The organism is Corynebacterium ciconiae DSM 44920 (assembly GCF_030440575.1).
GTDB lineage: Bacteria > Actinomycetota > Actinomycetes > Mycobacteriales > Mycobacteriaceae > Corynebacterium > Corynebacterium ciconiae.
Window position 1 is genome coordinate 1,264,271 of sequence record NZ_CP047189.1, and the last position, 115,343, is coordinate 1,379,613.

General features: G+C 62.1%; 98 protein-coding genes and 1 tRNA gene (2 of these 99 running past the window's edge). 32 read left to right on the forward strand and 67 right to left on the reverse strand.

Going from position 1 to position 115,343, the window contains the following annotated elements:
- Both cobN and CCICO_RS05600 read right to left on the reverse strand, forming a co-directional pair.
- Positions 1–1,243, reverse strand: partial view of a cobaltochelatase subunit CobN gene (gene cobN, locus CCICO_RS05595; protein WP_018019678.1) — the start only. 2,375 nt of this gene lie to the left of the window's left edge; only the first 1,243 of its 3,618 coding nucleotides appear in the window; the start codon lies at positions 1,241–1,243; its stop codon lies beyond the left edge, outside the window.
- 214 nt (positions 1,244–1,457) lie between these two features.
- Positions 1,458–2,771 carry a lipase family protein gene (locus tag CCICO_RS05600; RefSeq protein ID WP_083878293.1) on the reverse strand — a complete coding sequence of 438 codons (1,314 nt, stop codon included), beginning with the start codon at positions 2,769–2,771 and terminating at the stop codon, positions 1,458–1,460.
- An 18-nt stretch (positions 2,772–2,789) separates the two neighbouring features.
- On the opposite strand from CCICO_RS05600, the gene CCICO_RS05605 reads away from it, so the two are divergent.
- The 4 genes from CCICO_RS05605 to cobJ all read left to right on the forward strand — a co-directional run bounded on the left by CCICO_RS05605 (position 2,790) and on the right by cobJ (position 6,686).
- A complete protein-coding gene (locus tag CCICO_RS05605; RefSeq protein WP_018019680.1) occupies positions 2,790–3,266 on the forward strand; it encodes a hypothetical protein in 477 nt (158 codons plus the stop codon).
- A 4-nt stretch (positions 3,267–3,270) separates the two neighbouring features.
- Positions 3,271–4,491 carry a precorrin-3B synthase gene (gene cobG, locus CCICO_RS05610; protein WP_018019681.1) on the forward strand — a complete coding sequence of 407 codons (1,221 nt, stop codon included), beginning with the start codon at positions 3,271–3,273 and terminating at the stop codon, positions 4,489–4,491.
- A 75-nt stretch (positions 4,492–4,566) separates the two neighbouring features.
- On the forward strand, positions 4,567–5,163 hold the full coding sequence (locus tag CCICO_RS05615; protein WP_051067258.1) for a precorrin-8X methylmutase: 597 nt from the start codon (positions 4,567–4,569) through the stop codon (positions 5,161–5,163).
- Positions 5,164–5,165: 2 nt separating this feature from the next.
- Positions 5,166–6,686: a precorrin-3B C(17)-methyltransferase gene (gene cobJ, locus CCICO_RS05620; RefSeq protein ID WP_018019683.1), complete on the forward strand. Its 1,521-nt coding sequence runs from the start codon at positions 5,166–5,168 to the stop codon at positions 6,684–6,686.
- An 89-nt stretch (positions 6,687–6,775) separates the two neighbouring features.
- Here cobJ and CCICO_RS05625 read toward each other — a convergent pair whose 3' ends face one another.
- The 18 genes from CCICO_RS05625 to CCICO_RS05710 all read right to left on the reverse strand — a co-directional run bounded on the left by CCICO_RS05625 (position 6,776) and on the right by CCICO_RS05710 (position 28,009).
- Complete coding sequence (locus CCICO_RS05625; protein WP_018019684.1) at positions 6,776–8,230, reverse strand: hypothetical protein; 1,455 nt, start codon at positions 8,228–8,230, stop codon at positions 6,776–6,778.
- A gap of 280 nt (positions 8,231–8,510) precedes the next feature.
- Positions 8,511–9,155 carry a hypothetical protein gene (locus CCICO_RS05630; protein ID WP_018019685.1) on the reverse strand — a complete coding sequence of 215 codons (645 nt, stop codon included), beginning with the start codon at positions 9,153–9,155 and terminating at the stop codon, positions 8,511–8,513.
- An 857-nt stretch (positions 9,156–10,012) separates the two neighbouring features.
- Positions 10,013–10,750, reverse strand: a complete 738-nt coding sequence (locus CCICO_RS05635; protein WP_018019686.1) for a cobalt-precorrin-6A reductase — start codon at positions 10,748–10,750, stop codon at positions 10,013–10,015.
- Entirely contained in the window at positions 10,738–11,508 is a 771-nt protein-coding gene (gene cobM / locus CCICO_RS05640) for a precorrin-4 C(11)-methyltransferase (protein WP_018019687.1), read from the reverse strand. Before cobM ends, CCICO_RS05635 begins: the two co-directional genes overlap by 13 nt.
- Positions 11,509–11,521: 13 nt before the next feature.
- Positions 11,522–12,700, reverse strand: coding sequence for a precorrin-6y C5,15-methyltransferase (decarboxylating) subunit CbiE (cbiE, locus tag CCICO_RS05645; protein ID WP_018019688.1), 1,179 nt, complete (start codon positions 12,698–12,700; stop codon positions 11,522–11,524).
- Between the two features lie 19 nt (positions 12,701–12,719).
- Positions 12,720–13,439 carry an SDR family oxidoreductase gene (locus tag CCICO_RS05650; protein WP_018019689.1) on the reverse strand — a complete coding sequence of 240 codons (720 nt, stop codon included), beginning with the start codon at positions 13,437–13,439 and terminating at the stop codon, positions 12,720–12,722.
- Positions 13,439–14,554: a M24 family metallopeptidase gene (locus tag CCICO_RS05655; RefSeq protein ID WP_018019690.1), complete on the reverse strand. Its 1,116-nt coding sequence runs from the start codon at positions 14,552–14,554 to the stop codon at positions 13,439–13,441. Before CCICO_RS05655 ends, CCICO_RS05650 begins: the two co-directional genes overlap by 1 nt.
- A gap of 88 nt (positions 14,555–14,642) precedes the next feature.
- Positions 14,643–17,444 carry a DEAD/DEAH box helicase gene (locus CCICO_RS05660; RefSeq protein WP_018019691.1) on the reverse strand — a complete coding sequence of 934 codons (2,802 nt, stop codon included), beginning with the start codon at positions 17,442–17,444 and terminating at the stop codon, positions 14,643–14,645.
- Positions 17,445–17,503: 59 nt separating this feature from the next.
- The gene (gene tatC, locus CCICO_RS05665) at positions 17,504–18,634 is read right to left on the reverse strand and encodes a twin-arginine translocase subunit TatC (RefSeq protein ID WP_018019692.1); all 1,131 of its coding nucleotides are present in this window, start codon (positions 18,632–18,634) and stop codon (positions 17,504–17,506) included.
- 85 nt (positions 18,635–18,719) lie between these two features.
- Positions 18,720–19,025 carry a Sec-independent protein translocase subunit TatA gene (gene tatA / locus CCICO_RS05670; RefSeq protein ID WP_018019693.1) on the reverse strand — a complete coding sequence of 102 codons (306 nt, stop codon included), beginning with the start codon at positions 19,023–19,025 and terminating at the stop codon, positions 18,720–18,722.
- 2 nt (positions 19,026–19,027) lie between these two features.
- On the reverse strand, positions 19,028–20,029 hold the full coding sequence (locus CCICO_RS05675) for a helix-turn-helix transcriptional regulator (RefSeq protein WP_018019694.1): 1,002 nt from the start codon (positions 20,027–20,029) through the stop codon (positions 19,028–19,030).
- 5 nt (positions 20,030–20,034) lie between these two features.
- Positions 20,035–21,054 (reverse strand): helix-turn-helix transcriptional regulator, encoded by a 1,020-nt coding sequence (locus CCICO_RS05680; RefSeq protein ID WP_018019695.1) that lies wholly within the window; start codon positions 21,052–21,054, stop codon positions 20,035–20,037.
- Positions 21,051–22,487: a Pup--protein ligase gene (gene pafA, locus CCICO_RS05685; protein ID WP_051067259.1), complete on the reverse strand. Its 1,437-nt coding sequence runs from the start codon at positions 22,485–22,487 to the stop codon at positions 21,051–21,053. The genes CCICO_RS05680 and pafA overlap by 4 nt, the downstream gene beginning before the upstream one ends.
- A gap of 111 nt (positions 22,488–22,598) precedes the next feature.
- The gene (locus CCICO_RS05690; protein ID WP_018019697.1) at positions 22,599–22,781 is read right to left on the reverse strand and encodes a ubiquitin-like protein Pup; all 183 of its coding nucleotides are present in this window, start codon (positions 22,779–22,781) and stop codon (positions 22,599–22,601) included.
- Positions 22,782–22,783: 2 nt separating this feature from the next.
- Positions 22,784–24,301: a depupylase/deamidase Dop gene (gene dop / locus CCICO_RS05695; protein WP_018019698.1), complete on the reverse strand. Its 1,518-nt coding sequence runs from the start codon at positions 24,299–24,301 to the stop codon at positions 22,784–22,786.
- Positions 24,298–25,860, reverse strand: a complete 1,563-nt coding sequence (gene arc / locus CCICO_RS05700; RefSeq protein ID WP_083878294.1) for a proteasome ATPase — start codon at positions 25,858–25,860, stop codon at positions 24,298–24,300. The genes dop and arc overlap by 4 nt, the downstream gene beginning before the upstream one ends.
- 16 nt (positions 25,861–25,876) lie before the next feature.
- Complete coding sequence (locus CCICO_RS05705; protein ID WP_018019700.1) at positions 25,877–26,716, reverse strand: tRNA (adenine-N1)-methyltransferase; 840 nt, start codon at positions 26,714–26,716, stop codon at positions 25,877–25,879.
- Positions 26,717–26,764: 48 nt separating this feature from the next.
- On the reverse strand, positions 26,765–28,009 hold the full coding sequence (locus tag CCICO_RS05710; RefSeq protein ID WP_018019701.1) for a M18 family aminopeptidase: 1,245 nt from the start codon (positions 28,007–28,009) through the stop codon (positions 26,765–26,767).
- Between the two features lie 66 nt (positions 28,010–28,075).
- Here CCICO_RS05710 and CCICO_RS05715 point away from each other — a divergent pair, with 66 nt between their 5' ends.
- Positions 28,076–28,933 carry a RecB family exonuclease gene (locus CCICO_RS05715; protein WP_026161443.1) on the forward strand — a complete coding sequence of 286 codons (858 nt, stop codon included), beginning with the start codon at positions 28,076–28,078 and terminating at the stop codon, positions 28,931–28,933.
- A 16-nt stretch (positions 28,934–28,949) separates the two neighbouring features.
- Here CCICO_RS05715 and CCICO_RS05720 read toward each other — a convergent pair whose 3' ends face one another.
- Complete coding sequence (locus CCICO_RS05720; protein WP_018019703.1) at positions 28,950–29,888, reverse strand: LysR family transcriptional regulator; 939 nt, start codon at positions 29,886–29,888, stop codon at positions 28,950–28,952.
- A 91-nt stretch (positions 29,889–29,979) separates the two neighbouring features.
- On the opposite strand from CCICO_RS05720, the gene CCICO_RS05725 reads away from it, so the two are divergent.
- Complete coding sequence (locus CCICO_RS05725) at positions 29,980–31,146, forward strand: TDT family transporter (RefSeq protein ID WP_156809853.1); 1,167 nt, start codon at positions 29,980–29,982, stop codon at positions 31,144–31,146.
- On the opposite strand, the gene CCICO_RS05730 is transcribed toward CCICO_RS05725, so the two are convergent.
- The 10 genes from CCICO_RS05730 to CCICO_RS05775 form a co-directional block, all read right to left on the reverse strand.
- Positions 31,143–32,468 carry an anaerobic C4-dicarboxylate transporter gene (locus CCICO_RS05730; protein ID WP_208854322.1) on the reverse strand — a complete coding sequence of 442 codons (1,326 nt, stop codon included), beginning with the start codon at positions 32,466–32,468 and terminating at the stop codon, positions 31,143–31,145. The two genes, CCICO_RS05725 and CCICO_RS05730, sit on opposite strands and share 4 nt — an antisense overlap.
- 416 nt (positions 32,469–32,884) lie before the next feature.
- Positions 32,885–34,315: an aspartate ammonia-lyase gene (aspA, locus tag CCICO_RS05735; protein ID WP_018019706.1), complete on the reverse strand. Its 1,431-nt coding sequence runs from the start codon at positions 34,313–34,315 to the stop codon at positions 32,885–32,887.
- A gap of 397 nt (positions 34,316–34,712) precedes the next feature.
- Positions 34,713–35,558, reverse strand: a complete 846-nt coding sequence (gene hisG, locus CCICO_RS05740; protein ID WP_018019707.1) for an ATP phosphoribosyltransferase — start codon at positions 35,556–35,558, stop codon at positions 34,713–34,715.
- A gap of 125 nt (positions 35,559–35,683) precedes the next feature.
- On the reverse strand, positions 35,684–35,947 hold the full coding sequence (locus CCICO_RS05745) for a phosphoribosyl-ATP diphosphatase (protein WP_018019708.1): 264 nt from the start codon (positions 35,945–35,947) through the stop codon (positions 35,684–35,686).
- Positions 35,948–36,010: 63 nt separating this feature from the next.
- Positions 36,011–36,691, reverse strand: coding sequence for an HAD family hydrolase (locus tag CCICO_RS05750; protein WP_018019709.1), 681 nt, complete (start codon positions 36,689–36,691; stop codon positions 36,011–36,013).
- Positions 36,684–37,139, reverse strand: a complete 456-nt coding sequence (locus tag CCICO_RS05755) for a DUF2867 domain-containing protein (RefSeq protein WP_018019710.1) — start codon at positions 37,137–37,139, stop codon at positions 36,684–36,686. Before CCICO_RS05755 ends, CCICO_RS05750 begins: the two co-directional genes overlap by 8 nt.
- 52 nt (positions 37,140–37,191) lie before the next feature.
- Complete coding sequence (gene metH, locus CCICO_RS05760; protein ID WP_018019711.1) at positions 37,192–40,812, reverse strand: methionine synthase; 3,621 nt, start codon at positions 40,810–40,812, stop codon at positions 37,192–37,194.
- Between the two features lie 172 nt (positions 40,813–40,984).
- Positions 40,985–41,464, reverse strand: a complete 480-nt coding sequence (locus tag CCICO_RS05765; protein WP_018019712.1) for a hypothetical protein — start codon at positions 41,462–41,464, stop codon at positions 40,985–40,987.
- Positions 41,465–41,595: 131 nt separating this feature from the next.
- Positions 41,596–42,867, reverse strand: a complete 1,272-nt coding sequence (gene mshC / locus CCICO_RS05770) for a cysteine--1-D-myo-inosityl 2-amino-2-deoxy-alpha-D-glucopyranoside ligase (protein WP_018019713.1) — start codon at positions 42,865–42,867, stop codon at positions 41,596–41,598.
- 77 nt (positions 42,868–42,944) lie between these two features.
- Positions 42,945–43,769: an undecaprenyl-diphosphate phosphatase gene (locus tag CCICO_RS05775; protein WP_018019714.1), complete on the reverse strand. Its 825-nt coding sequence runs from the start codon at positions 43,767–43,769 to the stop codon at positions 42,945–42,947.
- A 62-nt stretch (positions 43,770–43,831) separates the two neighbouring features.
- On the opposite strand from CCICO_RS05775, the gene CCICO_RS05780 reads away from it, so the two are divergent.
- The 3 genes from CCICO_RS05780 to CCICO_RS05790 all read left to right on the forward strand — a co-directional run bounded on the left by CCICO_RS05780 (position 43,832) and on the right by CCICO_RS05790 (position 47,039).
- The gene (locus tag CCICO_RS05780; protein WP_018019715.1) at positions 43,832–44,761 is read left to right on the forward strand and encodes an aldo/keto reductase; all 930 of its coding nucleotides are present in this window, start codon (positions 43,832–43,834) and stop codon (positions 44,759–44,761) included.
- Positions 44,762–44,822: 61 nt separating this feature from the next.
- Positions 44,823–45,836, forward strand: coding sequence for a YncE family protein (locus tag CCICO_RS05785; protein WP_156809854.1), 1,014 nt, complete (start codon positions 44,823–44,825; stop codon positions 45,834–45,836).
- A gap of 99 nt (positions 45,837–45,935) precedes the next feature.
- Positions 45,936–47,039 (forward strand): quinone-dependent dihydroorotate dehydrogenase, encoded by a 1,104-nt coding sequence (locus CCICO_RS05790; RefSeq protein ID WP_018019717.1) that lies wholly within the window; start codon positions 45,936–45,938, stop codon positions 47,037–47,039.
- Between the two features lie 89 nt (positions 47,040–47,128).
- Here the strand turns inward: CCICO_RS05790 and CCICO_RS05795 are convergent, their stop codons facing one another.
- Both CCICO_RS05795 and CCICO_RS05800 read right to left on the reverse strand, forming a co-directional pair.
- Positions 47,129–47,602, reverse strand: coding sequence for a hypothetical protein (locus CCICO_RS05795; protein WP_301354395.1), 474 nt, complete (start codon positions 47,600–47,602; stop codon positions 47,129–47,131).
- Between the two features lie 76 nt (positions 47,603–47,678).
- The gene (locus tag CCICO_RS05800) at positions 47,679–48,218 is read right to left on the reverse strand and encodes a YbhB/YbcL family Raf kinase inhibitor-like protein (RefSeq protein WP_018019719.1); all 540 of its coding nucleotides are present in this window, start codon (positions 48,216–48,218) and stop codon (positions 47,679–47,681) included.
- Between the two features lie 175 nt (positions 48,219–48,393).
- On the opposite strand from CCICO_RS05800, the gene CCICO_RS05805 reads away from it, so the two are divergent.
- Together CCICO_RS05805 and CCICO_RS05810 are read left to right on the forward strand one after the other, a co-directional pair.
- A tRNA-Leu gene (locus CCICO_RS05805) sits at positions 48,394–48,479 on the forward strand.
- Positions 48,480–48,714: 235 nt separating this feature from the next.
- A complete protein-coding gene (locus CCICO_RS05810) occupies positions 48,715–50,115 on the forward strand; it encodes a dihydrolipoyl dehydrogenase family protein (protein ID WP_156809855.1) in 1,401 nt (466 codons plus the stop codon).
- 4 nt (positions 50,116–50,119) lie between these two features.
- On the opposite strand, the gene CCICO_RS05815 is transcribed toward CCICO_RS05810, so the two are convergent.
- Together CCICO_RS05815 and CCICO_RS05820 are read right to left on the reverse strand one after the other, a co-directional pair.
- Positions 50,120–51,874 (reverse strand): glycoside hydrolase family 13 protein, encoded by a 1,755-nt coding sequence (locus CCICO_RS05815; protein WP_018019721.1) that lies wholly within the window; start codon positions 51,872–51,874, stop codon positions 50,120–50,122.
- A 10-nt stretch (positions 51,875–51,884) separates the two neighbouring features.
- Positions 51,885–52,757: an endonuclease/exonuclease/phosphatase family protein gene (locus CCICO_RS05820; RefSeq protein WP_018019722.1), complete on the reverse strand. Its 873-nt coding sequence runs from the start codon at positions 52,755–52,757 to the stop codon at positions 51,885–51,887.
- A 235-nt stretch (positions 52,758–52,992) separates the two neighbouring features.
- On the opposite strand from CCICO_RS05820, the gene CCICO_RS05825 reads away from it, so the two are divergent.
- The 3 genes from CCICO_RS05825 (at position 52,993) to CCICO_RS05835 (ending at position 55,955) form a co-directional block, all read left to right on the forward strand.
- Positions 52,993–54,627 carry an alpha-glucoside-specific PTS transporter subunit IIBC gene (locus CCICO_RS05825; RefSeq protein WP_018019723.1) on the forward strand — a complete coding sequence of 545 codons (1,635 nt, stop codon included), beginning with the start codon at positions 52,993–52,995 and terminating at the stop codon, positions 54,625–54,627.
- Positions 54,628–54,726: 99 nt separating this feature from the next.
- Positions 54,727–55,500, forward strand: a complete 774-nt coding sequence (locus tag CCICO_RS05830; RefSeq protein ID WP_018019724.1) for a MurR/RpiR family transcriptional regulator — start codon at positions 54,727–54,729, stop codon at positions 55,498–55,500.
- On the forward strand, positions 55,497–55,955 hold the full coding sequence (locus tag CCICO_RS05835) for a hypothetical protein (RefSeq protein ID WP_156809856.1): 459 nt from the start codon (positions 55,497–55,499) through the stop codon (positions 55,953–55,955). The genes CCICO_RS05830 and CCICO_RS05835 overlap by 4 nt, the downstream gene beginning before the upstream one ends.
- A gap of 49 nt (positions 55,956–56,004) precedes the next feature.
- Here the strand turns inward: CCICO_RS05835 and meaB are convergent, their stop codons facing one another.
- The 3 genes from meaB to CCICO_RS05850 all read right to left on the reverse strand — a co-directional run bounded on the left by meaB (position 56,005) and on the right by CCICO_RS05850 (position 61,434).
- Positions 56,005–57,105, reverse strand: coding sequence for a methylmalonyl Co-A mutase-associated GTPase MeaB (gene meaB, locus CCICO_RS05840; protein WP_018019726.1), 1,101 nt, complete (start codon positions 57,103–57,105; stop codon positions 56,005–56,007).
- Between the two features lie 239 nt (positions 57,106–57,344).
- Positions 57,345–59,591, reverse strand: a complete 2,247-nt coding sequence (gene scpA / locus CCICO_RS05845; RefSeq protein WP_018019727.1) for a methylmalonyl-CoA mutase — start codon at positions 59,589–59,591, stop codon at positions 57,345–57,347.
- Positions 59,592–59,598: 7 nt separating this feature from the next.
- The gene (locus tag CCICO_RS05850; protein ID WP_018019728.1) at positions 59,599–61,434 is read right to left on the reverse strand and encodes a methylmalonyl-CoA mutase family protein; all 1,836 of its coding nucleotides are present in this window, start codon (positions 61,432–61,434) and stop codon (positions 59,599–59,601) included.
- Positions 61,435–61,934: 500 nt separating this feature from the next.
- Here CCICO_RS05850 and CCICO_RS05855 point away from each other — a divergent pair, with 500 nt between their 5' ends.
- Both CCICO_RS05855 and CCICO_RS05860 read left to right on the forward strand, forming a co-directional pair.
- A complete protein-coding gene (locus CCICO_RS05855) occupies positions 61,935–62,669 on the forward strand; it encodes a TVP38/TMEM64 family protein (protein WP_018019729.1) in 735 nt (244 codons plus the stop codon).
- 102 nt (positions 62,670–62,771) lie between these two features.
- Complete coding sequence (locus CCICO_RS05860) at positions 62,772–63,350, forward strand: hypothetical protein (protein ID WP_018019730.1); 579 nt, start codon at positions 62,772–62,774, stop codon at positions 63,348–63,350.
- A gap of 96 nt (positions 63,351–63,446) precedes the next feature.
- Here CCICO_RS05860 and CCICO_RS05865 read toward each other — a convergent pair whose 3' ends face one another.
- From CCICO_RS05865 to CCICO_RS05890, 6 genes are all read right to left on the reverse strand, one after another.
- The gene (locus CCICO_RS05865) at positions 63,447–64,676 is read right to left on the reverse strand and encodes an SPFH domain-containing protein (protein WP_018019731.1); all 1,230 of its coding nucleotides are present in this window, start codon (positions 64,674–64,676) and stop codon (positions 63,447–63,449) included.
- 8 nt (positions 64,677–64,684) lie between these two features.
- The gene (locus CCICO_RS05870; protein WP_026161450.1) at positions 64,685–65,116 is read right to left on the reverse strand and encodes an NfeD family protein; all 432 of its coding nucleotides are present in this window, start codon (positions 65,114–65,116) and stop codon (positions 64,685–64,687) included.
- Between the two features lie 26 nt (positions 65,117–65,142).
- Positions 65,143–65,976: a DUF3097 domain-containing protein gene (locus tag CCICO_RS05875; RefSeq protein ID WP_018019733.1), complete on the reverse strand. Its 834-nt coding sequence runs from the start codon at positions 65,974–65,976 to the stop codon at positions 65,143–65,145.
- A gap of 1 nt (position 65,977) precedes the next feature.
- On the reverse strand, positions 65,978–67,090 hold the full coding sequence (locus CCICO_RS05880) for a ferrochelatase (protein WP_018019734.1): 1,113 nt from the start codon (positions 67,088–67,090) through the stop codon (positions 65,978–65,980).
- Positions 67,091–67,257: 167 nt separating this feature from the next.
- On the reverse strand, positions 67,258–68,961 hold the full coding sequence (locus CCICO_RS05885; RefSeq protein WP_018019735.1) for a DIP1281 family NlpC/P60 protein: 1,704 nt from the start codon (positions 68,959–68,961) through the stop codon (positions 67,258–67,260).
- An 811-nt stretch (positions 68,962–69,772) separates the two neighbouring features.
- Positions 69,773–70,258, reverse strand: coding sequence for an Rv1476 family membrane protein (locus CCICO_RS05890; protein ID WP_018019736.1), 486 nt, complete (start codon positions 70,256–70,258; stop codon positions 69,773–69,775).
- Between the two features lie 463 nt (positions 70,259–70,721).
- Between CCICO_RS05890 and acnA the strand changes: the two genes are divergently transcribed.
- Together acnA and CCICO_RS05900 are read left to right on the forward strand one after the other, a co-directional pair.
- A complete protein-coding gene (gene acnA, locus CCICO_RS05895; RefSeq protein WP_018019737.1) occupies positions 70,722–73,526 on the forward strand; it encodes an aconitate hydratase AcnA in 2,805 nt (934 codons plus the stop codon).
- A gap of 88 nt (positions 73,527–73,614) precedes the next feature.
- Positions 73,615–74,178 carry a TetR/AcrR family transcriptional regulator gene (locus tag CCICO_RS05900; RefSeq protein ID WP_018019738.1) on the forward strand — a complete coding sequence of 188 codons (564 nt, stop codon included), beginning with the start codon at positions 73,615–73,617 and terminating at the stop codon, positions 74,176–74,178.
- Here CCICO_RS05900 and CCICO_RS05905 read toward each other — a convergent pair.
- On the reverse strand, positions 74,175–75,854 hold the full coding sequence (locus CCICO_RS05905) for a formate--tetrahydrofolate ligase (protein WP_040357734.1): 1,680 nt from the start codon (positions 75,852–75,854) through the stop codon (positions 74,175–74,177). The genes CCICO_RS05900 and CCICO_RS05905 overlap by 4 nt on opposite strands.
- Before the next feature lie 75 nt (positions 75,855–75,929).
- Between CCICO_RS05905 and CCICO_RS05910 the strand changes: the two genes are divergently transcribed.
- The 3 genes from CCICO_RS05910 (at position 75,930) to CCICO_RS05920 (ending at position 78,469) form a co-directional block, all read left to right on the forward strand.
- Positions 75,930–76,682: a glutamine amidotransferase gene (locus CCICO_RS05910; RefSeq protein ID WP_018019740.1), complete on the forward strand. Its 753-nt coding sequence runs from the start codon at positions 75,930–75,932 to the stop codon at positions 76,680–76,682.
- 95 nt (positions 76,683–76,777) lie between these two features.
- Positions 76,778–77,047 (forward strand): ACT domain-containing protein, encoded by a 270-nt coding sequence (locus CCICO_RS05915; protein ID WP_018019741.1) that lies wholly within the window; start codon positions 76,778–76,780, stop codon positions 77,045–77,047.
- Positions 77,048–77,095: 48 nt separating this feature from the next.
- Positions 77,096–78,469, forward strand: coding sequence for a PFL family protein (locus CCICO_RS05920; RefSeq protein WP_018019742.1), 1,374 nt, complete (start codon positions 77,096–77,098; stop codon positions 78,467–78,469).
- A 112-nt stretch (positions 78,470–78,581) separates the two neighbouring features.
- Here CCICO_RS05920 and CCICO_RS05925 read toward each other — a convergent pair whose 3' ends face one another.
- Together CCICO_RS05925 and CCICO_RS05930 are read right to left on the reverse strand one after the other, a co-directional pair.
- Positions 78,582–78,758, reverse strand: coding sequence for a hypothetical protein (locus tag CCICO_RS05925; RefSeq protein WP_156809857.1), 177 nt, complete (start codon positions 78,756–78,758; stop codon positions 78,582–78,584).
- A gap of 253 nt (positions 78,759–79,011) precedes the next feature.
- A complete protein-coding gene (locus tag CCICO_RS05930) occupies positions 79,012–80,643 on the reverse strand; it encodes an ABC-F family ATP-binding cassette domain-containing protein (RefSeq protein ID WP_026161453.1) in 1,632 nt (543 codons plus the stop codon).
- Positions 80,644–80,793: 150 nt separating this feature from the next.
- Here CCICO_RS05930 and CCICO_RS05935 point away from each other — a divergent pair, with 150 nt between their 5' ends.
- The gene (locus tag CCICO_RS05935) at positions 80,794–81,951 is read left to right on the forward strand and encodes a lycopene cyclase family protein (protein WP_018019745.1); all 1,158 of its coding nucleotides are present in this window, start codon (positions 80,794–80,796) and stop codon (positions 81,949–81,951) included.
- Between the two features lie 10 nt (positions 81,952–81,961).
- Here CCICO_RS05935 and CCICO_RS05940 read toward each other — a convergent pair whose 3' ends face one another.
- The 7 genes from CCICO_RS05940 to CCICO_RS05970 form a co-directional block, all read right to left on the reverse strand.
- The gene (locus tag CCICO_RS05940) at positions 81,962–82,375 is read right to left on the reverse strand and encodes a metal-sulfur cluster assembly factor (RefSeq protein ID WP_018019746.1); all 414 of its coding nucleotides are present in this window, start codon (positions 82,373–82,375) and stop codon (positions 81,962–81,964) included.
- A 16-nt stretch (positions 82,376–82,391) separates the two neighbouring features.
- Entirely contained in the window at positions 82,392–82,859 is a 468-nt protein-coding gene (gene sufU / locus CCICO_RS05945) for a Fe-S cluster assembly sulfur transfer protein SufU (protein ID WP_018019747.1), read from the reverse strand.
- Positions 82,860–83,004: 145 nt separating this feature from the next.
- Positions 83,005–84,264 (reverse strand): cysteine desulfurase, encoded by a 1,260-nt coding sequence (locus CCICO_RS05950; protein ID WP_018019748.1) that lies wholly within the window; start codon positions 84,262–84,264, stop codon positions 83,005–83,007.
- A 69-nt stretch (positions 84,265–84,333) separates the two neighbouring features.
- On the reverse strand, positions 84,334–85,092 hold the full coding sequence (sufC, locus tag CCICO_RS05955) for a Fe-S cluster assembly ATPase SufC (RefSeq protein ID WP_018019749.1): 759 nt from the start codon (positions 85,090–85,092) through the stop codon (positions 84,334–84,336).
- A 135-nt stretch (positions 85,093–85,227) separates the two neighbouring features.
- Positions 85,228–86,424, reverse strand: a complete 1,197-nt coding sequence (gene sufD, locus CCICO_RS05960) for a Fe-S cluster assembly protein SufD (protein ID WP_018019750.1) — start codon at positions 86,422–86,424, stop codon at positions 85,228–85,230.
- Positions 86,425–86,429: 5 nt separating this feature from the next.
- On the reverse strand, positions 86,430–87,863 hold the full coding sequence (sufB, locus tag CCICO_RS05965) for a Fe-S cluster assembly protein SufB (RefSeq protein WP_018019751.1): 1,434 nt from the start codon (positions 87,861–87,863) through the stop codon (positions 86,430–86,432).
- Between the two features lie 2 nt (positions 87,864–87,865).
- The gene (locus CCICO_RS05970) at positions 87,866–88,645 is read right to left on the reverse strand and encodes a helix-turn-helix transcriptional regulator (protein ID WP_083878296.1); all 780 of its coding nucleotides are present in this window, start codon (positions 88,643–88,645) and stop codon (positions 87,866–87,868) included.
- Between the two features lie 224 nt (positions 88,646–88,869).
- Between CCICO_RS05970 and mptB the strand changes: the two genes are divergently transcribed.
- The 5 genes from mptB (at position 88,870) to CCICO_RS05995 (ending at position 94,629) form a co-directional block, all read left to right on the forward strand.
- Complete coding sequence (mptB, locus tag CCICO_RS05975) at positions 88,870–90,555, forward strand: polyprenol phosphomannose-dependent alpha 1,6 mannosyltransferase MptB (RefSeq protein WP_026161454.1); 1,686 nt, start codon at positions 88,870–88,872, stop codon at positions 90,553–90,555.
- Positions 90,556–90,639: 84 nt separating this feature from the next.
- A complete protein-coding gene (locus tag CCICO_RS05980; protein WP_018019754.1) occupies positions 90,640–91,590 on the forward strand; it encodes an ABC transporter ATP-binding protein in 951 nt (316 codons plus the stop codon).
- Between the two features lie 54 nt (positions 91,591–91,644).
- Positions 91,645–92,415 carry an ABC transporter permease gene (locus CCICO_RS05985; protein WP_018019755.1) on the forward strand — a complete coding sequence of 257 codons (771 nt, stop codon included), beginning with the start codon at positions 91,645–91,647 and terminating at the stop codon, positions 92,413–92,415.
- Between the two features lie 130 nt (positions 92,416–92,545).
- A complete protein-coding gene (locus CCICO_RS05990; protein WP_040357739.1) occupies positions 92,546–93,535 on the forward strand; it encodes a COX15/CtaA family protein in 990 nt (329 codons plus the stop codon).
- A gap of 134 nt (positions 93,536–93,669) precedes the next feature.
- Entirely contained in the window at positions 93,670–94,629 is a 960-nt protein-coding gene (locus tag CCICO_RS05995; protein WP_026161456.1) for a quinone oxidoreductase family protein, read from the forward strand.
- Between the two features lie 116 nt (positions 94,630–94,745).
- On the opposite strand, the gene CCICO_RS06000 is transcribed toward CCICO_RS05995, so the two are convergent.
- Positions 94,746–95,678 carry a heme o synthase gene (locus CCICO_RS06000; protein WP_026161457.1) on the reverse strand — a complete coding sequence of 311 codons (933 nt, stop codon included), beginning with the start codon at positions 95,676–95,678 and terminating at the stop codon, positions 94,746–94,748.
- 705 nt (positions 95,679–96,383) lie between these two features.
- Here CCICO_RS06000 and tkt point away from each other — a divergent pair.
- From tkt to pgl, 5 genes are all read left to right on the forward strand, one after another.
- Positions 96,384–98,474: a transketolase gene (tkt, locus tag CCICO_RS06005; protein ID WP_026161458.1), complete on the forward strand. Its 2,091-nt coding sequence runs from the start codon at positions 96,384–96,386 to the stop codon at positions 98,472–98,474.
- 102 nt (positions 98,475–98,576) lie between these two features.
- Entirely contained in the window at positions 98,577–99,653 is a 1,077-nt protein-coding gene (gene tal, locus CCICO_RS06010) for a transaldolase (RefSeq protein ID WP_018019760.1), read from the forward strand.
- A 196-nt stretch (positions 99,654–99,849) separates the two neighbouring features.
- Positions 99,850–101,382 (forward strand): glucose-6-phosphate dehydrogenase, encoded by a 1,533-nt coding sequence (zwf, locus tag CCICO_RS06015; protein ID WP_018019761.1) that lies wholly within the window; start codon positions 99,850–99,852, stop codon positions 101,380–101,382.
- A gap of 79 nt (positions 101,383–101,461) precedes the next feature.
- A complete protein-coding gene (locus CCICO_RS06020; RefSeq protein ID WP_018019762.1) occupies positions 101,462–102,445 on the forward strand; it encodes a glucose-6-phosphate dehydrogenase assembly protein OpcA in 984 nt (327 codons plus the stop codon).
- A 33-nt stretch (positions 102,446–102,478) separates the two neighbouring features.
- The gene (pgl, locus tag CCICO_RS06025) at positions 102,479–103,183 is read left to right on the forward strand and encodes a 6-phosphogluconolactonase (protein ID WP_018019763.1); all 705 of its coding nucleotides are present in this window, start codon (positions 102,479–102,481) and stop codon (positions 103,181–103,183) included.
- A 144-nt stretch (positions 103,184–103,327) separates the two neighbouring features.
- Here pgl and secG read toward each other — a convergent pair whose 3' ends face one another.
- The 12 genes from secG to CCICO_RS06085 all read right to left on the reverse strand — a co-directional run.
- Entirely contained in the window at positions 103,328–103,564 is a 237-nt protein-coding gene (gene secG / locus CCICO_RS06030; RefSeq protein WP_018019764.1) for a preprotein translocase subunit SecG, read from the reverse strand.
- 146 nt (positions 103,565–103,710) lie between these two features.
- Positions 103,711–104,496, reverse strand: a complete 786-nt coding sequence (gene tpiA / locus CCICO_RS06035) for a triose-phosphate isomerase (RefSeq protein ID WP_018019765.1) — start codon at positions 104,494–104,496, stop codon at positions 103,711–103,713.
- A gap of 133 nt (positions 104,497–104,629) precedes the next feature.
- Positions 104,630–105,841, reverse strand: a complete 1,212-nt coding sequence (gene pgk, locus CCICO_RS06040; protein ID WP_018019766.1) for a phosphoglycerate kinase — start codon at positions 105,839–105,841, stop codon at positions 104,630–104,632.
- A 239-nt stretch (positions 105,842–106,080) separates the two neighbouring features.
- Positions 106,081–107,088, reverse strand: coding sequence for a type I glyceraldehyde-3-phosphate dehydrogenase (gap, locus tag CCICO_RS06045; RefSeq protein ID WP_018019767.1), 1,008 nt, complete (start codon positions 107,086–107,088; stop codon positions 106,081–106,083).
- A gap of 484 nt (positions 107,089–107,572) precedes the next feature.
- Complete coding sequence (gene whiA / locus CCICO_RS06050) at positions 107,573–108,562, reverse strand: DNA-binding protein WhiA (RefSeq protein WP_018019768.1); 990 nt, start codon at positions 108,560–108,562, stop codon at positions 107,573–107,575.
- Positions 108,563–108,593: 31 nt separating this feature from the next.
- The gene (locus CCICO_RS06055) at positions 108,594–109,565 is read right to left on the reverse strand and encodes a gluconeogenesis factor YvcK family protein (protein ID WP_018019769.1); all 972 of its coding nucleotides are present in this window, start codon (positions 109,563–109,565) and stop codon (positions 108,594–108,596) included.
- A 78-nt stretch (positions 109,566–109,643) separates the two neighbouring features.
- Entirely contained in the window at positions 109,644–110,630 is a 987-nt protein-coding gene (rapZ, locus tag CCICO_RS06060) for an RNase adapter RapZ (RefSeq protein WP_018019770.1), read from the reverse strand.
- A gap of 63 nt (positions 110,631–110,693) precedes the next feature.
- Complete coding sequence (uvrC, locus tag CCICO_RS06065) at positions 110,694–112,739, reverse strand: excinuclease ABC subunit UvrC (RefSeq protein ID WP_018019771.1); 2,046 nt, start codon at positions 112,737–112,739, stop codon at positions 110,694–110,696.
- 87 nt (positions 112,740–112,826) lie between these two features.
- Entirely contained in the window at positions 112,827–113,333 is a 507-nt protein-coding gene (locus CCICO_RS06070; protein WP_018019772.1) for a PH domain-containing protein, read from the reverse strand.
- 143 nt (positions 113,334–113,476) lie between these two features.
- Positions 113,477–113,947 (reverse strand): 6,7-dimethyl-8-ribityllumazine synthase, encoded by a 471-nt coding sequence (gene ribH, locus CCICO_RS06075; protein ID WP_018019773.1) that lies wholly within the window; start codon positions 113,945–113,947, stop codon positions 113,477–113,479.
- A gap of 5 nt (positions 113,948–113,952) precedes the next feature.
- A complete protein-coding gene (locus CCICO_RS06080) occupies positions 113,953–115,236 on the reverse strand; it encodes a bifunctional 3,4-dihydroxy-2-butanone-4-phosphate synthase/GTP cyclohydrolase II (RefSeq protein WP_018019774.1) in 1,284 nt (427 codons plus the stop codon).
- On the reverse strand, positions 115,236–115,343 hold the 3' portion of the coding sequence (locus tag CCICO_RS06085) for a riboflavin synthase (RefSeq protein WP_018019775.1). The gene runs 513 nt beyond the window's last position; 108 of the gene's 621 nt are visible here — the last part of the coding sequence; its start codon lies beyond the right edge, outside the window; its stop codon occupies positions 115,236–115,238. The genes CCICO_RS06080 and CCICO_RS06085 overlap by 1 nt, the downstream gene beginning before the upstream one ends.

Consider the following 115,343-nt stretch of genomic DNA (forward strand, 5'->3'; position numbering starts at 1 on the left):
TGCGCAGCACCTCCTCGGTGAGCCACTCGGGGTCGTGTCCGCCGGCGTCGATCACGGCGTGCATGAGCGCATCCGAGTTGCCGTCGTCAAAACCGGGGATCTGGGAGGTGTCGCCGAGGTTATAGCCGGCCTCGTCGAGCGCGTGCAGCACCCGTAGCGTGGAGGCTGGGGTGTCAAGTCCCACGGCATTACCGATACGGGCGTGCTTGGTGGGATATGCCGAGAGCATGAGCACAATCTTCTTCTGCTCATTGGGGATAAAGCGCAGCTTGGCGTGGTTAACGCTGATCGACGCCAGTCGGGCGCAGCGCTCCTTATCGGCCACATAAGAGATCAGGCCGTCGTCATCGTATTCCTTGAAAGAAAAGGGCACGGTGATAATACGGCCGTCAAACTCGGGCACTGCCACCGAGTTGGTCACATCGAGTGGGGTGAGGCCGTCCTCATTGTCCACCCACTGACTCCGCGGCGAGGTGGTGGCAATGCCCTGGATAATGGGCACATCCAAGGCGGCGAGTGCTTTAACATCCCAGGCGTCGTCATCGCCGCCGGCCTGTGCCCCAGCCGGGGACTTACCGCCAGCGGCGAGCACGGTGGTGATGATCGCGTCCATGGTGGAGAGCTCATCAAGCAGTTCTTCGGAGGCCTGGCGCAAGGAGGCAGCAAACAGCGGCACGGGCACTGCCCCAGCCGCCTGAATCGCGCGGGCAAGCTCAGCGATGTAATCGGTATTACCGGCCAAATGCTGGGCGCGGTAGTAGATGATGCCAATGCGCGGGGCATTGCCGGTGCGCTGCTCGGTGAGCGAATGATCAAGGTGGCCCCACATGGGCATGCGCTCCGGTGGCTGAAAACCAAAGCCAGTGAGCAGCACCGTATCCGAGAGGAAGTGGTGCAGCTGCACGAGGTTTGTCGCCCCGCCCTCCGCCAGGTAGGTGTGGGCCTCGGTGGTCACACCAGCAGGGGTGGTGGAGGTGCGAGTGAGCTCAGCGTCCACGGCCAGCTCGCCGGAGACGAACACGGTGGGCTTATTGTGGGCGAGCACGGTAGTGATGAGGTCTTCCCACCAGCGATAGCCACCGAGGAGGCGGGCGACGATAATCTCGGCGTCGCCGATCAGCTCGTCGATCCGTTCGGAGCTCAACCCGGTGGGATTGGCGTAGCGGTAGTGAACGTTGTCCTCGGCATTGGCGGCCTTGGCGGAGAGCAAGTCCGTATCAGAGGTGGAGAGCAACAGAATCATGGAGCAGATGACTCGCTTTCATCGTGTGTGGGGTGTGCGCGCCCACGCGAACAATGGTGATACAACATCGACAGCTGCCTTGAGGTCTGGCTATCACAGTGGCGCGACCGCAACCGGAATTGCACCGGTTTCCCAAGACACTGACTGTGACCTAACCCTACACATATGTGATGTGGCTCAAGGCCACTAGTGGCCTCCGCGCACCGGCTTTTCTTCAGCTCCCCGCATCGTTCAGCAGATGGCTGCTCAGCCAGCGAGCGTGACGACGCATCGTGAGCGCATAAGTGCCGAAGTGCCCGACAGTGAAGTGAAACATGGTGGGCAGAAAGGCGTACACCTTGTAGTGCAGAAACTCCGCACTGAGCCTTGCCCAGCCCTGCGCTACTGCGTCCACCTGAGGAAAAGGAATCACATCGTCGAAGCGATTGCCCCACAACAGGGTGGGAACGCGCAGTGGTTCGGTGCCGAGGCGATGCCGATCCAGCTCGGCTCGGAGCGCCTCGGATTCCTCCAAGGTGGCGCTTAGCCGCTGCCCATTGGTGGTCCAATGTTTGCTCCCTCGCCAACCGCCGCGCAACGCCGCCCCGAACGCAGATAACAGCGCCGTGGCCCGGATCTGCTCGAGACCGTGATCGCTCACCTTGCCCAGCGCCGCCCGTACAGTCTCGGGATGGGAGGTATAAAACCCCAGCACCGCAAAGGAAACAATGCCGGTGAGGGTGTGGTGATCCACATAGCGCAGCACCTCAACTAAATCCGAGGGAGGCGCGCCCACCACTGCCGCGCGGGGCTTCGGCTCGGCTTCATCGGCGAGCTCGCAGGCCTTGCCCACGGCTCCCCCGCCCTGGGAAAAGCCCCACCAGCCCACCGGGGCGGTCGCCGGAAAGAACTGGCTGCTGCACGCGCGGATGGCGTCGATAAGCGCCCGTGCACAGGCGATGTTGTTGGCGTAGAGCTGAATGCCGGTGCGGGGATCGCGGGGATAGTCGATCACGACTACGCCGAAGCCGCGGGAAACGAAGTGATTAATCACCGGCAGCTCATAGGCAAAAACCACGTCCTCGATACGTCGGCCGCTACGCTGAATCGCCCACCCCACCGGCGCAGACCGCGAAGGATCAGAGGAGGCTCCCATTCCTTGGGTGGAGGGGGCAAAGGCCACCACGGGGCGCGGACTCGGCCCCGTCCACGGGCGCAGCGGCCGAATATAGAGCCCGGTGGCAGGGATGACGCGGCCCGTTGAATCATCAGTGGTGTAGCTAAAACGCCAACTGCGCGCCGGGATCATACGTCCACCCACCCCCACCGTGGAGGTGCGGCGGGACTCAATCAGCACCCCGCGGCGTGAAGGATGCGGCTGCGTGCGCACCTGCACCTCCGGCGGCGAGGACCGGCGCCTCAGACCATGAGCAAGAACCCCGGCCACCACCCGCAGCTGCGCAGCCACTCCCCGACCAGCACTGGGATGACGGCCCGCACGGGCGGCCGAGGCAGTTCCGGCCGAGGATTGAGGAGGAGGAGGCTTCATGCCAGTTAGGATAAACCCATGGCTGAATTTGACCAGAACATCGCCCTCGGACGAGAGCTTTTCGGTGACACCCTCGATTCCTATGCTCGCACCGCCGCGGAGATGTTTCAGGCTTGGGGCCAAGACTTTGACGATCACAACCTGCACGCACTCGACGCCATCCTGCTCCGCGCCTACGGGCTAGACACTGACTACCCCCACCGGGTACTCGGCGCTGTGGGCATGCCCGTGCCTGAGGAAGCCGAATATGTGGCGATGCTGCTCGGCCATGCGCTCGTCGCCACAGGCGAGTGGGAGTGGGCGATCGTGTGGGCCCCACCGAAAATTCCGGGCGAAATCACCTTCACCTACTGCCTCGCCCGAGAAGACCACGAACAGCTGCTCTTTCCCGGCTCGTGGGTGAAACTCGCCGTGTTTGGCACCGCCCCAGAAGAACCGATGGAGGCCGCGCCGGGCCTGGCATGGGCTCTAGGATCGGCACGGGACTATCTTTAAACCTATGGAGAAGTTCGATTACGTCCCATCCGTGTCCGACACGCTCGGGCTGGGCAATCGGCAGCGCGGTGACGGCTGCCCAGGCGCGCTCACGATGCACCAAGCCGCCGATGGTTTCATCGGCCGCATTCGCATCGCCGGCGGGCGGGCCAGCTCCGCGCATCTTGCAGCTCTTGCACAGCTCGCTGAGGAGCACGGCGATGGCGATATTCACGTCACCACCCGAGGCAATGTGCAGATCCGCGGCATTAGCGAGCGTGAGGCCTTTTCCTCCGCCGTGTGCGAGCTCGGGCTGGTACCGAGCAGCGCCCACGACAAGATCCGCAACATCATCGCCTCTCCCCTCGCCCCCGCACTCGATCAGCTCGTTGCCCGCCTCGACGAGGGTCTGCTCGCCAGCACAGAAGTCACCGGCCTATCCGGCCGCACGCTCTTTGGCCTCGACGCCGGCGACGGCGCCATCACTGCCAACCATCCCGACTTCGGCATTCAGATCCACAGCGAAACCGAGGCAATTGTCGTTCTCGGCGGGGTGCCCACCGTTTTGTCTGCGCTTATCGACGCCACCCCCCAGATCCTCGTCGCCGCTGCCGAGCAGTGGCAGCGTATCCGCGGTGACCACTGGCGAGTCCAAGAAAACCCCGAGCTTCGCGACGAGCTCCTGCGCCACCTAGAAACCCTGCCCGAGGTGAGTCGCACCAGCACCACGCTTGAGGTGGCTCAGCGGGCCAAAGCAGATGAGGCCCCCATAGGTTGGCTCGAGCGCAGCGACGGGCTGGTGGATCTCGGCGCCTCACTGCCTTTCGGAGTGCTCAGCGCGCGTGTGGCGCGCATGCTCGCCGCCACCGACAAACCCGTGCGCATCACCCCGTGGGCTGGAGTGGTGGTGTGTGAACTGCACGAGGACGAGGCCGAGGCAGTGGCCAAGGTGCTTGCCCCGCAGGGGCTCGTCTTTGATCGTCGCTCTCCTTGGCTGCGGGTGACCGCCTGCACTGGACTGCCGGGCTGCACCAAGTCCCGCAGCGATGTGCGCGGCGATGCCCTCAGCGCGATCCGCACCCACGCTCTTCCCGATCCCACGACCGCCGATGCGGTGCACTTTTCCGGCTGCGAACGCCGATGCGGACATCCGCTGCACAACTACTGGGACTACCTCGCCGAAGGCGATGGCGACTACGAGGTCTCCGTAGCCAGCGGCACCCCTGCGACCGCGCGCACGTTCTAAACCCCTGAGAGGACAACCTGACAGGTGTACACCTACGAAACCGACGGCAACGAGATCTACCGTCAATCCTTCGCCATGATCCGCGAGGAATCCGATCTCTCCCGCTTCTTCGACGATGAGCAATCCCAGGTGGCTGTGCGCATGATCCATGCCGCCGGGGCTACCGACCTCGCCGAGGACATCGAGTTCTCCGCCGCTCTTGTTCCCGCAGTTCGCTCTGCGCTACGCAGCGGCGCACCGATCATCACCGACGTCAACATGGTCCGCTCTGGCATCACCCGCAAGCGTCTGCCCGCAGACAACGATGTGGTGTGCATGCTTCGCGACGAAGAGACCGTGGAGCTCGCACGCAGCCTCGGCACCACCCGCTCAGCCGCAGCAGTGGAACGCTGGGAGCCCATCCTGCACGACGCCGTGGTGGCCATCGGCAACGCACCAACCGCCCTGTTTCATCTGCTCAACTGGCTAGAGGAGGACCCGACACGCCCGCGGCCAGCAGCAGTGTTGGGTATCCCCGTTGGGTTCGTTGGCGCCGCCGAATCCAAGCAAGCCCTCGCCGAGTCCGCCGAGGATCTGGGCATCCAGTTCCTCACTGTGCACGGCCGCCGCGGCGGCTCCGCTATTACGTGTGCCGCGATCAATGCCCTCGCCACCGAGAAGGAGATCATCTAACCGTGGCTCAAGGACAACTCATTGGCATCGGAGTAGGCCCCGGTGACCCCGAGCTTCTCACCCTAAAAGCGGTGGCTGCGTTACAGCGGGCTGACGTGGTGGCCTATCACGCTGGGCCGAAGCGCAGCTCCACAGCGCGCACTATCGCCGCCGAGTATCTTCCCGCAGACTGCGAGGAGGAATTGCTCGCCTACCCAGTGACCACGGGGATTACCGACCACCCCGGTGGCTACGCTGGGGCGATGGCCGAGTTCTACACTGAGGCCGCCGAGCGGCTCGGCAACCACCTAGCTGCGGGTAAAACTGTCGTAGTGCTCAGCCTCGGCGATCCCATGCTCTACTCTTCCTACCAGCATCTACACCGCTTACTAGCGAGCGAGTACGACGCTGAGATTATTCCTGGCATCCCCTCGATCACGGCCTCCGCCGATGCCTTGGGCATGCCCCTAGCCGAAGCCGAGGACATCCTCACCGTGCTTCCCGCCACCGTCGGTGTGGAAAAACTCAAACGCGCGCTCAGCGCCGCTGATACAGCCGTGATTATGAAACTGGGACGAACCTTCACTGCGGTGCGCGAGGCGCTCGAAGCGACCGGCCGCGCCGCGGACTCCTATGTGGTCTCTCGGGCGAGTATGGACGGCCAGCGCATCGTCCCAGTTCTTGAGGCCGACGCGGATAGTATCCCCTACTTCTCCTGCGTGGTTGTTCCCAGCCGGCGTCAAGGCTTTGTGCTTGATAATCAGCAGCCTTCCCACGGCGAAGTGGTTGTGCTGGGCCTAGGTCCTGGGGATTCAGCATGGACCACCCCGGAAACCGCGTGGGAACTCGCCCGCGCCACAGACGTTGTGGGCTATTCCACGTACGTACGACGCGTACCGCAGAGGGCTGGGCAACGCCAGCACCTCTCCGACAACAAAGTAGAGGCCGAGCGTGCCGCCATGGCCCTCGACCTGGCGAAGGAAGGCAAGCGCGTAGCCGTAGTGAGCTCGGGCGATCCGGGGGTTTTCGCCATGGCATCCGCCGTCCTCGATGTGGCCCAAGATCCACAGTGGGCTGAGGTGCCCGTGCGGGTGGTGCCTGGCATGACCGCCGCCCAAGCGGTGGCCTCGCGTGTCGGCGCACCTTTGGGCCACGATTTCGGCATGATCTCGCTGTCCGACCGTCTTAAACCATGGGAGGTTATCGAGACACGCATCAGGGCACTCGCTTCCGCCGACATGGCGTTCGCTGTGTATAACCCGGCATCGAAAACACGCCGCGAACAGGTGGCAAAACTTGCCGAGATCGTCGGCGAATACCAGTCCCCCGAGGTGGCGGTGATCGTTGCCCGTGCCGTGGGCTCTGAACAGGAGCGAGTGCACATAACCACCTTGGGCGACTTCGACCCTGAGATGGTTGATATGCGCACCATGGTGATCATCGGCGCCTCCACTACCACCGTCTACCGCGGGGGCCCCGATAACAGCACCAGGGTGTTTACCTCTCGTCGCTACAACACCACTGACCCGTTGAACCTATTTTAGCGAAGCCAACAACAACGACTGCAGCCGGCTGCGCCTCTCCTGAAAAAGTCTTTGGGAAAGCGCAGCCGGCTGCGGTGTGCTGCGAGGCTTTAGTGTTGGTTATGTTTGGTGCTCGTGCTGGTGCTTTTCCCAGAGGCGTGACGTGCCCAAGTACCGATGGGACCGGCAATGCGGGGAGTCTGTTTGCCGATGAGGGCGCGTTTGTTCGCGTCTTTTTCTTCGGGTGCGAGCACGGAGACAATGGGGCCTTTGCCCTTCGGTTTCGCGCTGCGGTTATGGGTGGGTGCAAAACCACCGGCTCCGGGCGTGCGCGCTGCGGTGGGTTTTGAGTTGGTGGCAGTGTTTCCGAGCACCGTGGTTGAAGGTGAGGACACACCCCGTGGCGTGGAGCTAGCAACCGGTGATTGATGAGGAGCTGCCGGCGCGCCCGGGGCGAGTAGACCCCGGCTTCGCTGGGCCATCGGCGCGGGAGTGGACCCACTCCCCGACTTCACCGATGTGTGCGGTGCAGACAGTGCGCTATGACGAGGACCGCCCGCCGCTGCATGCCGGTGCGAGATACCCGAGTGCGGTAGTGCCCCCAGCGGCTGAACACTGCCAGCAGCCGAGCGGGAAGCACCCGAGCCCGAGGAGGCAGACAACACAGCAGGTGAGGACAGTGGGCTGACGACAGAGCGTGGCGGCTGCGCCGTGCCCACAGCACCAGGTAGTTGGCTTGTGTGCAGCGATGCGGCCTGTAGTGGTTGGTGGAGCTGTGATGCTCCGGCGGTGGTCGGTGTCGCGGTGCTCGCGGTCTCAGTGGTGGGTGGGGCGATGGAGGAGAGCTCGTTGAGCGCGGCGTGTGCGCGGTTGGTAGCGCCTGGTTGGGTGCTGTTGGTGTTGTGCGTGATGGTGTCGAGGATGCGGAGAGTCTTAGGCAGGTTGGGGCCGGCGGCGGTGATGGCGTGGTTCATTCCGGTGGGAATGAGGTGGGTGTAGCCGCCTTGTGGTGGGGTGGCCATGAGATTTCGGAGGATGGGGACCCCCATGGTGAGTGAGGGTGGGAAGAGTGTGGTGGTGAAGGTTTTGACAAAGGCGTCTTCTGCTTGGGCCTTGATCGCTGGGTCGGGGATGGTGGAGGTGCGGCCTATGGCTTGGTTGACGAGGTTGTTGCCGTAGCTGTGGATCGTATGGAGGTTGCCGACAGTGAGGGCCATGGCTTGCGCGTTGGTGGAGAAATGCTGGGCCTGTTGGGCGGCGTCGCGGATGGTTCTTGTGGAGGCGTCGATTGCTTCGCCTTCGTTGGTGGCGGCGATGTCACTGGCGATTTGGTGGAGATCATCAGCCAAAGCAGCAGATTCTGTCGAGATCCAGCGCCACCGCTCGGCCGCAGCGTGTACCTCGTTGAGACGGGTCGAGCCGAATGCGGCTTGGAGTGCTTGGAGGGTGGTAGCTGGGTTGACTACTGGTGGTGCAAAGGGGAAATCAGTGTAGATGGTGGTGGGCTTCGGTGGGAAGGTTCCCAGTACTTCCTTCGAAGCTGTGCCGTAGAGACTCTCACGCATTGCCGCATCTTGGAATTGGAACTCGCCATTCGTCGCGTGCGTGGCGTCACCTAGCCACTTAATGTGTTCCGCAAACAGAGAACCGACTTGGACTGCCGAACCAGGCGCGGAGTGTAGAACCATTGAATGTCCAAGGCCAAGTTGGTCGAGCCCAGAGACAGCGGAGAATGTTCCACTTAATACCTGCAAAGCACTTACTGATTTAAGCTCGATCAGTCTCATGAAACAACGCCGGAGTCGATCGCCATTGATTCCTAAGTTGTCACTACAGATTTGCATATCATTCTCCTTTAAGTTTGTGGGATATTTGTAACAATTTGTTAAAGGCTTTTTCGCAAGCTTCATAGTTGCGCGCCACGGGCAACGAGCTGGAATACACGACTGATAGTCTTCCTTTATCGGTATAAGATCCAGCTCCACATTCCGCGAAAACTTCGTCCCCCAAGCTAAATGTATGAACCTTAGGATCAAAAGATGAGTTCTCTTTTGAGATAAGGGTGACACGAGCGGCTAACTCCTCCAGCGAATGTCTGTCTTGGGAGACCAAGTAGATACCTGAAGTATCCGAGGAGTCGTAGTAGGAGCAAGGTTCCATGTCTTCGAATAGCCCCTGTGGAATATGCCGACCAGGTACGAGATCAAGTTCCTCCAGCTGCTCGGAAGAAAGTTGATCGCAAGGCGACCCAAGTGAAAAATCAGCCGCCTCGTGATCAAACTTCTCGGGTGTTGCTTCGAACCACTCCGGTAATTGCGAGGCCTCTCCCCCGCCCTCGGTCGATGTCTCGGCGTTCGCTTGGTGTGATTGGTCTGTGTCGTCCAGGTCTCCTGCCTTGTTGGTGCAGCCGGTGACGATGAGACAGGCGCAGGCCACTGCCGCGACCCCGGCGTGATGGGGGCGTGAAGGGTGGCGTCGATAAGTCTTCATGGGTCTCCTCCCAGTGGGTGTGTCCTTGGCACTAAGAGTTAATCAGTCCATATAGTTTTGCAGTGCAACTCACTAGGTTTACCGCCGTGAGGGGTGGCGAAGCGGCGGACGAGACAACATCCCCCGAGGTCGTCTCTTCGCCCCTTCGCCACGTTGTCGCAGCCCCCATGCTGTGGGTGTGAGGCGACATGGCGCGTCGGCCCAAGCGACCCCTGTGCGTGGGCGCGCAGCCAGTGCTGCCCTGAGGTTGCGACGCCACGATGCGCTTTCCGTCCACATGGTGGGCGGTTGCGGGTATGCAATGGCGTTCGCGTGCTTGGAACGTGACCTGTCTAGTGCCAAAGATGGCGAACAGGAAGGACAATCCCAAGCGGGCACCGTGGTTGGTGGCAGCAACCATCGAGGTCACAGCCGTCTTCAGACTTGCAGTGTCGCCATGATGACGGCGCGTGGCCGCCGCATAACTCTGCTGCGTAGTAGCACCATGAATCATGGATGCTTCATTCCCCCTTAGTCTGGGTAGCCGGCTGTGATTACTCGTCCACAGTGCTGGAATACAGTGTGGTTACGAACTCACGCCTAATATCCAGCCGCCATGGCTTGGCGGAGGTCTAAGCATGGGCTCACAAGGGTTAGACGTAGCCGGGGTAGACACAGGTTCCCCTAGCCCGATTCGGGGGTGGCTTGGCGAAGTATATGCAGAGAAAAGCCCCTCTCTCCCGCCCTGGCATGCGGTGTGGGATGAGAGGAGCTGTGGCTGGGGTGCTGCATCGATATCAGGCGGTGGCGGAGGCAGAGTTACCCGACTCCTGCAGCCGGTGCATCGACAGTGCTACCGAACTGGCAAGGGTGATGTACTAGACCAACCTGGCTTCGCGCATGGCATCGGAGGCGTTATCCACCACGATCACGGTAGATCCGCCGGGTAGGGGTGGTCGTTCGATCATCACCACGTCGATGCCGAGTTCGCGGGCGGCATCAAGCTTGGCGCGAGTGTAGGAGCCTCCGGAGTTCTTGGTCACTACCGCGTCGATCTGGTTGCCGATCATGAGCTTTTTCTCGCCGGCGATGTCGAAGGGGCCGCGGTCAAGAAGCACCCGGTGCCGTGGTGGTAGTTGCACCTCAGGCGGGTCTACGCAGCGGATTACGTAGAGGTTATGGGCGTCGCTGGCAAAGGGGGCCAGTTTTTGGCGCCCAATGGTGAGCAGGATGTGCGAGTAGTCGCGGGCGACGAGGCTGGCGGCTTCGTCGACGCTGGCGACGGAGTGCCAGCGATCCCGTGGCTGGGGAGTCCAGCCGGGCCGGTGCAGAGCAATGAGAGGGCAGCCAGTGGCACGGCTCGCCTCTGCCGCGGATTCGCTGATGCGCTCGGCAAAGGGGTGGGTGGCATCGATGAGGACATCGATGTCGTTGCTCACGATCCACTGGGCTAGCCCCGCCGGGCCGCCGAAACCACCGATGCGCACCATGCCCACCGGCAGCGTAGGGTTAGCCACGCGGCCTGCAAGGGAGGTTGTGACCTCCCAGTTTTCTGCGAACATGCGCTTGGCTAGGTCGCGGGCCTCAGAGGTGCCGCCGAGAATCAGTGCACGCATGGAATGGTCCTTCCGTGCTCATCGCGGGGACGGTCATCGGAGTACAAGAAGGAGTCAGGAAATTGCTCCGCAGCAAGGACCTCACCGACGATAATCATGGCAGTGCGGGTAATTCCTGCGTCATGGATGGCGGAGGCGATCGTCGATAAGCGACCGCGCACAATCTGCTCCTCGGGGCGGGAGGCATAGGCCACCACGGCCACGGGGCAGTCACCGTAGTAGGGCGTGAGAGTGTCCACGACCTCATCGATTGCGTGCGCGGCCAAGTGAATACACAGCGTCGTGCCGGTGCGAGCGAAATTCTCCAACTGCTCGCCCTCGGGCATCTGGCTAGCGCGGCCATTGATGCGGGTGAGCACCACGGACTGGCCCACGGTGGGCACCGTGAGCTCATGGCCTAGGCTTGCAGCTGCGGCGGCAAAGGAGGGAACGCCGGGCACGATCTCGTAGTCGATGCCACGATCACTCAAGCGGCGGGCTTGCTCCGCGAGCGCCGAGTACACGCTGGGGTCCCCGGATTGCAGCCGAGCCACATCCTTACCTTCGTTGTGGGCGCGCTCGATTACCTCCATGATGCTATCGAGTGGCATGCGCGCAGTGTTGATCACTTCCGCGCCCTCTGGGGTGTGCTCGAGCACCTCCTCAGGCACGATGCTGCCGGCGTAGAGGCACACGGGGCAGCGTCGGATCAGGGCGTCGGCCCTGAGCGTGAGAAGATCGGCGGCACCGGGGCCGGCACCAATGAAGTAGACAGTCATGGGCTCGTTCTTTCTATTTGTGGATGCGCCACTGCCATACAGGATAGGCCGGCTTGTAGGCGGTAAAGGAACCGATGGTGGTTTCGTTTTCAATTGCGATACGCCGCAAACATCCGCCGTAGCGTTGTTTCAACTGCCACAGCTTCTCGACGCTCTCCGCAGTCACAGCGTTAGCCACCAGCCGACCTCCCGGGCGCAGCGCCTCCCAAGCCGCCTCCCACACTCCCTCGTGGGTGAGTCCACCGCCGATGAAGATGCAGTCGGGAGAGTCACTACGCAGCAGAGCCTCAGGGGCCGCGCCGCTGATCTTAAGCTGGGGCACGCCGAGCGCCCGGGCATTAGCGGCAATGCGCTGTACACGCTCGGGATGGCTTTCGAAAACGCGGGCGCGATTGCGGGGATCCAGCCGGAGCCACTCGATGCTAATTGAACCGGAACCGCCACCGATATCCCACAGCAGCTCGCCGGGAACGGGTGCGAGAGCACACACCGTGAGGGCTCGAATGTCCTGCTTGGTGAGCTGCCCATCGTTCTCATAGTGGTGGTCGCTCAGCCCTGGGGCCAGAGAGCGGCCAGCGCGCGCCGGCGGCTCCACCGCGATCACGGCAAGATCGCTATTCAGCGCTGGAGGCTGGGCGGCGGTGCCGGTGGTGATGCACTCAGCGTCCGAGCCGAGATCAGCAAGAACCGTCACGGTAGCCTCCCCCAGCCCGCGGGCATCAAGATAGTCGCAGACCTGCGCTGCGGATGAGCGATTGCGGCCAAGCACAAGGAAAGGCCGGGCCTGATCTACCAGCACCCCGATGGCATCGACCTCCCCGGTGACCAGCGAGGTATGGTCAGTCTCTTGGTGCGCCCAGCCGAGTCGCGCACAGGCCAAGGCGAATGAAGACACAGCTGGGTAGATCCTCAGCTGCGCCTCGGGCACCTCGCGGCGCAAGGTGCTGGCAATACCGTGAAAGAGCGGATCGCCGCTAGCTAGCACGGCCACCCGCTTCCCAGAAAGCTCGGCGATTATGCCTGGCAGCGCGGGCACTAGAGGTGAAGGCCATGGCCGGGTTGTGGGGGCGTCGACGAGGGCAAGCTGCCTGGGCGAGCCCAGCACCACCTCGGCGGTGCTGAGAGCAGAACGCGCCGCTGGACTCAGGGAGCTGAGCCCTTCCGCGCCAATACCGATGACATCAATGATCACTATGAGCTCAACGCCTTTCTTAACGCGGCATCCGCCGCCACACCGGGCGGGGAACGCACGACATGATCCACGCCAACACCCGCAGCCGAGCAGGAATCCACACCGTGGCACTGCGCCCGCGGGCGGCAAGCACCGCTTCGGCCACCTGCGCCGGGGCAGATGACAGCGGCGCTGGAGTCATGCCCGTGGTCATTGACCCGATCACGAAACCTGGGCGGGCTGTGAGCAGGTGCACGTCCGTGCCATGAAGACGGTCGGTGAGTCCCTGACAAAATGCATCTAACCCCGCTTTGGTGGAGCCATATACATAGTTGGCTCGCCGCGCCCGCCAGCCGGCAATGGAGGAAAACGCATAGATTGTGCCAGAGCGCATCACATCGGCCAGCACGGTGAGCATGGATACCTGTGCCACATAGTCGATGTGGGCGATCTCGGCGGCGTGCTGTTCATCCCGCTCGGCGCGGTGTTGATCGCCGAGGATACCGAAAGCCACGATCGCGTCGGTGATCGCCGCTCCCCCAGCCTGCTCGACGACCCGGCGGTGAGAGTCACCATCTGTCGCGTCGAAGGCAATAATGCTGACGCTCTCAGCACCGTGGGCGCGCAGCTTCTCGGCCACCGGCTCCATCGTCTCCGGCGAACGACCCGCCAGAATCACCGGCCGGCCGGGGCAGAGCCGAAGCGCGATCTCCCCGCCAATATCGGAGGTGCCGCCAAGCAGCAAAATCGGAGAAGACATTAGTGATCCTCTGGGTGCGCGCCGGAGCTATCTGGGTAGAGACTCCTCGGGCGGGTGTTGAGCACCCGCACGCCATCGTCATCGACTGCCACGATGTCCTCGATACGCGCGCCAAAGCGACCGCGCAGATAAATACCCGGCTCCACGGAAAAGCACATGCCAGGGCGCACGGGAAGATCGTTGCCGGCGATGATGAAGGGCTGCTCGTGCACCTCGAGCCCAATGCCGTGGCCGGTGCGGTGGAAGAACGCATCCCCGTATCCGGCGGCCTCAATGATCTCCCTAGCGGCGGCATCGATCTCGGCGGCGGTGACCCCCGGGGTGATGGCGGCAACGGCGGCGCGTTGGGCTTGTTCGAGCACCGCATACATCTCGGCCACCTCGGGCTCGATCTGGCCCACTGCATAGGTGCGGGTGCAGTCGGAGTGATAGCCGCTGGGCATCGTGCCGCCGATGTCTACTACCACGATGTCGCCAGCGCGAAGAGTGCGCTCGGAGAAGCTATGGTGCGGATTCGCCCCGTTGGGCCCCGAGCCCACGATAACGAAGTCCACGCTGCTGTGGCCGGCGTCAAGGATGAGCTTATGCAGCTGATCGGCGATAGCACGTTCGCTCACCCCTTCCTGTAGCAGCGCCGGCACCTGGGCGTGCACCGCGTCAATCGCGCCGGCGGCCTCGGCGAGCCATGCGATCTCGGCGGCGTCTTTAACCACGCTGAGCTCGGGCAAGACGCTATCGACGCCGTGGATCTCACGGTCCATAAAGTGCGCTGCATGAGACAGCGGCATCTGCTCGCTGAGCGCGAGCGGTGCCCGAGGATCGGCAGCAGAAAGGGCCTGTTTGACCATCTCGTAGGGATCCTGCCCATCCAGCCAGCCACGAACGGGCAGAAAACTGGGAGCCTCGTGCGCATCCACCTCAGGGATCACGAGCACCGGATCTCCGTGCGCGGGAATGACCAACGCGCTCAGCCGTTCATGGGTGTCGAGGGCCTTAGCGGTGAAGAAACGAAACTCCCGTCCCGGGCTGGCCACCAGCCCGGCGAACCCACTATCGGCCAAGAGTCGCTGGGCGCGTTGAATACGTGCCGAATAATCAATACTCACTATGAGCATTCACCTTCCTTAGTGTTTTCGTGCCTATCCACTTCTGCCGCGGTGTGGGGACCTTCCCAACTTTAGGCTGCTCTAGGCTGTGGGTGGTTTAGGCACCCACTGCTACCACGCCGCGGCGCATCGCATCGATGGCCTGCCGTGCTGCCCGCTTGGTGTCATCGTTGTAGCCGGTTGTGCGCACCTGCTCGAGCAGATCCGCTACCTGGCGCACTTGGCGTACGAAGTCTCCGGGGGTGAGTTCGGCTCCACATTCCTGGGCGGCAGCGAGGCAATAATCCAGCGGGGCGCCCGCAGTCCACTGGTGGATCGCCAGCGCGAAGGAAGCATCCGGCATCGCGGTCTGATCCAGCTGGTGGCGTCGTTCATCCACAATCAGCTCATCCCACACCCGCACAGTGCCGTCGATAGCTGCGGCCAGCTCATCGGTGGGTGCTTGAGGCGTGCCCTGACTGGGCTTGCGGTTGTCGAAACTGGCGCAGCTCGCCGCGCCCGCCAATTCCGCAGGATCGAGCCCATCCCAAATCCCGCGCCGCAGACACTGCGCTACCAGCAGATCGGATTCGCTATGAATCTGGGCGAGCTTCTCACCCTCTTCAGCCACCACGGGCTCCTGACTGCCCTCAGCGAGCTCCATATAGTCCAGCTCCGTGAGTAGACCGAGTATCCGGTCGAACTTCTTGCCCAAGCTATCCGTGGCGGTATCGATGCGCGTGCGTAGCTTATCGACGCTACGCTGCGCCTTGGCTGCCTCCATGGCGATGGACACCAGGTGCTCACGCTCTGGATAACGGTGGGCTGGGTGCTCCGTAAGCTCCGCTCTGAGAGCATTGACCTTTTTGTTCGGCCGGCTGCGCACCCGCATGCGCTTGGGGCGGGCGAAGCCACCGTGGCGGAGCTGCCCCGCTAGCTGGCTGCGCTGTTTCTTAGAGGCCTTGCCGTGCACAACCGACCGTGGCAGGCGCATGGATCCAAGACGTTCAGGTGCCATGCCTACCGCCTCGGCGTCGATACGCCCGAGCCACCCGCTTTCAAGCAGCACCAGCGGAGCTGGGTTATTGGCAAAGCGAGCTTTTTCAATCACGACCGCCAACAGAGGCTTTTTCTGGCCCGGTACGGCGATGACCTCGCCCACCTCAAGCCGGCGCAGAGTGGTTTCCGCTTCGTTAAAGCGATCGAGCAGCGCGCTACGCTTGGCCTGCTTTTCTTCCTCGCTCAGCCGCCGCCGCAGTGCAGCATAATCGCTGAGCTGGCGGGCCGCCTCCTCTAATGGGGTATCAAGTTCAACCCCTTCGAGGGCTTGCTCGAGCACGGCGTACGCCTCCTCGAGGCGTTTTTCGGCCCGTTGGAGATTGCGCACCTCCTCCACCACCGTGCCATCGGCTTGAAACTGGGCGAAGGATTGCTCGATGAGCGTCAGTGCCGCCTCGTAGCCTTGAGTGGCCACCAGATTGACGCTCATGTTGTAGCCGGGCTCGAAGGTGGAGTTCAGCGGATACGTCCGAGTGGATGCAAGTCCTGCAACTTGGTGAGGATCCATCGCCGGCTGCCACAGAACAACCGCGTTGCCCACAGTATCGATTCCACGGCGACCGGCGCGGCCGGTGAGCTGGGTGTATTGGCCTGGAGTGAGGTCCACATGGCCTTCTCCGTCGAACTTGACCAGCTTTTCCAACACCACGGTGCGTGCCGGCATATTGATGCCTAGGGCGAGGGTTTCGGTAGCAAAGATCGCCTTGAGAAGCCCCCGAGAGAAGAGATCCTCCACAATGTGGCGAAAGGCCGGCAGCATGCCTGCGTGGTGGGCGGCGAAGCCTCGCACTAAGGCCTGCTTCCAGCGTCGGAACTGCAGCACTTCGAGATCGTCGGCGGGGATATCGGCCACCCCAGCATCCACCGCTGCTGCGATTTCTTCTGCCTCGCTGTCCTCGGTGAGAATCAGCTTCGAACGCAGGCACTGGTGCAGGGCGCCATCGCAGCCTGCACGGGAGAAAATGAAGGTGATCGCAGGCAGCATGTCATGATCTTGCAGCACCCGCAGAACCTCAGGGCGAGCGAGCGGCCGATAAGCATCCTGGGAGCGGGTCTGGCCCGAACGCCTCGCTGAGCGTGCGGGGGCGCCACGGGAGCTGGCGCGATCACGAAAGGAGCCGGAACGCGGAGCCGCAGGAGTATCAGCGCGGGTTTCCAGCTTGGTGATCTTCTCCACCAATCCTCGGTTAACCTCGGGATCTTCTGCGCCATCTCCTTTTTCGAAGAGAGGAAAGAGTCGACGGCCCACCAGCATCCATTGATCGAGCGGAACGGGACGCCTATCGGTCACGATCACATCGGTATCGCCGCGCACGGTGCGCATCCATTCGCCGAACTCCTCGGAGTTCGACACGGTGGCAGACAACCCGATCACACTCACCCACTCGGCCAAGTTGAGGATCACCTCCTCCCACACCGCGCCTCGGGAACGATCGGCGAGGAAGTGGATTTCATCCATCACCACATAGCCCAGCCGGTCGAGCGCCGGAGACTCGGCGTAGAGCATGTTGCGCAGCACCTCGGTCGTCATTACCAGAATGTCTGCCGAGCCATTGATTGAGACATCCCCGGTGAGCAGCCCCACTTCTTCTTCGCCATGAATAGCCACGAGGTCGTGGTATTTCTGATTGCTCAAGGCTTTGATTGGGGTGGTGTAAAAGCATTTGGTGCCGCGTGCCAGCGCGAGTGACACCGCAAACTCCCCCACGATGGTTTTACCGGCGCCAGTGGGTGCGCAAACGAGCACTCCTCGCCCAGCCTCCACCGCCGTGCAGCCTTCTACTTGGAAATCATCGAGTTCAAATCCGAGTTCCGAGGTGAATACTGCTAAATGAGACAAGGGATCAATCTGTAGCGCCATGCACCCCACTTTAAGGCATGGCCTAGACACTAGCCGCGCGCCCCTACTACTGGCTGCAGCTAGAGAACATCATCGAAGTAGGAGGAGTTCTGGGCGCCATAACTCGAGGAGGGGGTGTGCGGATTGTGCTCAGCCGGGGGCACAGGCCCAGGCTGGGCGACGCCACCTAGCTTGGGCAGTGCACCGCTGGATGCTACCTCTCCACTCGGGTGAGTGGGTCGTGTGTGCGCGGTGGGAGTGGGATCACTGATCGGCTGCGGGGCGCCTACTGCGCCGGGGGCGGTGGAGAGCGCCGAGGCGTGATCATCATCGACATCCATCCATTCGGGGCGCTGTTTTGAGCGCCGCTTATCGTTCAAGCGGGTGACTTGCAACGCGCCCTCAACTAGCAGGCACAAGCTGAGCGCTAGCACCACCATGGAGAAAGGATCCTGGCCGGGGGTCATTACCGCCGCGAAGATGAACAGCAGGACGATGATAATGCGGCGTTTGTCCTTGAGCTGGTCGTAGGAGACCACGCCCATCACGTTGAGCAGGATGAGGATGAGGGGCACCTCGAAGCTGATTCCGAAGATCAACAACAGCGCCAAGAGGAAGCGGAAATAAGAATGGGCATTGAGACCAGCGACCGCAACATCAGAGGCCATGGTGATGAGAAACTCAAGCCCGATGTCCACGATGAAATAGGCCAAGCAGGCGCCAATGATGAACAAGCTCACGGCCGTTGCCACGAAGGTGATCGTCCACTTGCGCTCGTTCTTCTTCAACCCAGGTGTGACGAACGCCCACAGCTGATAAAGCCACACCGGAGAGGCCATCACGGCGCCTGCCAGGGCGCCGACTTTCATCCGCAGCAGGAACATCTCGAAAGGAGAGGTCACCAGCAGGCGACATTCATCATTATTGGTAAAGTCCGCGCGCAGCTCCGGATCAACACTGCAATAGGGCCCACGCAGAATCTCGCCCAAGGAAAGAATCGGGCCAACGCTCACCTGGAACCAGATGAAGCCCACCACGGTGCCGATGCTGAACGCAATGAGTGAAATGATCACGCGGCGACGAAGCTCGCGGATATGATCCGCCAGCGACATCGTGCCATCGGGAGATTTTGGTGGTTTGCGGCGCCGACGCTTGGTGCTGGCGGCAGCGCTGTGGGGGCGCTGCGGTGAGCCAGGGGTGGAGCTGCTCATACGGATGGAATTCCTCTTCAACCCAGACAATGAACAACCGCGCGCCCCATCGTGAACAATGGGACCGGCGCGCGGTGGCGGTTAACTAGCCCTGCTGGTTCGGGTACTGCTGCTGCGTGGGGTACTGCTGGGCAGCGGGATTCGGCTGCTGCACAGGTTGCTGCACCGGCTGCTGCGGCTGCTGCATTTGTTGCGGCTGCTGTGGCAGCTGCTGCTGAACCTGCGGTGCGGGCTGCGGATTGTCATCGTTGCTCATCTCTTTGACCTCGGACTTAAAGATGCGCATCGATCGGCCCAAGGAACGGGCCGCATCGGGCAAACGCTTTGCGCCGAAGAGCAGGATAATGACGAGAACAACTAAGGCAATTTCCCAGAAGCCTAGAGTTGGCATGCTTACCTCTCAGTAGCTGTAGGTGATGAGTGATCGTGTAGAACATGATCATACGCGTCGAGGGCGGCGCGGGCGCGCACGAGGCTGGCATGTTGCAGCGAGTCTGGGGAGTCGATTCGCACGCTGGCGCCCAAGGAAGCCACAAACCCGTATAGCCAGTGGGGATGCAGCACCCGAACTGTGGCCGGGTACCAGCCATCGACGGGCTGCAGCTCGAGGTGTACGGGATAGTACTCCGCTACCCAGAGCGCATCCTCACGCAGTCGAATGTGCACATCCTCACCGGAGCTGGACAGATCAAAGGGATCCTCGGCGTCGAGGGTGACCGTGCCGGGCACCCGCCGTGGCGAGTCTAAGACGGAGGCGCTGTGGGCGCGGTCGGCACGGAAGGTGCGTTCATCGTTGCGGTCGTGGTCCCAGCCGCGCACATAGGACTGGCCATCGTGATCGAAGATCGCCACGGGGCTGATGGTGCGGGTTTGGGGTTCAGCATCGAGCGCGCCGGCGTAGCTGAAGCGGAGCTGTTTATCTACCGCCACGGCCTCGCGCACCGCGGCCAAAAACTCCCGTTCCACTGTGGAGAGCTGCTGTTCTACATCCACCACTGGTTCTCCGGCGGCGCCAAGCGCGGCGCGCAGCTTCGCGGCGGCGGAGGTAATGGAGTCCACATCGGCCACCGAGCCCCGCGATTCCAGCGCCTCGAGGGCCAGCAGCAGCGCCCCAGCTTCGCTGGCGGTGAGGTTGAGGGCTTTGTCCATGCCTTGACTGTTGGTGACGGTGACAGACTTAAAGTCGGTGTCGAAGTCCACCAGATTATCCGGCAAAAGCCCCGGGGTGCCGCAACACCACAGACGGCGAAGATCAGCGGTGATCTCGCTGGGTGAACGCCCCAAATCGGCGGCTGCCTCAGAGATAGTGGCATCAGGGTGTGCTTGGAAATACGGGATGAGGTTAAGAAGGCGCACGAGGTCATTGACCCTCTCACCAGTTTGGGCACGGGCCATGGGCGCTAGTCTCCTTCTTCCGTATCGGTGGGCTGGGATAGCTCGTGGGCGGCAATAAATCCCCGCAATTTCTCGGCGATGGCCTCCACTGCCTCTGGCGGGGAGGTGACCACCACGTCAGGAGCCTCGCCCACCGCGGTATTGACCAGCCAGGTGAGGTCCACCCCGCTGAGGGTGTAGTGCCCAGCGGAGGTTTCTTCCGCGGCGCGGAGCAGTTCGGAATTGAAACTGGGAGATTGCCGTACCTCGAGGTGGGCGTCGATAAGCGTTTTGCTAAACGCCAGCAGCTCGGTGATGATCTCCTCGGCGGTGCTGTCGGTGGGAGGTTCGTGGGTGCGTGGACCGGCGGTGGCGATGCCATCGATGCGGCTGATACGGAAGGCCCGGGCGGCGTTGCGATCGAGGTCGAAGCCGAGGAGATATATGCGGCCGCCGACTGGGGCGAGCGCCCAGGGGTCCATGCGGCGCGGCTGCGGCTCGGCGCCCACGTGCCGGTAATAGTCGAAGGTGATCGACAGCTTACGGTGGCAGACCTTCACCAGCCGCTCGAAGGTGCTGGTACTCAACGAGGAGAGGTCACTAACGCTGGTGTACTCCCCTGCTGGGCTGAGTTCACCGCGCTGGGCGCCGCCGGCGGCGATTTTGGTCCAACCGGATCGGGCAAAGGTGGCCAGCTCGCCGCTCATTCCCTGCTCGCCGGCGAGGGCCAGCACGCTCGCCTCCTCGGGGGTGAAGCTCATCTCGGGCAATGAATAACGGGACTCCACTAGGCGGAAGCGTTTGGTATTGAAGATGTCATTCTCGGAGGCAATGGGCACGCCTACCGCCAGCAGCACCTTGCGGTCGCGTTGAAACATCTTGTCAAAGGCCGCATCGCTTTTGTTCTGGTATCCGGCCACGTGGGTGCGGATCCACTCCTTGCTCAATCCCCGGCCATGGGCCGGGGCGTTTAACAGCGCGAAGGTGAGATTGATGGCCCGCTCGAGGGCCTCGTCGCTAGCTGTGCGCGTGCTGGAGGTTGTCATAGCCTCAGGTTATCGTGTTGGCGACAACAGTGGGCGCCTTCACACAGGGGAAAATGCTCCTCCATGTAGGCGATGAGCTCCTCCACACCCTGATCGGTGGTGGCGAAAGGATCACCGAGCTCCACCAGCTTCGGCTCGGGCCGGGAAACTTTCATCCGCATCCAGTCCACCGCCACCGGCGCCGCTCGGTTGTAGGCGGCGTCGAGGAACTGGCCACGCAGGTGGGCGCGGGTGGTCGACGGCGCGCGGTGCACAGCGGCATCAATCTCGTCGTCGGTGCTCCAGCGGTTGATTAAACCCTTACGCTGTAGGACAGCGGCCAGGCCCCGATCGGGGTGGATATCGTGATAGGTCAGATCAATCTGGGCGAGGCGGGGATGATCCCACCCGCAGTCCAGCCGTGAGCGATAGCGCTGCAACAAGGAGTGTTTGATCACCCAGTCGATATCGCGGGAGACGGCAGTGAAGTCGCAGCTATCGAAACAGTCGATCACCTTTCTCCACAGCGCGAGCACGCGCTCCAATTCGGGGCTGGGCTGAGGGCGCTGCTGCAGCCAGCGTTGAGCGGCGTGGAAGTAGATGCGCTGAATCTCCAGCGCAGGCATACTGGAGCCGTTGCGCAGTGGCACCTCTGTGGCGCCTGTGAGATCTCGGGAGATTTCGCGAATCGATCCCACCGAGGACTCCAGTTCCACGACAGGCAGCGGCATGCCAGCTTCGATCAGCTCAAGCACGAGCAGCGTGGAACCCACTTTCAGCGCAATGGTGGGTTCGGCCATGTTGGCGTCCCCGACGATCACATGCAAGCGCCGGTAGCGCTTGGAATCAGCATGCGGCTCGTCGCGGGTGTTGATGATCGGCCGGGTGCGGGTGGTGGCCGAGGACACCCCTTCCCACACGTGGTCGGCACGCTGAGAAAGGCAGTAGCCTAGCGGGAAAGGATCAGCCTGCGGCAGCCGTGGATTGTGGATCATGCCGGCCCCGCAGATGAGCTGGCGGGTGATCAAAAACGGCAACAAGGTGCGCGAGAGAACCTTCAGTGAGGTCTCACGCGAGACCAGATAGTTCTCGTGCGCGCCATAGGAGTTACCCCTGGAGTCCACATTGTTTTTAAACAAGTAGATCGAGCCGGGATAGCCCATCTCCTCCAGCGTGGTGGTGGCCTGCTCCGCCAGCTGGTGCATGAGCCGATCGCCGGCGATGTGATAGTTGATCAGCTGCTTCACGGAATCGCACTCGGCGGTGGCGTACTCCGGATGATCCCCCACGTCCAGATAAAGCCGGCCGGCGTTGCGGGTGAAGATATTGGTGGAAGAAAACCGTTCGCGGATCGGCCGGTAGAGGTGGCGGGCCACCTCATCGGGCGTGATCTCGCGGCAGCGCTGGCCTGGGGCGCAGCGAAAACTCACGCCATATTCGGTTTCGATTCCCATGATGCGCCGCACAACCGCGGCCTCAGGCGAGGCGGCAGAACCGGCGCCGCCTGCGCTCTCAGCGGTGGGTTGAGTCTCTGGCATGCTATCCCCGAGTGTCATGGTGCTGGCTTACTGCCCGCCCTTTTGCACGTAGGCGCGCACGAATTCTTCGGCGTTGTCTTCGAGTAGATCATCGATCTCGTCGAGCAGTTCGTCGGTGCCCTCGGTGTTGATCTGCAGCTGGCCGAAGTTGCTGTCATCGTTGTTCTCGTCCGGCCCACCGCCGGGGGTGGTGATCGTCTCTTGCGCCATTGTCACGGTCTCCTTAGCTTCTCGTTGGTGTTGATCATTCGTGCTGCGTCGGCCGCCGTGGGTGCATCGAAGGCGGCCGCGGTGTCGGTGCGGGTGTAGCCGTCGACAGCCACTAAGGGCACAGTCAGCATTGTCTCGCCCTCTGCCACTACCACTCGGTCCCAGTTGGCGCCGAGTATCTCATCGGGGTAGCGCCGCATAAACATTCCTCGAGTGTAGGCGCGAGAATCGTGCGGCGGCTCGTAGGCTGCGCGGCGAATCGTTTCCTCGTCAGCCAGGGTTCGCATCCGCTTCTTACGCACGAGAGCGTGATAGAGCGAGGAACGCGGATCGATGTCGCTATATTGCAGATCAATCAGCGCGATCTTGGGATCATCCCAGCTCACCCCACGTGCAACAAAGCCCTTCATGAGCGCATATTTGGCCACCCAATCCAGCCGGTCTGCGGCGGCGAGCGGGTCGGTGGCGAGGATCTCTACCACCTCATCCCACTCTGCGAGCAGGCGCTTATCGACGCCCTCTCCCGCTGCCGCAGCCGCCCGGCGGCGGTATTCGCCGAGAATCTCCAACGCGGTCAGACGCCGCCCATCAGCGAGCTCAAGTCGGTGAGTCAGCGTGAGGTCACGGGAGACGGCCTTGACCTCGGCTACGGCATTGGCGAGGCGCAGATCGCTGAAGCGCTCGCCGCGTTCGATGGCCTCCAGCACCAGCGCCGTCATGCCGAGCTTCAGCAGGCACGAGGTGTGGGATAGATTGGCATCGCCGATGATCACATGCAGCCGGCCGTAGTGTTCATCGTCAGTGTGGGACTCATCCCGAGTGTTAATGATGCCGCGGTTAAGCGTGGTCTCTAGTGAGATTTCTTGTTCGATGTAATCGGCGCGTTGGCTGATCTGAAAACCCGGTGTCTCTCCGTGGGTGCCTAAGCCCACCCGCCCAGCGCCAATAACCACCTGCCGGGAGACGAAGAAGGGAACGAGCGCAGCGGCCAGCTCCTCGAAGGCAACGGTGCGCGAGTAGAGATAGTTCTCATGGGAACCATAGGAGGCTCCCTTGCCGTCTACGTTGTTCTTATACAGCTTCAGCGGCGGGCAAGGCTCGTGCTTTTCCAATGCGCTGATCCCCGCTTCGCTGAGCTCGGCCACCGCTGAGATGGCGTCGAGCGCTATCCGATCCGAGGCCTGATCGAGAATCATGGCCTGCCAGGGATCAGCGGTCTCTGGTGAAGATACCTCGGGGTGAGCGTGATCGACATAGAAGCGGCCGCCATTGTCCAGCACGAGATTGGCCACCCCGAGTGCGTGAGGATCGATGGTGGGAGCCGTGTGATAGCGCCGCAGGTCAAAGCCTCGAGCATCGCGCAGTGGAGTTTCCGGCCCGAAGTCCCATTGGGTGCCGCGCCGGGCGCCGCGGGAGGTGGCATAGCCCACCACCGCGTGGGTGGAGGAGACAATCGGACTCAGCAGTGGCGCGCCGGGAGTGGAGATGCCGTACTCGGTTTCGGTGCCGATGTAGATCATGACAACACCACCTGTGCCTCCACCACGCGGGCGCCGTGCCGGCCAGTGATGCGTGCCCACTCATCTGGATTGGAAGTGTTGGGCAGATCCTCGTTTTCTTTCATCTCTACCCGCACGGCCTCACGAAGATGCTCCGCTGACACCCCGCACACAGTCTCTTGGGGCCGCGCCAAATGTTCCTTGATCGCCAGCTTCTTCGCGCGGCCGACGATATTGGCGATCATCGCGCCTGACACGAAATCGTTGGTGTACAGCGTTTCCGAGGAACCGTCGGAAAGCGTAAGAACCACATAGGGGCGCGGGGTAAAAAGCTCCTCGGTTGCCAGCTCGATGAGTTCCTCGCGATCGGTTGCCAGCGGGATGCTGGTAGTGATGTAGCGACTGAAGATCTCCTTGGCTTGGGCTCGATTGGGGCGAGAGACCTTGATCTTCACATCCAGCCGACCTGGGCGGAGAATGGCCGGATCGATGAGCTCCTCGCGGTTCGTGGCGCCGATGACGATCACATTCGCCACCGATTCCACACCGTCGAGTTCTGCGAGCAGCTGCGGCACTACGGTGGTTTCCATATCGGAACTGCGCCCCGAGCCGCGGGTACGGAAGATGGACTCCATCTCGTCGAAGAAGACAATCACCGGCCGTCCCTCGCTGGCTAATTCCCGTGCCCGCTCGAAGATCAGGCGAATCATCCGCTCGGTCTCGCCGACGAACTTGTTCAGCAGCTCAGGACCTTTCACGTTGATGAAATAAGAGCTGCCGACCTCCCCGATACGCGCCGACAACGAGTTCGCCACCGCCTTAGCGATGAGCGTTTTGCCGCAGCCGGGCGGGCCGTAGAGCAACACACCCTTCGGCGGGTGCAGATCGAAGTGCTTGTACAGCTCGGGGTGGGTAAAGGGAAGCTCCACGGCGTCGTGGATCATCTCGATCTGCTCGTCCAAGCCGCCAATGTCGGTGTATGTGACATCCGGGATCTCCTCCAGCGCAAGCCGGTTGATCTCCGTGTGCGCCACCACCTCCAAAGCCAAGAGCGCGCGGGAATCGTAGAGCACCGTATCCCCTGGCTTGACCGCCCCAGTCTCACGCAGCGGCTGGGCAAGGGTGGCTACCGCGTTTTCACTGGTGGAGGTGCTGATGAGGATGCGAGATTCATCCAGAATCTCCGAGACCGTCGCGAGCTGCCCGGTGGATTGGCTGCCACAGACCTCCACCACAGCGGAGCTCTCTCCCAACCGCACGAGGGCGCCTGGCACCAGCTCACTCTCGGGCACCTCGGGGCTGACCATCAGCCGCATCCGGCGCCCGCCGGTGAACACCTCGGCGCAGGAGTCCTGATAGGCGGTCTCAAGCACCAGCCCATAGGTGCTGGGCGGCTGGGCCATGGACTCCATCTGCTCATTCAGCAACGCCAGCTTGTCGCGGGAGGATTTCAGCAACTCCACGAGCTTGGTGTTTCTGCCGGCCAGCTCGCGATTGATGCGCTGGAGCTGGCGGAGCTCTAGGGTGGTCTCCTGAGCATCGGTGGTCACAGTGGACGCATCTCCTCTAACAGTGTTCAGTGCTTTAAGGCATAGCTTACTTGCGAGCGCGGCGCTGCGGACGAGGAGGGGTCACTCCATCCGCCAACTTGCGGGTCCACACCAAAAAAGCGGTGTGGGCGTTCATTCGATGCTCCGGGCGGGTGGCCAGGCCCTCCACCTTCCATTCCCGCACCAGTGACTCCCACGCGCGCGGCTCCGTGAAGCATTTCTTCTCCCGGATCGCCTCCATAATCTTCATCAGCTGCGGCACGGTAGCCACGTAGGTCATAAACACCCCGCCGGGGATAAGCAGGTCCGCCACGTTATCGATGCATTCCCACGGCTCGAGCATGTCCAAAATAATGCGGTCCACAGGGCCGTTTGTATCTTCTGGGCCAACGGTGGTCATGTCGCCTAGGCGCAGCGACCAGTTCTTCGGGGCGCTGCCGCCGAAGTATTCGCTCACGTTCTGTTGGGCCACCTCGAGGTGGTCCTCGCGGATCTCATAGGAGATCACCTCGCCGGCATCGCCGACAAAGCGCAGCAACTGCATGGTGAGTGCACCCGAGCCCGCCCCTGCCTCGAGCACGCGGGCACCGGGGAAGATATCACCCTCGATCAAAATCTGGGCAGAGTCCTTGGGATAGATCACGGCCGCACCGCGCGGCATAGAAAGCACGTGATCCACCAGGAGGTGACGGAAGCAGAGATACTGCCCGCCCTGCGGGGTGGTGACTACCGAGCCCTCATCAAGACCAATGATGTCATCGTGTTTGATCTGCCCCTTATGGGTGAACATGCTCTCGCCCGGGGTGAGCTTGATGGTGTGGTGACGGCGCTTGGGGTCCGTCAATTGCACCCGGTCACCGGGCTGGAAAGGGCCGGAATAGGCCATGGCTGTTGTACTCCTTGTGGGTTGTGATGCAGCGGTTATGGGGTGGGTCTAGGACAAAAGGTAGGCGCGCATAGCGGTGGCGAAGTCCTCAACGTCCTTCGGTGCCGCCAGCTCGCGGGCGGAGTGCATAGACAGCATAGGCACACCCACATCGACGGTATCGATGCCCAAGCGGGTGGCGCTGATCGGGCCGATGGTGGAGCCGCAGGGAACATCATTGCGGCCAACGAACTGCTGGCAGTTCACGCCTGCGCTACGGCAAGCCTGCTCCCACAGCGCCCAGGTGCGGGCCGTGGTGGCATAACGCTGATTGGCGTTGATCTTGGTCACAGGGCCCTCGCCGAGCTGGGGCAGATGACCGGGGGCGTGCTTGTCCGCATAGTTCGGGTGCACGGCGTGGGCGGCGTCTGCGGACAGGCAGCTGGCCTTGGACAGCATCTGGTGGTAGTCCTCTTTGTCACCACCGAGCGCACTATTCAGCCTGCCCAGTAGTTCCTCGAGCAGCGGCCCGCCGGCGCCAGTGGGTGACTGAGAACCCACCTCCTCGTGATCGAAGGAGGCGAGCACCATGATGTGCTCGGGTTCTTCGGCGGCAGCGTCGCGTAATGCCAGCAAGGAGGGATACAGGCTAGAGAGATTGTCCAGCCGGCCAGCGGCCAGCATGGAATGATCGGCACCAATCAGTGCGGGCGGTTGGGCGTCCACCGTGATCACATCGAAGCTGGCGATATCTTCCGGTGCCACCTCCGCGCAGCGGGCAAGCTCCTCCACAATGACAGCCTGATCGGGGCGGCCAAAGCCGGCGATGGGATGCAGGTGGGTTTGCTTGTTCAGCGAGATGTCGTTGTCGCGGCTGAGGTGGATCGCTAGGTGTGGGATACGCGCGATCGCCGAGGTGTGAACGAGCCGGGTGGTGGCGTCGTGAAGCACGAGCTCACCGGCAAGGGCGAGGTCACGATCGAGCCACGAGGCGAAGATGGGGCCGCCGTAGACCTCAACCTCTACCTGGTTCCAGCCATGCTGGTAGCTATCGGCGTGCGGCTTGAGCTTGAAACCCGGCGAGTCGGTGTGACTGCCGATGATGCGTAGCGGCGAGGTGGAGGTGGCACCGGCGGGTACCCACCATGCGAGCAGCGCCCCGCCGCGCACGAGATAATGCCCGCCCGGGCTGGCGTCGAAGGCCTCTGTGCGGTCGTAGGGGCGAAAACCGGCCTCGGCGAGCAGCTCAGCACCGCTGCGAGCGGCGTGGAAGGAACTTGGGGAGGAGAGCAGAAAGTCGCTGAATGAGGTCATGCCTTGTAAGGATAGTGGCGCCTGCCGCCCACGGTGTCGCCGGGAGGCCTAGACTAAACAGTCACTATGGCACAGCTAGCACTTTCCCCATCCCGCGCTTCGGATTATCAGCGTTGCCCATTGCTCTACCGCCTCCGGGCAATCGACAAAATTCCCGAGCCCACCACCCTGCCTCAGGTTAAAGGAACCTTGGTGCATGCGGTGCTCGAGGAGATGCACAAGAAAAACCGCTCCGAGCGCGATTTTCCCCGAGCGGTGAAAAAGCTCAAACCCCTGTGGGCGGAGATGGTGAACAAGGATCCCGAGCTCAATGAGCTCGTCCCCGAGGAAGACCTTTACGATTTCTTGGTGGAATGCCGCAGTCTGCTGCGCGGTTATTTCGAGATGGAAAATCCGCAAGGCTTCGACGCCGAGCGTTGTGAAATGTATGTATCCACGACCCTGCCCAATGGGGTGCCGGTGCGCGGATTCATCGACCGAGTAGATATTGCCCCCACCGGCGAGGTGCGGGTGGTGGATTATAAAACAGGCAAAAAGCCTCTTCCCCGCTATTCTCATGACGCCACCTTTCAGATGCGGTTTTATGCCCTGGTCTATTGGCGCCTCCATGGGGTGATTCCCCACCAGCTGCGGCTGATGTACCTCAAGGTGATCGACTCGATGTTCCTCACCCCTTCGAAGGAAGAACTCGAGTTCTTTGAACGCGATCTGGGCGACTTGTGGGAGAAGATCGTGGCCGATGGTCTCAGCGGCACATTCCGCCCCCGCACCTCGAAGCTGTGTGGCTGGTGCTCTCATCAGTCGCTCTGCCCCGCCTTCGGTGGTACGCCGCCGGAGTATCCCGGATGGCCTGGCCCCCAGCAAGCCCTGCCCCTAGCCACCGGCGATGGCGCCGCGGCTTACACTACTAACGAGGACGCCTAGCACGGCGCTTGTTTGCCTAGCGAGGCTGGTTGCTCGTGGCATTGGCCTCACGCGCGGCTCGAACCATCAACGCCGCCGCCCCGCGGGGACGTGCGCCGGTGCGCCATAGGGCACGAATGGGCCGGTCGAGGGTCGCATCGGCGAGATCTACCTCCACCAATTCCTGGCGCTCGAGACGCGTAGCGACGCTCACCCGCGGCACCACCGCGGGGCAACCAGTGTGAAGCGCCAGATTGGTCACCGCGGTGGGACTGCTTGCCTCGGCCACCGGAGTCACCTGGAGCGAGCCTATCGCGGCCTCGAGGACCTCTCGGGTGCCCGAGCCGCGTTCGCGCACAATCACGGGCGTGCGTGCCAGCTCGTCACAGGTGATGGATCCCACCTGTGCCCAGGGATGATCGGGACGGGCCACCACGCTGAGCTGGTCGTGCCCGACCACTGAGGCACTCAACACCCGCGGCCCGCCGACCGTGGTGGGCACGGGAACCTGCACGGATTCAATGAAGCCGAGGCTGGTGTGTCCTTGAGCTACCGCGGTGGCCACCTCTGCCGAGTTGGCGGCCAGCATCTCCAGTCGGGCCTGTGGGTAGCTGCGGCGTAGGGCGGCATACCAGCGCGGTAGGTAGTACTCGCTGACTGTGCGGGAGGCATACACGCTGATCCGCGGGGCGTGAGGATGACGCTCAAGCTCGAGGGCATCGTCTAGGTTGGAGGAGCTCATCAAGATATCGAGCGCGGTAGCGTAGACCCTTTCGCCGGCAGCTGTGAGCTGTGCGCCGCTCGGGCCGCGTTGAAAGAGGGTGGCTCCGAGTTCGCCTTCGAGCCTGCGCATCCGCTCCGATACCGCTTGTTGGCTCATCCCATGGGCTCGGGCGGCGGCGCCGAAAGAACCGAGGCGGGCGATATCGACCAGCACCCGCAAAGCCCGCAGATCAGGAAGATCCCTCAAAGACATGCCCCGATAGTAACCCTCACAAGGATTACTTGTGGCCGCATAGGCAGGGGCGTTCTACTCACCATGTGTAGCGACTGGCACAGTAGTAGGGGTGAATCACGATACATCCACCTCCCAGACCCCGCCCGCAGCGGCATCCCAGCCTACTTCAACGGCACGAGGCACCGGCATGCCCAGTGCCCGTATTCTGCGGAGCCAGCGCAACCTCATGGTTCCCGGACCAGGTCCGGCGTGGTTTGGCGCCGTCATGGGCACCGGCATCCTCTCCAACCTTTTGATTACCGTCGGCGATCAGCGGGTGCTCGGCGCCGGCATGCTGGTACTGGGCTGGCTGATGCTGGTGGGCCTGACTATCGGCTTCTTTGGCCGCAGCAGCCGCGATCGGGCCGTACTGCTCTCTTCGATCACCGATATCGGCCAGTGCACCGGCTGGGGCATGGTGGCCATGGGTTATCTCTCGGTGGGGGCTGCCACCCCTGTGGTGCTCGGGGCGTGGAACGCCCCAGCCGGGGTGATGGACACCGCGTGGACAGTGGATCTGGTGATGTGGCTGATCGGCGCCTCGATCGGCATTGTCGGCGCTTTCGGCATGGGGTATGTGATCATCGGCAAACGCTTGCCCGAGCCGCGCCCGGTGTGGGGTCTGCCGATCGTGGCACCGATGGTCGCTGCAACGACGGGCGCGTCACAGGTGCCGCAGATGGCGTCGACAAGCGCCGCAGTATGGCTGCTCATGGCCTCCACCGCCTGCTTCTTCATCGCCCTGGTGCTGGCCTCGATCATCTTCTTGCTGTCCTATATGCACGCCTGGCGGCGCTCTCCCCTGCCGCCGGCGGCGCTGACCTCGGCGTGGATCCCCCTAGGCATTATCGGCCAATCGAGTGCCGCCGCCCAAGTGATTGCGCGCCAAGCGGCCGCGATGGCCCAACCCGAGGTGCAGTCGTCGATCCTGCGCATCGCGGATGTCTATGGGTTGGTGATGATGGTGCTCGGCATTCCGATGTTGCTCGCAGCCTTCTACCTGAGCTACTCCGGTTTTCTCACCGGCATGCCAGTGCACCCAGGTTGGTGGGCGCTCACCTTCCCCGTGGGCACATTGGCTCTCGGTACCCACTTTTTAGGCCTGCACATGCCGCTTTTCGACGCCCTGAGCCACGCCTTTTTAATGCTGCTCTGCGCCCACTGGCTCATAGCCGCCTATGGCTCGGTGCGGAGCATCGCTGCGGTGCGCCGCCGCGGCGACGGCGCGCAGGCCTAGATGATCACACCGCCGAAGAGGAAGCCCAAGGCAACCGCAAGCGCGATGCAGACGGTGCCAGGGATCAAGAAGGGGTGGTTGAACACGGCCTTGCCGATGCGGGTAGAGCCGGTATCATCCATCTCCACTGCGGCCAGCAGCGTGGGATAGGTGGGCAGGATAAACAGCGAGGATACTGCCGCGAAGGACGCTACGGCCGTGAGCGGGGAAACCCCCACCGCGAGGGCGGCCGGCATCAAAGCCTTGGTGGTGGCGGCCTGCGAGTACAGTAGCGCGGCGGCGAAGAAGAGAATCACCGCGAGCGTCCACGGATAATCGGTGAGGAAGTCCTCCGAGAACGCCGTGATCTGCTCCAGGTAGTTATTAATGATGGTGGTACCCAGCCATGCCACACCCATCACGCACACGCAGGCGCTCATCCCAGCCTTGAATACCTGGGTGCCCACGATCTCCGCGGCGGGAATCTTGCATACCAGCACGATGATCGCGGCGGTGCTGAGCATGATCGTCATGATGGCCTCATTGCGCGGCAGAGTGGGATCGCTAATCAGGCCGACCTGATCCGAGATGAGCGTGGCGTACACCATCACCAACACGATGGCGACTAAGAAGATCACGACCGAGGCGCGGGCCCCAGCCGGCGCAGTGTATTCGCGTGCGCCCTGCGGCGGCTTCACCAAGCCCTGCTCGAGCCGCGACTGATACACCGGATCGTCCTCCAGCTCCTTGCCCATGCGGTTAGCGAGGAAAGCCGTGGGGAAGATAGCCAAGAAGGTGGAAGGAATCACCACCGCGAGAAGCTGCAGATAGCCCACGCCGAGCGGCTCCATGATGGAGGCCATAAACACCACTGCCGCAGAGATCGGGGAGGCAGTAATCGCCATCTGCGAGGCCACCACCGCCACCGAGAGAGGTCGAGAGGGGCGCACCTTGCCTTCCTTAGCAACCTCGGCAATCACCGGCAGTGTGGAAAAGGCAGTGTGACCGGTACCAGCCAGAAGAGTCATGAGATAAGTGACCACTGGTGCGTAGTAGGTGATGCGCTTGGGGTTGGATCGGAGCACCCGCTCAGCCCAGTGCACCAAGTAGTCCATGCCGCCGGCGCGTTGCATCGCGGCGATAGCGGCAATCACGGCCATGATGATGCCGATGACGTCGAAAGGAATGTCCTCGCGGGTCACCGGCACCCCGGTGAGCCCGAGAAGGAGCACGCCGAGGCCACCGGCGAAGCCAATGGCGATGGATCCAAGGCGGGCGCCGAGGATGATCGCCGCGAGGACGATGATGATCTGTAACGCAACAAGCACTGCTGGTTCCTCCATTAACGGATGGTGCACGAGGGCGTAAGCACCACGCCGGCCGTGCACGCAGCCGGAAAGACACCACTCAGTGCATCCTGTTCCTCGCTGCAGGCATCGCATTGCTGCCAGCAGCCAAGAACTATCGGTGTGTAGTTAGATACTGTCGCGCTCCGCGGAAGAAGCTGCGCCGGAACACTCCGGCGCCTGCTGTGCAGTGACACCCACGGCAGCATGCGCGCCATGCTCTGTGAGCACGCAAACCTATCACGGGGACCTGCTTGTGGCGGAGCGTGACATAAGGTAGTTGCCCGCACCTTAAAGCGCAGGCAGGAGGGCGAGCCCTCCCATCCTGCTTTCATCCTAGCCGCCCTAGGACATCCCACCTCAATTGCGCTGGTGCGGATGAGTGCAGCGCAGCGAGGGTAGGTGCTGTCGCGCTAGTGCTGCTGGTGGGCGGCCTTGAACTTCGGGTGCATGAGGTTGTCCACGCTGAGGACCTCGTCGAGGGTTGCTTCATCCAACAAGCCACGCTCGAGCACCAACTCCCGGACGCTGCGGCCGGTGCGGGCGGCCTCCTTACCAATCAGATCGCCATTGTGGTGGCCGATGAAGGGGTTGAGATAGGTGATCACGCCGATGGAGTTATCTACGTAGCCGCGGCAGACATCCTCGTTGGCGGTGATCCCATCCACGCACTTCTCGCGCAGCGTATCGCAGGCGTTGCCCAGCAGGGAGATACTCTCGAACATCGCTTGGCCGATGGCCGGTTCCATCACGTTCAACTGCAGCTGGCCAGCCTCAGAAGCCCAGGTGACAACGCTGTCATTGCCGAAGACCTTGAAGCACACCTGGTTAACCACTTCGGGGATGACGGGGTTGACCTTGGCCGGCATGATCGAGGAGCCCGCCTGCATCTCGGGCAGGTTGATCTCATTGAGGCCAGCGCGGGGGCCGGAGGACAGCAGGCGCAGATCGTTGCAGATCTTCGACAGCTTCATTGCGGCCCGCTTCAAGGCGCCGTGTAAGAGCACGTAGGCGCCGCAGTCGCTGGTAGCCTCAATGAGGTTTTCCGACGCCGAGATGTCGAGACCTGTCACCTCCCGCATGGCCTCGATGATGGTCTCTTGGTAGCGCTCTGGGGTGTTGAGCCCAGTGCCGATGGCAGTGGCGCCCAGATTCAGCGAGAGCAGGCGATGGGCGGCTTGCTGAATCACCTCGTGCTCCTCCCCCAGATTCACCGAAAAGCCCGTGAACTCATCGCCCAGGGTCATCGGCACGGCATCCTGCAATTGGGTGCGTCCCATCTTGATCACGCCGGCGAACTCCTCGCCCTTCGCGGCGAAGGAAGCCCCCAGTGCGTCGATCTTGTCCACCAAGTTCTGCACCGCGGCGTAAACGCCCAGCCGGAACCCAGAGGGGTAGGCATCGTTGGTGGACTGGCTCATGTTCACATCGTCATTGGGATTGATGAAGGCGTACTCGCCCTTGTTCTTGCCAATCCGCTCCAGTGCCAGATTGGCCACCACTTCATTGGTATTCATGTTCACCGAGGTGCCCGCGCCGCCCTGGAAGACATCGATCGGGAACTGATCCATGGCCACGTTGTGCTCAAGGATCTGATCGCACGCCCACACGATGGCCTCAGCCTTTTCCTTAGCCAGCACACCCAAACGGTGATTAGCCATAGCCGTAGCCTTTTTCACCGTGACCATTCCCCGAATAAATTCAGGAACATCATTAATGGTGGTGCCGGAGATCTTGAAGTTGTGCATTGCGCGGAGAGTGTGGACGCCATAATAAGCGTCATTCGAAACCTGCATTTCTCCTAGCAGATCAACTTCAGTGCGGAACGCGGCGGTCGAAGCCATGCCAACCCTTTCAACAAACTCGAATCACTGTATGTCCAGCCCAATGTTAACGCCCCGATCAGCGCAGGGAACCCAGCATTGATAACTATGACGACGCAGTGATCGACGCCGATATAAGAAAGGAGAAAGAATTTTTACATAACGGTTGTACTGGATTAATGTCCGCGCTGTGTATCCGGCATTCGCTTTCAGCAACGCCCGCCGGAGGTCTCAAAAACACGTGCCGCCGCTCCCCTATTTCCTCCTCCGTTCCTACGGCATAGACAACGCCCACCTTCACCTATTTTGGGGGTGAAAGTGGGCGTTGTGGGGCACGCGCACACCGCAGGGTTGCGGGTGGGCTCAGGGATAGGCGGCAGCCCGTGCGGGATATACCCGCGCGGGCGTAAGGGCGCCGTTAGATGCGAGCGATGGCGATCTCGGAGGCGAGAATAGCCTTCGCACCCACCGCGGCGAGGCGATCCATGACGGTGTTCGCGTCCTCGCGCGGCACCATGGCGCGCACCGCACGCCATTCATCGAGCGCCAGCGGCGACACCGTGGGCCCAGAGATACCCGGGGTGATGGCCACGCATTCATCCAATTTGCTGGCTTCAACGTTGTAGTCGAGCATGAGGTAGTTGTGGGCGTGCAGGATGCCTTCGATGCGGCGCAGCAGCACCCGCTGCTCCTGGGTTACCTCGTGGCCCTTGCGGCCCACGACCACGGCCTCGGAGCTAATGATGGGCTCGCCGAAGGGCGCTAGGCCCTGAGTGCGCAAAGTGCGGCCGGTAGAGACTACGTCCGCAATAACATTGGCCACGCCCAGCTTGATGGAAATCTCCACTGCCCCTTCGAGGCGAATCACGCTGGCATCGATATCGTTCGCTCGCAGGTAAGAACGCACGAGGTTCGGATAGGAGGTGGCGATGCGGGCCCCCTCGAGATCCTCGATGCTCCATTGCTCATCGGCCGGGGCGGCGAAGCGGAAGGTGGAATCGCCGAAACCGAGAGCGAGCACCTCCTCGGTCTCTTCGCGGCAATCCGCGGCCAGGTCGCGGCCGGTGATGCCCAGATCCAGCTGGCCGCTGGCCACGTAGATGGCAATATCCTTCGGTCGAAGGAAGAAGAACTCAACGTCGTTACGCTTGTCCACGACAGTCAGAGCCTTGGAATCACCACGGGAGGGATATCCCGCCTCGGTGAGGATGGCCATGGCCTTTTCAGACAGAGATCCCTTGTTGGGAACTGCCACTTTCAACATGATTATGCTCGCTCGCTTTCTTTGCCTAGGGGTGCACTTCGTCCGCGCTGCGTGTGTCATCGGCAGCGCCCAGCTGCGCAGCCGGTGAGGACCTCAGCAGCACAGGTGGGTGCGCGCAGGGTGGTTTAGAGGTGCTTGTACACGTCTTCGGGGCTAATACCGCGAGCCACCATGATCACCTGGGCCCAGTAGATGAGCTGCGAGAGTTCCTCGGCTAATTCCTCATCTGACTGGTACTCCGCTGCCATCCACACCTCGCCGGCTTCTTCGATCACCTTCTTGCCCAGGGAATGCACCCCCGCGTCGAGGGCGGCTACAGTGCCTGAATCGGCGGGCCGATTCTTCTTGCGGTCGAGGAGTTCTGCGTACAGCGATTCAAAATCTTTCACAATCGATTATTCTTTCACAGCCCCTAGACGCGCGTGAGTCGAGGCGGCAGTTTTTCCCCACAGCTAGGGCAACTGCTCAAACCACTGCTCGACCATATCGGCGGTGATGGTGGAGAAATCAATGGAGCCGTGCAGCTCGCCGAGTGTGCGCACCCGATCAGGAGTGGGTGTGTGGGGATCAGCCACCACCCCGATGACGCGGCAGCCCGCGGCCGTGGCGGCCTGCATTCCGGTGATGGAATCTTCAAACACAAGGCACTCATGCGGATCCAAGCCGAAGTGCTGCGCGGCCAGCTGGTACATGTCAGGCGCAGGCTTGGGCTGTGGCACCTGATCACCGAAGAAGGCGGTGTCAAAGAAGTGCTCGCCCACGGCCGTGACAGCATGATGCGCTAACTGGCGCGGAGTGTTGGTGGTGATCGCCATCGCTACGTTGCGGCGAGCACACTCGCTCAATAGCTCCACCATGCCGGGTACTGGCTCGAGCTGGTGGGCAAAGAGTTCGCTTACACGCGTGTACATGCGCTCGCGCAGGCCGTCATAATCCAGCTCTGCCAGCTCTACCCCAGCGTGGCTGGCACAGATTCTCAGCGTGTTATCAAAGTTGCCGCCCACGGTCTTCTCCCTTAACTCGGGAGTGAGCCGGCGGCCCACCTCCTCAGAGAGCTCGTAGGTGGCCACACCCCACAGTGGCTCAGAGTCCACTAGGGTGCCGTCCATATCCCAGAAAATAGCCTTAAGCACTACGAATAATCCCCTTGAGCATGGAAGAAAGTATGAAGAGATGAATGGGCAACAGGGCGTACCAATAGAGGTTTCCTGCGTGCGATTCGCTATGAAAACGGGCCCGCTGAGTGAGAGTGTGGCCGTGAATCTCCCACGATAGCGTGGCCTTGCCCGGCAGCCGCGCCGCCACCTTCAGTACGAGCCGCGTGGGGCGGTCGATCTCAGAGACAAGGAAAAACCCCACCGCATCGCCTTCCTGCAAGGTGCGCGGGTGACGGCGCGGCCGGCGCAAGCCAGGCCCACCGAGAAGCTCATCGATTCGGCCACGGATCACCCAAGGCAACCGCAGCGAGAACCAACCATTCTCGCCGCCGATGCGTTCGAGCACGGCGAACACAGCGTGAGGAGAGTGGTAAAACTCGGCGCTGCGCTCGTCTTCAAAAGTGCGTTTGTGGGCGTTAAGCATGGGCTAGAGGATACCGCACCCTGCGGCCACATCTTGCCAGCCGCGCCACGCGCTAGACGTTGAAGTACTTGGCTTCGGGGTGGTAGAGCACGAAGGCGTCGGTGGACTGCTCAGGGTGCAGCTGCAGCTCCTCGGACAGCCCCACTCCGATGCGCTCGGGCTCGAGTAGCTCCACCAAAGCGGCGCGATCCTCGAGATTCGGGCAGGAACCGTAGCCGAAGGAGAAGCGCGCTCCCAAGTACTCGAGGTCGAAGAATCCACTGACGTCCGCGGGGTCGGCCTTGGCGGCATCGGAGCCGTCAGCGAAGGCCAATTCGGCGCGCACCCGCCCGTGCCAGTACTCGGCAAGAGCCTCGGTGAGCTGAACGCTGATGCCGTGGATCTCGAGATAGTCGCGGTAGTTGTCCTCGGCGAAAAGCGCATTGGCGTAGTCGGCGATGGGCTGGCCCATTGTCACCAGTTGCATCGGCCATACGTCGACACTGCCGCGGGCGATGGCCTCCTCGCGCGGCAGAATGAAGTCTGCGATGCACAGGAACTTGCCGCGCTGCTGGCGGGGGAAGCTAAAGCGCATCCTTTCCTCCGCCTCTGGGTGCGGCTCGGTGAGTATCACGACATCGTCACCCTCGGATACCGCTGGGAAGTAGCCGTACACCACGGCCGCGTGGTCGAGAATCTTCTCGGGCTTGAGCCGGTCTATCCACGCTCGTAGGCGCGGCCGTCCCTCGGATTCCACCAGGTCTTCATAGCTGGGCCCGCCTTCGCCGCGGCTGCCTCGCAGGCCCCATTGACCCAAAAAGAGCGCCCGCTCGTCGAGGCAGGTCATGTACTCCTTCAAGGCAATACCCTTGACCACTCGGGTGCCCCAGAACGGCGGGGTGGCCACCTCCTCGGGGATACTCACCTCAGAGCGTGAGGGCACCTCCACTGGTTCCTGGGCGGCTTTGCGCTCGGCGGCGATGCGCTTGGAGCGCTCACGTCGTTCACGGCGCTGGCGTTTTTTCTCCTCGCGTTTGGCTTTCTCTTGGGCCTCGGCCTCACTGAGCTCGCCCTTTTCTCCGCGAACATCCTGCATCACTTCATTCATCAGCCGCAGCCCCTCGAAGGCATCGCGGGCGTAGAACACGTCCCCGTGATAGAGCGCATCAAGGTCATCTTCTACATAGGTGCGCGTGAGCGCAGCACCCCCAAGGAGCACTGGGTAGCGTTCCGCTTCCTCGCGCTCTGCGAGTTCATTGAGCTCGAGCAGGTTGTCCTTCATCACCACCGTGGATTTCACCAGTAGCCCAGACATGCCGATCACGTCGGCGCCATGTTCCTTTGCGGCGGAGGCGATAGTGGCGATCGGCTGCTTGATGCCGAGGTTGACCACGGTGTAGCCGTTATTGGACAGGATGATATCCACCAAGTTTTTGCCAATATCGTGCACATCGCCCTTGACGGTAGCGAGCACGATGGTGCCCTTGGATCCCGAATTATCCGAGGCTTCCATGAAGCCCTCGAGATAGCCCACGGCCGATTTCATGGTCTCGGCGGATTGCAGCACGAAGGGCAGCTGCATCTCGCCCGAGCCAAAGAGATCGCCGACGGTTTTCATCCCGCGCAGCAGGTCCTCGTTGATGATGGCGATGGGGCTTTTTTCTTCCATTGCGGCATCGAGATCCTCCTGCATCCCGTTCTTCTCTCCATCGATGATGCGCTGGGCGAGCCGGTCCAGTAGCGGTAGAGCGGCGAGAGCTTCCTGCCGGGCATCGTGGGCGGAGGCCGCGGAGACGCCGTCGAAAAGCTCCATGAATACCTGCAGCGGGTCATAGTCCTCGCTGCGGCGGTTGTACACCATGTCGAGAGCGACCTCGCGTTGTCGCTCATCGATGCGGTTGAAGGGGATGATCTTGGAGGAGTGCGCGATCGCGGTGTCAAGGCCTGCGTCGATACATTCGGAGAGAAATACCGAGTTGAGTACCTGGCGGGCAGCTGGGTTGAGACCAAAGGAGATGTTGGACAATCCGAGCGTGGTGTGCACCCGCGGGTACTTCTGCTTCAGTGCCTTGATGGCTTCGATAGTTTCGATGCCATCGCGGCGGGTCTCCTCCTGCCCCGTGGAAATCGGGAAGGTCAAACAGTCCACAATGATGTCTTCGTGGCGCAGCCCATAGGTGCCGGTGATGTCCTCGATCAGCCGGCTGGCGATCTCGACCTTCTTCTCGGCGGTGCGAGCCTGGCCTTCCTCGTCGATCGTCAGCGCCACCACCGCGGCGCCATGGGCGCGCACCAGCTCCATGATGCGGCGATAGCGAGAATCTGGGCCATCGCCATCCTCGAAGTTCACCGAGTTCACCGCGCATCGCCCGCCGAGCTTTTCCAACCCGGCCTCAATCACCGCAGGCTCGGTGGAGTCGATCATGATCGGCAGCGTGGAGGAGGTGGCCAGCAGCTCGGCAAAGCGGGCCATGTCTTCTCGCCCATCGCGTCCGACATAGTCGATGCACACATCCAGCATGTGGGCACCGTCGCGGGTTTGGGTTTTGGCGATGTCGAGGCAGGTCTCCATATCGCCGGCGAGCATCGCCTCTCGAAAGGTCTTGGAACCATTGGCGTTGGTGCGCTCACCGATCATCGTGATGCCGGTATCTTGGGTCAGCGGCACCGCGGTATACAGCGAGGACACGCCATCCCCGGGCTCCTGCTGTGGACGCGCCGTCGGGTTATCCCTTTTGCCTTCGAGCTTATCGACGACAACCCGGATGTGTTCTGGGGTGGTGCCACAGCAGCCACCCACCATGGCCAAGCCATAGTCATCAACGAATCGGGCCAGTGCATCGCCCAGCTCCTCTGGGGTGAGCGGATATTCTGCGCCATTGGGCCCAAGCACCGGCAAACCGGCGTTGGGCATCACCGACACCGGCACCGAGGCGTGGGTGGCCAGATACCGAAGGTGCTCGCTCATCTCGTGCGGGCCCGTGGCGCAGTTGAGGCCAATCATGGAGATTCCGAGCCGCTCAAGCGCGGTGAGCGCGGCGCCGATCTCCGAGCCGAGCAGCATGGTGCCGGTGGTTTCCACGGTGACATGGCAGATGATCGGCCGAGCTACCTCTAGCTCGGCCTCGGCCTGATGAATACCGTGGATCGCGGCCTTGACCTGCAATAGATCCTGTGCGGTCTCCACCAGGAAAGCGTCCACGCCGCCGCGCACAAGGCCCTTCGCGGCCAAGTAGTAGTGGTGCTTCAACTCGCCGAAGTGGGCGTGGCCCAGCGACGGCAACTTGGTGCCAGGACCCAGGCTGCCCAGCACGTAGCGGGCGGGGCCGCCCTCGCGGGCCGAGTATTCATCGCACAGCTCGCGGGCGATACTGGCTCCCGCGTACGCCAGTTCCTCGCAGCGATCTGCAATGTCGTAGTCAGCGAGGTTCGGCAGGTTGCAGCCGAAGGTGTTGGTCTCTACGAGCTCAGCGCCGGCGTCGAGAAACCCGCGGTGGATCTCGCGCAGCACATCGGGCCGCGTGACATTAAGAATCTCGTTGCAGCCTTCGAGATTGAGGAAATCTGCTTCTAAGTCCAGATCGAAGCTCTGTAGCTGGGTACCCATGGCGCCATCGCCAACGAGCACACGGGTGCCGAGCACGTCGGCCAGAGGCGGGGTGGTGATCTGCGGAAGGGCGTCAATCGGGCTCATGAAATAGACAGCTTAGTCCGTATCCGGTAGGTGATCCAAGCCACCGGCTCCCCACTTGGGGTACCAAGCTGTCTAAGTAGAGCGCTGAGCTGCGATCAGCTGTTCAACACAGCAGTGTGCACTCGGTGTGTCGCCAAAGATCTGGCCCTAGTGCCATAGCCGACGGGAACGCCTAGCGCCCGTTCTCTGCGTCAGATCCCAGCTCCCAGCCAGAGTCCAAGGGGGCCAGCAGACCGGCACAGACCGCAAGGAAGAACTCGCTGAATTCGGCCGACTCCTCGGTATCGAGCAGCGCATCATCCACACTGTCATTGATGCGCTTTAACTCGGCCACCGCCTGCTCCACCTCGCGGTGTAGTGCTGCGGCGTAGGGGGCTACGTCTTCGGCCTGCTCCCCCGCCAATTCCGGACTGGGTGCAACTGTATCGCTTGCTGGCGTGGAGCTTCCGGTTGCGCAACGATAAGCGCGATCGAGAAAGCCACGCAGCACACTCTCTACTAGGGGCACAACGGCCGCTGGATAAGGCTCTTCCCAATATTCGGTATCGCCCTCGGCTAGATAAGCGCCGGTGGCAAAATCTGTGAGATCGGTGCACAGCGTGGTGATCCATTCGTCGAAGCGGCTGCGGGGTGCAAGGCTGGTCTGGCTCATGGCTTGTATTCTGCCTGAGCCCCACCGAGGGCGCAGCAGAAGGCCCGGCCTGCCCACGGGATGTGGACGGCCGGGCTATAAGCACAGCGCTGCGCACTAACGCCACAGAGCGTGGGGTGTGCTGAGGATGATTAGAGCCGCACCCCTAGGAGGGCATCGAATGCTGTGCGTACATGCTCACCGGCGGCGGAAAGCTCAGCGTCCTTGAGCGGCGAGGAGCTATCCACTGCATCATCGGTTCCGTGCGTTGAGGCCCAGGCATCAGCGGCACGCAGGGCGCCGGGGGTATCCAAATCATCGGCGAGACGCTCACGCAACTGCTGGACCAGCTGCTTCGCTGCAGCCTCATCGGTGGTGGCGGCGACAGCGGCACGATAGTGTGCGAGGCGCTGCTCGGCGCGGGCGAGCACCCCCTCGGACCAATCTCGGTCCCCGCGATAATGGGAGGAGTAGATGCCGAGCCGGATCGCGGCGGGCTCATGACCTGCGGCAGTGAGCTTATGGACAAACACGAGATTGCCCAAAGACTTACTCATCTTTACCCCGTCGAGTGAGATCATGCCGGCGTGCACATAGTGGCCAGCCATGCGCTCGGAATCCGTGAGCGATTCGTAGTGGGCTGCCGAAAACTCATGGTGCGGAAACGCCAGATCGGAACCGCCACCTTGGATGTCGAAAATGCCCTTGAGGCGGTTGTTGGCGATCGCGGAACATTCAATGTGCCAGCCGGGCCGGCCCGCACCGAAGGGAGCCTCCCAACTGGGCTCGCCATCACGGGCGGCCCGCCAAATCAACGCGTCAAGGGGGTGGTGTTTGCCAGAACGCTCGGGATCGCCACCACGCTCGGCAAAGAAGGTACGCATGTGCTCCGGGCTGTATCCGGAGACATAACCGAAATGTCCGGTGGCGTCGATCGGGGCGTAGATATCGGGGTGTTCGGGATCATCCACCACATAGGCGGCGCCCTTATCCAGCAGTTGCTGAACTACTGCGATGACCTCGTCTACGGATTCGGACACCGAGACGAAATCGCGCGGCGGGATCACCCGCAGTGCCTCCATATCCGAGCGGAAAAGCGTGGTTTGATCGTCGCCAAGCTCGCGCCAATCAACATTGTCACGGGCTGCGCGTTCGAACAGCGGATCATCTACATCGGTGACATTTTGCACGTAGACCACCGCGTGGCCGTTATCGAGCAGCTGGCGATGGATGAGATCGAAGGCAACATAGGTTGCCGCGTGGCCTAGGTGCGTGGAGTCATATGGAGTAATACCGCAGACATACATGCCGGCGGTGGCTGCGGGGCGGACCGGGCGCACGCACTGATCTGCGGTGTCGAAAAGCTGAAGTTCTACGCAGTCCCCGCTAAGGGCGGGAACATCAGGTTGAGGCCAAGAATGCATGCGCCCCACTCTAATCCATCATGTGGTGGAGCAAAGAGCGGGGCGAGAAGCCTGAGCTGAGGCGGATTGGTACAGGTTTAGGCCTGCAGTACGTCGAAGCCGAGCAGGACCATCACGAAGAGGCCGAAGGGGATGCGATAGGCCGCGAACCATGCGAAGGAGTTATTAGACACGAATCGCAGCAGCCAGGCGATCGTCACATACCCCAGCACAAAGGCGATGGACGTGCCCACCAGCAGTTGCAGGCCGCTGGCCGCTTGGCCGGAGTCCGGGGCGAAGGCGTCGGGAAGCGAAAACAGCCCTGATGCAAGCACAGCGGGGATCGCCAGAAGGAAGCTGAACCGGGCAGCCACTTCCCTATCCAGGCCCACGAACAGGCCGGCGGAGATGGTGCCGCCGGAACGAGAGACGCCCGGGATGAGCGCCAGACACTGGGCAAAGCCCATGATCAATGCATCTTTCATCCTCAGCTCGTCATAGCCGCGCTTCTTCGAACCGACCCGCTCGGCCCAGATGAAGACGAAGGAAAACAGGATCAGCACGGTGGCGGTGATCCACAGATTGCGGAAGTTGTCGCGGATGAGGTCCTTCAGGAGCAGTCCCAGAACGCCCACGGGGATGGAGCCGACGATCACCATCCATCCCATGCGGTAGTCGAAACCCCGCTTGTTTTTATCAACAACCCCAGCACACCAGCCGGTGAGGATGCGCCAAATGTCTTTGGCGAAGTACACCAGCACCGCCAGCTCTGTGCCGAGCTGAACCACGGCGGTAAAGGAGGCACCGGCATCCGCGCCCCAGAACAAACTGGAGATGATGCGCAGGTGCCCCGAGGAGGATACGGGCAGAAACTCGGTGAGGCCTTGCACGATGGAGAGCACAATCGTTTGTGCCCACGACATCGATTCTGGCGCTTGTGCAGCGATTACGTCGTTCACCCGTTAGAGGCTACTACTCTTAAGGCGTGGAACAAACCAATGTTGGACGCAGCGGACTACGCATTCCGCGCCTAGGACTGGGCACCCTGACGTGGGGTGCAGGCACCGATCGCGAGGCGGCGAAGGAAATTCTGCGCCGTTTCACACGCTCGGGCGCACCGCTTATCGACGTCACCCCGCAGCACACCACCGGCATGGCAGCAATGGAGTACCTCGGCACATTTCTGGGTTCTGAGATCACTCGGGAGGATCTCATCATCTCGGCTTCCGCCGGAACCCGCCCGGATCGCCCCGTAGGCAGGCGGGTCGATTGCTCCCGTCGCGGGCTACTTAGCCAACTCGATAGCTATTTGACGGTGCTCGGCACCGATCACCTCGATCTGTTCTCTATTGACTATTGGGATGAGCTCACCCCCGTAGAGGAGGTGGCCGATACTCTCGACTACGCGGTGCGAACCGGACGCGTGCGCTACGTGGGCGCCCGCGGCCTCAGTGGCTGGCAATTGGCCGTGCTTCGCGGGGCAGCCCCCGCCGCTGCCCGCGCCGTGGTGTGCGCGGGCGAAACCTATAACCTGCTTAACCGCCTGCCCGAACAGGAACTCTTGCCTGCGGCAGATCACCACCAGATGGGCTTTATTGCCGGCGCGCCCCTGGCCCATGGCGTACTCACTGGCAAATACCGCGAGCCGAGCCCGAACACCGAAGGACGCAGTGCCGAGGCGCACGCCTACTCCGAGGCTCGTGATCGGGCCATCGTGGAGGCACTCACTACGGCAGCCATGGGGCTGAATATCTCCGCCACCACAGCGGCGATCGCTTGGGTACTGGCCCAGCCGGGGGTGAGTGCCACACTCGTAGGCGCACGCACACCGGAGCACTGCGATGAAGCCTTCGCCGCCGCAGAGGTGCAGCTACCTAAGGCAATTATCGAGGCGCTTGACGACATCTCGCTCTAAGAACGCTCTGGTAGCCTTAGGCTTTGTGAAGACGCGTCGGAATCTAGTTCTAGCAGCTCTTGTGACCTCCTCCGCCCTTGTGTTGGGGGCGTGTGGATCCGGTGGAGAAGACCCCGGAAAGCAGGCTCGGCCGGTGGGCTCGGCTCAGGCGCAGCGCTCGCCGGCGTCGGAGAAGGTCGATGGTGAGGTAATCACCCTCGGCGGAGAGTTCGCCGCTGTTGATGATCTCGCGGTGATCGGTGAGCGTATCGCTGTGCGCTCCGGCAACCAGCTAGGGATTGGCACCCGCGCGGACTTCGAAGATAACCGGCTGACCGTGTTGGCTATTGCCGAGGAGTGCGGGGATCTCAGTGCCGGGGCGCAAGACTTTGTTCTCGCTTGTCCGCAGCCGATCGAGGGCTCCGGTGACGAGGGCGTGGTCTACCTCATCGATCCCTCCTCACCAACTCTCGATGAGACCCGCACCGCAGAAGAGAAGTTCACCACCGCCACCCAAACCAGCACCGGCGATGTGGTGGCTGCGGCCCAGGACTCTTCGCACGTGATCACCTTCCCGCACGATGATCCTTCCGCCACTATCGATACCTCGATGACGGACACCGTTGATCAGTTGGTTTCGACCTCCTATACCGACCATCCGGATCCGGTGGTGGTGATCAACCGTGAGTTCACCACGATTCAAGGCATCGACCGGACAGAGAACGCCGAGGGCGGGCGACTGCGCGCCGGCGCCGGGGTGGGCACCATCGCCCCGGGCGAAGAAGGAATGTTCCTGGCCGCTGACACCGAGGGCGACCAGATTCTGGTCTATACCCGCTTCGATGTGCTGCGGCTGCATCAATCTATGCCCGTTGATCGCAGCCCATGGGCTGTGGCGTGGGATTCCTCCGGACAGTTGGCGTGGGTGGCATCCACCGGCACGAATACTCTGGTGGGCTACGATCTTTCCACCGGCGAGCCTCTCGAGCAGCAGCGCTATTCCACCGTGGCCGATGCCACCAGCCTCGCAGTAATGGATAATGGCACCAAGGTTCTGGCCTCCAGTAGCGGCGACGGCCTGCAGTTCATCGACTAGTTCCCCATCGGCCGGTGCCCACTCGTCCTCACCGCCACTTGGCTACACCTGAGCTTTCACCTTCGTTGATTATTGATCGTTAAAAGGACCCCTCGTTCTATGGCCACATCCTCGTTTCGTTCCGCCCTCTACGCCAAAGCTCTCAAGGCGATGTTTAAACTGCGCCCAGAGCGCATCCACAGCATTATCAACAACGGCCTGTCGGTGCTGCAGGTCTCCGGCCCCGTCAACCGAGGTCTAGAGAAGGTGCTGCCGGTGCACGATGAGATCCTCGCCCAAGAGGTTTTCGGGGTGCACATCCCTCGCCCGCTGGGTTTGGCCGCTGGCTTCGATAAAAACGCAAGTTCTCCCGATGCGTGGACGCCGCTCGGATTCGGCTACGCCGAACTCGGCACCGTGACCGCCTCCCCACAACCAGGCAATCCCACTCCCCGACTCTTCCGGCTGCCGGCAGATCGCGCGATCCTTAATCGCATGGGCTTTAACAACGAAGGCGCTGCGGTGGTCGCGAAAAACCTCAAGCGCCGCAGCTCCGATGACGTGATCGGGATCAATATCGGCAAAACCAAGGTGGTTGAGCCCGAGCACGCAGCCAGCGACTATCGCCGCTCTGCTACCCTGCTCGGCGATCTCGCCGACTATGTCACGGTGAACGTGTCCTCCCCAAACACCCCTGGGTTGCGCGATCTGCAGGCCGTGGAGTCCCTACGTCCGATTCTGAGTGCGGTGTGCGAATCCACCACGGCACCGGTTTTGGTGAAGATCGCCCCCGACCTCTCTGATGAGGACGTGCTGGCAGTGGCGGATCTGGCACTCGAACTCGAGCTGGCGGGCATCGTGGCCACGAACACCACAATCTCTCGCGAGGGTCTACGAACCGATGCTGCCGAGGTAGAGGCAATGGGGGCCGGCGGTATTTCCGGACCCCCTGTGGCGGCTCGGTCCCTGGAGGTGCTGAAGCTGCTGCGTGCACACGTGGGTGATCAGCTGGTGCTTATCAGCGTTGGTGGTATCGAAACCCCGCAACAGGCGTGGGAGCGCATTGCGGCTGGGGCAAGCTTGCTGCAGGGATACACCGGATTGATCTACGGCGGTCCCGATTGGATCCGAGATATTCATAAGGGCATTGCTCGCCAGGTGCGAGCCCACGGCTATTCCTCGCTTGCCGAGGCCGTTGGCTGTGGCAAGCCGTGGGTGGATTAAGTACCCTACAGCCGAACGCGGCGCCCTCATCCCCCATGCGGTGGGACAAGGGCGCCGCGTCTGTAGTTTCTCGCCGGTGTGGGTAAGTTTTATGCCGCGGAACGGCGAATAACGAGCGCGCAGATCAGTGCCATGGTCGCATAGATCGGCAGCCACCACGATTCGAGAATGTAGATCGGCTCGGTGGTGATAAAGCGACTGAACACCACAAGCCCCACGGCGATTACCAACACCACAACATGGCGCATGGTGCGCTCCTCGTTGCGGTGGGTGGTGCCGAAAGCGCCCAGCAGCATGGCGGAGGCGATAATCAGCAAAAATCCCCACGTGACGGGGAAGAAGCTACTGATACCACCAGAGATGAGGCTTAAGACCGTAAAGAGAGCCAGCACGAGCGCCAGGGCGAGAAACGCCCCGCCAACCCGCAATGCGGGGTGAACCACCACCACGGGTTCGGACTCCCGTGGACGTGAGGTGGACGCGTACTGCTGGGAAGCAGTAGGTGTGCTGGGGCTGGCCTTCGGCTTAGAGCGCTTCTTCTTTCCCATAGTGATTTGAAACACTACCTTAAGCTGGGATTATATGCACACCTGCCCGAGTGTCGATGGGGGCGAATCTACTGAGATAACGCGGTGCGATTTAGGCGTTTTCGTGCCAACCCCATGTGATGGCGCGACCCAAGGAGTGGAAGTAGAGGTTGAATCCGAGCACCGTGGGGGTGGAATCGGGATCAATATCGAGCTTCTCAGTGTCCACGGCGTGCACGGCAAAGAGGTAGCGGTGCGGACCGTGGCCCTCCGGCGGCTGCGGACCGTAGTAGCCGCGGGATCCGGAATCGCCCCGCAGCGAGACCACATCACCCAAGGAGTCCAGGGTGCCGTCGTTGGCAGCGCCGGAGGCAAGTTCGGTCACATCGGCGGGGATGTTGAACACCGCCCAGTGCCAGAAACCGCTGGCGGTCGGAGCATCGGGGTCAAAGCAGGTGATGGCGATGGACTTGGTGCCTTCGGGTAGATCGGACCACGACAGCTGCGGCGAGACGTCCTGCCCTCCCAGCTGCTCGTCTTTGAAGGTACCTCCCTCGGTGAAGTCGCTCGAGGACAGCGGGAAACTCGGCACGTCCTTCAGCGGGGCGTAGGGATCAGGGCCGGGAAACTTTGGATCGTTGTAGTTGCTCATAGTCCCCGTTTTTACCGAAAAACTCCTGCGCTCGCTGTGGCGGAAAGTTGCATCGCTGGTATTCGCCCCTGTTGAGCACCGTGAAAACTGCGCGTGACGTGGGGATTTGATTATGTTGCGCGGTTCGGGCTACAGTATGCGAGTGCCCAGCCGAGAGGCTGAAAACAAAACCCAAGCCCGGGTGGCGGAATGGCAGACGCGCTAGCTTGAGGTGCTAGTGTCCTATTAACGGACGTGGGGGTTCAAGTCCCCCCTCGGGCACGTAACTGGACTAGCTTCGTACTATTGACGAAGCTAGTCCTTTTTCTGTGCGGCTGCCGTGCGGTACCTCCCTCAGATCACCGTGCAGGCATAGCCGGGCTAGAGCCCAGATCACCCCGCACCAGCCGCGTGCCCTTGGGCCCCGTGGGGTTTGCTGCTTCTCATGTCTTCCGTTTCGCTGCAGATATCCTGCATGCTTTGCATCATCCCACTATGTGAGAGTAGAGCTGAAGGTATGAGTGATATAGCAGCAACTGCACCCCGCGAGTCCATGAACGTTGATGTACTCGTGATCGGCTTCGGCAAGGCCGGAAAAACCATTGCCATGACCCGCGCAGCCGCCGGTGACAAGGTGGCGTTGGTAGAGCAATCCCCCTCCATGTACGGCGGTACGTGTATCAACATTGCCTGCGTGCCCACGAAGACGCTGTTGACCGATGCTGATCGTTTCGCCGCCGGCACGGGCGAGGAGCCAGACGCAGCTTTCGCCGCAGCCTATGAGCGCCGCGACAGCCTCACCTCCGCGATGAATCAGGCCAACTACACGATGGCCACCTCCAAGGGGGTCGTGGTGATCGACGGCCACGCCAGTTTCTCTGGCCCGCACACCGTGGAGGTGGCGGCCGGTGCTGAGCGCCTAGAGATCAGCGCCGAGACCATCATCATCAACACCGGTGCCGTGCCCTTCATCCCGCCGATCGAGGGCGCCGACGGCCCGCGCGTGGTGGACTCCACCGGCGCACAGCAGCTTGAGGAGCGCCCTCAGTCGGTGGCTGTGGTGGGCGGCGGTCCTATCGGCTGTGAGTTTGCCACCCTCTTCGCTCGCTTCGGGGCGACGGTGAGCATCCTCGATCAATCGGAGACCTTCTTCAAGGCAGCCGATCGTGACGTGGCTGAGATGCTCGCCGAGGATCTGGCACGCATCGGCATCACGGTGATCAGCTCCGCGCAGGTCAACCGGATCGACAACTCCGACAACGGCGCAACGGTGCACTACTCCACCCCAGCCGGCGAGGACAGCCTGGAGGTAGATGTGGTGCTGCTCGCTACCGGCCGCACCCCTTATACCGAAGGACTCAACCTCGAGGCCGCTGGGATTGAGACCACCGAGCGCGGTGCCATTGTGGTGGATGAGCATCTACGCACCGGCGTGGAGGGTGTCTATGCCACCGGCGATGTCAATGGCGGGCCGCAGTTCACCTACATTTCCTACGACGATCACCGTGTCGTACTCTCCGACCGGTGGGGTGACGGCTCCCGCACGACTAAGGGGCGCATCTTCCCCACCACGACCTTCGTGGAGCCGCCCTTGGCCCAGATTGGGCTCAGCGAGGAGCAGGCGCGTGCCGAAGTGGAAGAGCGTGGGCACAGCTTGAAGGTCGCCGCGAAGAAGGTGGCAGATATTCCGATCATGCCGCGGCCGAAGATCGTGGGCACCCCGGAAGGCATGGCGAAGTTCCTCGTGGATGAAGACACCGATGAGATCCTGGGCGCAACCCTGTACTGCATCGATTCCCAAGAACTCATCAATACCGTGGCTGTGGCCATGAATAATGGTGTCTCCGCCAGCAGCCTCGGCGGCGGAATCTACACCCACCCCAGCTCTTCTGAGGTCTTCAACGCCTTGCTGGGCTAAGCCCCTAACGGCAGCTGCCGAGATACACCTTCGCCTCGTAGGGGCGCAGGGTGGTTCCGGCATCGTCGTCGTAGGTAGAGGAGATCAGCGAGAAGCTGTGACCCTCTACCCCGAGGCGGCGCAAGGCCTCGCCCCCAGCTGCTGCGTAGTCGCAATTCCGCGAGGTAGCGGTGGTGTTTGCCACCACGATGAGTTGCTGCTGCTCGGTGAAGCGGCGATATGCCACGATCTCCTCGCTATCGCGGGCGAGCAGCTCGAAGCGACCGTGGCGGATCACGGCGTGTTCGCGGCGCAACGCAATAAGTCGCCGATAATGGTGGTAGACGCTATGCGGATCGGCCACCGCTGCCTCCGCGTTAATCTCCGGATAGTTGGGGTTGACCGCAAGCCAGGGTGTGCCGGTGGTGAAACCGGCGTGGGCGCTATCATCCCACTGCATCGGGGTGCGGGCATTATCGCGGCCTTTAGCGTTGATAAAGCGCATCATCTCCTCATGCGGAATTATGCCGCCGCCTACATAAGTCTGATAAGCGTCGTGGATTTCGAGATCGTCACACGCGTTGATGTCGGTGATGAGGGTGTTCGTCATGCCTAGCTCTTCGCCCTGATAGATATAGGGCGTGCCGCACATCATGTGCAGTACCGTGCCCAACATGCAGGCTGAACGAACCCGGTACTGCGGGCTGTCATCGCCAAAACGGGATACGGCCCGCGGCTGGTCATGGTTGTTCCAATACAGCGAGTTCCACCCGCGCTGCTCCAAACCTTTCTCCCAGTGCTCGAATGTGGACATCAGCTCACTCCACGAGCTACGCCTATCGGACCATTTGCCATAGCCGTGTTGGGAATGATCGAGCGACACGTGTTCGAAAGTAAAGATCATATCGAGTTCCCCGCGGTCGAAACCGGAGTAGAGAATGCCGTCCTCCACAGTGGTTATCGGTGTCTCCCCGACCGTGATGGTGTCATACTCATCCAGTACTTCTCGGCGCATTTCTTGAAGAAACTCGTGCACCCTTGGGCCGTTGGCGCTCAGAGCAAGGGAGGATTCGCGGCTACCGGCCTCTACGGCGGGATCGTTGATCGTCTCGGGAGCGTCGATAAGCGCTGCAGGTTTGGAAATTAGATTGATCACATCCATGCGGAAACCACCCACCCCCTTATCGAGCAAAAAGCGCATCAGATCATAAACCTCGCGCCGCACAGCTGGATTTTCCCAATTCAGATCGGGTTGTTTCGCGGAGAACATATGCAGATAGAACTGCCCCGTGTTCGCATCGAACTCCCACGCCGAGGGGCTGAACGCGGAGATCCAGTTATTCGGCGGCAACGGAGTGCCGTCCTCGCTATAACCAGACGGGTCCCGCCACATGTAGTAATCGCGATAAGGATTGCTTGTCGACGCCGCCGAGCGGCGAAACCACTCGTGCTCATCGGAAGTGTGGTTGACCACCAGATCCAGCATGATCCTGATGCCCCTCTGGCGCGCCTGTGCGATGAGTTCTTCCACATCGGCCATGGTGCCGAATTCCGGCATGACTTCCCGATAATCGGAGATGTCGTAGCCGTTATCGTCATTTGGCGAGGCAAAAATCGGCGATAGCCACAGCACATCCACCCCGAGGATGCTGAGATAGTCCAACTTAGCGGTAATCCCCGGTATATCGCCGATGCCATCACCATTAGAGTCGTTGAAACTACGCGGATAGATCTGATACACCACGGCGGTCTCAAGGGTTGCCAAGCGGGGGTTAGTCATAGTGTGCTCCTTAGGCAGTGAGGTGACGGGGCGAGGCACCGCAAGTGGGTTCAAGCTCCACCACGATGCCGGAGTGATCGGATAGTGCCTCGGCAGTGGTGTCAGGAAATACCACGCTGTGGCGCGTGGCTTCTACGCCGGGGCTGGTGAAGACGTAGTCGATGCGTAGCGCCTGCTCATTGTCGTCCCAACCATGGATGGTGGTGTGCACCGTCGCCTCTCCGTGTACCTCTCTAGCCTGGTAGAAGCTATCGGACCACCGACCCGAGCGCATCACGTAGTCATAGCCGCCACCGTTGAGGCCTGCGGGGACGTTGAAATCGCCGCAGAGCACAACAGGCGCGATGTCGACAAGGCGATCGAGCGAGGAAGAAACATGTCGCCACTCGCGGGCGAACATGGTGTCTGTATCATCACGCCACCATGAAAAGTGGGAAGAAACCCACCACAGCCCGGCACTACGCACCGCAAGCGAGGCGCGGCGGCGCACATCCTCATAATCGAAGCCTCCGCCGTGGCTGAGCTGAATGGCCTCGGTGATTTCGTGGCGAGAAATCACCGCCACACCCTCGTCAAAGACTCCGAATCCGAGATGCACTGGAATCCAGCTCCACTGCCACGGAATCTCGGGGGCAAGTTGGTGCAGCGCACGAACCAGCAGCAGGGCGTAGTTATCGCGGTGGACCGGAATGGAATCTAAGGCGCCGTCGGCGCTGACCCACCCAGGCAGGTCTGCAGCTGGGGGCATACAGCGTGACTGGTTGACTTCCTGCACAGCGATGATGTCAACGTGCTCGTCGACAAGCATGCGCGCGAGCGTGTACAGCTTCGGAATCTGCATTTCTTCCATCCAGCTGTGCGTGTTGAGAGTGAGAACCTTCATGGGGCTTCCTAGCAAAAAGAGGCGCACTAATAGCGGTCGATATCAGTCTAAAAAGCTGAGCATGCCAGGTGGAAGGTGATGGCTGCTCCAAAAACTGGAGTGTTCTCCAGCTGGAGCAAAAGTGCTTCTCAGGGGGTTAAAGAAGAACTATGAATAGAGACAAAGCTTAATACACACACGCAGCGCGCTGTGCCCGCACCTGGCGCTGCGCCCCGAAGGAAAGGGACGAGAAACCATGATGGAGAAAGTCCAGAGGTTCGGCTCAGCCATGCTGGCGCCGGTCCTCATCTTCGCTTTCGCCGGCCTTGCGGTCGGCTTATCAATCATTGCGCTGAATGAAGACTTGGCCGGTGGGGTCGCCGCGGAAGGAACGTGGTGGTGGTCCTTCTGGACCGTGTGGCAATCCGGCGCGTGGACAGTCTTCAATCAAATGGAGCTACTCTTCGTGTTGGGGTTGCCTATCGCTTTGGCAAAAACAGCCAATGCCCGCGCCGTTCTGGAAGCAGGAATGGTGTATCTCACCTTCCAATACTTCCTTAGCTCGATCTTGGAGAATTTCGGCGATAAGCTCGGCGTCGACTTCAGCGCCGAAGCCGGCGGCACCTCTGGATTGAAGGAAATCGCCGGGATCAAGACCCTCGATACGGGTATCTTCGGCGCAATCATCATTTCCGCCATCGTTGTCTGGCTCCATAACCGCTACTTCAACACCAAACTCCCGGACTTCCTCGGCATCTTCCAAGGCACCCAATACGTCTACGCGCTCGGGTTTTTCATCATGATCCCCGTAGCCCTTCTGACTGCCTTTATCTGGCCCAGCATCCAAACCGGTATCGCCAGCATGCAGGGATTCTTTATCTCCTCCGGGGTGTTTGGCGTGTGGCTTTACACCTTCATGGAGCGCATTCTCATCCCCACCGGCCTGCACCACTTTATCTACACCCCGTTTGTCTTCGGCCCGGCTGTGGTCCCTGATGGAATCACCAAGTATTGGGTGGCACACCTCAACGAGTATGCGGCATCCACCGAATCGCTCAAGACGCTGTTTCCCTCTGGTGGTTTCGCGCTGCACGGCAATTCGAAGGTGTTTGCCCCGATCGGTATCGCCGCCGCCTTCTACACCACGGCCCGTCCCGAGCGCCGCAAGGAAACCCTCACCCTGTTGGTGCCCGTGTGCTTGACTGCCATTCTCATTGGCATCACCGAGCCGTTGGAGTTCACCTTCCTATTTGCCGCCCCCATCCTCTTTGTTGTACACGCCCTGCTGGCCGCCACCATGTCCGCGATCATGTACTCCTTCGGTGTGGTGGGCAACATGGGCGGCGGTTTGATCGACTTCGTGTTCCAGAACTGGATCCCCTTATGGTCGAACCATCACACCACCTACATCGCGCAGATTCTCATTGGTGTGAGCTTTACGGGGATTTACTTCGTGCTTTTCCGCTTCCTCATTCTCAAGCTAGATTTGAAAACTCCCGGCCGTGAAGCCGATGGCGGGGACGTGAAGCTGTATTCGAAGAAGGAATATCGTGAGATGCAGGCTGCCAAGAAGGCTGGGAAGTCCAGCGGCGCTGGCGCTGAGGCCAGTGCCGAGCCGGTGGCGGATGATACCTATAGCCAGCGGGCGCGTGCTTTCCTTGCCCTGTTGGGCGGGCCTGAGAACATCACTGATGTCAATAACTGCGCCACCAGGCTGCGGGTTTCTGTTGCCGATGCCGAGCTAGTTTCGGATAATGATGCCGACTTTAAAGACGCCGGAGCTATGGGCATCGTGCGTAAGGGCCGAGCCTTCCAAGTGATCGTAGGCATGGATGTCCCCCAAGTCCGCGACGCCTTCGAAGCGATGGTGACAGACAGCGCCTCTGCCTAATCTCATGTAGCATTCGCCCGCGTGGTGCCGGGGTTCATGCCGGAGCTCACAGCACCAGGCGCGGCTATGCCTGTGGGGCTGGGCGATACACTGTGAGCTATGAATCTGGCGGAGCACGTACAAAGAATCGATCTGCGGCTGAGCGCCACGGAACGCGATGTGTTGGCCTTCATTTTGGCCGAGCAGGAGTTCGTAGCGGACGCCACCTTAAGCGCAGTCGCGCATCGTGCTTTTACGTCTACCTCAAGCGTGATCCGCCTGACCCAAAAGCTCGGCTTCGCCGGTTTCGCCGAGCTGAAGTTCTTTATTAAAAACTCCCTCGCCCACATTCCCACGCCCTCCGAGGATCTCGTCGGCGTGCTGCGCTCGGATGTTGAGGCCACCTTGGACACGATGGATAGCACGGATCTCTCCGAGATTATGGCGTGGCTTGCAGGGGCGCGCACGCTCTATTGTTTCGCTACCGGCTATGCGCAGCGTTTAGCCACAGAGGAGTTTGCGAAGTCCTTGATCTCCAGTCGGCGCTACACCGTGGTGCTGCCGACAGTCAACGAGTTCAGTGCCTCCACCGCCGTCATGGGGCCGGAAGATATGGTGATTATCGTCTCGCTATCGGGCGCCACCGAGGGCCTAGAGGAGATCCTGCGCGAGGTGACGCTTCGCGGACTTACGGTACTGCTCATCGCAGCCCGTAGCGACGGCTATATCTCTCACTACGCTGATCGCACCCTCACCTATACCTCGACTCCTACGATGACGAGTATCCAAACAGGCCTCCACCATTCCTTTGTGGGACTGAACGTATTGCTCGATTATCTTGCCCGAAGCCTGATTGTGTTTAACGAACAGCAACTCGAAAGTAGACAACCGTGAAATCTTTTTTCGCCCTCTTTAAGGATTACCGCCGGTGCGCGATGTTTCTCTTCTGGTACTGGATCATCAGTGCTGTCGGCTATCTGGTGTATCAAACGCTGGTGACTGTCCAGACGGGGATGAGCTTGGAGGACGTGCTCAATGATCCCAGCGTGGCACTGGCCTTTGTGGCCAGCTGCGTGGTGATCATCATGGCGGCGCTGCTGCGTGTGGCAGAGTCGGAAAACCTCCACACGCTCCGTGTCTACGCGATCTTTTGCACGGCGCATCAGCTGCTCACCGGCAATCTTATTGGCTTCATTCTCGCCTATGTGATCGTCTACTACCAACCCAAGCCCGAGGGTGAAGATTTCGCACCTACCCGCAAACCACTGATGATTGGCGGCATGGTGCTCATTGGGCTCACACTCGCATTGTGGCTGGTGGCCCAATTCAATCGAATGATTGGCGGCTAGGGCACGCTATACGTGAGGGCCGCCGCTTATCGACGGCCACCTCCCTGCCCTAGTCGCTGGCGCCGTCGAAGGCCTTCAGGATCCGTTCAGCGGCGAGAGTCGGGGTGATCTGTCCCTGCTTGAGCTGAGACTCCACCAGTTGCCGTGTGTCTTGCACCTCGGGGTTGGTATTGAGCCGCTGCAGAATCGTTTCGTGCACCATCTGCCACATCCAGCCGACCTGCTGGTCGCGTCGAAGCCGTTCGAAGGCGCCGGTCTCGCGCTGGCACTGGTGGTGTTGCTGAACAATGTCCCAAAACTCAGTGATGCCGGTATCTTCCACCGCAGACATCGTGATTGTGGGCGGATGCCAGTCGTCATCCTCCGAGCGCACCATGCGCATCGCAGCAGCCAGCTCACGGGCGGCGCGCTTGGCGTTTTTCTTATTTGCCCCATCCGCCTTATTGATAGCCACCACATCGGCCATCTCCAGCACACCCTTTTTGATGCCTTGGAGCTGATCGCCCGCTCCCGAGAGCGCTAAAAAGGTAAAGCAGTCCACCATATTGGACACCGCTACCTCACTTTGGCCCACGCCGACGGTCTCTACAATGATGATGTCGAACCCAGCGGCCTCAAACACCACCATCGATTCCCGGGTGGCCTTCGCCACCCCGCCGAGGGTACCCGCGGAGGGCGAGGGGCGAATAAATGCATTGTCCTGGGCCGATAGCTTAGCCATGCGGGTCTTATCGCCCAGAATCGAGCCGCGGGTTTTGGTGGAGGACGGATCTACGGCCACCACCGCTACCTTGTGGCCCTCATTCACCAGCTTCATGCCGAGGTTTTCGATAGTGGTGGACTTTCCTACCCCAGGTACGCCGGTGATGCCGACCCTTAAAGCGTTGCCACTGAAGGGCAGCAGTTTGACGAGTAGTTCTTGGGCGAGCACCCGGTGGGCTGCCGCGCTCGATTCCAGCAGGGTGATGGCGCGCGCGATCGCGGTGCGCTCGCCGCTGCGGACGCCGTCGAAAAGCTCCTCGACATTGATACGGCGGCGTGCCCTTTTCACCTTCTCTGGGGCCACGGCGGTGGCGGTTCCAAGATCGGTTCCGGCCGTGGTAGTCAGCGATCCGAGGTTATCCTCGAGGTATTCGCGCGTGCCCTCCATGATTAGGTGCTCCCAGCCTTTCGTCGATGCGGAATTGTCCTTATCTTCCCATTGTGCCTGAGAGCGTGTGTTCATGAGCCCAGATGGGGTTGATCCCCGTCACCACCGGCCGCAAAAGGTCTCAGGCTCCGGGCTGAGGATGCCTCACCCCACACGCAAAGCGCCCCGTGCACTCCCTCGAAGACTCTCAGGGGGCGTGCACGGGGCGGCATGTGCTCGGCGGTGCCGGCGGCGGAGACTTAAGCCTCTGCGGCGGCGTCCTCCTTCGGATCGGGAAGATCGAAACCGAGATCAGCGGCGAGCTTTTGCATCATATCGATGGCAGAGTCTGCGATCACGGTGCCGGGCGGGTAGATCGCGGCCGCGCCGTCATCATAGAGCTCTTGGAAATCGCCGGGCGGAATCACGCCACCGACCACGATCATGATATCTTCGCGGCCGAGCTTCTTCAGCTCCTCCTTCAGTGCTGGAACCAAGGTGAGGTGACCGGCGGCGAGGGAAGACACGCCCACCACGTGCACGTCGGCATCCACCGCGGCACGGGCAGCCTCGGCCGGAGTCTGGAACAGCGGTCCCACATCAACGTCCATTCCGAGATCGGCGTAGGCGGAGGCAACCACCTTCTGGCCACGGTCGTGGCCGTCCTGGCCCATCTTGGCAATGAAGATACGCGGGCGGCGTCCCTCCTCTGCCTCGAAGGCATCGGCCATTGCGATGGCGCGCTGAACGTTAGACACCTGGCCTTCCTTTCCGACCTCGTCCTTGTACACGCCAGAAAGCGTGCGGATTTCGGCCTCGTGGCGACCGAAGACCTTCTCCAGCGCCATGGAGATCTCACCCACGGTGGCCTTGGCGCGGGCCGCATCCACCGAGAGCTTGAGCAGGTTGAGGGAGAGATCCCCCGCAACCTTTTCGTCCTCGTGGGCGGCGGCGTAGGTCAAGGCTTCGAGGGCCTTGGTGACAGCCTCTTCATCGCGGTCGGCACGGAGACGCTCGAGCTTGTCCAGCTGCTCCTGGCGCACGCGCGAGTTCTCCACCTTGAGCACCTCGATCTGCTCATCCTCGGCCACTACGTATTTGTTCACACCGATGAGGGCTTGACGGCCGGAGTCGATGCGAGCCTGAGTACGAGCAGCGGATTCCTCGATGCGCAGCTTCGGAATACCCTCGGCGGTGGCCTGAGCCATGCCGCCGGCGTCTTCCACCTCTTGGATGTGCTTACGGGCGCGGTTGGCGAGCTCGTTGGTGAGCCACTCGATGTAGTAGGAACCAGCCCAGGGATCCACCGGGCGCACAGTACCGGACTCCTGCTGCAGCAGCAGTTGGGTGTTACGAGCAATGCGGGCGGAGAAGTCGGTGGGCAGCGCCAGCGCCTCGTCGAGGGCGTTGGTGTGCAGCGACTGGGTGTGACCCTGGGTGGCGGCCATGGCTTCGATGCAGGTACGCGGCACGTTGTTGTACACGTCCTGAGCAGTCAAAGACCACCCCGAGGTCTGGGAGTGGGTACGCAGCGACTGGGACTTCGGGTTCTTCGGATCGAACTTAGCCACCAGCTCGCTCCAGAGCAGACGACCAGCACGCAGCTTTGCGATCTCCATGAAGGTGTTCATGGAAATGCCCCAGAAGAAGGACAGACGCGGTGCGAACTTGTCCACATCAAGCCCCACGGCTTTACCGGCGCGGATGTATTCCACACCGTCGGCGAGGGTGTAGGCCAGCTCCAGATCGGCGGTCGCGCCGGCCTCCTGGATGTGGTAGCCGGAGATAGAAATCGAGTTCCAGCGCGGCATCTTCATCGAGGTGTACTCGAAGATGTTGGAGATGATGCGCATGGACGGCTGCGGCGGATAGATGTAGGTGTTGCGGACCATGAACTCCTTCAGAATGTCGTTCTGAATGGTTCCGGCCAGCTGTTCCGGCTTCACGCCCTGCTCTTCGGCAGCGACGATGTAGAGAGCCAAGATCGGCAGCACGGCCCCATTCATGGTCATCGACACCGACACGCTCGAGAGGTCAATGCCTTCGAAGAGCTGACGCATATCGAGGATGGAGTCGATGGCCACACCGGCCATACCCACATCGCCCAGCACGCGCTCGTTGTCGGAGTCATAGCCACGGTGCGTGGCAAGGTCGAAAGCCACCGATAGACCCTTCTGGCCGGCTGCCAGGTTACGGCGGTAGAAGGCGTTCGACTCGGCCGCTGTGGAGAAGCCGGCGTATTGGCGAATGGTCCACGGCTGGTTGGTGTACATCGTGGGGTACGGACCGCGCATGAAAGGCGGCATACCGGGGAAGGAATCCAGCGGGTGCGCCGGGGTGTCGTTGACTGCCTCATCGCGGTTCTCACGGGTGAACACGCGGGCAACATCAATGCGCTCCGGGGTGGCCCAGACCTGCTCCTCGCCCTTGATCTCGTCTACCTTGCTGGCCGCTGTGGCGGCCTCGGGGGTACGAGCAACATCAGCGAAATTTGGGATGGTGGTCATTGTCTCCTCACGCTCCCAGCTTGTCGAGCAGCTCGGACAGGGTGCCGGCCGCATCGATGGTCATGTTTACGTAGCCGTCCGGCTGAGCTTCGGCATCGGCGAAGGACTTCTCCGCACCGGCCAGCAGAATCTCCTTCACACCGGCCTCGCGCAGGGCCTTCACGGCCTCTTCGCCGGAGGCGGCATACTCCTGGTCGGTACCGCAGATCACCACGATCGGCGTGGCCTGCGCGGCGGCGGTGAACTCCTCGGTACCGGGCTCAACCTGGCCCGGGTTGAGGGCCTGGATGCCGCCGGTGGCGAGCAAGTTGGTGGTGAAGCCGGTGCGCACATTGTGCTTGGCCAGCGGTCCCAGCGGGATCAGACCGATCTGCGGGCGCTCACCCTTGGCGGCGAGGAACTCGTCCGAGCGGTCGCGCAGGCGCTCAAACTCGGCGGCCCAGCGGCGAATGCCGGGGGTGGCGTCGCGCTTTTCCGGGGGCAGAGGTGTTTCGGCGAGATTCGGGAACTCGTTGATGCCCGTGACCTTCTTGCGGCGGTGAGCCACATCCACGCGAGTGATCTCGGCTTGCTTGTCCAGCGCGGCTTGCACGGTCTCGGTAGAGGAGGCAAAGCCGCCCTCGCCCTCGATCGTGGTGAAAATCTCCCATGCGTGATCCGCCACTTGAGCGGTGAGGGACTCAACGTAGAAGGAACCACCGGCGGGGTCGATCACATGCCCCAGGTGCGACTCCTCCAGAAGTAGCAGGTTGGTGTTGCGGGCGATACGGTGAGCAAAGCCGCGGGAGGCATTGGGCATGCCCCCGGGCACGGCCGCGTCAAAGGGAAGCACCTCGATGTCTTGGGCGCCACCAACACCGCCCGCGAAGGCGGCCACGGTGACACGCAGCATGTTCACCCACGGATCGCGCTGGGAGAACATCACCGGGGCGGTCACTGCGTGCACCACAGCCGAGCCTGCCTCGGGCACGCCGATCACCTCGGCAACGCGGGCCCACAGGGTGCGCAGAGCACGCAGCTTGGCGATCTGTGCGAATTGGTCGTCGGTGACAGCAACGCGGAATGCGATCTGAGCGAGGGCGTCTTCGGCCGAGAGCCCGGCGTCGACAAGCGCACGCAGGTACTCCACACCGGCGGCAATGCCATAGCCGATTTCCTGGATATCGCTGGCGCCCTGATTGGACAGAGGAACGGTATCGACTAGGATCGCGCGCACCGAACCGGGGCGCTTAGAGGCAGCCACCGCCAGCTCCACAGCCTCATCTAGGTCGATGGTTTCGGAGCCATCGTAGGGGGCGGTCAGCGGAGCCGCGCCGAGATCAATGGTGACCCCTGCGGCAACGTCCTCACCGGCGTCGTCGATGAGCCGGTACAACGCAGAAGCCGCGGCGGACACCTTGGCGCCGGAGTTGAGGCGAATGGGGGCCAGATCCAGCAGCACGCCATCAAGGGTGTTTTCCAGATCGGTGCCATCGATGATGAGGTGGGTGGTGCCCACACGCAGAGCGTGCAGGATGTCCTTGTTAGCGGTCTCGCCCTCGAAGGACTCGGCCACTCCCCAGCCCTCGCGGGCATGAGCGGTCTTATCACCACGCAGGTACGGGAAGTGTCCGGGGGCCGCGGCCTCCGCGAGCTCATCGGCCCGGTTATACAGCGGCTTGATGTCTACATCGTTATAGGTGGCCTTCACCAACTTCTTCCACACATCGAGTGGAACGTCGGCGACATCTTTCTTCTGTACCCGTGCGAACACTTTGGCTACTGCCTTGTGCCACGCGTTCTCCATCTCCGAGTAGTTCTCGGGAAGATCAGCGTTGGGGGTACCGGACTGTGTATCAGTCACAGTGAACCTTCTCCCTTGTCGAGCCGACCGCATCCGCAGCCTCTGGCACCCGCCACACCCACAGGGTGCGCACGAAGCGGCGCCTGAGTGGCACGCACGGGCCGACTCTTTAGCTTGATATTTGTCGCAGAAAATATTCTCTTCGAATCGTGACGCCTCCGAGTTGCTTCACACGCCCCGCGGGAGGAGCACACTCGGTGGGCCTTCTCCCTAGTCGCAGTGCGGGAAGTGTGTCATGCGCGGCGGTCGAGGTGAGTGGGATGCTCACATCCCGCCGCCGTGTCCGGAAACGGTCACATTCACCTACCTAGTGTAGTGCCAAGCCGTCGACTCATGTGAAGATTGCCGACGCGTGGCCAGCCTAGCCCGCGCACACGTGCTCAACTGCACGGATTCATACTCACCAATGTGGGTAGCAAAGCAACACCGCCCTGTTGGTTTGCCCACATCGGCCGTGGCCACATGGGCGGAATCGGGCGCGGACGCTATGCTCATGGCCCATGCACCGCCTCTCCACCGCCGTCCGCCGCACGTACGACAGTCTGCGCGGCATGGGGCGCGGTTTTGTCGCCCTGCCGCGAAGCCGGCAGCTCGCCGTTGTGGTGTTAATCCTCGCCGTGATCGCGGTGCCGCTCGTGGTGGATGTTCCCAGCGCCGAGCAATGGCGCAGCTGGAGCGAGACACTCGGACCTGGGTTCGTCTTCGCCTTCGCGGGCATCTACATTGTGGCCACCCAATTTCCTATTCCCCGCACCGTGTTCACCCTCGCCAGCGGGGTGCTCTTCGGCCCCCTCGTGGGCATGGCGGTGGCGCTGGGATGTACCACCGTCTCGGCGTGGATCTCATTGAGTCTGGTGCGGGCTTTCCTCAGTGATTGGATCCGGCCCCATCTCACCCACCCAGCTGTGGCCACCATCAACACCCACTTGCGTCGCCGCGGCTGGCTGGCCGTCACGAGCCTGCGGATGATCGCCGGGATCCCCTTTTCCATCCTCAACTACGTGGCCGCCCTCTCTGAGGTACCGCGGGGTTGGTTCACCCTCGCCACACTCATCGGCTCGGCGCCGGGCACCATCGCAACCGTGGTGCTGGGCTCGGCTCTGAGTCACGGCGGCGACGCCCGCATGGTGATGATCACCATCGCACTGCTCATCTTGGGCTGCACGGGAATGCTTATCGACGCCCTCCTCCCCGTCAGACCACCCTCCCCGCCACAGGCTCAGCCTTCGGTATAGTCTACGTTTAGGACTTGACTTAAGGGGCGCCCGCACAGGCCACAGCTATCGTGGCTGGTGGCGTCCCCCTTCCCCGTTACAGCCGCTTGAAAAGGGGTCTGAATGTTTGCTGTGCATGCCCGCTACCGGGGCCGCTCCACCCACCGCGCTGAATTGGTGGCCCGCTCCGCCGAGGCGCTTTCCACCTTGGACGGTGTGGGCCGCTTCGATGTTTTAGGCGTGGAGGATATTTGCGCGGACATCGAATCTGCCCGGGCTACCACCGATACCGCCATGGCACTACTCAGCGCCGGCGAGTGGGCGGTGTCCATCGGGGTGACCCCGCTGTCGAATGACCCCCAGCGAGTCCGGGCGATCGCCACCGGCGCGATGCCGCAGCGGGTCCGAGCGGGTACTGTGAAGGCCCACATCTCAGCGCCCGGGGTGGACACGGCTGATACCACCGAGGACATCATCGCTGTGTTCGCTCTACTCAATCACGTCTTCTCCAAGCGCACTCTCGAAGGACGCGAGGCCACCGCCCTCGTGCGCCAGGGTCTTAACCAAAACGAGGCAGCTGAGGAGTTGGGCATTTCTAAACAAGCGATGTCACAACGGCTGCAGGCGGCGGGATGGTTGGCGGAATCTGCCGGCTGGCAGCTGGCGGTGCATGTGCTTCAACGCGCAGACTCACTGGCCTAAGCCCGCAGGTTTCATTGCAGTATCCGTAAAATTAGGCGATCCCCGCGTGCCGCTGAGGCGGACGTTCGCGGGGATCGTATTCGTTGTCTGGGCCTTTTAGGCCTGCTGTGGCGGGGTGTCTACCGAACGCTCCGGCAGCGGATTCGGGGTTGTGTCTAGAGTCTGCCGAGCAGCCTCTGCAGCGCTGTCGTGAGCGGACTGCTCGATAGAGCGGGCGGGATCGGAGTTGTCCACCGGCTTGTTGGCCACGGCGTTGGCGGCGGCTACCGCTGCGGCGATCTCTGGGGCGGACTCGGTATTAAACCAGTCCTCGTCCTCATCCACCTCAGCGACGCGCTTGGTTTCCTCATCCACACCAGTGGGCTCGTAGCGGAACACGCCTTCCTCGTCCTTATTGGCAAAGGACTTGGCGAAGCGTTCGAGGGAATCGCCGAACTGGGCCGGGATCATCCACGTGGTGTTGCCCTTGCCCTCGGCGATCTTCGGCAGCTTCTCCAGATACTGGTAGGCCAGCACCTCGGGGGTGAGCTTGGAGGCCTTGACCGCGGCATTCACCTTCTGGATAGCGCGGGCTTCACCTTGGGCACGCAGATAGGTGGCTGCTCGTTCACCCTCTGCCTTAAGCATCATGGCCTGGCGTTCAGCCTCTGCCCCCAGGATGGAGGCGTGCTTCTCACCCTCGGCGGCGAGGATCCGAGCCTGCTTCTCACCCTCGGCAGTCTTGATGTCCGCCTCACGCTGGCCCTCGGCAGTCAGGATCATTGCACGCTTCTCGCGCTCCGCCTTCATCTGCTTTTCCATCGATGCTTGGATCGACGGTGGCGGATCAATAGCCTTCAACTCCACGCGGGAAATGCGCAACCCCCACTTGGTGGTGGCATTGTCCAACTCACCGCGAAGGCGACGGTTAATCACCTCACGGCTGGTCAGCGTCTCTTCCAAGGTCATGCCGCCGACCACGTCGCGCAGCGTGGCCACGGAGATTTGCTCCACACCCACGATGTAGTTGTCCACGCCATAAATGGCGCGATCGGGCTCGTTGATCTGAAAGGTCACCACCGTATCGATAGCCACGGTGAGGTTATCTTGGGTGATCACGGCCTGCGGCGGGAAGGAGACCACGCGCTCACGCGTATCGACCTTCGCCCGGACCTTATCCACGAAAGGAATGAGGAAGCCGATACCTGGATTGATGGTTTGGGTGTATTTACCCAGCCGCTCCACCACAGCGGCGGAGCCCTGGGAGACAATCACGATAGAGCGGGCGATGGCAACCGCGATAAACACGATGACCAGAACGCCCAAAGTAAGGGGGAGATAGTCCATAACTATGGTTAGCTCTCTTTCCACACAACGGCAGTGGCGCCGTCAATTCGGAGGACATGAACGGTATCGTCCGGCTGATAGGACTCGGAGGAGTCCACTGCACGAGCGGACCATAGATCGCCATCGAGGCGAATTAACCCTCGATGCACGTCCACCGGCTCCACCACCTGGGCGGGACGGCCGGCGAGTGCGGTGAGGGAATTGGTTGACGCAGACGAGGAGCTAAGCATCTTCTTGCGCAATACAGGCTTGACAAAGAAGAGCGTGCTTATTGAAACCACTGCGAACACGATGAGCTGCACCCACAGCGAATCCGTTATCAGCCCAGAACCTGCAGCGGCCAGAGCCCCAGTTCCGAGCATGAGAAAGGTGAGCTCGCCGACAAACATTTCGATGCCGACGAGCGCTATGCCTGCGATTAGCCAAAGAAGTGCACTCACGGTGACCAGAATACGTGAAAATGCGGCTAGCTGAGGTCTTCCTTAGTGAGCTCAGGGACGGTGACGAAGTCTACGAGCCTTTCGACCGCGCCGATCAGGCTGGAGTCGAGATCGCGGAAGCTTGTCACCGCGTGGTACACCCGATTCCACCCCTCGCGCGGATCGGACCAGCCCACCCTACGGCAGATGCCTTCCTTCCAATCCTCCCCGTAGGGCACCTCCGGCCACGCCTTCAAACCAAGGCGCTCCGGCTTCACCGCTGCCCAAATATCCACATAGGGATGGCCGGTGACAAACACATGCGGTCCCACCCGTTCGGTGAGGCGGGTCTCCTTGGAGCCGCGCACCAAGTGATCGGCCAGCACCCCGATCCGGCGGCCTGGCCCAGGCTGGAACTCGGCGAGCCGCTCCTCGAGATTGTCCAGGCCCTCGAGGTATTCCACCACGACTCCCTCCACACGCAGGTCGTGACCCCACACCTTCTCTACGATGGCGGCGTCGTGAATACCCTCTACCCATATGCGCGATGGTGCTGCCACCTTTGCCTCAACATTGGCTACCTTGCGGGAGCCGGAGTTCGAACGCTGCGGCCCAGTGGGGGCCACATAACGACGAAGGCTTACCCGCTGGCCCTCAACGAGAAAGGCCCCGGGCCGCAGCACGAACACCCGCCGAGTGCCGCGCCGGTCTTCCAAGCGCACGACATCGCCCTCGACGGCCTTTTCATAGCCCACGATCGCACCGACAAAACCGGTGGCCAGCACCTCCACCACTTCCCCAGGCGGCAGCGCCAGCTCGGGATATTGAGGCTTCGCGCGGGAGGAGTGGCCGGAAAAAATATCGGAAGAATAGCGCGACATATCAGCCCTTTGCTTCGGCGGAGTGAGTTGCCGGGCGCCCGGGCCGTGACGAGGGGCAGCACTCGGGTGAACAGGGGGTGCCGTTAACGCCACAGCCATAGCTGGGCTGCTCGCCGAGCCGCTGCGGCTTCTCGTGGCCACGGGCCTCAAGGATCAACTCCATGATCATTTGCACGAAGCGCGCATTGTGGCCCACCGAGGCTGCCCGGTACACAGACACTCCCCGCTCGGCGGCGGCTGCGGCCAGCTCGGTATCGAGATCCCAGATCACCTCGATGTGATCGGAGACAAAGCCAATGGGAAACACAATGAGCTCGCGCTCGCCCTGATCCGCCAAAGCCTCCATGTGATCGACGATGTCTGGCTCCAGCCAGGGAATGTGGGGAGCACCGGAGCGCGATTGCCACACCACATCCCAGTCGCTCACTCCGATTCTGTCAGCTACGAGGCGGGCTGCCTCCGCTATCTGCTGGGAATACAGCGAGCCGTCCTCGGGCCGCCCCGAAGCGGCATCGGCGGCGGTGGGAATGGAGTGGGCGGTAAAGACCAACCGTGCGTGGGGATGATAGCGCACCAGCGGCTCCACCTCATCCACAGCGGCCTGGATGAAGGTGGGGTGATCAAAGAAGTGACGCAACTTGGTGAACTCGATCTGCGGCAGCCCCTTCTCGGCGAGGTGCCGACGCACCCGCGCGATGTCCTCGTGATACTGCTTGCAGCCGGAATAACCAGCCCAGGCGCTCGTGGCAAAGACGAAGGCGGAGCGCACCCCGTCGGCGGCCATGCGCTCCGCGGTGTCCTCGGCAAAGGGATGCCAGTTCCGGTTACCGAAGTACACCGGCAGATCCCAGCCGTGGGCTGCCAAGCGCTGCTCCAAGTCCTGGATGATCTCTCGGTTTTGCTCATTCAGCGGGCTCACGCCATCAAAGTGGGCATAGTGCTCGCCTACCTCCACTAGCCGCTCATCGGGGATACCGCGACCGCGGGTGACATTGCGCAAAAAGGGCAACACATCATCAGGGCCCTCGGGGCCACCGAAGGAAAGAACGAGCAGGGCGTCTGCCTCAGCGACAGCGTCCACTGGGGTGTGATCAGCAGAACTGGACGAAATCATAGAAAAATACCCTACCAACCCTCACCTCCACACCGTGCGGGTGCACGGTGCGAGGATCGGCTGGCAGGGCAATGATAGAAACGCATCGACGCCGCCCAGGCTGTGGCCGTGATGGTGCGGTGATGGGCCACGAGGGCGGCGTCGATAAGCGCTCGAGAGTGCTCTAATTAGATCAGGCGAACCACATAGGGGCTCATGCCGCCCCAGCGCACCGGGGACTTCTTGACATAGGAGCCGGACTGCGGCGCCTCGATCATCATGCCGTCGCCCAGGTAGATGGCCACGTGGTGCTGGGCGGTGGTGCCGTAGAAGATGAGGTCGCCGCGCTGCATCTGCGAGGGGCTCACCTTAGTGCCACGCTGGTACTGGTAGCCGGAATAGTGCGGCAGGGAGATGCCCACGCCTGCGAAAGCGTAAAGCGTCAGACCGGAGCAGTCGAAGCCCACCTTGTTGTAGTCGCCGTGGGCATCGGCTACGCCGCCATCGCGGATGCCGAGGGTCGGGCCGTTGGCATTGCCCCCGCCCCAGGCATAAGGCACGCCCAGCTGGCTTTCGGCGCGGGCAATCACAGCCTCGATCTTCTGCTGGCGGCTGCCAGAAACGACCTCGGAGGCCTCCTTGCTCACGTCCTTATCGGTAGTGGTCTTGTTCGTCTTCGGCGCGGTGTTCTCACCAGAGACAGCAGCGACCGTAGTGGCATCCGCGTCCTCATCGGTGGGATAAGGATTATCCAAAGCGGTGTGATCCGGCTCGTTCGCGGCCACCACAGCCTCGGCAGCCTCCTGGGAGGCGCGCTGAGCATCCTCGCGGGCAGACTGAGCCTTTTCCTCATCCTTGGCGGCAGCCTCAGCCTCGCGCTTGGCTGCCTCAGCGGCCTCACGCTTCTCCTCGGCGGCCTTACGCGCCTTTTCACGCTCCTCCGCCCGAGACTTCTCCGCTTCCGCGGCAGCCTTGGCGGCGGCTTCGGCCTCCTTGCGGGCCTTTTCTTCCTTGGCGCGACGCTCCTCAGCGGCCTTGCGCTCTTCCTCCGCCTTGCGCTGGCGCTCCTCTTCGGCGCGCTGGTACTCCTCGTACTCCTCGCGCTGAGAATCCAGCTCCTCGGCGTGGCCACGCGCGGCGTCGAGACGCGCTTGGGCCTCGGCCTGCTCGCGCATCAGGTCGGAGCGGCGAGCCTCCGCCTCTTCGAGGCGCTGAGAGTTCTCGTCAATCCGGTCCCGGGCCTGCTGCTCGGCGTCCTCGGCGGCGCTGAGCTGTTCATCGGCCTGCTGGCGGGCTTGGCGAAGCAGGGACTCGGCATTGGCCTTAGCAGTACGCAGTGCATCCAGGTTACGGATCGCCGTCTGCTGGTCCTCCGCCCGCTGACGCAGGTAGGTCAAACGGTCCAACGCATCGTCGGACGTGGAGGATCCGACGAGGTCGTTGAGGGAGGAAGGAGCCGCCGAACGGCGGTAGGCCGAACGAGCGATCTCATTGAGCAGCTCTTGGGCCTTGGCGATGTCCGCCTGGCTGGCGTCGAGCTCCTCGCGGGCGGTCTGGGCGTGCTGGCGGGATAGCTCGGCCACTGCGCGGGCATCCTGCAGATCCACCAGAGCCTTATTCACGGCCTCGCGCAGTGCGCCCATCTCATTTTCGATTGCGGAAATGGACTCTGCGGCCTCGGCCACGGTATTCGCCAATTGGGCGACACTCTGCGAGGAGGAATCGACGGCGCTCTGGGCGTCCGCGATGGCCTCATCGGATGGATTACTCGGCGCGGCGTGGACGGACGTCGAAGCCAGCACACACACAAGCGAGGAGGAAACAAGCGTCATCAGCGCACGGCGTGCGCGCCGCCGAGAGGTTCGACCTCGGTGCTCGGTAGACGTGGCCACAAATTCTCCTTAGGCGCTATCAAAAACTAGATCAGTGCAACTGCTATCGCTGTCGGCCATCGGGCGTTGACACGCTCATCCGATAGTCGCTACGGCGATAGAGGTGCGTCGCGCCGCAATCGCTACCGACTGGGCTTAACACGTGCCACGCGCGCACCATCTGCCAGCTATGTGAGCACCACGCCTAGGGCGGTCGTCTTCATCTGCCGTTTCTTCTCGAGCTCTCCATCCACCACTGGTGCCGCAGCTATCCACGGGCAAAAGCAAGCTTCCCCACGTGCTCTTCGTTGTGGTTACTGCGTCTCGCTGTACGGCAACTCCGCGAGCACATACTGCTCGGATGCGGATCTAGGCGCGTAGTGAAGACAACACCGATCTGTGAATCATGTGGAACTCGATATGAAAATATCCCGCCGCTCCGAGCACAAGCCTCGAAGTGACGAGCCGACCATGCTTTCACCACTTTGGCGCCTAAAGCGACCGTGAAGATGAAGCATCCGGTGGCGTCTGAAGGTGACTAGCGTGGAGCAAGTTCCTCATGGGACCCAGCACTACTCACGAGCTGACATTGGAAACACTAGGGCACATGTAACCCCAATAACCAGACATTCCACTTCAGTCACACGAGTAAAGCTCAGCACCATGACGTTACGGGCGGCTCACCTGCACACTTAGCTTTACCAAAACGAAATGTGAGTTTCCTCACTTAGCGAGTTATTTCGGCGTGTCACGCTGCGAAAAGACCCGCCGGGCGTGTTCGAACTTCGAACACGTCTGAACGGCGGGTTTAATATGGTCTAGCCTTTAGGCTTTACTGACGGTGAAGCCTCTTGCTCCATCGAACGCTAAAGACGGTCGCCGCAGCCACCAAAGCCAGCGTCCCCACAGCTAAAGGTACAGCCCCCACACTTGACCCAGGCAGGTCTTCCACTACAGAACGTGCTCCGGCGACGTAATCGGTGGTGGTGGCGAGGGTGTACTGGACGCTTTCAATATCAGCGCGGGCATGCTCGCGCGAAACCACTGCGGCACTGCCGGGGGTCCGTAGCATCATCAGATCCGAATCCATTGCGTCAGCTGCCGCTTGCGCAATATCGCGCTCATCTCCATTGCCCGGCTGCTTCGCCCCCAAAACGATGATCCCCGGATGTTCGTACCCTTCAGCCTCGGCCTCGTCGATGACCTCCACAAGCTTGGCATTGAGCGCGTCATTTCCCTCGTGCTCATAGCTAAAGGCCACCCCATCCTCCTCGAGCTGGGAAATGATGGAGGCCATATCTATAGAACTCGGAATCATGGACGCTGTATCGCTTTCTTGCTTATCGACGCTCACTCGCTGCCTACTCGGGCGCTAGCGCGATCGGCGCGAGCCATTGTCCAATGAGTCTAATGCACCGCCCACCCCTGTCCGTATGGCGCGCGGCAGGCATATATACCGCCTGATTTCTTTGCTTACACGCACCCCAATCAACCTCATTCTGGGCCCTAAGCGGCTACCATGGTGAGATAGGTGCGACGAGGCGCATTCCGCGTTTTTTACCCCCGCCATGGGGCGTAAGCGCTGGTTGCACCGCGTTGCCCACCCAATCTTTACTAAACAGAACGAGCGTACTGTTATGCTGGTTGGGAAACGCTTCGGATACCTGTGCCCATGTACGTGAGTAGCACGGATTCGGGGCGCAGCGAGGGCGGAGTCAGCCTACGACGAGCCGCCTGCTCGCAGCAGTTCACTCATAATTTTCTAGGAAACGGAGCTTTACGTGACTGAAAGCAAAAACTCCTTTGATGCGAAGAAGACGCTCGAGGTTGGCGATAAGTCTTATGACTACTTCGCTCTCGACGCCGTCGACGGCATGGAGAAGCTGCCCTACTCCCTGAAGGTTCTCGGCGAGAACCTTCTGCGTACCGAGGACGGGCTGAACACCACCGCCGATCACATCAAGGCACTCGCCAACTGGGATCCGGAGGCAGAGCCGGACACCGAGATTCAGTTCACCCCAGCCCGCGTGCTCATGCAGGACTTCACCGGTGTGCCCTGCGTGGTGGATTTGGCCACCATGCGTGAGGCTGTCTCCAGCCTGGGCGGCAACCCTGATCAGGTGAACCCCCTGAACCCGGCTGAGATGGTTATCGACCACTCCGTGATCGTGGAGGCCTTCGGTCGCTCCGACGCTCTGGAGAAGAACGTGGACATCGAGTACCAGCGCAATGAGGAGCGCTACAAGTTCCTCCGCTGGGGCGCGGAGAACTTCTCCAACTTCCGCGTGGTTCCCCCGGGAACCGGCATCGTCCACCAGGTGAACATCGAGTACCTCGCCCGCGTCGTCTTCGACAACGAGGGTCTCGCCTACCCGGACACCTGCATCGGCACCGACTCCCACACCACCATGGAAAACGGCCTCGGCATCCTCGGTTGGGGTGTCGGCGGTATCGAGGCTGAGGCCGCTATGCTCGGCCAGCCCGTGTCCATGCTGATCCCGCGCGTGGTGGGCTTCAAGCTCACCGGCGAGATCCCTGCCGGCGTGACCGCCACCGACGTGGTGCTCACCATCACCGATATGCTCCGCCAGCACGGCGTGGTGCAGAAGTTCGTTGAGTTCTACGGCAATGGCGTGAAGCAGGTTCCGCTGGCCAACCGCGCCACCATCGGTAACATGTCTCCGGAGTTCGGCTCCACCTGTGCGATCTTCCCGATCGACGAGGAGACCACCAAGTACATGCGCCTGACCGGCCGCCCCGAGGAGCAGGTTGCCCTCGTGGAGGCTTATGCCAAGGCCCAGGGCATGTGGCTGGAGCAGGACGCCCCGGAGGCCAAGTACTCCGAGTACCTCGAGCTGGATCTCTCCACCGTCGAGCCCTCCATCGCTGGCCCGAAGCGCCCGCAGGACCGCATCAAGCAGTCCGAGGCCAAGGAGCAGTTCCGCAAGGACCTCCCCGACTACTGCTCCGCCGAACCCGTCGATGCCTCCGAGCCTGCCAAGCGCATGGACCACGAAGGCCCCACCGGCGAGTCCGATGCCAACACCAACTACAACGCCTCCCGCGCTGGTAACGGCGAGTCCGCTGCCGAAGGCGCCGAAGGCCGTCAGTCCAACCCAGTTGTTGTGCAGTCCCCGAACGGTGGCGAGTTCACTCTTGATCACGGCATGGTGGCTATCGCCTCCATTACCTCTTGCACCAACACCTCCAACCCCTCCGTGATGCTCGGTGCCGGCCTGATCGCCCGCAAGGCTGCGGAGAAGGGCTTGAAGGCGAAGCCGTGGGTGAAGACCATCTGCGCCCCCGGTTCTCAGGTTGTGGACGGCTACTACAAGCGCGCCGACCTGTGGAAGGACCTGGAGGCCATGGGCTTCTACCTTTCCGGCTTCGGCTGCACCACCTGTATCGGTAACTCCGGTCCGCTGCCGCAGGAGATCTCGGATGCCATCAACGAGCACGACCTCACTGCCACCGCGGTGCTCTCCGGTAACCGTAACTTCGAGGGTCGTATCTCCCCCGATGTGAAGATGAACTACCTGGCCTCCCCGATCATGGTGATCGCATACGCCATCGCCGGCACCATGGACTTCGATTTCGAGACCCAGGCGCTGGGCCAGGACCAGGACGGCAACGATGTCTTCCTCAAGGACATTTGGCCCTCCACCCAGGAGATCGAGGACGTCATCGCCGAGTCCATCTCTCGCGATATGTACGTCGAGGACTACGCCGATGTGTTCAAGGGCGACGAGCAGTGGCAGTCCCTGGACATCCCCACCGGCAAGACCTTCGCGTGGGATGAGGATTCCACCTACATCCGCAAGGCTCCCTACTTCGATGGCATGGAGCCTGAGCCGGCACCGGTGGAAGACATCCACGGCGCTCGCGTGCTCGCCAAGCTGGGCGACTCCGTGACCACCGACCACATCTCCCCCGCGTCCTCCATCAAGCCCGGCACCCCTGCCGCGCAGTACCTGGATGACAACGGCGTGGAGCAGCAGGACTACAACTCCCTGGGTTCGCGTCGTGGTAACCACGAGGTGATGATGCGCGGTACCTTCGCCAACATCCGTCTGGCGAACCAGCTGGTGGACGTCACCGGCGGCTACACCTTGGACTTCACCAAGGATGACGCCCCGCAGTCCTTCATCTTCGACGCCTGCGAGAACTACAAGGCCGAGGGCACCCCGCTGGTCGTGCTCGCCGGCAAGGAGTACGGCACCGGTTCCTCCCGCGACTGGGCAGCTAAGGGCACCCTGCTGCTGGGCGTGAAGGCCGTGATCACCGAGTCCTTCGAGCGTATTCACCGCTCCAACCTCATCGGTATGGGCGTGATGCCGCTGCAGTTCCCGGCTGGCGAGTCCCACGAGTCTCTGGGCCTGACCGGCCACGAAACCTTCGACATCACGGGCATCGAGGAGCTCAACAACGGCTCCATCCCGAAGTCCGTGCACGTCACCGCCACTGCCGAGGACGGCTCCACCACCGAGTTCGACGCCGTTGTGCGTATCGACACCCCCGGTGAGGCCGAGTACTACCGCCACGGCGGCATTCTGCAGTACGTGCTGCGCAACATGGTCAAGAGCTAAGCCCTAGCTCAGACATGAGACAAGGCGGGCAGGACGCATCCAATGCCACCTGCCCGCCTTTGTCGTGAAGAAAGTAGGTGCGGGACGTATGCCTCGAGTCAGCTCGAGTGATCTTAATCAACGCCGCCAAGGCATTCTTGACGCGGCGCGGGCCTGCTTTGCCCAACACGGCTACGAAGGCGCCACGGTACGCCGGTTGGAAGAGGCCACCGGTAAATCACGCGGCGCGATCTTCCACCACTTCAGCGATAAAGAGCATCTCTTTTTAGCCCTCGCCCGCGAGGACGCCGCCCGCATGGCCGAGGTCACCGCCCGCGAAGGGCTGGTAGAGGTGATGCGCGATATGCTGCATCACCCCGAGCGCTATGACTGGCTGTCCACCCGGCTGGAGATCTCGCGTATGCTGCGCACCGATCCGCACTTCCGTGCCCTGTGGCAGCAGCACCAAGCGGTACTCGACGAGGCCGTGCGCGCCCGGCTCAGCGACAATGCCGCCCGTGGCCGCATGCGCGCCGACGTGGATGTAGACGTGCTCTTGGTGTATCTCGAAACGTTTATGGATGGCTTCATCTCGCAGTTGGTGAGCGGCCAAGAACCTGCCCACTTAGAGCAGGTTCTCAACCTCATCGAGGAAACCATCCGCGGTCGTTAAAACAGCCCAGAGATTGTCCCGTTGCCATCGACATCAATGCCGTTGGCGGCGGGCTTTTTCGGTAGCCCCGGCATGGTCATCACGTCCCCAGTCAATGCCACTACAAAGCCCGCTCCGATCTTGGGGATCAGTTGGCGCACATGCAGCGTGTGCCCCTCCGGCGCGCCAAGCTGGCTGGGATCATCCGTAAAGGAGTATTGGGTCTTCGAGATCACCACGGGCAGGGTGTCCCACCCGTGCTCGCGCAACACCTGCAGATCCTTGTTCGCCTGCTTGCTCAACTCCACATCTGCCGCCCCGTAGATGGTGGTGGCGATGGTGCGAATAGAGGCTTCCACGCCCTCGGCCGGATCATAGAGCGGCGTGGGGTTGTTGCGACCAGAGGCCATCTCCTCGCTCACCGCAGCGGCCAGCTCGGCCGCCCCCGCGCCACCCTCAGCCCATACGCGGGTATCCACCACGGCGAAGCCGGTGCGCTCGGCCCATTCCTGCATGATCTGCCGCTCGGCGTCGGTGTCGGAGACGAAGCGGTTGAGCGCCACCACGGGGTGCGCGCCGATGGTGTCGATGTTGCGGCAGTGCCGCTCTAGGTTGGCCAGTCCGCGCTGGAGCGCCTCGAGGTTTTCTTGGTTAAGCTCGGCGCGCTCTACCCCGCCGTTGTACTTCAGGGAGCGAATGGTGGCGACCACCACCACCGCATCCGCGGAGATCTCGCCCATCCGGCACTTAATGTCGAAGAACTTCTCTGCGCCCAAATCCGAGCCGAATCCGGCCTCAGTCACCACCACATCGGCATGACGCATAGCGGTGGTGGTGGCAATCAACGAGTTGCAGCCGTGGGCGATATTGGCAAAGGGACCGCCGTGCACGAGCGCAGGGGTACCGCCCAAGGTCTGAACCAAGTTGGGGTGAATGGCATCGGCCATGAGGGCGGTCATGGCGCCTTCCGCATTCAGATCCCCGGCAGTCACGGGATTGCCATCGGTGCTGAAACCGATGACGATGCGGGCAAAGCGTGCCTTGAGATCCTCCAGATCGCTTGCCAAGCAGAGAATCGCCATGATCTCGCTGGCGGCGGTGATATCGAATCCGGTCTCCCGCGGCACCCCGTGAGCGCGGCCGCCGAGGCCGATCACCGTGGTGCGCAGGGCGCGGTCATTGACATCCAGGCAGCGCTTCCACGTGATCGTTCGCGGATCGATGTTGAGCTCATTGCCTTGGTGCAGGTGGTTATCGATCATTGCGGCGAGGGTGTTAGTCGCCGTGGAGATAGCATGGAAATCGCCGGTGAAGTGCAGGTTGATATCTTCCATGGGCACGACCTGCGAGTAGCCACCGCCGGCGGCGCCACCCTTAATGCCCATGACGGGCCCCAGCGAAGGCTCGCGCATGGCCACGATTGTGTTGTGGCCGGCCTCGCGCAGGGCATCTCCAAGGCCGATGAGGACCGTGGACTTTCCCTCTCCCGCTGGGGTGGGAGACATGGCGGTAACGAGAACCAGTTTCGCGTCGATCGGCCGGGATGCGCTTGAGGTGATGTCTACCTTCGCCTTGCGCGTTCCATAGGGGATCAATTCGCTTTCGTTGAATCCAGCGCGGCGGGCAATGTCAGTGATGGGCTCGAGGGTGTGAGCCTGGGCGATATCTACGTCCGAGGGTTGGGTGTGAGAACTCATAACGCCCATGGTAATGAAAGCTGCCACACACCATCTATTGACAAAATAGACCAAGCGGTATGTAGACTGTCTGCCATGCGTACTTTCTTGGTGGTTTCCCCTCGTCCGGGCCATGCCGTGGCCCGTGCTGAATTCGATGATTTTCTCGGCACCGCCGGGCTCGATGCCACCGAGATGGAGCACTACATGCTCGACTCTCCCTCTGCCCAACTGCCGGATCTGAGCCGCTACGCAGGGGTGTTTATTGGCGGCAGCCCCTTCAATATCACCAACGAGCACTACAGCGATCACCAGCTAGCGGTGCACGAACAGATGACTACCATCCTCAACTCCCCTGTTCCGAGCCTGTTTGTCTGTTTCGGCACCGGCTTCAGCCAGGTGACCCGCGGCGGCGAGGTGGGCCAGACCCACCCGGAGGTAGCTGGTCTAACGACAGTGACGCTCAGCGACGCCGCCTCCACGGACCCATTGACCGCGGGCGTACCGAGCCACTTCCAGGCGATGACTGGCCATAAAGAAAACGTGGTTACCCCCGCCCCAGGCTCCACGGTGCTTGCCACCGGCCCCGGCGGTTTCGTGCATATGCTGCGCACTCACGAGCACTCATGGGCCACCCAATTCCACCCGGAGATGAACGCCTCCGGGATGAAACGGCGCATGAGCTTTTATATGAATGACGGCTACTTCGACAAAGAGGACTTCGAGCGCATCTGCGCCGAGCTCGATGCCGCCGATGTCACCCCCGCCCACCAGATCGTGCACAATTTCATCGCCTTCGCCCGCGACTACAGCGCGCAGGCCCACGCGGTGCAGGCGCCCGCGGTCTAACTGCGCGGGCACCTAGCTGTGAAGTGGCTGCGAGGTGGCGTCGATAAGCGCGAATGGGGCTATCGGCATGTGGGGGATGTGGTCTAATAAAGACCATGATCGCAATCATGACAGTCACCGGTTTGGATCACACCGGAATTATCGCCGCCGTCGCCACCAAGTGCGCCGAGTTGGATGTGAATATTCTCAACGTCTCTCAGACCATCATGGATAAGTATTTCACCATGATTTTGCACTGCGAGTTCGATGATTCCGTTCGGGGAATCTCCGCTATTCAGGACGCCATGAAGGACGTGGAAGAGGCGCAAAAGCTGGTCATTCGCGTGCAATCGGAGTCCATTTTCTCCGCCATGCACCACATTTAGCGGGAACGCTCCCCACAGCAGACAGCAGCCAAGCAAGAGAGAAGACACATGGACTCCCGCTATGGTCATGGCAATAGCCTTGACATCCTTGAAACCATCGACATGATCGAGCGCTACCGTCTGGATATTCGGACGGTGACAATGGGCATCAACCTCATGGGGTGCATCCGCTCCACCATGAGTGCTACCGCCGAGGCCGTTTATGAGCGCGTGGTCTCGGCCGCCGAGAATCTCGTTCCGGTGTGCACCGAGATCGAGCGCGAACTCGGCATGCCGATCGTGAATAAACGCATCTCCATCACCCCTGTTGGGGTACTCGCCTCCGCCGTTGAGGGAGATCCCGTAGAGATCGCCCGCGCCCTTGATCGCGCGGCAGCCCAGGTGGGGGTGAACTTCATCGGCGGCTATTCCGCGCTGGTGGATAAGGGCGCCACCGCCGGCGAAAGGCGCCTCATTAACTCCCTGCCCGAGGCCTTGAGCACCACCGAGGTGGTGTGCGGCTCGGTGAATGTGGCGAGTTCGCGGGCCGGTATCAATATGAATGCGGTGGCGAAACTCGGCCATGTCATTAAGGAATGCGCAGCCAACACAGCCGACCAGTCCGCCATCGCGTGCGCAAAGCTGGTCGTGTTCGCCAACTCCGTATCCGATAATCCTTTTATGGCCGGCGCCTATCACGGCCTCGAGGAACAGGACGTGGTGATCAACGTCGGTGTCTCCGGTCCTGGTGTGGTCGATCGAGCGGTGGGAAGCCTCCAAGGGGCCACACTGAATCAGGTGGCCGAGGAGATTAAACGAGCCGCCTTTAAGATCACCCGCACCGGCCAGCTCGTGGGAGTAATGGCTGCTGAAAGGCTCGGAGTGGAGTTCGGCATCGTCGATCTCTCCCTTGCCCCCACCGCCGAACTCGGAGACTCCGTGGCCCATATTCTCGAGCACATGGGCCTCGACCAAGTGGGAACCCACGGCACCACCGCAGCTTTGGCGCTGTTGAACGATGCGGTGAAAAAGGGCGGGATGATGGCATGTTCCCGTGTGGGCGGGCTCTCAGGGTCGTTCATTCCCGTGTCCGAGGACAAGGGCATGATCGACGCTGTGCGCTCCGGGGCCATCAGCATCGACAAGCTGGAGGCCATGACCGCGATCTGTTCGGTGGGCTTCGATATGATCGCCATCCCCGGCGATACTCCGGCTGGGACCATCTCGGGGCTTATCGCCGACGAGGCTGCTATCGGTGTGATGAACCATAAGACCACCGCCGTGCGCGTGATTCCCGTGCCAGGCGCGCAGGTGGGCGACGAGGTGGATTTCGGTGGGCTCCTGGGATACGCGCCGGTCATGCCCGTGAACACTGTGGGCAACCAAGCCTTCATCGACCGTGGCGGCTTCATCCCCGCCCCGGTACACGGCTTCCGCAACTAGCGCCAATCCGCACACAGCGCTCCACCCGTCGATCAGGTGGGGCGCTGCAGTGTTTTTGCTCGAGTCCGAGGGTTGTGTCGCACGTGGCGGCGGCCACGTGTCGCGGTGCTGTTTAAGCGTTTTCCAGCTCTCTCCACGTCCAGAGTTGCCAGCGCGGCAGAAACCACAATCCGATGCCGCCCCACGCATCGAAAATCACGATGATCGCTATGCCCACCCACACCCAAGAAAGATCCAGCCACAGCACTACTGGGCTATCAGCCCTATCTTCGGCGTATTCCGTGCTCATACGGGTGCAACGACTAAGAAGAACCCGACTAAAGGCCGCCCCTGTGACACAGAGTAAAGCAGCTGAGACGTGGCGGTGGCCGTGGCTTGCCAACACGAGCGCGATCGCCGCAACCCCCAGACCACAGCACAACAGCCACCGAGCTCTAATGATCCGTTGTCCCATAGCCCGACATTGTAGCGAACGCCTAATGGGCCGTAGGCTGATCTCAGCCACGGGCGCCCGAATACTGCGGCCTGCGGGTTTACATACCCTAGGCTAGCTCCACAATCTCGAGGTAGGACTCGTTCCACAGATCCTCGGTGCCATCCGGCAGCACGATTACCCGCTCCGGCTCTAGGGCTTCCACCGCTCCAGGATCGTGAGTGACCAGAACCACCGCGCCTGTGTAGGTCCGCAGGGCGTCCAGAACCTGCTCGCGCGACTGGGGATCAAGGTTGTTGGTGGGCTCATCCAGGAGCAGCACATTGGCGCGGGAGCTGACCAGCGTGGCGAGGGCGAGGCGGGTCTTTTCACCACCGGAAAGGGTGCCGGCGCGCTGCTGCAATTGATCACCGGAAAACATGAACGCGCCGAGCAGTCCGCGTAGGTCCTGTTCACCGGCGTCGGGGCAGGCGTTGATGGCGTTGTCCCACACGCTCGCCTCGGTGTCGATCGTGTCATGCTCCTGGGCGAAGTAGCCTATTTTCAAGCCGTGACCGGTGACGATCCCGCCCTCGCCGTCGGTACGTTCCACCCCGGCGAGAAGCTTAAGCAGAGTGGTCTTTCCGGCGCCGTTGAATCCGAGCACCACCACCCGCGAGCCTTTGTCGATGGCGAGGTCCACTCCGGCGAACACTTCGAGCGAGCCATACATTTTGGTCAACCCCTGCGCATTGAGCGGAGTCTTGCCGCAAGGCGCAGGCGTGGGGAAGGAAATGGAGGCCACTCGGTCGCTCACACGTACCTCGTCGAGCGAGCTAACCATCTTCTCTGCGCGGGCAGCCATCTGCTTGGCTGCTTTCGCCTTGGTGGCCTTCGCCCCCAACTTTGCGGCCTGCTGCTTAAGAGCTGCGGCCTTCTTCTCGGCGTTGGCGTGTTCGCGGCGGCGGCGGGCTTCGTCCGTGGCCCTGGCGTCGAGGTATTTCTTCCACCCCATGTTGTACACATCGGCTTCGCCACGCACTGCGTCAAGGAACCACACCTTGTTACAGACGGCCTCGAGCAGCTCCACATCGTGGGAGATCATGATGAGTCCACCCTCGTGCTTGGCCAAGAAATCCCGCAGCCACGTGATCGAATCGGCGTCGAGGTGGTTGGTGGGCTCGTCCAAAAGCAGCGTGGTGGCCGAACGACCCGATCCAGCAGTAGCGGCGAAAAGGATCTGTGCCAGCTCCACCCGTCGACGCTGCCCGCCCGATAAGGTCTTAAGCTGCTGTTCCAGCACCCGCTCCTCGAGCCCAAGGGCGTGACAAATCCGAGCGGCCTCGCTATCGGCCTCATAGCCACCGAGGGCGTGATAGCGCTCTTCAAGGCGGGCATACTTTTTAATAGCCGCATCGCGCTTGGTATCGGAGAGCGTGGATTCCATGATCTCTTGCTGCTTGTCCATGCTGCGCCGAATCTGGTCCAGCCCGCGGGCGGAGAGCACGCGATCACGCGCGGTCTGCTCGATATCGCCCTCTTTGGAGTCCTGGGGCAGGTAGCCGATCTCGCCACTGCGGGTCACGGTGCCGCCATAGGGCTCGCCCTCGCCCGCGAGGATACGCATGGTGGTGGTTTTACCGGCGCCATTGCGCCCCACGAGGCCGATACGATCCCCGGGTTGCACACGCAGATGCTGCCCCGGTGCGTGCAGCAGGGTGCGGGCGCCAACTCGGACTTCAAGATCATTGGTTACAATCACAAACAGCCAAGATAGCAGGTGCACCGTAGCTGCCATGCGCCGAGGCGGCAGGAGCGAGGATCGCCCTCCGGCTATCCTTAGGCCTCCACCCCGCGGCGCCGCGTCTCGGGCGCCGGCACTATCCGGATCCATCATGCTAGGAGGACGATCGTGCGGCTCGCGGTTCTCGGCTTGGGACCTGCAGGCGCGATGGTAGCGCTGCGCGCCGCTGCTCGCGGCTGGAAGGTCGAGGCCTATGATCCCCGCGGGCTGCGTCAATGGAGTGCAACCTATGGGCTCATTGAGCATCAGCTACCCGCATGGCTCGAGCCGTTTCTTAGCCCCGCCACGAGCATGCAGGCCACGGATGCCCGTGGCAAGCTGCGGCCGCTCCCCTTCTGCTATCGGATGCTGGATAACGCGGCTGTCTACCACGCCCTTGATCGGCTTTGCGCACAAGCTCAAGTGCGTATATCCACCACAGCCATCACCCACGCCTCCCAGTGTAAGGCGGATGCGGTGATTGATTGCCGCGGGGCGAATGTTCGCAGCGCGGTGTGGCAGGTGGCCGTGGGCTGGGTAATTGCGCACCCACCGCCAGAAAATCAGCCGGTGTTCATGGACTGGCGCCCATCTGGCCCCTATTCCGATGATCCGCCGAGTTTTCTCTACATTCAGCGGGCTCACGGGGCGTGGCTGTGGGAGGAGACAATCCTTGCCACCGCTGATGAGTGCACCGATGCAGCAACCAGGCAACGCCTCACAGCCACTCTGCGCGCCCGGCTCAGTACACGGCTTTGTGCCCTCGGAATCGATGCGGCAGCTGCGGACGAGGAAGTGGTGTTTATTCCGATGGGCACCGTGGGCCGCCCAGTGCCTGGGGCGCGGGCTTGCGGGGCGAAAGCAGGGCAGATTAATCCCGCGACCGGCTATTCGGTGGGTGATACTGCACGCGGCGTCGATGCGCTGCTCGATGAGCTTGATCCCACCCAGCGACGTGCATCCACGGTGCAGCTGCGGCGCGCCGCCCAGAGCGGTGTAGCCCGTGCACAGCGCTGGCTGGCGCATGCGTTGCGCAATGTTGGCGCTCAGTTGATCGTGTCTGCCTCGGGGGCAGACCTGCGGGATTTTTTTGGCTGTTTCTTCACTCTGCCCGCGGCCGATCAGCTGGCCTATATCACCGGTGAGAACGGCGTCGCGGTGGCGCGCACCATGTGGCGGCTGCGTGGGCGGGTTGGACTCGGCCACGGCTTCCTACGTCCGTTGTGGACGAGACCGTGGTCGATTCTGCCGCCAGCTCTGCTGCGTAGTAGCTCGAGGCGGCAGTGAAAGCGGAGCGTTAGACGGAGTAGCCGAACGCGCGCAGCTGCTCGCGGCCTTCCTCAGTGATCATCTGCGGGCCCCACGCTGGCATCCACACCCAGTTGATCTTCAACTCAGTGATCTCTTCGAGGTTGGAGAGCACGGCCGTGTTGGCTTGCTCCTCGATCACTTCCTGCAGTGGGCAGACTGGGGAGGTGAGCGTCATGTTCAGCATGGCGGTGCTCTCCCCTTCGATCCAGATGTCGTAGACCAATCCGAGATCGACCACGTTGATGCCGAGCTCGGGATCGATGACATCCAAAAGGAATTCCTCCACCTTGCCGGCGAGGGCGAGCTGCTCGGGGGTACGCTCGGCCGGCGGCTGCGGCTGCGACGGGGTCGTGGAGGTGGTGGATTCCTCGGTGGAGTCAGTGGTGTTTTCTTCAGACATGCGTCCTCGCTTCAGGCTAGGTGGTGGTGTTGTGCTCGGTGGGGCCGGCGCCGGCATCGTAGGTGGCGGCTTCAAAGGCCTTCCATCCCAGTAGTGCGCATTTGACGCGGGCGGGGTACTTGGACACTCCGGCGAAGGCAATGCCATCGCCGATGATCTCATCGTCGCCTTCGATGGTTCCGCGGGAGGTGACCATCTTTTCAAACTCGGCGAGGATCGCGAAGGCCTCGTCCACGGACTTGCCCACGATCTCCTCCGCCATCACCGAGGTGGAGGCTTGGCTGATCGAGCATCCGATCGCCTCATAGGACACATCCTCCACGGTGCTTTTGTCCTCGGAGAGAGTCACCCGCAGGGTCAGTTCATCGCCGCAGGAGGTGTTTACGTGGTGTACTTCCGCGTTGAAGGGTTCCCGCAGCCCTGCGTGTTGGGGGTTTTTATAGTGATCAAGGATCACTTCTTGGTACATGTTTTCCAGCTTCATCAGTCTGGGTTCGCCCTCCTGGAAGTTAAAAATTTATCTCTCGCCCGGCTGTGCTGCGCCGCGCGCTTATCGACGCCCACCTGCACTCAACCATGTGCCCCGAGCCTAGCCGCATCGGCGGAGGAGGCTCGGCGACACACGCTGCTTAGCGGTTGAGCCCAAAGAAATCCCGGGCGTCGTTGATGGCCGCCACGAGAGCGTCAATCTCCCACTTCTCGTTGTAGAGGTAGAAGCTTGCCCTAGCGGTGGCCTGCACGCCAAGGGTGGTGTGGGCCGGCCAGGCACAGTGGTGGCCCACGCGGATGCACACACCGTGATCATCCACGACCTGTCCCAGATCGTGCGGGTGGATGCCATCGACGACGAAGCTGACTGCACCGCCACGCCGGTCCGCAGTGGTGGGACCGACAATACGCAGCCCCTCGATGGTCTGTAGCCGCTCCAGGGCATAGGCAGTGAGCTCTAGCTCATGGGCTGCAATGGCCTCCATGCCCACCTGCTCTAGGTAGGCGACGGCCGCGCCGAGCCCCACTACTTGGCTGGTCATCTGGGTGCCGGCTTCGTAGCGCTGCGGGGCAACGGTGTAGGTGGAGCCTTCCATGGTCACCTTCTCAATCATGGAGCCGCCGGTGAGGAAGGGCGGCAAGGTATCCATGAGTTCTTGGCGGCCATAGAGTGCTCCCACCCCGTTGGGGCCGAGCATCTTATGGCCGGAGAAGGCGGCGAAGTCCACGCCCAGCTGGTGAAGATCCACCGGCATGTGCGGCACGGACTGGCAGGCGTCGAGTACGAAAAGGGCTCCAACCTCGTGGGCGCGGCGCACCGCTTCTTCCACGTCGAGTACCGCGCCGGTCACGTTGGACTGATGCGTCAGCGCCACCACAGCGGTGTTTTCATTCAGCTCAAGCGAGTCGAGATCAATGCGCCCGTCCCCGGTGCTGCGATACCAACGCAGGCGAGCGCCGGTGCGGCGAGCCAGCTCCTGCCAGGGCACGAGATTGGCGTGGTGTTCCAGCTCGGAGACCACAATCTCATCGCCGGCGGAGACCGCGTAGTCTCCCGCGCGCTCATCGCCCAGGATATAGGCGACCTCATTGAGCGCCTCGGTGGCATTTTTGGTGAAGGCGATCTCCCCCACCGAGGCGCCAACGAAACGGGCGATTCTTTCGCGTGCTTGCTCGTAATCGTCAGTGGCTTCCTCTGCCAGCTGATACGCCCCGCGGTGTACCGGCGCGTTGTGGTGGAACAGGAAGTCACGCTCTGCGTCCACCACCTGGCGGGGGCGCTGGGCGGTGGCACCAGAATCGAGATAGATCAGCGGGCGCTGCTCACGCACCGTGCGGCCCAAGATGGGGAAATCCTGCCGGATCCGCGCGGTATCGACGTGGCTGGGCTGAGCTGCCATGGGTGATTCTCCTCTGGGGTGTGTGAGTGAACGTGACACGGCGGCAGCGCCGCCGGGGCCTGATCGGGGCTAGTTGATGAACTTCTCGTAGCCCTCGGCCTCGAGCTGCTCGGCCAGCTCTGCCCCACCGGACTGCACCACGCGCCCTGCGGCAAAGACGTGCACATAGTCTGGCTTCACGTAGTTGAGGATGCGCTGGTAGTGGGTGATCATCAGCACGCCGCCGTTCTCGCGCTCCTTGTAGCGGTTGATGCCCTCGGACACGATACGCAGTGCGTCCACGTCCAGACCAGAGTCGGTCTCGTCCAGCACGGCGAACTTCGGCTTCAGCAAACCGAGCTGCAGCACCTCGTGGCGCTTCTTCTCGCCGCCGGAGAAACCCTCGTTCACCGAGCGCTCAGAGAAAGCGGGGTCGATAGACAGCTCGTCCATGGCGGTGCGTGCTTCCTTGACCCAATCGCGAATCTTCGGGGCCTCGCCACGCACGGAGGTGGCGGCGCTGCGCAGGAAGTTGGCCATGGAAACGCCCGGCACCTCGGTGGGATACTGCATGGCGAGGAACAGGCCGGCGCGGGCACGCTCGTCAACGTCCATATCCAGCAGGTTCTCGCCGTCGAGAAGCACCTCGCCTTCGGTGATCTCGTAGCGGGGGTGTCCCGCGATGGCATAAGAAAGAGTGGACTTGCCGGAGCCGTTGGGGCCCATGATGGCGTGGGTCTCGCCGGAGTTGATGGTGAGGTTCACGCCGTGCAGGATCGGCTTCGGCTGCTCGTTTTCGTCGGCCGGCACAACCTGGGCGTGCAGGTTCTTGATCTCAAGAGTGCTCATGAGTGGTGTGTATTCCTAACTGTGGTGAATGGGCACCAGCAGGTGGTGCCATGAAACATAAGGTGTGGCAGGGGCGGACACGGCAGTGGCAGACTGCCTAGCCGCACGCGGTGGTACACGCGCCCAGTGGAGGCGCTAGAGCACCGTGGTGGCCAGCTCCTGCTCCACCATGTTTTCCAGGTTGTCGCGGATGCTCTGAATCGGGATCCGCTTGATCACGTCGGTGAAGAAGCCGCGCACAATCAGCATCTTGGCCTCGGCCGCGGGAATGCCGCGGGACTGGAGGTAGAACATGTGCTCGTCGTCGAAGCGGCCAACGGTGGCGGCGTGGCCGGCACCCACGATCTCTCCGGTTTGGATCTCCAGGTTCGGCACCGCGTCGGCGCGTGCGCCCGGGGTGAGCAACAGGTTGTTGTTCTTCTCGTAGGTATCGGTGCCGGTGGCCTCGGGGCGGATGAGCACATCGCCGATCCACGCGGTGCGGGCTTCGGAGCGGCTGGACTCGCCGGTCGATTGCAGCGCGCCCTTGTAGAGCACGTTGGAGCGGCAGTTCTTAATGGAGTGGTCCACCAGCAGGCGCTGCTCGAAGTACTGGCCGGAGTCGGCGAAATATAGTCCGAGGAGCTCGGCATCGCCACCGGGGGCGGTGTAGCGCACATGCGGCACCGCGCGCACAACCTCGCCGCCGAAGGCAGCATAGTAGTGGCGCACAGTGGCATCAGCGCCCACCATCAGGTGCGAGTTGGACAGGTGAACGGCATCGTCCTCCCAGTCCTCAAGCACCACGGTAGTCAGCCGGGCATTATCGCCGATGACAAACTCCACGTTGTCGGAGTGCGCACCGGAGCCCTCATAGCGCAGGAACACGACAGCCTCCGCGCTTTCTTCCACCTCGATCACGACGGTGCCATAGGAAACAGCGTCGGCGCCGGGGCCGGTGATGGTAATCACCACGGGCTCCTCGAGCGCTACGTTCTTGGCCACCTTGACGTAATCAGCGACCGGGGAGTTTTCCCATGCCTGCGCTGCGGCGCGGTCGACGGGAGCGCCGGCACGGCCGAGCACGGGATCATCCATACCGAGCTCGCTGACGCTCACACCCTCACCTGCGCCGGTGACGGAGATAGCGGCGCGCTGTCCCTCGGCGGCGCTGCCGTCGTGCAGGCCACGCAGCTTACGCATGGGGGTAAAGCGCCAGTCCTCGTCGCGCCCCTTCGGGATGCCGAAGTCGGCGGTGGAAAACGATGTGAAGCGATCGCCCTTGGTTTGGTAGTCGGTGCCGGCACCGACCGGGCGGATTGTCGCTTCGGTTTCAGTTAGGGGAGTTGGCATTGTGCTTAACCCACCGATCCTTCCATCTGCAGTTCGATCAAGCGGTTGAGCTCGAGGGCGTATTCCATCGGCAGCTCCTTGGCGATCGGCTCCACGAAGCCGCGCACGATCATGGCCATAGCCTCGTCCTCCGGAATACCGCGGGACATCAGGTAGAAGAGCTGATCCTCCGACACCTGCGACACTGTGGCCTCGTGACCGAGAGTCACGTGGTCATTGCGGATGTCGTTATAGGGATAGGTGTCCGAGCGGGAGACGCTGTCCACCAGCAAGGCGTCACATTCCACATTGGAAGTGGAATGGTGGGCGTCCTTATTAATTTGCACCAAACCGCGGTAGGCGGCACGGCCGCCGCTGCGGGCCACCGACTTGGAGACGATATTGGAGGAGGTATAGGGCGCCATGTGCGTCATCTTTGCGCCGGTGTCCTGGAACTGTCCCTCGCCGGCAAAAGCCACAGACAGCACCTCGCCCTTGGCGTGGGGGCCTGTCATCCACACGGCCGGGTACTTCATGGTGACCTTCGAGCCGATGTTGCCATCGACCCACTCCATGGTGGCACCCTCTTCACACTTGGTGCGCTTGGTCACCAAGTTGTAGACGTTATTGGACCAGTTCTGAATGGTGGTGTAGCGGCAGCGGCCGCCCTTCTTCACGATGATCTCCACCACGGCGGAGTGCAGCGAATCCGACTTATAAATCGGAGCGGTACAGCCCTCGACATAGTGCACGTAGGCGTCCTCGTCCACGATGATGAGGGTGCGCTCGAACTGACCCATGTTTTCGGTGTTGATGCGGAAGTAGGCCTGGAGCGGAATATCCACGTGCACGCCCTTGGGCACGTAAATGAAGGAGCCGCCGGACCATACCGCAGTATTCAGCGCGGCGAACTTATTGTCGCCGGCGGGGATCACGGTGCCGAAGTGCTCCTTGAACAGCTCGGGGTGCTCCTTAAGGGCGGTATCGGTGTCGAGGAAGATCACACCCTGGGCCTCGAGGTCTTCACGGATCTGGTGGTAGACCACCTCAGACTCGTACTGGGCGGCGACACCGGCCACGAGGCGCTGCTTCTCTGCCTCGGGGATACCCAGCTTGTCATAAGTGTTTTTAATGTCCTCAGGCAGATCGTCCCACGTCTGGGCCTGCTCCTCGGTGGAGCGGACGAAGTACTTGATCTGGTCAAAGTCGATGCCGCTGAGGTCCGCACCCCAGGTGGGCATGGGCTTCTTATCGAAGATGCCGAGCGCCTTGAGGCGGTTGTTCAGCATCCACTCCGGCTCGTTCTTCTTAGCGGAGATATCGCGAACGACGGCCTCGGACAGGCCACGCTGGGCGGAGGCGCCAGCCTCGTCGGAGTCATGCCAGCCGTAGTTGTAGGGGCCAATGGACTCAATGATCTCGTCATCTGAGGACGGAGCAGTGGGTGTTGCTTGAGTCATGTTCAGCTCCTTTCTTCAGGAGTGTGGTCTATGGGTGTTAAGGGAATGTTGGTCGTACAGATTCCGTGCCCCTCGGTAATGGTGGCCAGTTGTTGCACGTGTTGGCCGAGTAGCTCGGATAGCGCCTCATGCTCTGCGGCGCACAGCTCCGGATGCTCCGAGGCCACGTGCGAGATGGGGCAATGGTGGTGGCAAATCTGTACGCCTCCACCAGCTTCTTTGACCTCGGATGCATAGCCATTGGCATTGAGCGCATCCGCGACCTGTTGGGCTGTTTTAAATGTCGAGTCTTCATCGTCCGCCGCAGGGTCCACGTGCGCAAGCAACTGGGCTACGCGCTGCCGCGCGAACTCGCGCACGGCCTCGGACCCACCGGTCTCCCGCAGCGCATTGATAGCAAGCACAGCGAGGGTGTCATAGTCGTGCCCGAAATGGGCCCGGCCTTCGTCGGTGAGCTGGAATGCTTTGGCTGGTCGGCCGCGCCCACGCGCGCGGGTGGAGCGAGGCTCCACTGTTTCCGCTAGGGCGTCGTCGACCAAGTTATCGAGGTGGCGGCGCACACCTGCTGCCGACAGTCCCAGCGCCTTGCCCAATGCGGAGGCCGTCATCGGGCCTTGTTTAAGCAAGGTCATGAGGATCTGTTTGCGGGTGTCACCATCCGTCGAGCGGGTTTCCACATCGCTGCGCTTCTTCTCCTCACTACGAGCATGTTCGCTCCGAGAAGCAGAAGCCGCCCGTGGCCCACCGGACGGCGTGCTGAGACGAGAAACAGAGTGCGTCATGTGCGCGTTCACCTCCTTACATTCTTATTGATGGGCAACTCGCGTCTCATTATAAGACAACACTAGTGTTCCTTAATTAGCCGGGGGCCTGCTAACGCCCTCCGCCCCGCGCGCCATGGACACCTACGATGTCCTAGGCGTGTTTTAGACTCGTAGCTGTGTCGGATACCCACAAGCCCCGCCGCCGGCGCGCGGCCGCAGCAGCAGACAACTTCAAGGCGACCCTGCCGCGCCTCGGCCACGCTGGGTCTCGCTCAGCCAGTCTGCACGTCGGCGCAGAGGACGAGGCAGGTGGATCCACCATTGTCCGCGCCGCTACTGGGCATGATCTGCTCCCGGTGTCGAGCTCGCGGGCACCGCGACAGCTCGACCCCTTGCAGCTTGCTCGCTTTGCGACGCTACGCTGGCTCGGCACCCTCGGGGCCTTGATGCTTGCCCTCGGCGGCCTCGGAGCTGGGGCCAAGCCGGTGTTGGGAGATCCCTACACCTCCTTTCCCGGCGGCTCCCTGATGGGCCGGATGATTCAAACCTCATCCATCTTGGTCATCACCGGTGCAGGGTTGATGGTGATCGCGTGGTTGCTCATTGCCCCTTTTGTGGGCGCGGACCTCACCAGCCCCCGCCGCTCACGGGTACTGGTGTCCACATCCATGTTGGTGCGCACTTTCGCGGCTTGGGTAGCTCCGATCTTCTTCACCGCTCCCCTATTTACCCAAGACATCTATTCCTATTTGGCCCAAGGCGCGATTGTTGACCGCGGGCTCGATCCCTATAGTGCCGGCCCAGTGGACATTTTGGGCACCGATGATGTGCTGGCTCGTTCGGTGCCGCTGATCTGGTCCCACTCCCCCTCTCCCTATGGGCCGGTGGCCCTAGGCATTGCATCCACTATCGCGCGCATCACCGGCGATTCGATCGCGGCCGGAGTGTTTGCCCACCGCATCATCAGCTTGATCGGCATGGTGCTGGCTGCGTGGGCACTGAGTAGGCTTGCCCTGCGCTGTGGCGTGTCTGTGCAGGCGGCGCTGTGGCTTGGCATCCTTAATCCGCTCGCCATCCTGCACCTCGTGGGTGGGATTCATAACGAGTCCATCCAGCTCGGGCTCGTGCTTTTGGGCATGGAGTTGGGACTGCGGGGTATCGACCGGCTCAGCGCCATTAATGGGCCAGCTTGGTATGCCTGGGCTCTCGTTATCGGCAGCGGCGTGCTCATCTCCGCGGCGGGCATGGTGAAGGTCACCGGTTTCATCGGTCTTGGCTTCATTGGCATGGCACTGGCAAGGCAGTTGCATCTGCGCGGACAGCGCACCGCCTTGGCTGTGGCCAGTGCCGGTGCCGTGCAGGTAGGGGTGCTGGTGGCCTCCGTCGCGGGTGTCACCGCCCTCACCGGAATTTCCACCGGCTGGATCAGCGGCCAAGGCGGGGCCGCGACCATCCGTTCCTGGCTATCATTGACCACCGATATCGGAGTGATCGGCGGCTGGATCGGGATGCTGCTCGAGCTCGGCGATCATACCGAGGCCTTGCTGGTGATCACCCGCGGCGCCGGGCTGCTCTTAGCGGTGGCGTTCATGCTCCGCATGCTCTTTGCTACATACCGCGGCACGATCCACCCCATTGGCGGTCTGGGGGTGGCAACTTTCATCCTCGTTATTCTTTTCCCCGTAGTGCACCCCTGGTACATGTTATGGGCAATCCTGCCGCTGGCCGCTTGGGCCAATCGACGCCTCTTCCGCGCCGGGGCGGCCGGCTACTGCGCCCTACTCAGCCTATTCATCATGCCGCGCGGACTCTCGCTACCACCAACCACCGTGATCGCCATTTACGTCGGCTCTGCCCTGCTTGGGATCGTTTTCCTCACCATGGTCTACGTGTTCTTGCGCCGACGCGGGATCGTTGGCTGGGGCTGAGCGTCGATAAGCATGCTGCACCAAGGCGCGCCACGTCGGACAGGTTATCTCCTGCGGCGGCTGGGTATCCTAGACTATCGAGTTGTGAATACTGAGCACAGAGATCGTCCGGCGGCCACGGGCCCCGCGCTAGCTCTCACGGAGCTAAGCAAAACCTTTGGGGCCACCCAGGCTGTCGCCTCCCTCAGTCTCAGCGTGGATCATGGCGAAGTCCTCGCCCTACTTGGCCCGAATGGCGCCGGCAAAACCACCACGATCGAGATGTGCGAAGGCTTTCTCACCCCCAGCTCTGGCCGTATCGAGGTGTTGGGGCTCAATCCCACCACCCATCCGGAGCAGGTACGCCGTCGCATCGGCATCATGCTGCAGGGCGGCGGCGCCTATCCCGGCATCAAGGTGGGCGAAATGCTGCGACTCGTGGCCTCCTATTCGGCTCGGCCGCTCGACGTGGACTGGCTGATGGACACCCTCGGTCTCGCGGGACTAGCAGGCACCAACTACCGGCGCCTCTCCGGCGGCCAGCAGCAGCGCGTCTCCCTCGCCTGCGCCCTCATTGGCCGCCCCGAGCTGGTCTTTCTCGATGAGCCCACCGCCGGCATGGATGCCCAATCGCGGCTGCAGGTTTGGGACATCATCCGTAGCCTCAAGGCCGACGGTGTGACCGTAATCCTGACCACCCACCTCATGGACGAGGCGGAGGCACTGGCAGACCGGGTGGTGATTATCGATCACGGCAGCGTGGTCGCCGAGGGCACCCCCGAAGAGCTCAGCGCCATGAGCACGGAGGCTGCGGACATCAGCTTCGAGACCGCAGTGGCGATCGACACCGCCGTCTTTAGCGAGGCAATGGGCGCCACTGTTCGTGAGGTTCGTCCGCACAGCTACCGGGTTCAGGCCGCCGCCACGCCCGAGTTGATCGCAACACTCGCCGCCACCGCCTGCACCCACGGTGTGCTGCTACACAACGTGTCCACTAACCACCGCACCCTCGAGGATGTCTTCCTAGACCTCACTGGACGCGAGATGCGTTCCTAGCCGCACTCGTCTGCGGATACCGTTGACACGAAGCTGAGAAAAGAGGAATAGCCAGTGACTACCGCACACACCCCCTTTCCTGCGGGCACCTTTCGCGCAGATCCCCAGCGAGCCTCCGTGCCGGCCATGGTGTGGGCTCAGGCGGTGATCGAATCCAAGCTCTTCTTGCGCCACGGCGAGCAGCAACTGCTCAGCGTGGTGATCCCCATCGCCCTGCTGCTGGGGCTGAGCAAGGTCAACGTATTCGACCTCGATAATCCCTTGCAGCTCGCGGTGCCGATCACTTTCGCTATCGCCGCGCTTAGCTCTGGGTTTACCGGCCAGGCCATTGCGGTGGCCTTCGACCGCCGCTACGGCGCCCTCAAGCGCATCGGCGCATCGGGAGTGCCCGCCTGGACCATCATCGCCGGCAAAATCTGCGCGGTCGTGGTGGTGACGATCGTCCAAGTCGTACTCATTGGCGGCATCGCCGTGGCCCTCGGCTGGCAAAGCAGCGGCATCGGTAGCGGCTATGCGGCGCTCACGCTCATTCTGGGGCTGTGCGTGACCACGTCTCTCGGCATGCTCCTCGGCGGCACACTCTCATCCGAGGCTGTACTGGCGCTGGCCAATCTGATTTGGTTTGTCCTCATCGGCATAGCCGGGTTCGCGATGCTCGATCCGGACTCCGCCGGACTGCTCAACGCGGTGCCTTCTGTTGCTTTGGCAATCGGCCTCGACAGGGCCTTTACCGGCACCTTCCCACTCGCCCAAGCACTCATTCTGCTGCTGTGGGCCGCAGCCGCCATGTGGGCGGCCAATCGCTGGTTTAAGTTCCACGACTAGACGCGAATCACATCTCATTTTTCTCACCCGCGCCTAAGTTTCTTTCACCCAATCCGAACAATAAAATAGGACAACTGTGACTACCCCCGCATCGACCCAACAGCCGCCGCTGCCCGTGCAGAACCGCCGCATGGGGCTGAGCAAGGTTTCCCCCGCCGTGACTACCCAACGCCTTTTGGCCCTGTGCACGCTGATTGCCCAAGGCGGCATCACCGTCACCGGCTCCATCGTGCGTGTTACCGGTTCCGGACTGGGGTGTAACACGTGGCCGCAGTGTCACGAGGGATCCTTCGTTCCCGTCGCTGGGGCGGCCCCTTGGATTCAGCAGGCCATCGAGTTCGGTAACCGTCTACTGACCTTCGTGCTCATCCTCTTTGCCGGAATGCTATTGCTTTCGGTGCTCTCGGCAGGACGCCGCAAAGAGATCAGAAATCTCGCGTTGGTGCAGGTCTTCGGCATCTTACTGCAGGCAATCATCGGCGGAATCTCGGTGCTGATCAACCTGCAGTGGTGGTCGGTGGCGCTGCACTTTATCCCCTCCATTCTGCTGGTCTTTTTCGCCGGTGTGCTCTTCGTTCGCATTCAAGAGCCCGATACCGGCACACTGACCTTTAATTATCCCGCCGCTCTGCGCGGCCTCGCCGCCGGCGCGGCAGTGGCGTTGCTGATCACCGTGGTCACCGGCACCATGGTCACCGGTGCCGGGGTACACTCCGGTGACGCCGATATCCACCCTGAAGATCGCCTGCAGGTGGACATTGTGGAGATGGCTAATATGCACGCCCACGCGATGTATCTCTACCTGGGCTTGACCATCGGCCTCGCCGTGGCATTGGTAGCGGTGAAGGCGCAGCTGAAGATCATCAAGCTTGGCTTCTGGCTGGTAGCAATGATCGCCCTACAGGGCGCCATCGGCATCATTCAATACAACTGGTCTATTCCGGCGTGGACCGTGCCGGTGCACGTGGGCATGAGCTCGGTGTGTACCGCGCTCACGGCGGTGGTATACGCCCACTACGCGCGGCGTCAAGGCTCCGCTCTGGTAACCGGCTCGCCTAGCGGGGACGAAAAGCGCACCATCATCCAAGAACAACGTAGCGACAAGGCGGCAGAGGCGTAAGCCTCTCCAACTCGGCTCGGCTCCATCCTGCCCCAGCATCGTTAAGTGCAACTCGCAACACGGTGCTGGGGTTGTTCATTAGTATCGAGTCTATGACTGCACATACCGCATCTGAGACCACTTTGCCCAGCACCATGCGCGCGATCTGCGTAGAGGAACATGGCGGCCCTGACGTGCTTCACCTCAGCGAAGTCAGTGTTCCTCAGCCAAGCGACTCCGAAGTGTTGGTGTCCGTGGATTATGCGGGCGTGAACTACATCGACACCTACTATCGCGAAGGGATCTATCACTCTTCCCTGCCGATGACGATTGGTTTTGAGGGCACAGGTCGGGTGGCCTACGACCCCCAAGGTGAGATCGCCGCCGGTACGCTCGTGGCGTGGTGTGATGGCTTCGGCTCCTATGCCGAATACGCCACCGTGCCGAGGGATCGCCTAGTGGCGGTGCCCCAAGGCATCGAGCCTGAGGTGGCGGCATCGATGCTGCTGCAGGGCATCACCGCCCACTACCTCACAGACGGGGTGTATCCGCTTAAGCAGGGCGATAGCTGCCTGATCACCGCCGGCGCCGGCGGTGTGGGGCTTATGGCCACCCAGTTCGCGCGGTTGCGCGGGGCCACCGTCTACACCGTCACCTCCTCCGATGAGAAGGCCGAGCTGTCTTATGAAGCCGGTGCCACCGAGGTGTTCCGGTACTCCGAGAACCTCGCCGAGCAGGTGCGGCGCTTTAACGGCGGCGCGGGAGTGGATGTGGTCTACGACGGCGTTGGTCAAGCCACCTTCCACGAGTCGCTCGAGGTGGTCAAGCCCCGCGGGGTGGTGTGCCTCTTCGGCGCCGCCTCCGGCCCAGTTGAGCCCATCGACCCGCAGCTGCTGAACACCCACGGTTCGATCTACCTCACTCGGCCTTCGATCGGCGCGTGGACTTCCCTCGAAGGCGAGTTCACCCGTCGGGCCCAGGCAGTTACCCAAGAGATCATCGACGGCAATCTCAGCGTGCGGGTGGGCGGCGTGTATGATCTCGCCGATGCCGCGCAGGCGCATCGCGACCTGCAGAGCCGTTCCACCACCGGCTCAATCGTGCTCAAGATCTAGCACGCTTATCGACGCCACCTCACACACCACCACCCTCGTCCCGCACGGTTCATCCGGCGGGCGCGAGGGTGGTGGCATGTGCGCAGGGTTGTGGCGGCGAGGTGGCGTCGATAAGCCTAGAAAAGGATCTGGCCCCAGCCGAACCCCTCGCCGAGAGTCTGCAGACCCAGGGCGGCGTCCACGGACAGAGCAACGAACACCACGGCCAGATAGTTATTAGAGATAATAAACAGCCGGTAAGGCTTGGAGCGATCCCCCGCGGCGGTGAGGCGATGTACGCGATGAGCCTCCATGATGAACCACACCCCAGCGGCCACCGCAGCCACCGCGTAGATCCAGCCCGTGGCGGGCAGCAAGAGCAACGTGGTGGCCACTGTGATCCAGGTGTAGACCACGATCTGCCACGTCACCTGCGTCTCGGTGGCCACCACCGGCAGCATGGGCACCCCGGCCGCAGCGTAGTCCTTCTTATATTTCATCCCCAGCGCCCACGTGTGTGGCGGGGTCCAGAAGAAGATGATGAGGAAGAGCACAATGGCCTGCCACCATTGAGCATTGCCTAGATTCGGGATGCTGTCTGTGATCACGGCCCAGCCGACGAGCACCGGCATGCAGCCGGCAGCGCCGCCCCACACCACATTCATGGGGGTGCGCCGCTTCAGCCATTTGGTGTAGACGAAAATATAGAAGGCGATGGTCACCATCACCAGCATTGCAGCGGTGAGCGAGCCGCACAGCAGCCAGAGCCACAAGAAACTGGCCACCGTGAGCACCCAAGCGAACACAGCGGCACGCCGAGTAGAGACCGTGGACTTCACCAGCGGCCGGGTGGAGGTGCGGGCCATAACCTGATCGATGTCCGCATCGGCCACCATGTTGAAAGTGTTGGCCGCGGCGGCCCCCATCCACCCGCCGACGAGGGTGAGCAGAATCAGGCCGAGGTTAATGGAGCCGCGATCTGCTTGGAGCATCGCGGGAAAGGTTGCCACGAGGAGAAGCTCGATCACCCTGGGTTTCGTCAGCGCAAAATAAGCCTTGATCGTCTCCAAGAAATCGCCTTCCCACAGGTGTACATCGCTCGTCGCTGGTTAGTGCCTAGTGGGCGCATCACTGCCCGCCCCGCGCCGAAGACGACGAGACGGCAGCGGGCCTGCGCCCAGTTCTCAGTTCGCTGCATGAAACACGTCCGCAGCACAACTAGAGAGTAGTCGGTGACTAGAAGGAAAAAGTTCCCACACGCCGCCCACCCGCACCGCACACGGCACACAGCACAGCTATCGATGGCACACAGGCCGGGCTGACTCGATATCGCTTGGCTGAATCGCCGCACACGGCTTCAGGTGGGCACATATCCGACCGTGTCACTCCGCCTGCTCCGCATGTGCGGCAGCTGCGGCGGCCACAGTCGGGTCACGACCACCAAAAGGATAATCCTAGCGCGCGCGAGCGTCTGGGGTGAATCAGCGCCACGCCCCTAGAGCTCAACAGGTGCGGGCGCCACCGCCGTGCCGCGGGTCTGGAGCGAGCGTGCCGCACGGGAATCCGCGGGATGTGAGAAACACCGCTACCGGGTGTGGGTGCATAGCCAGGAGACGCACTACACTGGTGATCGATTGTGCGTGGCCCCGCCGCGCACTGCCGCGGGTAGAGCCGCACACGGCGAGCACACCGAGCATTGCTGCTCCACTGCCCCGTCGAGTGAATCGATACCTGCGGTCACACCACCAGCACTGATACGAAGGATGATTGAAGCAGTGGCCCTTTCCCCCGAGCTGAAGGAATTCACCACCCGGAACTACCCGGAGACGTGGACTGAGTTGGACACCCGCGCCGTAGACACCGCGCGCGTCCTCGCCGCCGACGCCGTCCAGAACTGCGGCTCCGGCCACCCCGGCACCGCTATGAGCCTGGCCCCGCTGGCCTACACCCTGTACCACCGCGTGATGAACGTCGCGCCGCACGACCCCACCTGGGCCGGCCGTGACCGCTTCGTACTCTCCTGCGGCCACTCCTCGCTCACCCAGTACATCCAGCTGTACCTCTCCGGTTTCGGCCTCGAGCTGGAGGACCTTCAGGCGCTGCGCACCTGGGGCTCGCTCACCCCGGGCCACCCGGAGTATGGCCACACCGACGGTGTGGAGATCACCACCGGCCCGCTGGGTCAAGGCCTTGCCTCCTCTGTGGGTATGGCCATGGCTGCTCGCCGCGAGCGCGGTCTCTTTGATCCTGAAGCAGCCCCTGGCGAGTCTCCTTTCGATCACTTCATCTACGTCATTGCCTCCGACGGCGATATTCAGGAGGGCGTGACCGCCGAGGCCAGCTCCCTGGCCGGCACCCAGCAGCTGGGCAACCTGATTGTGTTCTGGGATGATAACGGTATCTCCATCGAGGATGACACCACCATCGCCTTCACCGAGGACGTAGCCAAGCGCTACGAGGCCTACGGCTGGCAGGTACTGGAGGTTACCGGCGAGGATGTCGCGGCCATCGAGGACGCCATTGCTCAGGCCAAGGCGGAGACCTCTCGCCCCACCTTCATTCGCATGCGTTCCGTGATCGCCTACCCGGCCCCGAACGCCATGAACACCGGCGCCTCCCACGGCGCCGCCCTGGGCGAGGAGGAAGTGGCCGCCATCAAGCGCGAGCTCGACTTCGACCCCGAGGCCCACTTCTCCGTCGATGACGAGGTGATTGCCCACACCCGCCAGGCCGTTGAGCGCGGCAAGGACAAGGTTGCTGCCTGGACTGAAAAGTTTGAGGCATGGTCGAAGGCGCACCCCGAGCAGCGCGCCCTCTTCGATCGCCTCAAGGCCTACACCCTCCCCGAGGGCTACGCCGATGAGCTGCCCACCTGGGATGCCGACGACAAGGGTGTGGCCACCCGCAAGGCCTCCGAGGCTGTGCTGCAGGCTTTGGGCGCCACCCTGCCCGAGCTGTGGGGCGGTTCTGCTGACTTGGCTGGCTCCAATAACACCGTGATCAAGGACGCCGAGTCCTTCGGCCCGGAGTCCATCACCACCGATACCTGGACCACCAGCCCTTACGGCCGCAACATGCACTTCGGTATCCGTGAGCACGCCATGGGCTCGATCATGAACGGTATCGCCCTGCACGGCGGCACCCGCCCCTACGGCGGTACCTTCCTCATCTTCTCTGACTACATGCGCCCCGCCGTGCGCCTGGCGGCCCTGATGGGCACCAACGCCTTCTATGTGTGGACCCACGATTCCATCGGCCTCGGCGAGGACGGCCCCACCCACCAGCCGGTGGAGCAGCTTGCCTCCCTGCGCGCCATCCCGAACATGTCCATGCTCCGCCCGGCCGACGCTAACGAAACCGCCGCTGCGTGGAAGGCGGCCCTCGAGTACCGCAAGGGCCCCAAGGGCTTGGCCCTGACCCGCCAGAACATCCCCGTGCTCGAGGGCACGAAGGATAAGGCTATTGAGGGCGTGGCCCGCGGTGGCTACGTGCTGGTCAAGGAATCCGCCGAGACCCCCGATGTGATCCTCATGGCCACCGGCTCTGAGGTGCACTTGGCTGTGGAGGCTGCTCAGCGCCTCGAGGCCGAGGGCACCGCCACCCGCGTGGTGTCTATGCCGTGCATGGATTGGTTCGCCGAGCAGGATAAGGACTACATCGATGAGGTGTTGCCGCCGGCCGTGACCGCTCGCGTGTCCGTTGAGGCCGGCGTGGCTATGCCCTGGTACCAGTGGCTGGGCAACCAGGGCGAGGCCGTGTCGCTGGAGCACTTCGGCGCCTCCGCTGCCTACCAGAAGCTCTTCGACGAGTTCGGTATCACCACCGACGCCGTTGTGGCCGCCGCCAAGAAGAGCCTGAAGAACTAATACTTCCCGTGCCCGCCGCCTCCCACCACCGCAGCACGTGCACCGCGGTGCTAGTGGCGGGCACCTTTCATTCCACGAACTCTCAAGGAGAGTGTGTATTTCATGAGCACTATCGATGACATCTACGAGCTCGGAACCTCTACCTGGCTCGATGATCTCTCCCGCGATCGCCTCGATTCCGGCAACCTCGCCGAGCTGATCGAGACCAAGTCCATCAAGGGCGTGACCACCAACCCCGCCATCTTCGCCAAGGCTATGACTACTGGCACTGCCTACGACGAGCAGCTGAAGGAACTAGCTAGCTCCCAATTGGGCGCCGACGAGGCGGTCTACGCCATGGCTATCGACGATGTGCGCCGCGCCTGCGATGTTTTCGCTGAGGTCTTTGAGCAGACTCATGGCGTCGATGGGCGCGTCTCCATCGAGGTGGATCCGCGTATCTCCGCCGAGCGGGAAGCCACCTTGGTTCAGGCCCGCAATCTGTGGAAGCGGGTGGATCGTCCCAATCTGATGATTAAGATCCCCGCCACCGAGGAATCTCTGCCCGCTATTAGCGACGCCTTAGCCGAGGGCATCAGCGTGAATGTCACCCTGATTTTCTCTGTCTCCCGCTACCGCGAGGTCATCGCCGCCTACATCGAGGGCATCCAGCGTGCCGCCGAGAACGGCCACGATGTGTCCACCATTCACTCCGTGGCATCCTTCTTCGTCTCCCGTCTCGATACCGAAGTGGACGCCCGATTGGAAAAGATCGGTAGCGAGGAGGCCCTGGCACTGCGAGGCAAGGCCGGAGTGGCCAATGCTCGCCGCGCTTACGACGTTTTCCAGGAGTCCTTCGCCGATGCCGATCTGCCTGCTGGCGCACAGGTGCAGCGCCCGCTGTGGGCGTCGACAGGCGTGAAGAACCCCGACTACCCCGCCGATCTCTATGTGACCGAGCTGGTGGGACCGCACACCGTGAACACGATGCCAGAGGGCACCATCGACGCAGCCCTGGAGGCCAGCGCCAAGGGTGCGACGCTCTCCGGCCACACCACCGAGTCGGAGGAGCTGTTTGCCCAGCTCGACTCGGTGGGCGTGGACTTCGAGGACGTCTTTGACACCCTCGAGCGCGAGGGCGTGGAGAAATTCGTCGACAGCTGGAATGACCTGCTGGAGAAGATCGACGCCCGCATCTAGCGCGATCAGCGACACCGCCTAGTGGAATATATGCCCCCTAGGCGGTGTTTCTGGGTTTATGCGCGCGCCGCCTAGAATGAAGCGGCTTGCCTCCGCGCCCCACGGAAGCGACAGATGCCCGAGGCCCACCCTCGCGCGCTACATTTGGGGATAGTGAATAGCGAAGAATCGACCCGTACATCAGAAGAGGACTGTTATGGACTATCAGCCGCCGTCGAACCCCTTGCGGGACCCGCACGATAAGCGCCTGCCGCGTATCGCCGGCCCGTCCGGCATGGTGATCTTTGGTGTCACGGGCGATTTGGCGCGCAAGAAGCTGCTGCCCGCGGTCTATGACCTCGCCCACCGCGGTCTGCTGCCGGCGGGCTTTAGCTTGGTGGGTTATGGCCGACGCGACTGGAGCAAACAGGACTTCGAAGAGTACGTGCGCACCGCCGTCAAGGACGGGGCGCGCACCTCCTTCCGCGACAACGTGTGGGAGCGGCTGGCCGAAGGCATGGAGTTTGTTACCGGCAATCTCGACGTGGACGAGGATTTCGATCACCTCCGCGACACGTTGAGGAACATTGATTCCTCCCGCGGGACAGCCGGCAACTGGGCCTTTTATCTCTCGGTGCCGCCCGCACTGTTTACTGATGTGTGCCACCAGCTGGACCGCTCCGGCCTCGCCGAAGCTGAGGGCGATTCCTGGCGGCGCGTGATCATCGAAAAACCTTTTGGCCACGATCTGGAGTCCGCCAAGGAGCTCAACGAGATCGTCAATTCCGTCTTCCCCGAGAACGCGGTGTTTCGCATCGATCACTATCTCGGCAAAGAGACCGTGCAGAACATTATGGCGCTGCGTTTTGCCAACCAGCTCTTCGAACCCTTCTGGAATGCGCAGTTTATTGACCACGTGCAGATCACCATGGCCGAGGACATTGGCCTCGGCGGTCGCGCCGGCTACTACGACGGCATTGGTGCCGCCCGTGACGTGATCCAAAACCACCTGCTGCAGCTGCTCGCCCTCGTGGCCATGGATGAGCCACGCACTATTTCCCCCGATGAGTTGCAGGCCGAAAAGGTGAAGGTGCTGCGCGCCGCCAAGCCGGTATATCCGCTGGGCAAAACCACCGCCCGCGGCCAATATACGGCCGGTTGGCAAGGCTCGAAGAAGGTGATTGGTCTGCGCGATGAGGAGGGCTTTGATCCTGACTCCAACACCGAAACCTTCGCTGCCTGCACCATCGAGATCGAAAACCGCCGCTGGGCGGGTGTGCCCTTCTATCTGCGCACCGGTAAACGACTGGGCCGTCGCGTCACCGAGATCGCCGTGGTGCTCAAGAACGTGCCACACAACCCCTTCGGGGACTCCACCGTGGGCACCCTCGGGCCGAATGCCGTGGTGATTCGGGTACAGCCGGACGAGGGCGTACTCATGCGCTTCGGTTCGAAGGTGCCCGGTTCCGCCATGGAGGTGCGCGATGTGAACATGGACTTCTCCTATCGCGAAGCCTTCACAGAAGAATCGCCCGAGGCCTATGAGCGTCTCATCCTCGATGCGCTTCTCGACGAAGCCAGCCTCTTTCCCACCAATGAGGAAGTGGAGCTGAGCTGGAAGATCCTCGATCCCATCCTCGAGTTCTGGGCGCAGCGCGGCCAGCCCGATGATTACCGCGCCGGCACGTGGGGCCCTGCATCCGCCAACACTATGATGGAGCGCGACGGACGCCACTGGCGTCGCCCCTAGCGCGCACCCCACCCCAGGGGTTGCGCCCTGGTTCAGTTACGTCCGCTGCCACTTTCAACGAAGGAAAGACAAGCCTCCCGTGATCTTTTCTCTGCCCTCCACCACATCTCGAGACATCTCCAAGGCGCTCGTGAGTATCCGCGACACCGGCTCCCAGGTAATGACCGGCCGTGTGCTCACCCTCATCATCGTGGCCTCCACCGAGGACAACACCACCGAACTGATCGAGCTGGCTACCGACGCCACCCGCGAGCATCCTGCCCGTGTGCTTATGGTGCTGCCCGATGAGTCCGAGGAAGACGGTAACCTCGACGCCGAGATCCGCATCGGTGGTGACGCCGGTGCCTCCGAAATCGTGGTGATGCGCGTGCGCGGCGAACTGGCCTCGCACGTAGACTCGCTGGTGACTCCTCTGCTGCTGCCGGACACCCCGATCGTGGCCTGGTGGCCCTCCCAAGCACCGGAGATCCCCGCCGAGGATCCCATCGGCCAAATCGCTCAGCGCCGCATCACGGATTCCTTCTTCGATCCGCGGGATGACGCCATCTTCGCCCGCCGCAGCAGCTATGCCCCCGGTGACTCCGATCTGGCGTGGTCGCGATTGACCACGTGGCGCGGTGTGGTGGCCTCAGCGCTGGATCGTCCGCCCTATCACGAGATCGTGGGTGTGGAGATCACCGGCCCGCAGGAGTCCCCCTCCGTAGAGCTCGCCGGCGGCTGGCTAGCCGATCGCCTAGGACTAAAGGCCATGCGCCACTCCGAGGCCTTCGCCCGTCTAGCCTCCCCAGTGTTCAAGTTGGTTCTGCACCGCAAGGACGCCGATCCCGTGGTGATCGAGGCCGTGGATCGCCGTACCATGCGGGTATCGGTGCCCGGCTCTGCCGATGCGTTGGTAGCTGCCTCCCGCCGCAGCATCGCCGATTGTCTCGCCGAGGAGCTCAGGCACCTCGACCCGGATCGGGCCTATGGCCAGGCATTGCGCGGTCTCTCCCGCGTGCACCCCGCCGAGAGCTCCGCGGATAATGCGGGAGCCACCGCCGAGTCCACCTCCGGTACCGACTAACCTCTTCCCTTCTGCTAGCTAGGAGCGCTCGCCATGGAATCTGTTGTGGCTATTCGCGAATTCGACACCAAAGAGGCCGTATGCACGGGCGCGGCCCGTGACATCGCCGAGCTCATCGCTGAGACCATCGACCACCGTGGGGTTGCGCACATCGTGCTCACCGGCGGATCGGTGGGTATCGGCACGCTTGCCGCTTTGAAGGACCACGCCGTGGACTGGGACAAGGTGCACGTGTACTTCGGTGATGAACGGGCCGTGGCCGTGGATCATCCCGATTCCAACGAAGGCCAGGCCCGTGAGGCGCTGCTTGATCACGTGGATATTCCGGAAGCCAATATCCATGGCTATGGCTTGGGTGAAAAGAGCCTTGAGGCCGCGGCGAAAGACTACGCATCGCAGTTGCCGGCGACTATCGACCTGCATCTGTTAGGCATGGGCCACGAGGGACACATCAATTCCCTTTTCCCCCATTCTGCTGCCACCCAGGCCACCGAGGCCAGCGTGCTCGCTGTGACTGATTCTCCGAAGCCGCCGGCCGAGCGGGTGACGCTGTCTTTGCCGCAGGTGCAGGCGTGCCGCGTGGTCTGGCTGCTGGTCTCTGGCGAGGAGAAAGCCGAGGCGGTATCGCACGTGATTCATGGCGGTGAGCCACTGGACTGGCCGGCATGCGGGGCGCGCGGGGTGGAGGAGACTGCTATCTATGTCTCCACCGATGCGCTCAGCCGCAGCTCCGTCTAAGAGGCAATCGGGCTCGCCACTCAACAGGCGGGCAGCGTTCTACTAGGCAGCGTTTTACTGGGCAAAGGACAACGCCGCACCCATTGCGATAAGGTGCGGCGTTTCTTTATGTGCCGAGCGGCGCCAAACTAGCGCCGCCTGCGGCTAGGAGGCGTAAGCCTGCAGCAGGTTAAGACCGACGATGCAGCCAATCCACACCAAGGCGGTGAGGATGGTGAGGCGGTCGAGGTTCTTTTCAACGACGGTCGAACCAGAAAGATTCGACTGCATGCCGCCACCGAAAAGGCTGGACAGTCCGCCACCCTTGCCCTTGTGCAAAAGAATGAACAGGGTCATCAGAAGTGCGGAAACAACCAGCACAATTTGGAGTGCGAGAACCATGTGTCTCCTTGGGGTTAGGCAATATAGATACGGAGCGGATCGTGTCGGCGTCTTAGGCCGACCGTCGCCCGATGAACGATGCTTAAGCTTACACCAACGCCGCCTACGGCACGTAGACGGCGTGGGTGTCGAAGCATGAAAGGGGCTTAAGCCACGGCCTGAGCGGCATTCGCGGCAAGCTTGGCGAACTCCTCGCCATCCAAGGAGGCGCCACCAACGAGGCCGCCGTCCACATCGGGCTGGGAGACGATCTCAGCGATGGAGTCCACCTTCACGGAGCCGCCGTAGAGGATACGCATGCCAGAGGCGATCTCCTCATCGGCGATCTCCGCCACAGCGGAGCGAATCGCGGCGCACACTTCTTGGGCATCGGCCGGCGAGGCCACCTTGCCGGTGCCGATGGCCCACACGGGCTCATAGGCGATAACAGTGCGTGCCAGCTCATCCTTGTCCAGACCAGCCAAGGAGGCCTTGGTCTGCTCGACCACGAAGTTCACGTGCTCGCCGGACTCGCGGACCTCGAGCTGCTCGCCGACGCAGACGATCGGGCTGATGCCGTTCTTGAGAGCTGCCTTGGCCTTGGCGGCAACAATCTCGTCGGTCTCGTGGTGGTACTCGCGACGCTCGGAGTGGCCAACAACGGCCCAGGAGCAGCCCAGCTTGGCGAGCATGCTGCCGGACACCTCACCGGTGTAGGCACCGGCGTCGTGCTGGGAGACATCCTGAGCGCCGTAGCTGATGTGCAGCTTGTCGCCCTCGATGAGGGTCTGCACGCTACGCAGGTCGGTGAACGGAACGGTAAGCGCCACGTCGACGGTCTCGTAGTACTCCTTCGGCAGGGCGAAGGCAAGCTTCTGTACCACGGCAGTAGCCTCGAGGTGGTTGATGTTCATCTTCCAGTTGCCGGCAATAAGCGGGGTGCGATTAGCCATAAAAGGTTCATTGTCCTTTCAAAAAGGGGTGAAGGGAAAAGGGGGTGTCAGCCCCCTTGTGACCGCCGCGGGCTGCTGGCAGGCATGCGCCCACGTGTGCACACAGCCTGCGGCGGATGGTGACAGCTCGGTCTTAGGCGAGCACAGCCACGCCAGGCAGTTCCTTGCCCTCGAGGAACTCGAGCGAGGCGCCACCGCCGGTGGAGATGTGGGAGAAACCGTCTTCATTCAGGCCGAGCACGCGTACGGAGGCTGCGGAGTCGCCGCCACCGACGACGGTGAAGCTGTCGTTGTTCTGGGTGGCATTGATGATCGCCTGGGCCACGCCCTTGGTGCCATTGGAGAAGGCCTCGAACTCAAACACGCCCATGGGGCCGTTCCAGAACACGGTCTTGGAGGATTCGATCACCTCGGCGAAGCGCTTGACGCTCTCCGGTCCGATGTCCAGGCTCATCCAGCCCTCGGGGATGGAGTCGAGATCCACAACCTTCTTCTCTGCGTCCTTGTTGAACTCAGAGGCGGCCACGAGGTCCACGGGGAGCACGATCTTGTCGCCGTACTTCTCCAGCAGCTCCTTGCAGGTATCGATCATTTCTTCCTGCAGCAAGGACTCCTGCACGTTGTGGCCCTGGGCGGCGAGGAAGGTGTAGCACATGCCGCCGCCGATGATCAGCTTGTCGGCCTTCGAGGACAGCGCCTCGATCACGCCGAGCTTATCGGAGACCTTGGAGCCGCCGAGCACCACCATGTACGGATGGGCCGGGTCCTCGGCCACGCCCTGCAGCACGGATACTTCCTTCTCCACGAGGGAGCCGGCGTAATGCGGCAGACGCTTGGCCACATCGTAGACGGAGGTCTGGGCGCGGTGGACCACACCGAAACCGTCTGAGACGAAGGCGCCGTCCGGGACGAGGGCCACGAGCTGGTCGGCGAACTCGCCGCGCTCGGCCTCATCCTTGGAGGTTTCGCGCGGGTCGAAGCGCACGTTCTCCAGCAGCAGCACATCGCCCTCGTTGAGACCGTTTGCGCGCTCGTGGGCGTCCTCGCCCACCACGTCACCGGCCAAAGCCACGTACTGGCCGAGTTCTTCGCTCAGGGCCTCGGCGACCGGCTTGAGAGAGAACTTCGGGTTCACCTCGCCCTTGGGGCGGCCGAGGTGTGCCATCACGACAACCTTGGCACCGGCCTCGGTGAGGGCCTTGAGGGTGGGCAGGGAGGCCTTGATGCGGCCCGGATCGGTGATCTCTTGGTTCTCGTTCAGCGGCACGTTGAAGTCCGAGCGAACGAGGACGTAGCGGCCATCCACGCCGTCATTGATCAGATCCTGAATGTTCTTCAAAGCCATCTCGGCTGAGCTCCTTAAAAATGTGTCAACACAATGTGTCTCAATGGGTGGCGCTAGCCCAGCGTGGGGCGGGGCGAGGCGCCGTCGATATTCACTTATTCGCTAGTCAAGCCTAGTGAAACCAAACGCGGCCCGTCGGTGGTGTGCCGCGAGGCACACCCCGGGGCCGCGAGGTAGGGTCCACGCCACTCGGCCTTCAGCGCAGTGCTATCCGGCCGGCGTGGAGAGAGCCGGGGCTCTTAGAGGCGCTCACCAACGTACTCGGTCAGGGAGACGAGCTGGTTGGAGTAGCCCCACTCGTTGTCGTACCAAGAGACAACCTTGACCTGGTCGCCAATAACCTTGGTCAGACCGGAGTCGAAGATGGAGGCGTGAGCATCGGTGACGATGTCGGTGGAGACCAGCGGCTCGTCATCGGAGTAAGCAAGGATGCCCTTGAGCTCGCCCTCGGCAGCTTCCTTCATGGCAGCGTTAACGGCCTCGACAGACACCTCGCTCTTAGCGGTGAAGGTGAGGTCGGTGGCGGAGCCGGTGATCACGGGCACGCGGAGTGCGTAGCCGTCCAGCTTGCCCTTGAGCTCCGGCAGAACCAGGGCCACGGCCTTGGCAGCACCGGTGGAGGTGGGGACGATGTTCTGGGCGGCAGCGCGGGCGCGACGCAGGTCCTTGTGAGGAGCGTCGTGCAGACGCTGGTCACCGGTGTAGGCGTGCACGGTGGTCATGAGGCCACGCTCGATACCGAACTTCTCGTCCAGCACCTTAGCCATCGGGGCGAGGCAGTTAGTGGTGCAGGAAGCGTTGGAGATGACGTGGTGGTTCTCCGGGTCGTAGTCGGTGTGGTTCACGCCCACAACGAAGGTGGCATCCTCGTTCTTCGCCGGAGCGGAGATGATGACCTTCTTGGCGCCAGCCTCGATGTGAGCCTTGGCGGCGTTGGCGTCGGTGAAGAAACCGGTGGACTCGATCACGATGTCCACGCCGAGCTCGCCCCACTTCAGGTTCTTCGGGTCGCGCTCTGCGGTCACAACCATGCGGTGGCCATCAACGGTGATGGACTCATCGTCGTAGGACACCTCCTTGCCCAGGCGGCCGAGGATGGAGTCATACTTCAGCAGAGTGGAGAGAGTCTTGTTGTCGGTGAGGTCGTTGAAAGCGACAACCTCGATGTCGGCGCCGCGCGACTGGATAGCGCGGTAGAAGTTACGGCCAATGCGGCCGAAGCCATTGATACCAACACGAATGGTCACGAAAGATCTCCTTGAAGATTGGGGATGTTGTCTCCGAATGAAGCCACCCGCGGGGAGTGCTCCCCCACTCGCCGAGGCTGTTGTGGTTTCCCACATGTGCCGTCTTCGGCGGGGCGGTCCGGCTCATCCGGTGTCACTTACACACTCTACCGACGCAAGGGCGTTTATGCAGTGGCTGAAGCCCACTTTCTTCGCTTATCGACGCCCATTCATGCCCGCTCAACCCTTCGAAAACCAATAAAACAAAAAGGTTAGGGTGTCCGATTATGCGATTACGGAGCCCGAACGTCCGATTTCCCACCGCATGACGCCGCCACCACCCCCGAATGTGAAGATCGCCCCGTGCAGTGGGGGCGTTTCCTACGCCTGCCTTCACCTTCACGGGACGATAGTGGGATTACTCACAGTGGCCGCTTTGGGGTGTCCGCGCTAGCTCTCTTCCGCCTCATCAGCCCCATCCACACCAGCAGCGTTTTGTCGCTCGCTAGCTCAACTCATCGAGATTGTCTTCCACCACTGCCTCACTGGTGGGCGGCACCCCGATCTCGGCGGCCTTCTTATCGGCCATAGTGAGGAGCCGACGGATACGTCCGGCCACCGCATCTTTGGTCATGGGCGGATCAGCCAAGCGGCCGAGCTCTTCCAAGGATTCTTGGCGATGTCTGATGCGTAGTGTCCCAGCTTCAACGAGATGGGCAGGCACATCATCACCCAGGATTTCCATGGCGCGCTCCACTTTGGCGGCTGCGGCCACCGCCGCACGCACCGAGCGACGCAGGTTGGCATCATCGAAGTTCGCAAGCCGGTTGGCCGAGGCCCGATCCTCACGCTTGATGCGCTCCTCATCCCACTGCAAACGAGTGAGGTGAGCACCCATACGGGCAAGCAACACACCAATATCGGTGCCGTCTTTCACCACTACCTTCACTACCCCACGGGTTTCCTTGGCTTTGGCGCTGACGTTTAAGCGCCGAGCCCCGCCCACCAACGCGGAAGCCGCCAAGGTACAGGGAGCCGCGATGTCGAGCGCTGTGGATCGAGCCGGATCGGCGAGCTGGCCGGCGGCGAGAAAGGCCCCGCGGAGCGCGGCCTCAATTTCCACCACAGTGCCGGAAACGATATGCGGTGGCATGCCCACCACGAGGTGGCCCGAGCGGGTCACCAGCCCGAGACGGCGAATGATGTCGCGGGCTCCTGTCTCCACGTGCAGCGTGTAACGACTGTCCTTGGCGCTACTGCTGGGTCCGGGGGCGATGATCTGCGGGGTGGCGTCGAAAAGCTCGCGGAAGAACACACTGGTGCGGGTGGCAATCGCCTCGGTGTCTACCTCGATGTCGATGACCGGCTGATTATTGCTAATGCTGATTTCTCCGCCGTAGCGGATGAGGGCAGCCAGTTCCGCGGCACGGGCTTGAGGCCGAGTGCAGCGGGCGACCGCGAGTTCTTCTTTGACGCGCGCGGTGAGCGAGGCCATGGTCCTCCCTATGAATCTGAAGCGGTGGTACTTAGCGCTGGGCGTAGGCGGTGGCTAGAGCCTCGGCGAGGCGCTGCGGATCGTGGGTATCAAGGTACCTGCCGGCCTCGTCGCGGCCACGCACGGGGGCGAAATCGATCTCGGCCGAGAGCTTCTTTGCGGCCCGAATGAGATAGCTCTTCTCATTGTGGGTGAAGGGGGTATCGGCGTCGATAATGATGCGATCCACCTGCAGCCGTGGGGCATGCTGGGACAGCATGTGAATGTGGCGCTCGATAGAAAATCCAGCGGTCTCGCCTGGCTCGGAGGTGAGATTGAGCACCACCACCCGCTGGGCGGTGGTCTCGGACATGGCGTCTACGATGCCCGGCACCAGCAGGTGCGGAATCACGCTGGAAAACCACGAACCAGGCCCGAGGGTAACGATATCGGCGCCAAGGATCGCCTCGCGGGCGTGCTCGCTCACGGTCGGAGCTTCGGGGATGATGCGCACCCGCCGCACCGTGCCCGGGGTGGTAGCTACCGCCACCTGGCCGCGCACGGGGTGCATGATGCGGGGATCATCGTCCAGCCCTGCCACATCCGCCTCGATATCGAGGGGCTCCTCCACCATGGGTAGAACCCGGCCGGCGCAGCCCACCAGTCGGGCCACCGTATCGAGTGCTGCTACCGGCGAATCGAGAATCTCCCCCAGCCCAGCCAAGAGCAGGTTGCCAACGGCGTGGCCGGCTAGGGCACCCGTGCCGCCGAAGCGGTGTTGCAGCAATTCTTCCCACAGCAAACCATGATCGCTACGTTCCGATAGCGCGGCCAGCGCCATGCGAAGATCCCCCGGCGGAACTTGGTTGAGCTCTTTGCGAATGCGCCCCGAGGAACCGCCATCATCGGCCACGGTCACCACGGCATTCACGGAATCAGTGGCCAATAGCCTGGCGGCGCGCAAAGTTTGGAAGAGGCCGTGGCCGCCACCGAGACTGGTAATCACAGCAGGTTTAACAGACATACGTTGCGTCTATCTCGTTTCTACAGCGAGGTGAACTAAAGGGAGTACACAGGGCAAGGCATACAAGCGGGTGCAGGGCTAGTTACGGTTGAAGTCGCGGTGCGCCACGGAGACGTCCACATCGCTGAAGCTCTGCCTGATGCGGCGGGCCAGCTCCTCGGCTACCGCCACGCTGCGATGGTGCCCGCCCGTGCAGCCCACAGCCACCGAGATGAAGTTCTTGCCTTCGCGGCGATAGCCGGTGGTCATCGGGGTGAGCATCGCCAAAAAGGAGGTTATAAACTCCTCCGCCCCCGGCTGGGAGAGCACATAATCAGATACCGCCTGATCGGTGCCGCGGAAGGGACGAAGCTCTGGCACCCAATAGGGATTGGGCAAAAAGCGCACATCCACCACAATGTCGGCATCAGCTGGGGCACCGTGTTTGAAGCCGAAAGATTGCACGGTCATGTGCTGCCGGCGGCGGCGCAGCGTGGCGAAGCTCGACTCTATAGAGCGCCGCAGGTCATGCACCGACATCTCGGAGGTGTCGATGACGACATCGGCTTGTTCCTTTACCGCAGAAAGTACGGCGCGCTCGCGCTCGATACCGGTTTGTAGTGTGCTCGATCCTTGCAGCGGGTGGGTGCGACGCACCGAGTCGAAACGGCGAATGAGGACATCATCGCGGGATTCCATGAACAGCACCGTGGGATTGTGGCCCCGCTCGCTCAGCTCGGCGATCGTTTGGTCCAAACTGCCGGTAAATTCACGGGAGCGCACATCCGTCACCACGGCGAACTTCCGTACCGGCGAGTCCTCGCGCAGGCACAGATCCACAAACTCCAACACCATCGCGGGCGGCAAGTTCTGCGCCACGTGATAGCCGAGATCCTCCAGCACCCGGGCCGCTGTATTCAGCCCAGCCCCAGACATGCCGGTGATCAGTACGGGCTTCGATTCCAGCGACTGCCCAGCGTCCTTCTCCGTAGGCGCAGCGCTTGGCTGCGCCTTCTCGCTGCGGCTAGGCGCCGTGGCCGGTCGGGAATCTCGTGTCGTATCGCGGGAGTGAGGGGCTCGATCCATGGCTTTCATTCTAGCCACAGACACGCAGCTGGGAGGCGGCGATCATAGGTAGCCTTCTCGTGCTTAAGAATGCAATCCGTCATAGACGGCCTGGGCGAGATTCGGCCCGAAGCCCTTGACTGCCTGGATCCCTTCCACGCTGGCCTCGCGCAGTTTCTTTACCGAACCGAAGTGCTTGACCAAATCGGTACGCCGGGCCGGCCCGAGCCCCGGGATAGAATCGAGCGCCGAGTGACGCAGTCGCTTGGAGCGCTGCTGGCGGTGGAAGGTAATGGCGAAGCGGTGGGCCTCATCGCGGATCTGCTGCAGCAAAAACAGCCCTTGGGAGTTACGCGGCAGAATCAACGGGTCTTCCTCGCCGGGCAGCCAGATCTCCTCGAGGCGCTTAGCTAAACCGATGAGGGTGACATCTACCACTCCGAGTTCATCGAAGACCGCCTGGGCGGCATTGACCTGCGGCAGGCCGCCGTCAACGATGAAGAGATTCGGCGGATAGGCAAAGTGCTTGGCCTCGGCGGACTGCTCTTCTACCTTCTCATCGCTGAAGGTGGAACCGTCGAATTCTTCCTCGTGCGGCACTGCGGATTTGTCCGTGCCGTGGCGCAGGAATCGGCGGCGGGTAACTTCTGCGATGGAGCCGACATCGTCCGAGCGACCTTCGCCTGCGGCCTCCTTGATTTTGTAGCGACGATAATCTGCCTTGCGGGGCGCACCGTCTTCAAACACCACCAGCGAAGCCACCACATCGGTGCCTTGAATGTGGGAGATATCAGTGCATTCAATGCGCAACGGGGCCTGCTCCAAACCAAGGGCCTCTTGGATGTCCTGCAGTGCAGCTGAGCGGGCGGTGAGATCCCCAATGCGCTTGAGCTTGTGCTGCTTGAGCGCCTCGGCGGCGTTGCGGGCCACGGTCTCGGCGAGGGCGCGCTTATCGCCGCGCTGCGGCACCCGCACATCCACATTCGCCCCGCGGAGTTCTGTGAGCCAGCTGCGCAGCTGCTCGGCATCCTCCGGCATGGCGGGAACGAGCACTTCGCGGGGGATCACCGCTTGGCGCTCCGGAGTGGCCCGGGATTCCTGATCCACCCCGCGGCGATGATCGGAGACATCCAGTTCGGCGTGCTCAGAAGACTCGGCGGCATCGCCGTAAAACTGGGTAAGGAACTTGCTCAACAGTGCCGGGATGGCAGGGTCCTCGGCATCGTTGAATTCGGAATTGCTGGCTGTATCAGCGTCCTTTTCCACGATCCAGCCACGCTGGCCGCGGATGCGCCCTTGGCGGACGTGGAAGATCTGCACGGCCGCCTCGAGCTGGTCGGTGGCCACTGCGATGATGTCGCAATCGGTGCCGTCGCCCAGCACCACTGCTTGGCGCTCCATCACTTTCTGCACGGCGCCGAGATCATCGCGCAGCCGTGCAGCCTTTTCAAAGTCGAGCTCCTCGGAGGCGGCATACATGTCCGCTTCGATACGCGAGACCACCTGGTCGGTACGTCCGGACATAAAGTCGATGAAGCCAGATACGATCTTTCGGTACTCGGGAACGGTTACCCGAGCCACACAGGGGGCCGAGCATTTATCGATGTATCCGAGCAGACAAGGCCGGCCAAGGCTTTCGTGGCGCTTGAACACTCCTGCGGAGCAAGTGCGTAGGGGGAAGACACGGGTGAGGAGATCAAGAGTTTCGCGGATGGCCCAGGCATGCGAGTAGGGGCCAAAGTAGCGTACGTTGCGCCGTCGCGGGCCGCGGTAGACGAAGGCGCGGGGATAGTCCTCTCCCACCGAGACTGCCAGCACGGGATAGGTTTTATCGTCGCGGTATTTGACGTTGAACCGCGGATCAAATTTCTTGATCCAGGTGTATTCCAGCTGCAGGGCCTCGACCTCGCTGGAGACCACTGTCCATTCCACGCTGGCCCCAGCGAAGACCATGTGCCGGGTGCGCGGGTGCAGATTAGCTACGTCTTGGAAATAGCTCGACAGCCGCGAGCGCAGCGATTTCGCTTTGCCCACGTAGATGACGCGGCCGTGTTCATCGCGGAATTTGTACACCCCCGGATCCACGGGGATGGTGCCGGGGGCGGGGCGATAGGTTGCTGGATCAGCCATGAGAAAAGTGGGTGCCACCTTCAGAGAGCTCTGGGCGTGCGGATGACGGATAAAGAAAGACCAAGGGCGAAAAGGGCCCGAGGTCAGCTAGTCCTGAGGCATGTAGCGGGCTTCGAGCTCACGGAATGCGCTGACAGCGCGCACGACCTGCTCGCCATCGCGGGCGAAGAAGGCCCACATGGGAACGAACTCGAAATCCGGCAGCTCGAGGCGCGCAGCGGGGCTCTTCTTCGGAAAGGACAGCCCATAAATCAGCTGCCAAGGATAGAAACGGGTGCCGATGAAGTTACGCACCTCTACCCCGTCGGCGTTGGCGCGTACCCGCGGCCGCCGGATTCCCCAGCACAGCCACACAAACACGAGGCCAATGCCGACGAAGGCCCATTGGTCAATGGGGGTGACAGCCGCGCCAGTATCGCCGACAGCCACCACGAACGCCATGAAGATGTGAATAGCGAGCACCGCTGCCATGGCGATCCACGAAATCAGCCGCAGCGTGCGGGAGCTGACCTCCAGCTCCCAAGGCTTATTGGTGGTGGTGGCCGCGTCCGCCGAGACGTAGGTCTGCAGGTTCTCTTCGCGCGAGCTAGTCACTATCTATCCCAACCACTTTCTGCTTCTGCGCGGCACCGGCCGCATCGCCGGCGCCTTCAGTATCACTAGACCAAACTTACCTGCCTGCATGCTCGAGGGCTAAAACCTCCCGCAGCTGCTGACTCAGGCCGCCGCGTCTATGCTTATCGACGCAACCTCGCCAGCGTCGCAGCCGTATGCAGAGCAGCAACCGTGGCCTCCGCTCCCTTGTCCTCCACCGAGTCGGCGAAGCCTGCTCGATCGCGGGCCTGCTCCACGGTGTGGGTGGTGAGCACCCCGTTGCCCACTGGGGTGCGCTCATCAAGGGCGATGCGGGTGAGCCCTTCGGTGACAGAGTCACACACATAGTCAAAGTGCGGGGTGCCGCCTTGGATCACGCACCCATTGGCCACCACGGCATCGCATTGTTCGGCGAGCGCTTGGGCCACCACGGGCAGCTCGAGTGCGCCCATCACCCGGGCTTCGATCACTTTGGCGCCTAGCTCGCGGGCCTGCTCGATAGCGCGGGCGTGGAGCTGGTCGCAGATCTCCTCGTTCCAGGTGGCAGTCACGATCCCCACTGTCAACCCCTCTGCCTTGATCTTCGGGGTGCTGGGGAGTCCTTGGGTAGCCATGGTGTTTAGCTCCTTGCTGGTTCGGTGGTGGTGGCGGGGTGAGTGGCGTCCCATTCTTCGACCACGGGAAGATCGTGGCCCATGCGATCGCGTTTGGTGCGTAAGTAGCGAATATTGTCCTCGTGGGCCTGCACTGGAACGGGCGTGCGGTGAGCGATGCTCAGCCCGTGGCCCTCGATGCCGTGCCGTTTGGCGGGATTATTGCTCAGCAGATCCAGCGAGCTAATGCCGAGATCGTTCAGGATCTGCGCACCTGTGCCATACTCGCGAGCATCCGCCGGGTAACCGAGGGTGAGGTTGGCATCCACCGTGTCTACCCCGCCGTCTTGAAGCTGATAAGCCTTGAGCTTGGCGAGCAGGCCGATTCCGCGGCCTTCATGCCCGCGCATGTAGAGCACCACTCCCCGCCCGCGTTGCTGCACCATCTCCATGGAGCTGTGCAGCTGCTGGCCGCAGTCGCAGCGCCGTGAGCCGAAGGCATCACCGGTGAGGCATTCGGAGTGGATGCGCACTAAAACATTCTCGCCGCCGTCGCTGGCGGGGTCTCCTACCACCAGCGCGACGTGCTCGGTGCCGTCGACCATGCTGCGATAGCCGATGGCCCGGAAGGTGCCATAGTCGGTCGGCAGTACGGTGTCAGTCACCCGTTCCACGAGTTTCTCGTAGCGGCGGCGGTAGTGGATGAGCTGCTCGATAGAGATGAGCCTAAGGTCGTGCTCATCGCAGAAGCGGCGTAGCTCGGGAGCCCGGGCCATGTCGGTGGGATCGTCTTCGGAGACAACCTCACAGAGCACCCCGGCGGGGCGCAGTCCGGCCAGACGGGCGAGGTCGACAGCCGCCTCGGTATGGCCGGCGCGTACAAGCACTCCGCCCTCGCGAGCACGCAGGGGCACCACATGTCCGGGCCGGGTGAAATGATCTGGGGTGCTGGACGGATCTGCCAATCGGCGCACGGTCTCGGCACGAGAGGTAGCGGAGATACCGGTGGTGCCGGTGTTGGCGTCCACGGTAACGGTATAGGCGGTGCCGCGCGCATCCTCGTTGTGGGTGGTCATCGGCGGCAGCCCCAGCCGGTCGCAATCGCGGGCCGGCAGCGGGGCGCAGATATAGCCTGAGGAGTACCGCACCATGAAGGCCATCAGCTCTGGAGTGGCCTTTTCTGCGGCGAAGATAATGTCGCCTTCGTTTTCGCGGGTTTCATCGTCTACCACCACCACGGCTTTACCATCGCGGATATCGCGCAGGGCTTCCTCCACGGAGTCCAAACGCACGCGATCATAAGTAGTCATTAGTCTTCCGTGTCCTTCCCGCGGCTCGGCTGGGCGCCGAGAGTCAACTTCTCTACGTATTTGGCGATCACGTCCACCTCGAGATTCACCATCTGCCCTAGGGCGAG

What these genes read in the sequence shown, in the direction of transcription:
- CCICO_RS05600 (WP_083878293.1), bottom strand. Translation starts at nt 2,771, where the DNA reads ATGAAGCCTCCTCCTCCTCAATCCTCGGCCGGAACTGCCTCGGCCGCC.
- CCICO_RS05605 (WP_018019680.1), top strand. Translation starts at nt 2,790, where the DNA reads ATGGCTGAATTTGACCAGAACATCGCCCTCGGACGAGAGCTTTTCGGT.
- cobG (WP_018019681.1), top strand. Translation starts at nt 3,271, where the DNA reads ATGGAGAAGTTCGATTACGTCCCATCCGTGTCCGACACGCTCGGGCTG.
- CCICO_RS05615 (WP_051067258.1), top strand. Translation starts at nt 4,567, where the DNA reads ATGATCCGCGAGGAATCCGATCTCTCCCGCTTCTTCGACGATGAGCAA.
- CCICO_RS05625 (WP_018019684.1), bottom strand. Translation starts at nt 8,230, where the DNA reads ATGCGTGAGAGTCTCTACGGCACAGCTTCGAAGGAAGTACTGGGAACC.
- CCICO_RS05630 (WP_018019685.1), bottom strand. Translation starts at nt 9,155, where the DNA reads ATGAAGACTTATCGACGCCACCCTTCACGCCCCCATCACGCCGGGGTC.
- CCICO_RS05635 (WP_018019686.1), bottom strand. Translation starts at nt 10,750, where the DNA reads ATGCGTGCACTGATTCTCGGCGGCACCTCTGAGGCCCGCGACCTAGCC.
- cobM (WP_018019687.1), bottom strand. Translation starts at nt 11,508, where the DNA reads ATGACTGTCTACTTCATTGGTGCCGGCCCCGGTGCCGCCGATCTTCTC.
- CCICO_RS05650 (WP_018019689.1), bottom strand. Translation starts at nt 13,439, where the DNA reads ATGTCTTCTCCGATTTTGCTGCTTGGCGGCACCTCCGATATTGGCGGG.
- CCICO_RS05655 (WP_018019690.1), bottom strand. Translation starts at nt 14,554, where the DNA reads ATGCTCATAGTGAGTATTGATTATTCGGCACGTATTCAACGCGCCCAG.
- CCICO_RS05660 (WP_018019691.1), bottom strand. Translation starts at nt 17,444, where the DNA reads ATGGCGCTACAGATTGATCCCTTGTCTCATTTAGCAGTATTCACCTCG.
- tatC (WP_018019692.1), bottom strand. Translation starts at nt 18,634, where the DNA reads ATGAGCAGCTCCACCCCTGGCTCACCGCAGCGCCCCCACAGCGCTGCC.
- tatA (WP_018019693.1), bottom strand. Translation starts at nt 19,025, where the DNA reads ATGCCAACTCTAGGCTTCTGGGAAATTGCCTTAGTTGTTCTCGTCATT.
- CCICO_RS05675 (WP_018019694.1), bottom strand. Translation starts at nt 20,029, where the DNA reads ATGGCCCGTGCCCAAACTGGTGAGAGGGTCAATGACCTCGTGCGCCTT.
- CCICO_RS05680 (WP_018019695.1), bottom strand. Translation starts at nt 21,054, where the DNA reads ATGACAACCTCCAGCACGCGCACAGCTAGCGACGAGGCCCTCGAGCGG.
- pafA (WP_051067259.1), bottom strand. Translation starts at nt 22,487, where the DNA reads ATGGGAATCGAAACCGAATATGGCGTGAGTTTTCGCTGCGCCCCAGGC.
- CCICO_RS05690 (WP_018019697.1), bottom strand. Translation starts at nt 22,781, where the DNA reads ATGGCGCAAGAGACGATCACCACCCCCGGCGGTGGGCCGGACGAGAAC.
- dop (WP_018019698.1), bottom strand. Translation starts at nt 24,301, where the DNA reads ATGATCTACATCGGCACCGAAACCGAGTACGGCATCTCCACTCCCGGC.
- CCICO_RS05705 (WP_018019700.1), bottom strand. Translation starts at nt 26,716, where the DNA reads ATGGCCTATTCCGGCCCTTTCCAGCCCGGTGACCGGGTGCAATTGACG.
- CCICO_RS05710 (WP_018019701.1), bottom strand. Translation starts at nt 28,009, where the DNA reads ATGACCTCATTCAGCGACTTTCTGCTCTCCTCCCCAAGTTCCTTCCAC.
- CCICO_RS05715 (WP_026161443.1), top strand. Translation starts at nt 28,076, where the DNA reads ATGGCACAGCTAGCACTTTCCCCATCCCGCGCTTCGGATTATCAGCGT.
- CCICO_RS05720 (WP_018019703.1), bottom strand. Translation starts at nt 29,888, where the DNA reads ATGTCTTTGAGGGATCTTCCTGATCTGCGGGCTTTGCGGGTGCTGGTC.
- CCICO_RS05730 (WP_208854322.1), bottom strand. Translation starts at nt 32,468, where the DNA reads ATGGAGGAACCAGCAGTGCTTGTTGCGTTACAGATCATCATCGTCCTC.
- aspA (WP_018019706.1), bottom strand. Translation starts at nt 34,315, where the DNA reads ATGGCTTCGACCGCCGCGTTCCGCACTGAAGTTGATCTGCTAGGAGAA.
- hisG (WP_018019707.1), bottom strand. Translation starts at nt 35,558, where the DNA reads ATGTTGAAAGTGGCAGTTCCCAACAAGGGATCTCTGTCTGAAAAGGCC.
- CCICO_RS05755 (WP_018019710.1), bottom strand. Translation starts at nt 37,139, where the DNA reads ATGCTTAACGCCCACAAACGCACTTTTGAAGACGAGCGCAGCGCCGAG.
- metH (WP_018019711.1), bottom strand. Translation starts at nt 40,812, where the DNA reads ATGAGCCCGATTGACGCCCTTCCGCAGATCACCACCCCGCCTCTGGCC.
- CCICO_RS05765 (WP_018019712.1), bottom strand. Translation starts at nt 41,464, where the DNA reads ATGAGCCAGACCAGCCTTGCACCCCGCAGCCGCTTCGACGAATGGATC.
- mshC (WP_018019713.1), bottom strand. Translation starts at nt 42,867, where the DNA reads ATGCATTCTTGGCCTCAACCTGATGTTCCCGCCCTTAGCGGGGACTGC.
- CCICO_RS05775 (WP_018019714.1), bottom strand. Translation starts at nt 43,769, where the DNA reads ATGTCGTGGGCACAAACGATTGTGCTCTCCATCGTGCAAGGCCTCACC.
- CCICO_RS05790 (WP_018019717.1), top strand. Translation starts at nt 45,936, where the DNA reads ATGGCCACATCCTCGTTTCGTTCCGCCCTCTACGCCAAAGCTCTCAAG.
- CCICO_RS05800 (WP_018019719.1), bottom strand. Translation starts at nt 48,218, where the DNA reads ATGAGCAACTACAACGATCCAAAGTTTCCCGGCCCTGATCCCTACGCC.
- CCICO_RS05810 (WP_156809855.1), top strand. Translation starts at nt 48,715, where the DNA reads ATGAGTGATATAGCAGCAACTGCACCCCGCGAGTCCATGAACGTTGAT.
- CCICO_RS05815 (WP_018019721.1), bottom strand. Translation starts at nt 51,874, where the DNA reads ATGACTAACCCCCGCTTGGCAACCCTTGAGACCGCCGTGGTGTATCAG.
- CCICO_RS05820 (WP_018019722.1), bottom strand. Translation starts at nt 52,757, where the DNA reads ATGAAGGTTCTCACTCTCAACACGCACAGCTGGATGGAAGAAATGCAG.
- CCICO_RS05825 (WP_018019723.1), top strand. Translation starts at nt 52,993, where the DNA reads ATGATGGAGAAAGTCCAGAGGTTCGGCTCAGCCATGCTGGCGCCGGTC.
- CCICO_RS05830 (WP_018019724.1), top strand. Translation starts at nt 54,727, where the DNA reads ATGAATCTGGCGGAGCACGTACAAAGAATCGATCTGCGGCTGAGCGCC.
- meaB (WP_018019726.1), bottom strand. Translation starts at nt 57,105, where the DNA reads ATGGAGGGCACGCGCGAATACCTCGAGGATAACCTCGGATCGCTGACT.
- scpA (WP_018019727.1), bottom strand. Translation starts at nt 59,591, where the DNA reads ATGACCACCATCCCAAATTTCGCTGATGTTGCTCGTACCCCCGAGGCC.
- CCICO_RS05855 (WP_018019729.1), top strand. Translation starts at nt 61,935, where the DNA reads ATGCACCGCCTCTCCACCGCCGTCCGCCGCACGTACGACAGTCTGCGC.
- CCICO_RS05860 (WP_018019730.1), top strand. Translation starts at nt 62,772, where the DNA reads ATGTTTGCTGTGCATGCCCGCTACCGGGGCCGCTCCACCCACCGCGCT.
- CCICO_RS05865 (WP_018019731.1), bottom strand. Translation starts at nt 64,676, where the DNA reads ATGGACTATCTCCCCCTTACTTTGGGCGTTCTGGTCATCGTGTTTATC.
- CCICO_RS05875 (WP_018019733.1), bottom strand. Translation starts at nt 65,976, where the DNA reads ATGTCGCGCTATTCTTCCGATATTTTTTCCGGCCACTCCTCCCGCGCG.
- CCICO_RS05880 (WP_018019734.1), bottom strand. Translation starts at nt 67,090, where the DNA reads ATGATTTCGTCCAGTTCTGCTGATCACACCCCAGTGGACGCTGTCGCT.
- CCICO_RS05890 (WP_018019736.1), bottom strand. Translation starts at nt 70,258, where the DNA reads ATGATTCCGAGTTCTATAGATATGGCCTCCATCATTTCCCAGCTCGAG.
- CCICO_RS05900 (WP_018019738.1), top strand. Translation starts at nt 73,615, where the DNA reads ATGCCTCGAGTCAGCTCGAGTGATCTTAATCAACGCCGCCAAGGCATT.
- CCICO_RS05905 (WP_040357734.1), bottom strand. Translation starts at nt 75,854, where the DNA reads ATGAGTTCTCACACCCAACCCTCGGACGTAGATATCGCCCAGGCTCAC.
- CCICO_RS05910 (WP_018019740.1), top strand. Translation starts at nt 75,930, where the DNA reads ATGCGTACTTTCTTGGTGGTTTCCCCTCGTCCGGGCCATGCCGTGGCC.
- CCICO_RS05915 (WP_018019741.1), top strand. Translation starts at nt 76,778, where the DNA reads ATGATCGCAATCATGACAGTCACCGGTTTGGATCACACCGGAATTATC.
- CCICO_RS05920 (WP_018019742.1), top strand. Translation starts at nt 77,096, where the DNA reads ATGGACTCCCGCTATGGTCATGGCAATAGCCTTGACATCCTTGAAACC.
- CCICO_RS05925 (WP_156809857.1), bottom strand. Translation starts at nt 78,758, where the DNA reads ATGAGCACGGAATACGCCGAAGATAGGGCTGATAGCCCAGTAGTGCTG.
- CCICO_RS05940 (WP_018019746.1), bottom strand. Translation starts at nt 82,375, where the DNA reads ATGTCTGAAGAAAACACCACTGACTCCACCGAGGAATCCACCACCTCC.
- sufU (WP_018019747.1), bottom strand. Translation starts at nt 82,859, where the DNA reads ATGAAGCTGGAAAACATGTACCAAGAAGTGATCCTTGATCACTATAAA.
- CCICO_RS05950 (WP_018019748.1), bottom strand. Translation starts at nt 84,264, where the DNA reads ATGGCAGCTCAGCCCAGCCACGTCGATACCGCGCGGATCCGGCAGGAT.
- sufC (WP_018019749.1), bottom strand. Translation starts at nt 85,092, where the DNA reads ATGAGCACTCTTGAGATCAAGAACCTGCACGCCCAGGTTGTGCCGGCC.
- sufD (WP_018019750.1), bottom strand. Translation starts at nt 86,424, where the DNA reads ATGCCAACTCCCCTAACTGAAACCGAAGCGACAATCCGCCCGGTCGGT.
- sufB (WP_018019751.1), bottom strand. Translation starts at nt 87,863, where the DNA reads ATGACTCAAGCAACACCCACTGCTCCGTCCTCAGATGACGAGATCATT.
- CCICO_RS05970 (WP_083878296.1), bottom strand. Translation starts at nt 88,645, where the DNA reads ATGACGCACTCTGTTTCTCGTCTCAGCACGCCGTCCGGTGGGCCACGG.
- CCICO_RS05990 (WP_040357739.1), top strand. Translation starts at nt 92,546, where the DNA reads ATGGGGCTGAGCAAGGTTTCCCCCGCCGTGACTACCCAACGCCTTTTG.
- CCICO_RS05995 (WP_026161456.1), top strand. Translation starts at nt 93,670, where the DNA reads ATGCGCGCGATCTGCGTAGAGGAACATGGCGGCCCTGACGTGCTTCAC.
- tal (WP_018019760.1), top strand. Translation starts at nt 98,577, where the DNA reads ATGAGCACTATCGATGACATCTACGAGCTCGGAACCTCTACCTGGCTC.
- zwf (WP_018019761.1), top strand. Translation starts at nt 99,850, where the DNA reads ATGGACTATCAGCCGCCGTCGAACCCCTTGCGGGACCCGCACGATAAG.
- pgl (WP_018019763.1), top strand. Translation starts at nt 102,479, where the DNA reads ATGGAATCTGTTGTGGCTATTCGCGAATTCGACACCAAAGAGGCCGTA.
- secG (WP_018019764.1), bottom strand. Translation starts at nt 103,564, where the DNA reads ATGGTTCTCGCACTCCAAATTGTGCTGGTTGTTTCCGCACTTCTGATG.
- tpiA (WP_018019765.1), bottom strand. Translation starts at nt 104,496, where the DNA reads ATGGCTAATCGCACCCCGCTTATTGCCGGCAACTGGAAGATGAACATC.
- pgk (WP_018019766.1), bottom strand. Translation starts at nt 105,841, where the DNA reads ATGGCTTTGAAGAACATTCAGGATCTGATCAATGACGGCGTGGATGGC.
- whiA (WP_018019768.1), bottom strand. Translation starts at nt 108,562, where the DNA reads ATGGCCTCGCTCACCGCGCGCGTCAAAGAAGAACTCGCGGTCGCCCGC.
- CCICO_RS06055 (WP_018019769.1), bottom strand. Translation starts at nt 109,565, where the DNA reads ATGTCTGTTAAACCTGCTGTGATTACCAGTCTCGGTGGCGGCCACGGC.
- rapZ (WP_018019770.1), bottom strand. Translation starts at nt 110,630, where the DNA reads ATGGATCGAGCCCCTCACTCCCGCGATACGACACGAGATTCCCGACCG.
- uvrC (WP_018019771.1), bottom strand. Translation starts at nt 112,739, where the DNA reads ATGGCTGATCCAGCAACCTATCGCCCCGCCCCCGGCACCATCCCCGTG.
- ribH (WP_018019773.1), bottom strand. Translation starts at nt 113,947, where the DNA reads ATGGCTACCCAAGGACTCCCCAGCACCCCGAAGATCAAGGCAGAGGGG.
- CCICO_RS06080 (WP_018019774.1), bottom strand. Translation starts at nt 115,236, where the DNA reads ATGACTACTTATGATCGCGTGCGTTTGGACTCCGTGGAGGAAGCCCTG.